Here is a 114,381-nt window from a genome sequence, read left to right as displayed (position 1 = left end):
TCGGACAACGACACCGCCGATATGCCTCATCCACGCCGACCTCGCACTGGCGCGGTGCGTGACCCTTCGCCGTGGCCACCTCGCCGTCCGCGCCCGGGATGTCGAACCGGTAGGCGTCATCGGCACCCTCTACCCCCAGGGAGGGCCCGGCGGGCCTGAGGAGCTTGTGCTGTTCACCGAGACCGACCGGCTTCGGTTCGTCCTGGCCCGGTACCTCGTCCTCGAACTCCGCGGGGCCGTCCCGGACCGAACTCTCCAGCTGGCCTACAAGGCGAGCCTCACTCCGGAACTGGATGGTGCAGCATGAACGGGCATCACTCAGCCTTGACGCCCAGTCAGCGCGGGGAGGGGCAGGCCCTGGCTGCCGTCCAGCTGCATATCGCCACCCATTGCAGGCCCGGTCAGCAGATCGGCGGGCGACACGAAGGCCCCGCTGCATTCGTCCTGGCCTCCTCGCTTCGCCAGCCTGTCTCGTACGTGAGGACAGCTCTCAGAAGGCTCGACACCATGGGCGTCGTGGCGGCGTCGTCATCCATTGTCGTCGTGCTTGCCGGAGATGAGCCGCACCCCCATGACCGGCTGCTTCAACAGGCGGTTCGGGAGCGGATCCTCTCCGGGCGCTACCTGGAAGGGTCCGCGCTGCCGACCGGGCTGCTCGGCGAGGAGGCCGGTCTCAATCCCGCTCAGGTGGCCCGCGCCTGCCGGTACCTGACCCGCGACGGCACCCTGCAGCATGATCCGAGCGGGCCATTCGGAGCCGGCTTCTACGTCAGGGCGAGCGAGGCTGGTGCACCGGTGGGCGCTGGCCGGACGACTGGCGCTAGGTGACCATGCACATGCCGTTGCTGCCCCCGGGGGCTGAAGTTCCCGCCGCTGGACAGCTGGTGCTTGGCGCCTATCTGCGATTTCTGCGCCGAAATGCAGACCGGTCCGTCAAGCAAGCCGCGAAGGCGATCCGGAAGTCCTTCGGAACGGTCTCACGCTACGAGCGCGGAGACACCTTGATCAGCACACAGGATCTCGCCGTGCTGCTCAAGCTCTACGGCAAGACCTCCCCATGGGAGCTGACCGACGCCGTCCACCTCCACCGCCAAGCCGCCTCCCACGAGTTCCACGACGCCAACGGAACCCCCTCCGGCCGTATCGAGGCCGTGGAAGACCTGGCAACACGGATCACAGTCTTCTCCGCCTTTGGTATCCCGCGCGCCCTGTGCGGCAGGGCCTACCGGCAGCACCTGGCAGCGCAGGACCTCAACTTCGTATGGCCCAGGCCACGGCCACACTGCCCCATCATGCTGGTCCTTGACACCCTCGTTCTGACCCGCCCCCTTGGCGGGCCGGCCGTCCTAGCGGATCAGCTGCGCTACTGGGCCACTCTCGCGCGCGCCGGTGAGATCGAAATCCGGATCACGCCCGCCCACTTCACCATGCCAGAGGGTACCGGGCAGGTCAGCGAGATAACCCTGCCCAGAGACCGCCGTATCTGGCTGGATGAAGGGCTCACGCCGGCATTCTTCACCGGTCGCGACGCCCGCGGGCGCGCCGACTTGATTCGACGAGCTCTCGAAACGGCGTGCAGCCCTGCAAAAGGCCTGGCCGCCGTCCTGCACGCCGCTGACGCCATCACCACGATTCCCTCAAGGGAGCACCACCATGATCGACACTGATGTAGAAACAGCCGCAGTGCAGGAGCCGGACGCCGGCAGCCAGCCGATGGGGATCCGCCTCGCCGTGGGCATCTACCTGACCTCCGGAGACCCGATGAGTCCGCTGCTGCTGCGGGACGCCAAACCCACCAGTCCGCAGCACTTGTGGCCGCCGTCGGGCTACATGCGCCCCGGCGACCGGAGCCCCTTCCATGCCGCGGCCCGCATCCTGGAGACCCTGACCGGGCTCACGATTCCCGCACCCGCCCGCCTGCTCAGCATCGACTTCTACCCCCGCCACGACGCCTCCCCCCTCCCCCTCCAGGTAATGATCTTCGACGGCGGCCACATCTCCTCCGACCGCCGCGACGCGATCCGCCTCACCCCGCTTCACAACGGATACATCCTTCCGTCATCCGACCGCCTCACGACGCTCGAAGGCGCGAACCAGGAGCTGAGCGACCTGCTGCGCATCTTGGCGCGCGCCCGGATCACAGGCCGGCCCGCCTACCTCCACCAGGGCAGCCCAGCAGCGTTTGGCGACCACGGCCGGAACGTCAAGAGCTGGGACGCAGACAACGCCCGTACCGACCTCCATGTGACGGAGCACCAGCTATGAACCTGGAGGCTGAACGGACGCGGCGTGCTGATTTCTGGGACCGGCCAGACGGCGACTGGGGCGCGGGAGTACCCGCATGCGAGTCCGCCCTGGAAGCACGTCTCCACGCGAACTCGCTGTACCGACTGGGGTCGCTCGCCTTGGGCCGGGGGGAGTTACGGCCCGCTGAAAACTGGCTGGCCAAAGCCATGGATGCAGACCACCCGGGTGCATGGTTCCGAGCCGCCGCACTCGTCTGCCGTAGTGATGCAGCCCAGGTGTTCGGCGGGGGCGGCTCCGAGGCCTGCCTCCGCTACCTCGTCGTCGGGGCGGCGCGCAGCGGCCATGGCGATGCTCAACACCTGCTGCCGCTGCTCGAAGACCAGACACGAGAGCTAACACCTCTTCGGAGATGGCAGGACCCGGACTACGGGCCGGAGATCCTCTGCACACTCCAGTCCGGCCTCCCGCGGGAGGGCTTGTCTCCTGCTCCCCTGCCGCGTCCAGGCAGCCGAGCGGCTGGCAGCCAACCCGCCCACTGACCCGCAAAGCACTCTCCCACCCTGCCCAGGAGTCCCCTCACACCCTCCAGAGGCCGGCCGTGCAGGAGCCAGCCATACCCCCCCTGCTGCGCCCTTCTCCCACGACGCCGGCCTCGATGACACCGACACCCACGTACGCAGATCAGCGCAGCCCCGAGACGGCCGTGGAAGCCAGCCCGCTCGGCGAACTCGATGACGCGGCCGCAGGATCCAGGCGCTGCCTGGAGCACTTGCCGTCTGCATCACGGCGTCAGAGATGCAGCGATGAGGCTCGGCGCCTCCGCTGCCACGCCCTACTGCCCTCACCCAGGGCTGAACCCCCACCAGACTTCCCGCCCCCGCCGAGGGGTGGGCAGGCGAGCCCGCAGGAGCGAGAGGCCCCGGGCCCGGAGCACCACACGGTGCGGGCAGCCGTCCGGCACCGCCGTAATCCGTAGAGAAGGAGCCATCCCATGGCCCAGTCCAAGTCCACGATCGCCGCCCGCACCGCCCAGCCGTCCCAGGAGACCGACGAGGTCACCGGGCCCGTCGTGGTCGCCGTCGACGTGGAAGACGAGGAGTAGTCCTCGCCCAACCCCGCGCCCTGACCTGGGCGCCTTTCCCCGGGCCCACGGGCCCGGGGAAAGGCGCCTCTCACGCTCCACCTTGGAGGCTGTTAGTGATTCACGTGTTCGTCGGACCGACGCTGAGGTGGTCCGAGCCGCAGCTCGCAGCGCCGGGGGTGCGGGTCAGGCCGCCAGCGCGGCACGGCGACCTGTTCGATACCTCGATCCGCGCCAAGGACACGGTGGTCCTCATCGACGGCGTGTACCACCAGGCGCCGGCGCTGCGGCACAAGGAGATCCTGTCCGCGATGGGCCGGGGGGTGAAGGTGGTCGGGGCAGCGAGTATCGGCGCGCTGCGGGCGGCCGAGCTGGCGCCGTTCGGGATGCTCGGCGTCGGCCACATCTATACCGCCTACGTGCACGGGGACATCGACGGCGACGACGAGGTGGCGGTCGGGCAGGCCCCGGACGGAGAGTTCGGCGCGCTGACCTGGCCCGTGGTCAACCTCCGGCACATGCTGGACCTGGCCCTGTCGGCCAAGGTCCTTGATGCCGGGCGGGCCGCCCATCTGCTAGCGGCGTTGCGCGCGGTCTACTACCCGCACCGGACGTGGGCTGCCGTTCAGGCCGTGTGCCGCCGCCAGGGCGAGACTGAGTTCGCCTGCTGGCTGGCCGGGCAGCGCGAGCGGGACCGACACTTCGGCGACCTCAAACGCGCCGACGCTCTCGCCGCCGTGCGCATCGTGCTGGCTGGTGGCAAAGTGCCCCGGCCCTCCCGGCCGGCGCCCGCGGTGTGGGAGACGGTGTACTTCCGGCGCTGGTCCAACGCCTTCGCCCGCACCTGCGTGGACGGGATGGGGCTGTCCACCGAGGACCGCGTCGTCTATCAGCAGGTGTTCGACCCGGCGTTCCGCACGACGTGGGCCACCTACCTCGAATACCGCTCCCTCTACCCCGCCGACGGAAGTCCCGGAGTGGCTCTGCCGGAGAGGCTGGCCCAGGTCACCGGCGGGGACCTGCCCGCCGACCGTGTGTTCCACCCGGTACTCGACCTTCGCGACGAGCCCACGGTAGCCCTGCTGCTGGCCGGCGAGAGCGCCGACGACCGGCGCGCGGTCGCCCGGTACGCCGACGCTGTCGCGTGGGCCCGCCGCAGTCGCCCCGGGTTCTCAACGGGGTCAGTGCGCGATGACCTCACGCGCCGGCTCCTGCTGCGCGTGTGGCAGTGCCCGGAGCTCGAGTTCGACGCCGAGGCTTCCGCGCGCGGCCTGGGCTGCGGGGCGCGGGCCGTCGAGGCGGTCAAGCGGCTCGTGCCGGGGCTGCTGGAGGAGATAAACCAGGTGACTGAGCGGATGGCGGCGGCCCGTGGCGGGCGTTGAGGAGCTGATGGCGCTGCCGGGCACGGTCCGGTCCCGGCCGCCGGAGGAGACATGGGAGGCGGTGGCCGGGCACCTGCCGGAATTCGGCATCACCCGGGTCGCCGACCTGACTGGCCTGGACGTGATCGGGCTGCCGGTATGGACTGCGATCCGGCCCGCCTCGCAGACCCTGTCGGCGTCGCAGGGCAAAGGCGCTACGCCCCTGCTGGCGAAGCTGTCGGCGGTCATGGAGGCAATCGAGCTGTGGCACGTCGAGCAGCCGCTGCCTGTCGCCGCATGCGGCCCGGCCACCGAGGTTGCCCCAGCCTGCCCAGTGGCCGCGCTGCCGCTGACCATCCCCTGCCCCGAGCGCACCCTGGCCCAGGTGGTGTGGGAGTGGACGCCCGGCACCGGCCTGGTCAGCGGCCGGGAGGTGCTGCTGCCAGTCGACCTGGTGCGCCGCCGGTCACAGAGGCCCGAGTGGAGCCCGGATCTGCTGCGGGCGACCAGCACCGGACTCGCGTGCGGCAACACCCGGGACGAAGCCCTGCTTCACGCATTGTTCGAGGTGGTGGAGCGCGACGTGCTCTACCGGGACGCGCTGGCGGGCGGGCGGCGGCGCACCCTCATCGCGCCCGGCACGGTCGCCGACCCCCACGGCCGGGAAGTCATCGGCCGGCTGGCAGCCGCGGGCATGGCCCTGGAGATCGCGCTCGTGGACGGCCCGTACGGGGTGCCGGTGTGCGTGGCCTACCTGTGGTCGGAGGACTACCCGGTCGTCTTCGCCGGAGGCGGCTGCCACAACAGCCCGGCAATCGCCCTGACCCGGGCACTGACCGAGGCCGCACAGTCCCGGCTGACCGCCATCGCCGGAACCCGCGACGACCTGCCCAGCGACCCCGCCTCCTTCGACACCACAGCCTTCCTCCCAGCCAAGACCACGGGCCTGACCCCGTGGCCGGAGGCAACAGGCCACCTCACCGAGGCCGATGGCGGCTTCGCCGAGCAGACCCAGGCCGTGGCGCGTCAGGTCGCCCATGTCACCGGCCACGAGCCGACGGCCCTGGACCTGTCCGACGAGGCCGGTCCCGTCCACGCCGTGCAGGTCATCTGCCCCGGCACCCGCTCACGGATCAGGAGGTCGATGCCCCGATGAACCCCACAAGCACCATCCCGACCCCAGCACCACCCGCACCCGGGCCAGCGCAAGAGCGCTCGGCCCAGTACGACGCCTTCCACACCGTCCGCGCCCGCACCGATGTGGTCCCCCGCCTGTACGCCGAGGCGATGGGCGAGGACTACCCGGCCGAGGTCGCCGCCTCCAGCTCCTGCGACTGGCCCCTGCTCGGGCTGCTGGTCGGGCGGCTGCGACTGCGGCCCGGCCAGCTGCTCGTGGATGCCGGATGCGGTGCCGGCGGCATCGGCCTGTGGCTGGCCCGCGCCCTCGATGTCCGCCTGACCGGCTTCGACCTGTCCCCGGTCGCCGCCGCTCACGCCACCACCCGCCGCGCCCACTTCCTCGGCCCGGCCGCCGGCCGTGCAGTCTTCCAAGTGGCCGACCTCGAGCGCACCGGCCTGCCGACCGGTCATGCCCACGGCATCGTGTGTGTGGACGCCCTGGGCGGCGCCGACCGCGCGGCGGCACTGCGCGAGCTCGGCCGCATTCTGGCCCCGGGCGGCCGTCTGGTGATGACCCGGGCGCTGCGGCGCGGCGCGGAACCGGCCTGGCACGAGCAAGTCGAAGCCGCCGGACTTGTGCAGGAGCACCTCGACGAGCGGCCCGCCGAGCCCGCGATGTGGGAGCGCCTCTACCGGCTGTGGATCGCCCGCGCCGACGAGCTTCGGCATGCACTGGGTGAGGGCCCCGCCGAGAGCATGCTCCACGAGGCGCACCAGGTGCTTCCCACGCTGCGGGGCCGTCGGGCTGTCCTGCTGACCCTGCGGAGACCTGCGAACGGTCCAGCCGACTGGCCGGGGGCGGCCGATAGGATGTCGGGATCTACCCGCCGCCCGGGCGACGGGCCTGCGTCCATCGGAGGGACCCCCCAGTGACCCAGCACCGTTCCGCCCGTGCGGCGGTGTTCTCGGCCGGTTCCTGGGGCACCGCCGTCGCCAAGATCATGGCCGACGCCGGCACCGGCGTCGTCATGCACGCCCGGCGCAGCGAGATCGCCGACGCGATCAACACCACACACCGCAACCCCGGCTACTTCCCGGACATCGATCTGCCCTTCTCCGTGACGGCCACGACCGACCCGGCCGCTGCGCTGGACGGCGCGGACTTCCTCGTGCTGTCCATCCCCGCGCAGTCCCTGCGTGCAAGCCTCGGCGGCTGGGCCCCTCACATCGGCCCGGACACAGTGATCGTGTCGCTGATGAAGGGCATCGAGGTGGGAAGCGGTCTGCGGGCGAGTCAGGTAATTACCGAGGTGACCGGCGTGAGCGCGGACCGGGTCGCGGTGCTGTCCGGTCCGAACCTGGCAGCGGAGATCATGGCCGGCCAGCCCGCGGCGGCGACCATCGCCTGCCCGGACGAAGACGCAGCCCGCCGTTTCCAGCAGGCGTGTCACACCCTGTACTTCCGGCCCTACACCAGCACCGATGTGATCGGCTGTGAGCTGGGCGGCGCGGTGAAGAATGTCATCGCCCTGGCGGTCGGCATCGCCTCGGGCATGGGCCTGGGCGACAACGCGACGGCGATGCTCATCACCCGCGGTCTGGCGGAGGCCACTCGGCTGGCCGAGGCCATGGGCGCAGACCCGGCCACCCTCGCCGGCCTGTCCGGCGTGGGCGACCTGGTGGCGACCTGCTCCTCCCCTCTGTCGCGCAACCGCACCTTCGGCACCCACCTCGGCCACGGCCTGAGCGTCGAGGCGGCGACGGCCGCCACCCGGCAGACCACCGAAGGCGTCAAGAGCGCGGAGGCGATCCTCGCTCTGGCCCGGGCCCACGGCGTCGAGATGCCGATCACGGACGTGATCTCCGCCCTGCTGCACGAGAAGGTCACCCTCGAAGAGGCCGCGGGCGCGCTGATGCAGCGGCCTGCCAAACCCGAACGCTGACCCCTGCGGGTGCCCCCTTCACGGGGCCCACCGCCGTCACCTTCACCCTCCCGACACGGAGGTCTCACCCATGCACACATCTGTGCTGTCCGCTGTCCAAATCGCGGTGACCCTCGCCTTAGCGGGCTGGATGATCACCGGCTTCACTCCTCTGCCCGGCCGCTGGCTGCGCTGGAAGATGTTCTGCCGGGCCACCTTCACCATCGTCACGCTCACCGGCACCACCAAGGAGGGCCGCACCGAGCCGGTGAATGTCTACGCCTACCTCTCCCCGGGCTCATTCATCCTCGGTCCGCCCCAGCTCCAGACAATCCTCGACCACCTCACCGGCAGCGGCCGTTACGACCGGATCAACGGCCACGGCCGCGTCCTGTCCACCCGCGGCGAGCAGCGCGTGGAAGTGAGGGACAGCCGTGTGGTTCTTTGACGCCCTCGCCTCCGGGTTCCAGCACCCCACCGACCCCGCACGGCTCCAGTGGTTCCGGATCATCTTCGCCACCGTGCTCACCGCTCGGTTCACTCTCGCCTTCGGCCAAGGCGGCTGGGACCGCCTGGTCCCCGGTTCACTCAGCGCCCACGTTGCCGAACAGCGCTTCGGTCCCGCCCGGGCCCGCCTCCTGATCAGCGTCTACCGGCCCTCGCTGGTCATCCGTACCGCAGCCGCCCTCGCCCTGGCATTCGGCATCGCCCCCCACGCCACGCTGGTGGTGGTCCTGGCCGGCGCCGCAATTGAGCTGCTCTACCTCAAGAGCCCCAACGCCGTCCGCTACACCCTGCTGACCGGAACCTGCCTCCTGCTCGCCGGAGACCTCGGCCACGGGTTCCGCGTCGAACACGACGCCAGCACGGCGAACACCTGGGCTCAGTGCCTCCTGGTGCTGATCACCACCGACATCTACTGGAACAGCGCCTGGCAGAAGCTCCGCTCCCCGCAGTTCCGTTCCGGCCTCTACCTGGCCCAGTGGGTTCACACCTACACCCAGGTCAGGGAGCGGCTGCCCTACCGGAGCCAGTACGCCGTCCCCGGCTTCGTCCGCCGCTACGCGGGCAACCTCACCGCCCGGGATGTCCGCCTGTGGCGCGCGGTGGCGGCCACGGCCATCGCGGCAGAGATCGCGCTGCCGCCCGCGCTGCTCATCGAGCAGACCATGCCGTACGCCGTCGTCGCCGGTTTCGGGATGCACGCCGCCTTCACCTGCCTCAAGCCCCGCCAGCTCATCACCTTCTCCGGCCTCACCCTCGGCACCTACCTGGCGTTCACGGCCTGACCTCCCTGCCTCCGGCCCGGCGGCCAGGCCCGACAAGTGACGGGACCAGTTACAACAACGGACAGTGCGGGCAGGTCTCGTAGGTCCAGTTCTGTCCGGCACCGCGGTACTCCTCGACGGAGGCCTGCTGAATCCCCGGCGCCGTGCGGGAGCGGCAAAGCTTCCGTTGCGGGGCGCTGCCGCCTCGGCCGCACAGCAGGCCGACGGCACCGGTGACCCACCGAGTCCCGCCCCCGGTTCCAGCCTCCGATCACGCGAACGGCCCCGGGGCGGGGCCCCGTCGGGCACCACCGGAGAGTCGCCCACCGGCGGCCCGGGCCCGCGCACGGATCTAGATGCGCGAGGTGCGAAGCGACTGCCACACAGAGCGCCGGTCAGCCTGCGTCGCCCGCAGAACCGACAGACCTCGTGCTCGCGGTACAGGACCCCGCACCACCGTGATCGCCGACGGCGGTTACCGGGGCACCGGCTTGATCATCCCGCACCGCCGCGAGCGCGGGCAGAGTGAACTGCCAGCCTGGAAGGAAGATTACAACGCCTCTCACCGCCAGGTCCGCGCCCGTGTCGAGCACGCCTTCGCCCATATGAAGACCTGGAAGATCCTCCGGGACTGCCGCTTGAAGGGCGACGGCGTCCATCATGCGATGAGCGGAATCGCCCACCTGCACAACCTCGCACTCGGCCGATAGGCGAGCCGAGCAGGCAGCAGCCGATCACGGTCCCAATGACTCGAAGATCTTTACTGGACAGCCCTTAGCCAGAGCACGGCCTCGTTCATGGCGCCGGACATGAGGCGAGTCCGCCTGATTCCTGGCATGAACCTGGGCGCCGTGCCCAAGCACCACCGTGCGGCCACCGCGGCCCAGCCTGATGGGCGTGGGTGCTGGACGGCTGTACCCACTGACTGCATGGCGGCCACCTCCCCACCCAAGCGCTCACCGGCCTGCCCGTGAAGATCAACGCGACCCTCGAACACGCCGCCGTCCGGCGGTAGCCGCCGCCCCGCCTGCCGTGCGTCACCCCGCCATGCGGCAGGATGGCAGCCCGTTCCGGATGCGTACACACGCCCGAACGCGGCTTACAGCACGACGAACTGACAGGTGACAAGGTGACAACACACCTCATACGACGGGTGGCGGCGTCCGCCGTCAAACCCCTTGGCCGACGCCGCGCAGCCGAGGGGGTCCGTTGAACCGGGACCTCGTCCTGCACGACTGGCTGGTCGCAGGTATCGCCCTGGCGGCGGGCGCCCTGGCCGGACTGCTGCTGCGCGCCCTCCTACGGTGGCTGGGCCGGCACGCCGAACGGACCCGCTGGCGCGGTGACGACATCATCGTCGACGCGCTGCGCACCATCGCCCCCTTCGCCGCGCTGATCGCGGGCGCCGCGGTGGCGGCCACGACCCTGCCGCTCACCACGCGCGTCTCGGGCTTCGTGAACCAGTCCCTGACCGCGCTGCTGATCCTGGTCGCAACGCTCAGCACGGCGCGGGTCGTCGCGGGCCTCGTCCAGTCCGTGGCGGGCACGCGTACCGGGGTGGCCGCTTCGGCGTCAATCTTCGTCAACATCACGCGCATCGTGGTCCTCGTGATGGGCGTCCTCGTCGCCCTGGAGACCCTCGGCGTGTCCATCGCGCCCCTGGTCACCGCCCTCGGCGTGGGTGGTCTGGCGGTGGCACTGGCACTCCAGGACACCCTCGCCAACCTCTTCGCCGGGGTGCACATCCTCGCCTCGAAGACCGTGCAGCCCGGTGACTACATCCGGCTCACCAGCGGCGAGGAGGGGTACGTCGTCGACATCAACTGGCGCAACACGGTGGTGCGTAACCTGTCGAACAACCTGGTCATCATCCCCAATGGCCGCCTCGCACGGACAAACATGACCAACTACACCCAGCCAGAACAGCAGTTCTCGATCCTGGTCCAGGTGGGAGTGGGCTACGAGAGTGACCTGGAGCACGTCGAGCGAGTGACCCTCGAGGTCGTCGACGGCGTGATGGTGGACATCAACGGTGCGGTCCCCGACCACGAAGGGGCCGTCCGCTTCCACACGTTCGCGGATTCCCGCATCAACTTCACCGTGATTCTGGGCGTCGGAGAGTTCAGCGACCAATACCGGATCAAGCACGAGTTCATCAAGCGCCTGCATCGGCGCTTTCGCTCGGAGGGCATCTCGATCCCGGCCCCGACCCACACGGTCGCCCTCCAACGTGACGACCTTCCGCCACACCTCTCACATGCTCCCGTCCCCCACCAGCGCGGATCGTCACCGTCGACCGTCACGGCACGCACGGACATCCCCTAAAGCGCCCGGCGCCGCCGGCCAGGGAGACAGGCGGCGGCGCCCACGAGGTGCTCGGCCCCTTCGCGCGGTGAGTCATGCGAGGAGCAGCGGCGTCCCCCGTTGCGTCGGCGCGGTGCCGGGTGGCCTCGGTCGCCACCCACGAGCGCGGGGGCGGGCGTCGATCCCGCGGTTCGCCCGGGTCCTCACCGCCGTCGCCGAGGCCACCCCGCACCTCCTCGCCCGGGACTGGCGGGTTTCGGTTGCACGGTGTCGGGCTTGGTTCCGGCCGGCGTCCGCGTGGTGTGAGCACCTTGATCCACTCGATGAGGAGCGCAAGCCCCTGCATTGACCGATCGGGTAACTGCTGTCGCGATCACACCCTCGAATGAACGAATGTTCGCATTGGGTGGATTGATAATCTGACGGGCATATGCCGACTCGGCGCGTGCGTGTGCGCCCTGCTTTCGCTACCGATTTTCTGCAGGCGCGGCCTGAGTACGCGCGCGTGCGCCCGGCGGTGTCGGGGGCGCCATCAGCGCACGTCAACGCTCTAACGGCTTGGTGTCCGATGGCGTTGTCCCTGACCAGGCCGTTGTTTTGTAGCGGAGTTGATGAATGGGAGGTGCCGGATGAGAGCGGTGAAGAGTCCGGAAGCCGGTAGCATCTGGAACGTCTTCTCTTCAAGGCGGCGGTAGCCCGGTCGGCTGTACGGCGGGCCGATCGAATACCCGCCCGGGAGAGGAGGTGCAGTGGAGTGAACGTAGACCCGCCCGGTAAGAGCTGGGTGCTGAAGATCCGTAAGACCGTCAGGACCACCGCCGGCACGGCTGACGCTCCAAGACCCCGTGGCCTTGTTGCGTCGGCCGTACGAAAAGGTTCTGCAGTAATGGTCGCGGGCCCCCTGCGGTAACAGGGGACCCGCCGGAGCGTCAGCTCCACCGCTAGCCCTGCGCCCTCGGTGCCTAGAGACCACGAGGGGGTGCAGGGCACCTTTGCCATTCAGCCGGCGGCCGGCGGCCTGAGCCGCTCTTCGCCGTCTGCTTACCACAAAGGGCTCGGCAGTCACCACGTTCGCGTATTTCAGCCCACGCTGCCAGTGACACGGCCTCTAATTTTACATCGCCGCAGGTGAAAAGGGTTAGACAGCGGATCAGTTCACCCGGCGGAACGCAGGGCGGGGTCACTGAAATGACCCTCGTGTCACGGAGGGGGCGACGAATGGCTCGGGGACTGACCGACTTCGATTCCAGTGCACTCATGCGGCTACGCTGGAGTTTCCCCAGGTCAGACGGCAAACAGGGCCTGACGGCCAGTGAACTCGCCCGCCTGATCGGGGCAACGAAAGCCCAGATCGTGGCCTATGAGAACGGCCGCACCGTCCCGGACCCCAAGCGTGTCGCCGAGCTCGCCGACGCACTGAACGTGCCTCCCTCGCGCCTGATGCGAACCTGGAAAATGGACAAGTGGTCAGTCGCCGACCTTCGCCGTGCAGCTGCCCTGACCGCGGCCGAAGTCACCGAGGCCCTCGGCCTCTCGGTCAAGGCGTACCGCAGGTTCGAGCAGCAGGGCATCATCCCCGTCCAACGCCACACCTTTCTCGACGACCTCGCCGAAGTCCTCGAGGTCCCGCACGCCACCCTCGGCAAGGCCCTGGACAACATTCCGAGCGTCGCGGAACGCAAGGACCATGCTTCCCAGCTCCTGGGCAAGCTCGCCGACGACTACGTCCGGCGTGACGAGCCCTGGCAGGCCCCCGCCTCGCACGAACCGCTCGTAGTGGAACTCGCTGCGCTCTACGGACGTTCCCCAAGACGCCTGCAGCCGATCCTGGCCCACCTCCTGGGCCGCCTGCGCCAGCGGGCCGCCGACATCCAGCGCGAGCAAGCCATCGCCCGCTATGACACCGATCCCACCCGCCAGCAGCGAGCCAAGAGCGCCCTGAACCAGTACAGCAACCGCTACAACAAGGAACGCGCCCAGATCGCCGCCCGCCTCGAGGCCTTCCACCGCGGCGGGCAGCCCTCCGACGTATGGCATGCACTAGTCGACCTCCACGAGCTCGGCGCCGTACCCTCCGGGACATGGGTCCCTCTCGCCCTCCTGGCCAGCCCGGGCACCCGGCAGGTCCTGCCCCGCTCACTCGTCCGCCAGGAACCCTACGGCGACATAGACGCAGGACAGCTCACCTCCAACGGCAGCCACCACATGCGCGCCTTCCGCGACCTCTACACCGCCCTGTACCCAACGGTGCGCCCCCCGCGCGGGCCCGTCGGCAACCGCGGCAGCGGCAAAACCGGAACAGACCACCACTTCGCCCTTCCGGGCCGCCCCGAACGATTTGCGGTACCCGCGCGCGTAATGCACCAACTCCAGGACAGCGCCGACCTCCACGGCCTAGGCGAAATCGCCCTCTCCCCCACAGTCAAACTCGTCCTCGGCCCTGCCTGGAGCAGTACCGCCCCGAGGCCGCGGCCGCGCCCCGCAGAAATCACCATCCCCGAACCGCCGCGCCCCAACTGGTCCGAACTCGTACCCGAGCACCCGCTCACCGGAACCGCCGCCGAACGCGCCGCAGCCCTCGGCCACACGGCTGCCGCACTGGACCAGGCACGCGTCGCGCACACCGTCGTCGAAGCCATCGCGTCTCACCCCCTCGGCACCCAGACCGCGGCAATCGCCCGCGAAAGCGGCATCAACGCCGACCGCCTGGCGCCCGTCCTGGCAATGCTCTGCGAGGAGGAATTCGCCGTCGAGGTGGCAGCGGGCGTCTACGCCCCCGGACCCGCCCTCGACCGTCTCCAAGCCCCGGGCGGCATCGACCTCCAGCTCCAGCACACCCTCGACCTGGCCTGTGGGGTCCTGGGCGCCGCCGTCTACTTCTCCCGCTACGTCGACGGCGAGGTGGAGGTCCTGCAGATGGCCGACGGACCCCTCGCCCCCGCCGTCCATCAGTGGGTCGACTTCAAGGCCGCTGCCCATGCCTCCGCCAACGGCAAGAGCCTCCTCACACAACTCCCCCCGGGCCTGCGGGCCGACCACCTCTCCCGCCACCGCACCGCACGGCTGACCCGCCGCACCATCACCAGCACCCGGCACCTCATCGACACCCTCGACAAAATCACCCCCCACCAGCCCGTCTACGACTGGCGCGAGTACGCCAACCGCGTCGTCTGCGGAGCCGTCGCCGCGAGCACCGGAACAGAGATCGGCAGCCTCGCGATCTCCATGCCCCTGGCGAACGCCCACCGCCTGCAGGCCGCCACAGCCGCACTCGCCCACAAAGCCGTACCCGTCCTCCTCGCCCTCCTCATCTCACAGAACCCCCCAGGCGACGGCCCCGGAACGCCGCCCGGAACCCAGCCCACCAGCAGCACCATCACCCCCGCCGCCCTCCGCCGGCTGCGCGCCGTCTTCCACACCCCCCTCACCAGCACACACGACATCCAGGACACGGCCTTAGACCCAGCTCCTGGACCACATCTGGCCACCGACAGCACCAACGCCAACATCTACGTCTTCGACAGCCCCGCCACCAGCGCCCACGGCACCAGCCTCGCTCTCCCCCACACCTACGCGCCCTCCCCCGGCAGCCTCACCGGCACCGACACCTTCAGACGGCAGGCACCCAAGCGCTGGCACGGCGGCCTGGACCGCCTCCTGGTGTTCCGCGCCGACCCCACCCGCCCACATGCCAGCTGAACAATCACCGTTCACAGCTCTCTCCTGTCCAGCAGGGCAAACTTGAGCCGTCGCCTACCCCAGGCCCCCGCCCATTCGGACACACTGCAGCATGGAACATCACCATCACCCCCCTCAGGGCAACGGCTACACGCAGCGTCCCGCAGATCGAGACCTCCCGTAGCCGAGCCCACCCCTCAAAATCTTCCACCTACAAGTGCCCAGGCAACTCGGGGCGTGATCGTGGGAGGGGCCCGCGATCGACATCAGCGACCGACTCGCAGGGTTGCGGAGGCCTACACTGATACTGACCTCCTCAGAGGAAGCCCACCTTGCGTAGTGCTGTAGGTGACTTCATCCGCATGAGACCTCTTGAAGCAAGTGAATGGAAACTTGCAGGCCCGTCTCTAAACCTGCAGGTCATTTAGTGTCGGCCCCGCACCCGCGGGGGTTCCCCCATGCAGTACTCCTGTGACCCAACCACCCTGTTGTCGGCCCCGCACCCGCGGGGATCTTCCGTGTCCGCGGCCCCCCTTCCGCTCCACAAACCGGTCGGCCCCGCACCAGCAGGGATCTTTCGCTGGCGGACTGGGCGCCGCCTCCACCCATCAGGTCGGCCCCGCACCCGCGGGGATCTTCCCTCGGACCGGTCCCTGCCGGTCAACTTCAAGTGACTCATGCTGCCCCAACGTGACATGCGGCGGGAGGTAGTTACGGGAGTGGGAAGTTGGGGCCGCATCCCGACGGAGCGTGCCGACCGCGCGACCCCCGCAGCCGGAGCCCGGATCCCCTCCCTCGTGCGTGTGGATCCGCAGCCGCTGGCGAACCGTCTCGGTTCCACCGCCGTCGCAGGGCTCATGAAGCCGCTCCTTCCTGTAGCCCCGGCTCGGGGGTTGCGGCTTCACCAACGCGGGCCGCCCTCGCGCAGGCGGCCCGGTGGTTTGCGGGCGCACGTGGTGGTGGACCTGAACCAAATAGCGGTGGCCACCGCCCCCGGGGAGGTGGGGACGGTGGCCGCACCTGTGCTATCGGCGGTCAACCGAGCATGACGTCAGTCGACGTTCACCCAGTACGGGTCCTCTACGGGCCAGGCCAGGATCCGGTCGTCGACATAGAAGTTGCTGAGTTTGGTGCCCGCCGACCGGTTCTCGCCCAGCTCGATGTTGCGTACCGTAAAGTCCCATTCGATCGACGATGCGCCCTCATAGGTGGAGCTGAAGGGGTATTCGTCGCAGTCATCGACCGAGGTGTTGTACGGCGGAAGGCCGGTCGCGGCGTTGTAGTCCGGGCCCCACGGGTTGGACCCGCTCCTCTGCCCGCATGCCGCCTTCTTCACCTCCTCGTTCGCCAGGGCGATCGCGCCGCCCTGCCCGCGGCTCCCCACGCGGTGCAGCGGCGCGCCCCGAGTCCCGGCTGCCGGCGACCACTTGCCGGGAACCTTTTTGGGGTGGTTCTCCTTGGGGTAGGTGACGCCGTCGGTGGCCGGGGCGTTCTGCGCGTCGCGGATGTGCTGGCGAATGTTGGGGTGGTTGCCGTCGTAGGTGAGGAAGGGCGGCGCCCCGGTGTAGATGCAGGCGCGGGGGTAGCGCTTGAGGCCGTGGGTGAAGTAGTCGGCCGAGTCGCAGCGGATACCGATCGGGGGGCCCTCACCGCGCTCGGTGCCCTGCTCGTATCCCGGGCTCGCGCCGTTCATGTAGAGGCGCCACTGGTGGAAGGCGACCTGGTCCTGGCCCTCCCCACCAACGGAGGAGACGTCCCAGTAGACCCAGTCAGGGAAGTTGCTCCACTGGGCCCATTCCATCTTCGCCGGAGACCGCCCGACGCCGCACGTGGCAGTGGTGGGCTGACTGGCGCCCGGCACGCATTCGGGGGTGATTTCCAGCTTCAGGTTCGGGGCGACGGTCCGCTTCTCCAAGGGGCTCCACCCGTCGTAGCTAGCCTGGCCGGTTTTGGCGCGGAGAAAAACGCGAGTGGCGCGGGAGTCGTTGTAGCCGATGGCGGCGGCCTGGAACCTGATTGTGTTGGTGCCCTTCAGGACGGGCTTGCCCTCCACCTTCTTGTAATACCTGTTCTTGAACTCGTATTCCTGGCACCACTTGAACCGGTTGTAGACGCGGCCGTCGGGGTCTTGGGCGTCCGAGGAACCGAGACAGTCGTTCAGCCACTCGGTGCCCGCGGGGTTGTCGGGGGATATCGGCATCTCCGGCGTCCCCTTGCCGTTGCTGCTGCGCAGAGCACCGTCGCCGGGCTTGGCCGTGTACCCGATGCCCGGGGCCGGCGCGGGGGACTTGGGGCCTGCGGCGGCGGCCGGTGAGGCACCCACGGCGCACAGGGCTGCGGTGAGGGCGAGCGAGGCTATCGCCGCCACGCCGCGTCTGATGTGTTTCACAAGGTGGTCCCTTCCGTCGGTGGCCCATTGCGGGCGCGCACCGAAGGCATGGAACCGGTCAACTCCCTTTCATGCCAACCGAGAACGCGACTTCGTGATCGCATTTGGCTAGTTGTGGTACAGACCTGCCGCCCCCAGCGGCGCTAGTTTCACTCAGCACTCATCTCACAGATCACACACAGAGGGAAAGCAATGATGCGCCGCACAAAAACCCGCCTGAGCAAAGGGCTCGGAGCGCTCATAGCCACCGCGACGGCCGTCGCGGGCCTGGCCGCCACCCCGGCCGCCGCCACCCCGGCCGCCGCCACTGCGGCCGCCTCCGGGCAGACGGTCCAGCCCGGCCAGGCCTGTACCGCAGCCGATCTCGGCAAGCGCCACCCGATCATCAAAAGCACGGAGGTCGCCCCGACGATCACCCACTTCAAGGGCTGGTACGTCACCCAGGGCTCGACCGGCTACCAGAACGTCACCACCAGCACCCAGACCACCATCTCGGTCTCCGTCGGCCTCAACGGCGAGATCAAGGGCGATTTCGCCGTCGAGGCCCTTGGCACCGTCGGCGCGATGCTGGGCCTGAACGTACAGGTGAACTACTCCTCCACCAGCAGCGAGTCAACCTCCGTCAGCTGGAACTTCAACGACCCCGGCTACTACGGCGTCTACAAGGGCACCAAGAAGGTCACCGGCACCTACGGAAGCCTCAACTGCAACCGCGCCCAACAGGGCGACGGCAGCTGGGCGCCGAAGTGGATCGAGGGACCAGACAGCGGCAGCTACACCACCTACACCACCCTCGAAGAGGGCGCGGTGCGCTGCGAGGACAAGGTGCCCGCCAACAGCATCATGCGCAAGGCGCAGGGTCTCCTGGACTGCGAGACCCCGCCCCGGGCCGGACACGCACCAGGGCCGGTGGCCTCCGCCAAGGCCACCGCGGCCAGGAACGCGGCAGCGAAGGAAACGGCGAACGGCACAGCGGGCAAGGCGACCACCCCGAGGACCAGTGTGCCCGCCACGCGGGCCGCCCTGAACTGCCAGCCTGACGTCTACAGGATCCACGTCCCCGGCAAGCCCCTGAACTGGAGCGCACCGGTCCTGGCCAACGATGGCATCCGGCTGCGCGAATCCAACTGGACCAGCGCCCACCTGGACAACTGGCGGCTGTGCAACGTGACGGAGCGCAACGGGGTTATCGAGGCGTCCCTGTGGAACTGGGGCAACGGCGGGTGCGCGACCATCCCGGCCAGCATCGCCAACCAGGAACAGGCCTACCTCACAACGGCTCCTTGCGCGGAAGACGACCTCCAGCGGTTCTACATCTATCGCGACGTACCTGGCGGCTCGAAGATCGGCCTGCAGAACAAGTACACCGGCTCGATGCTCGGCCACGACCGGTACGCGGACGGGGAACTGATCCGCCAGTACTCCAGCGGCAGGCAGAACGGTACGGGCACGTACGACCTGGTGAAGGCCTGACCCTCACCCGCCAGACACGGTCCCCTCTAGCCCAGGCGCCCGACTTCCATCCAGCGTGAACCGAGGTCGGGCGACCCGGGCCTACACCACGGACATGCCGTGGACGCCTGAGCGCCTCTGAGTTCCCGGCGGGCGCTGAGTGCACACGCAGCCACCTCTTTCGCTAGAAGCGGGTCTGCAAGTCCGGTCAGGGGCCAGTTCGCGAGACAGAGGACTTGGTGGCGTTCGTCGTGTACTCCACACACGTCGTGCCGGTGGTGACCCTGCTCCGAGTAGAGCCTCGGGTCCGGCTTCCTCGTCCAGGAGACCGCGGAGCAGGACTGGGGCCTCGGGTACCTGTGACCAGTCGACATCGGCGCAGCCCCGCAAAGCGGGGTGGTCGCATGCACCTCGCTCAATCTGCGGGTACTCGCGGAGGAACCGAACGACGGCAGCCTGTTTGGCCAGCGCATCCATCACACACATCTCTCTGCCCTGCTCCCACACCCTCGCCCCGGCCGGCGCGCCCACGGGACGCAACTCTTCCCGGGGCGAGCGCCGGACCCAAGCGCCAAGTCCGATAACACCTCTCACCCTGCGGGTGGGCACCGGGTAAAGGTGTCCCACCCGGCACCAGAGGCACTGTCATCGCCATGCGGCCACCCCCCTTCCCGGTCCGATGCAGCGTTCCCGGACAGGAAGCACACGCTGGGCAGAACCAACCCGTCGAAGGTATACCGCGGCATTCCTGGCCGACCTGGGCCTCGGCCAACGCTTCGCAGTGTCCAGCGAGGAGAAGTTACCGCTCCGCCGGGCCCCCCGCCGACACGAAATGGCCCTGGCATCTCTCCCCCGATATCCTGGTGATCCGACATGGGGGGCTTCCTCTCGTGGAGGGCGGCACGATGAACCGGAAGTTGAACGCGCATCGACTGCTGATAGCCCTCGCAGCACCCCTGCTCGTCTCCTCGGTCGCTCTCGCGCCCGCCTCCGCGGCCCCGGGCAACGCAGCAGGAGCCGCTCCGGCGCGCCCCTCCTGTGAGCTGGTTCCGGCTGGCACCGGCGAGCCGGGCGGCGACCGAAGCTACAACCTCCACCTCAGCGGATTCCCGGCGAACCAGTCGGTGCGGGTGGAAGGGCAGCGGTTTTCCTTCCGAGCCACAGTGGACGACCAAGGCAGCCTCAGCCGGCAGGACGTGAGGCACGGTAACTACAGCGTCAATTACCGGGACGGCGCCGGCAACCAAACCAAGCGCGTCGGATGCGTCACCACCGGGGAGAGGCCGGGCAGCGGCAAGCAGAACGTCAAGGTCACCGCCGTGGCAGTGAAGACCCTCACCAAGCCCGGGACCGTCGTCGACTGCACCAAGACGAACAAGGCGGAATTCGACGGCAGCATCACGGCAACCGGCCAGGGCAAGGTCGACTACTACTGGACGTACGCCTCCAGCGCCGAGCCGCATTCCTCCGGTTCGGTCGACTTCACCCCCGGTACGACGAGCCATGCGTTGCTCAAAGTAGTCGACGTTTCGGGAACGGCGAACGCCTCATCCGTAAGCGTGTTCGTCACCCTCCACGTCCCGGGCCACAACATGAGCGCACGCAGCGAGCAGGTCGTACTGACCTGCGCTAAGCCCTGAGAACGCCGGCCAGCAGAAGCTCCTCCCACCCTGCCGAAACCGACCTCCGCGCAATGGCCCTGGGTGCCAGGCCGTTCGTTCTCGCTGGCTGGTGCCCGTGCCCAGATTGCCACCTCAGGTCACGTTGCCGCCTAGGTTCGGCTCGGACCAGGCAAGAGGCCCGTATACGGCGGCCGCGTGGCACAACTACGCCGCGTCCGCAACGAGCTTGTCACCGACGTTCGCCGCGACGCCCTCCGGTTTCGCATTCGAGCGGCGCATCAGCTTCGACTTCTTGTCCGCGCCGTCATTGCCACGCCTCTCCCGCCCTCCGTGGTCCGCGCGGCCTACCCGCTCGTCAGACCAGGCATACCAAGATCATTCGGTGGGGCGCCCTAACGGTTGGCCTGCCATTTGCCCGCCGCTCAGAGGAGACTCCCACGTGGGATCGTGCCCAGACCTTCTCTCCAGGTGGGCAAGCAGGTGCTCCGCTGTGGTTGAGGCCATGTCCTGCGGCGCGCCGACCGCAGTCAGGGCGGCGGCAAGCCTTGCCGAAGCCACGTCTGGCAGGTCCTGGTCCATAAGGAGGGGAAGGAGCAGCAGCAGGCGGGCGGCTGTGTCCTGGACGCCTTCGCGCGCGGCGGAAGGGTACTCGGCGATGCGGACCAGTTCGTGCCACGTCAGGCCGGTCCCCGAAAATTCTTCTCCCCAGCTGGCGATCTGTCGTGCGTAGCGCGTGTCTGGATGGGTGAGCAGGTAGTCGGTGGCGTAGTCGCCGACCAGGTTGCGGTAGATCACCACAGCTCCGGGACCCCCTTCGGCCGGCACTCGGAACGTTGGCCAGTGTTCGGAATCGAAGAGGAGCTCGGACAGGGCATCGGCATCAGCGCCATCGTCGCCGAACCACTCTGGGACCGCCCGCTCGGCACATGCCCCGTCACTGCATATCGTCAGAAGGTAGTTCGACCAGAAACCCAGGCGGGCCAGCAGTGGCTCGCCTGCCACCAGTGGGCCGTCGTCGTATCCGTTGATCAGCACCCTCCGATCCTGTCACCAGGCACTGACATAGTCCGATCCGGGACGGGGGCGGGCCGCCGCACTGCTTCAGGCTCCTGGTACGCCCCGGCACCAGGCCACACGGGCAGCCCAGGGTTACCACACGCCAGTCGCAGGCCACCTATTCGTCGGCCTGGGGGCCGTACACCTCCATGTCCGAAGCGGTGACCGGCTGCCGTCGCCGAGGGTCAGTGCGTTCGGTGACCCGAAGGGGGTGAGTGCTGCCCGAAGCGACCGGACCTGACAGCCGACTGAGGGCGCGCACGAGTCGAGCCGAGCGACTAGAATCATGACTAACCAGCAGATATTCCCCAGGGGGCTCAGAGCGCGGGACACTGGCATGGGTGAATACAGCGTCGGCCACACCACACGATGCGGGCACTGCGGTGCCCAAGCGCCGAAGTCCGCCGCCTTCTGTCCCGGGTGCGGTACGCCCCTCGACCCGGGCGCTGCCGGAAGCGGCCCGGGACCCTCCAGCTCGCAGTCGGTCCGGGTGGACGGGAGTTGGAACCCGCCGGGCCACCCCCCACACACCCAGCCGCCCGACGCACCGCCCCAGCCACCCCCAGGGAGCGGCAGGACGACGGTGGAAGGGCAGGTACGCGGCCTCCAGGTGCGCACCGATCAACAAGGTGAATCCGACCGGGAGAACGTCTGGACGTTTCGGGTCGAGCGCTACGACGCATCGGGGCGCCGCGTGGCACTGGTTCCGGTCGAGATGCGCGGACGCACATTCGAAGGAGCGATCCACGAGGGCGACTGGGTCCGGGCGCACGGTCGCATGCGCTCCGGTACGTTCCGCGTTACTCGGGTCGAGAACCACACGACCGGCGCGGAGGTCCGTCCCAAGGGGCTTCCCAAGCCGGTAATCATCCTCGTCTGCATCTTCTTCGCCATCGTCGTGGCCTTCATAGCCTGGGTGGCCTACGGCATGTTCACGATGCCCACGGGACCGCCCCCGGGCTGGGACTCCCCTTAGGCCGTGAGGACATCGGCATGAGTATCCAAGAACTGACGGCGGAGGACCTCGATCACCTGCAGCGCGCGGGTTTCGAGCCGCCGCGGCTGGGCTCCGGCGTCGGCCTCACAGCGGCGCCGCCGGCCCTGCGCACCCTGCTCCGGGTCAACGGTGTCGGCCGGCTGCGGAAGGATGGCGCTCCCCCGTGGACCGACAGCCGGGAAGCCGCCGCCCCGGTCACTCGCGACCTACTCGTCAGCCTCTACCAGTGCAGGGTGCCGCTCGCCTTCGAGCTTGGCGGGGACTCCGGGCGGGCCTGCATCCGCCTGGGAACCTGGTTGCCTGACGGGGGTGAACCCGCGGCCGTACGGCGCAACAGCGGGCTGCTGCACACCGCCCTGCGGTCTCTTTACCCAGCGGTGGATACCACCGAGGAGGAGGTCTCGGCCGCGGAACCCTGGCCCCTTGGAGGTCTCGTTCTCGGTATCCCGACGGCCAAGCCGCCCGACGAGACGGACGGCGTGCGACAGGTGGACCGACTGCTCCGGGCCATGGGCCCCACCCGGTGGGCGGCGTTCGTGCTCGCCCAGCCGGTCGGCGAAGGACTGATCCGCTCCCTCAAGCTCCAGGTGATCAACGAGATGCGGGCCGCGCAGACCGCCGCGAAGTTGGGCGGGGTGCCCAGCCCGCTCGCCGAACACTACGTGGAACTGCTGACCGCCCAGTTGAAGAGTCTGGGTGACGCCCAGGGCACCGGCGCCTGGCGTACCGCCGTCTACCTCCTCGGCGACACCGACAGCTACGCCCACGTCGCCAGCATGTGGCGCGGGCTGTACTCCGGCGACCGTTCCGTACCGGAGCCGGTCAGGGTCTGGGACCGCGAGGACGTACCGGGGCTGGCTCGTGCCTGGGCCCTGCCCGACCCTGACGGCCCGTCCTCGGACGCCGGCCGCAAGCACCATCCTTTCCCCCACCAGTCCTTGCTCAGCTCCGTACAACTCGCCGCCTACGTCGACCTACCCGTGGGAGAGACCAACGGCTACGCCGTCACCGCGGTACCCGACTTCGACTCGGTGCCACCGCCGGTCAACGCCGACTCTGTCTTCCTGGGCTCCGTAGTGGAACGCCAGCAGGTCACCCCCGCGCCATACACGGTCCGCGCCCCCCAACTCACCCGTCACGCCCTCGTTACCGGAGTAACCGGCTCCGGCAAGACGAACACCATCTTCCAGCTGCTGCGCCGCACCGCCAGTTCGGGAGTGCCCTTCCTCGTCCTGGAACCGGCCAAGACGGAGTACCGGGTGTTGCTCCGCGACCCCGCGCTGGGCGGCCCTCTCCAGATCTTCACCCTGGGCACCGAAACCGTCGCACCGCTGCGCATGAACCCCTTCGAAGTACCTGAAGGGATTCCCATCGCCACCCACCTGGATCTGCTCCGCTCGGTCTTCAACGTCAGCTTCGGCATGTGGACGCCTCTGCCCCAGGTACTGGAGGCCGGACTGCACGGCATCTACGCCGACCGCGGGTGGGACATCACGACCGGGACGAATCGGCGGCTCGACGACGCGTCCGACCGCTCCCTCGCCTTCCCCACCCTTTCCGACCTCGTGCGGAAGGTCGAGGAACTGGTGCCCCGGCTCGGCTACGACGAGCGCGTCACCAGCGACCTGCGCGCGGCCCTGCGGACCCGCCTGAACAGCCTCCGTACCGGCGGCAAGGGCCGCATGCTCGACGTCGGCCGCTCCCAGCCCATGGGAACACTCCTGGACCGGCCCACCGTGATCGAACTGGAGGGCATGGGCGACGACGACGACAAGTCCTTCATGATGGGACTGCTGCTGATCCGGCTGGCCGAACACCGCCGCATCGAGGGAGACACCGAGGCCCTGCGCCACCTCCTCGTCGTGGAGGAGGCCCACCGGTTGCTGGCCGCCCCGGGAGGCGGGTCCCGGCGCGGCGACGAGACGGAGGCCGACGTCCGCGGAAAGGCCATCGAGACCTTCACCCACATGCTGTCCGAGATCCGCGCCTACGGGCAGGGGGTCGTGGTCGCAGACCAGATCGCGACGAGGCTCGCCCCGGACGTCCTGAAGAACACCAACCTCAAGCTGGTCCACCGCGTCGTGGCGGGCGACGATCGCGAGCTGCTCGCCGCGAGCATGGCGATGACCGAGCGCCAGAGCCTGGCCCTGGCCACCCTGCCGGTCGGCAGGGCGGCTGCCTTCATCGACGGCGAGGACGCGCCTCTCCTCGTCCAGGTGCCCCCGTCGAAGGGTGGATCCGGTACCTGGCCCTTCCATGACGAGGTCCGAGAGCACATGGCTACGCACGGCCCGTACGCGGAGCAGCCGGAGCTGCTGCTCACATCGCCGGCTTGCGACCTCCGCTGCCTGGCTGCCCCTCAGGCCTGCGCGGTGGCCCGCGGCCTCGTCACGGAACCCGCGGTGAAACGGGCATTCGGCCGGGCCGTGCTCTCCGCCGTGCTGAACCCCGGCGGGCTCGGCCGCACGTGGCCGGACGTCGCCGTCACGGTCAAGCCACGGCTCCCCCGCGGCCTGGACCGGGGCGAGCTGCCCGGCCGGCTGGTCCGACACGCGGCCTGGCACCTCGCCGACGTACGAGGTGCGCGGGCGGGATGGACGTACGCGGAGGTGGCCGAGGTGGCGTCGCTGACCGACGCACTGGTCAGCGCCCATGTGGAGGGCCGGGAGACCCGGGAGGAGACGGCCCGGCTCCGCCTGGTGCTCCTGGCCATCCAGGGCGGCGACTGCGGCCCGTACGCGGCGTGCGCCCGTATCTGGGAGGGCCGGCCCACACCCTGCCTGTGCGCCCTGCCGACGGCGGACCTGGTGGCAGAGGGCGGCTTCGCCGAGCTGTGGAGGCAGGCCCGCAGCTCGGACCGGGCTTCCCCGGAAGGTGGCCGAGCAGCGGTGTGGGATGTCTGCCAGGACGCCGCGCACCAGGTGGTGGAACTGCCTGAGGACGGGACTCCGGACAGCCTGGTGGGGCAACTGCGCGGCACGGCCGACCGCACTGCCCTGTGCTTCGCCCAGCAGATGCTGGCCACCGAGACCTGGGCCCACCCGGCGACCGCCCGGCGGGTGCTCGCGGACCTCCTGGCCTTGGCGGGCCTGACCCCGGCGCCGCCCGAGGAATCAAAGGTTCGGTGAAACCTCGTCGAAGGGTTCCGTTGCGATGAAGGACAAGAGCGCGCCGAAGCACGAGTCCAAGGACTCGCCGAAGACCGGTGAACGCGATCGCGGCTGGGGACACATCGAGACCCGCATGGCGACCGACGGCGGCTCCCAGGGGCCGTCGGGATCGGACGCCGGCACACACGGCAGCAGGGAGGGCCAGCACGACAGCAACTCCTCAGGGAGCGGAGACCAGACCACGAAGAGTGAAACCCGCACCCAGGGCGGGGGGACGGACAAGACGACCACGACTGAGAAGCCCGACGGCACAGTGCGCAGTCTCACCGACCACTACGACTCCAAGGGCGAGTTCACCGGGTCGACGGAAGTCACGCAATCATTCGACCTGCCCAACGGGACGATCACCACCGACACGGTGAACAGGGGCGCCGACGGAAAGGTCACCAGCACCCAGCACACCGAGTCCCAGCGGACGAAAGACGGCTGGACTGAGACGACGACCGAGACCAACTACGACAAAGACGGCCGGGTGACCGGCAGCGAGACGACGGAAAAGACCCAGCACAACGACGGCAGGAGCACCGAAAAGACGGTCCGGCGAGACGGCGAGAATCTCGTGAAGGGCAGCGAGGAGAAGACGGTCACGCCGACCAAGGACGGACATACGGTGACGGACGTAAATAGGAACGCCCGCGACGACGTCGTCCGTAGTGGAAGCATGAGAGAGCACTACAAGCCCGACGGTACGGTCATCAGGGACTCGAACCACAATTGGAACCCCGGCCGTGAAACGTGGCACACGCATACCGTAGAGCGCACCGGCAAGGACGGACATCGGCACGTCGATGGCTGGCGGGACTCCACCAGCCACGGCCGGACGACCAGGCAACCGATCCACCAGGTCAAATGAGGCGTACACCGAACCGGGGCTACGGGGGAAGCGTTCACCCTCCTGCATCCCAGCCGGTCGACTTGGTGCGGGCTCTGCCCAACTGACTGCTTAGGCCTTGGCCTGCTCCTGACAGGTGATCGGCGACCCAGCGCGAGCGCCGCTCGGCGGGCTGCTGTAGCGATCGCGGCCCGGACGGGGCTTGCGTCGCGAAATTCACTCCACTGCATAGGGGCGATGCCGAGCATGGCGTGGTGAACGCCGTCGCCTTTGAGGCGGCAGTCGCGGAGGATCTTCCAGGCCTTCATGCGGGCGAAGACGTGCTCGACGCGAGCCCGGACCTGCTTATGTGACCGGTTGTGCTCCTCTGTCCAGTCCGGGAGTTCGCTCTGGCCGCGCTCTCTGCGGTGCGGAATGACGAGTCTGGTGCCGAGGTAGCCGCCGTCGGCGATCGTGAGGGTGTTGCCGACGGCTGTTTTGGCGCCGGACTCCTCCCATGCCTTGCAGTCGTTGCGGTTCCCGGCGAGCGGCCGGCCGATCACGACGACCCGGCGGGTGTCGGCGTCGATGACCACCTGGTGGTTGGTGGAGTACCGTAGTTCTTCGACCGCTCGGCCACAGTGTGGTCGCAGGTGGGGAGCAGGGTGCCGTCCCCGATGAGCACGGTGTCCTTGGCGAACCGTCTGCGTGGCTGGAGCGCGAGCAACGGCCCCAGATGGTCGATGATCCGGTCCGCCGCCGACTTGGAGACCCCGAACACCGGGGCGAGCTGGCGCATGGTCAGGTTCGTGCGCCAGTAGGCCGCGAGCAGCAGGGCCCGGTCCTCCAGCGGAAGGCTCCACGGCCGGCCCCTGCGGACCGCGTCCGCACTCTCGCGCCGCAGCACCGTCACCAGCTTCCCGAACTGCCGCGGGCTCAGCCCGCCGAACGGGGATATCCAGGACGGCTCCGACGCCGTGATCACACCAGCCACAGCCAGATCATCTCAGTGGTGCGCCGGTCAGCCGGGTCCTGCCCACGGTACGGAAATCAGGCGGCCGGGCCTGGCGCATCGTCCAGGATGACCCCATGAGCCATGACCTTGTGACGTTCCTCCACGCACGGTTGGACGAGGAGGCCGACCTGGCCCGACGCTGCGACGGTGGCGGCTGCGGGGAGTGGACCGCTCACGGGCACGCAGTCGACTTCTGTCAAGTAGAACTCTCCGGCTTCCATCCCACGATCGCCCTGCACGTCGCGCTGCACGACCCGGCTCGCGTCCTGCGGGAGGTCGAAGCCAAGCGACGCGTGCTCGCCCGCCATGTACTCAGTCCTGCCACGGGCGACCCCGAACTACCGTGGGACAACCGCGATGACTGCCAGTACGACGGCGAGACCTGGCCATGCGATGACCTGCTCGACCTCGCGTCGCCTTACGGCGATCACCCTGACTACCCCCGACGCCCCTGAGACCGAGATCGTTTACGGGACAGCCCTCAGGTAAGCAGCGTTCGTGGCTGCGGCCCGCGAGCTCGCTTTCGGATCATCTGGCTGACCAGATGAAGAGGGCGGCGAGGTGGAGTCCGGCGAGGTAGATGGTGGCGGCTTTGTCGCTCGTCTTCCTTGGTCTGCCCCCGCTCCCCTCGGGGGCCTGCTCGGGGCCTTCAGGCCGGACCGAGTTCCGGGTCGCGGGTCGCGCGGATCTCCCAGCGGCCGGTCCTGTCGGAGAGGTCCGCCCGGCGCCGCACCAGCACCACGCAGGCGGCCACGGCCACGACCGCAGAGAGTGCGGTCGTCAGCCATGCGGCGAGCCAGGACATCGGCAGCATCAGCACGAGGACGACCAGTGCGTAGGACAACGCCATACCCCCGAGCCAGGGCCAGTGGGCCCCGGGCACCACGGTGGTGGGCCACGGGGAGAGCCGCGTCGAACGCTCCGGGTCGGGCTGTATCGGGGTGGCGGGCTCCATGACCCGCTGGAATTCCTCGCGGTCCATCTTCAGCCACGCCACCTCCCCCTCGTCGGTGACGAAGACGACCGGCTGATGGTCGTTGCGGATCAGACGCCAGTTCCGGGCACCGCACAGCCAGCCCGGCCGTTCTCCCATGCGCGCCGCGAGGAGGGCGAGCCCGGCCGGCTCGACGGTCGGGTTGCCGATCAGCAGCTCGGAACCGTCCTCCAGCGCGAGGCGCAGCTTGTGGTCCGATCGCACCCGCACTGTTCCGTCCACCGTTCCGAACGTGGTGTGTTCGTTCCGCCGGGCCGCGATGATCCGTGCCCGGACGGCGGGCAGCGCCGCCCCGGCCGCCGCGTCCTCACGAAGGGTCCGGAGGGTCGGATCGGCGGGAGGTACCCGGACGAACATCAGCGACCCGAAGAGCGTGATTGCCGCTCCGATGCCGAGGCCGATCCAGGTGGTCAAGGGCGTGAGGGAGAACGCGAGCGGAGAGGCCGCCTCCACGTACCGCTCGATGTGGCCGGGCTCGTCCACGACACCGCCCAGTGCGGGCGCCGTCGGGGCGTGCAGGACCAGTACGGATTCGCCCTCGAAGCCGCCCCTGAATCGGTCCGAGATGTGCCCGCTCACCACCTCGAGCCGCCTGGTGTCTGTACTGCCGCCCCCGGGGCCATGCACGGGCACCTCGACGGTGACGTCGGCGGTGTCCGCGACCTCCTTGTTCTTCCCCGACTTCACCCGGTGGAGCTCGACGATGGTGCCCCGCGTCACTTCGGCGCCGGCCTTCTGTATCGCCGCGATCCGCTTCAGGTCGTCGCCGTCCGGGCGCGTGATCAGCTCGGTGAGCACGGCCAGAGCGGGCAGTACCACCACCACGGCCAGCAGCAGGGGAAGGAAGTCCCGGAACGGCCGTTTCCAGGGCAGCTTCGCGGGCGGCGCCGGCACCGGTTCGACCTGCCTCGGTGGCGTGACCGGGATCGGCCGGGAGGCCGACCACACCCACCCGGCGGCCAGCGCCAGGGACACCGCCCCGAGTACGGCCACGTCCGGCCGATACACCGTCACGCCGACGTGGAACAACAGCGTCCACAGGGCCAGCACCGCGAACAGCAGCGCGCCCCCACCCAGAGACCTGGTCACCCAGGCGATTCTCCCCATGATCCCGAAACTACCAACTCCGTTGCTCTCGAAGACGGCCTGGGGAGGCGGTGGTCACCGCCCGGCTCCGAGCCCGGTCACGAGGGCGCCGCAAACCCGGCCGCCTGCGCCCCACCATCCCAGGTGCCCGCCACTCGCTCTCCCAGCGCCGCCTACCCGGTACCTGCAGCCAGTGATGGTTCGACCAGGACGAGGACCCCCTGGTCGACGTCGACCCCACCCCGCTGAAGCCGAGACGGCCATCCCAGTGTTCAGGCGCCTGTGTGCACCTTCGGGTCACGCGACGAAACGCCAACTTCGGGCGACGGGATTACGGCCGGGCGGCCTGGAACCGGTCGCCGAGGTCGAGACCTGCGGCCCGAAGAACGGCCTGCTGTACGAGATCGCGAAGGTCCGCCCGGTACGGCCGATGACCCTCGCCAAGGAGTTCGCCCTCGACAAGGCGATGGCTGCCAGACAGACCTGTGGCACCTGCCGCCGACGCTCCTTCTTCGTGCTTCCTGCGTCCCTGACGAGCTGCTTGGAGTGCCGCGACGGCACGCCCGGAGACCCCGCCCGCTAGGATCGGTCCACCCAACGTCTTCCCACTGGAAGTGTTCATGCCTCGCCGGTCACCGGGCGAGATCAGGAGACAGCTCCCGCAACGCCGCACGCAACATCGGCGGATACCCGTGATCCGCGGATTGTCCGCCTCGGCTAACAGGCAGATCGCCGACTTCGAACGAGGCCACGCCCTCCCCGCGGGCGAAGTCGCACACTCGTTCCGCCGCTGGAACACGTCTATCCGCCGGTCACGCGGAGACCACGAGCTGTTCTACGAACGCGATGACACAGACCTCCGCAACGGCGAGTATCACGTCCGCACGCTGCTGGAGCTCACCCTCCATGCTCTGAGGTCCAAGGCGCGACGCGAGCTGAGCGCAGTGATCTGTCCCGCAGACGAACGCGTGCTTCACCGCACGCTCAACAACCCCTTCGCGCCCCAAGACCTCCCCTGGTGGATGTGTCGAATAGGTGTCTGAATCTCCAGCCGTTCATAATTCTGGCCGACATCTCCAGGCACCTCAGGTCGGCAGTGTTGCCAGCACTGGCCGACATCCGTTCTTCGTTTTCGGTTCTGGCACAGGTCTTGGGGAGCGATCACGGATTGCGACGATGCAAGAAGTGCCGATGTCAGCGGGCCCACGTAGCTTTCGGTTGACCGCCCGGCCGGGTGGCAAGGAGGGAGTGAGACATGGAGATGGGTCAGCGACGCCCGGCTGGCAGCCGGGCCTGAGGCCACCTGGTACCTGGAGGCGGCTTTGTGACCGGTGCTCACCTTGGGACGGTGTACGACGATCCGATGACGCCGGTAGTCGTGACGGGCATCGAGGAGCCGACGACGATCCGCGTACCGAGCGGCCGGCTTGTCGTCGATGCGCCATGGCACGACGACCAGGTCTGGGAGTACCAGAGGGAGCTGCCGACCAGGCCCCCGCGGGAGCTGGCGGTGCGCGTTCCCCCGGGCGTCTACCGGGTAGAGATCGCGTGGACGGCAGGCCCGTACGAGTTCATGGGCGAGCACGTCGACGGTGTTGAGTGCGCCGCGACGCGCCCGCGCATCAGCGACGACCCTGTCGTCGGATGGGAGAGGGGCCTGAGTCTCGAGGACGACATCGCCCGGCTTCAGCCGGGCGAGGAGCCCCCGTTTCTTCTCCGATGCTAATGTCGGCTGCTTCGCCGATGCAGGCGCGTGGACGACCTTGTCCGCACCGTTTCGCACGTTCATAGACGGGGTCCCTGCCCCGCGCGACTATGAGCAGCTGGCCGACGGGTGCGAACGGGTACGCGATGAGTCGCGGCAAGCCGATTTGGTCACGTTCGGGGCCGAGTCGGGCGGCGTCGTCTGGTTGGGCCGCACGAAGACCGGCGACGTGGCGGCGATCGTCGTCACCAGCGGCATGCCCGATGCCAAAGCATGACATCGCTGCCACTTCTCCCTGTCCTGCAAGTCGCGCAGCCGGACGTGGCTGCCCGCTTTCACTGGGAGGAACAGCCTGAGGAAAGGTATCGGGAGTCGCAGCTCGAATAGCCCCTGCGAGGCGCTGCTGCAGCAGGATCATCTTCCGGAGCAGGTGGAAGCCGGCTCGGCCGTAGAGCTGTCTCTTGATCTTCTTGATGCGGTTCACGGCTCCCTCCACGCTGCCCGAGCTCCAGTCCAGGGTGAGGCCGGCGATCACGGCGTCGAGGTCTCGCCGCAGGTGGAGCGCGAAGCCGGTGAGCCCGGGCAGCCGGCTGGCTTCGACTGCGTCGATCCAGGCAGGGAGCGTGGCGCCGAGGCAGTCGGTTAGCAGCTCGCCGAAGTCACGGACATGTTCGGCAGCCGTGTCCAGTTCCGGACAACGGGCCAAAAGGTCCTTGAGGCCGATGCGGTCCTCCTCACTCAGGGTGGCGGGGCGGCGGGTGAGCCAGCCGGTCACCTGCCGTACGGTCGCTGGCCGTGGCGGTGCGGTGGACGGGTCCCTGCGCAAGGTGGCGATGTGGGCTCGGACCATGGCGTAGGTGACGGGAGCCTGCTCGGCGACCGGTTCGCCGTGGAGTTGGGTGACGCTGGTGCATCCCTCGGTGAATCGTCGTTCGAGGTAGGGCTTGTAGGGATCGAGTCTGCTGGGCGGGGGCCGGTTCTCGCGGATGGTGTCCTGCCAGCGTGAGGCGTTCGCGTACCGGAGGACGGTGTTGAGGCCCCAGCCCAGATGCCGGGCGATCGCCCGCCGCGAGTGCCCCTGGGCGAGCATCTCGTGGACCAGGAACGCCACGAAGTAGGCGGGCCACCGGGCCGCCAGGGCGGGCGCGCCGCGGGCGCGGGCAGCGGCCCGCCGCTCAGCGCCGGGGGGGACGGCCGGGAGTCTCTCCCCAATGTGGCCTGCGTGTGGTCAACTTGATGGTCGGCCGTGCCATGAGGGGGATGCTGCGCATGTCGGAAGTCCCGTTGACCACATCTGTTTCCACTGAGAGCAGGGGCAGTCAGCGGCGCCGCTGGCCCGTGTGGGCGGTTCCCGTTGTCGCCGTCCTCCTCGCGGGTACGGTCTCGTGCGGCGGGGACGATGGGGGCGGGCAGGCGCCGGCTGACAAGGGAGGGCCGACGGCATCCGGTCAGGCCCCGCCGGCGAAGACGGAGCAGAAGAGCCTGGAGATGAAGGGCCTGGTCGCGCTGGTGTCCGGCAACCTCACCGAGCTCGTGGTCTTTGACGAGACGACCGGCAGGACCAAGGCTGGAGCCTTCCTGCCCCAATACGCCGTACCGAGCGTGTGGAGGAGGCAGGCCTTCTCGCCGGACTGGCACTCCGTCGTGTGGACGACGAAGGCCGGCGACCTGTTCTTCGGGGAGTACACGAGCGGCGCGGGCTCGAACGGGAACTACGGGGACACGCCGGTGAGTATCGGCGGCAAGCCGACGTACTCGGGCGGCAAGCTCGGCTACACGCAACCCCGCTTCGGCCCGGATGGGAAGCAGGTGTACTTCCTGGCCAGCAATGAAAAGGTGTACTCCGCTGACCCGAAGAGCCCGGATGACCTGAAGGAAGAGGCCACCCTTGAGGCAGGCACGTTCTCCCAGGACAACGGGTTGGCCTGGGACATCGCCGCGTCCGGCCAGGTCGAGAAGCGACAGGCCGCATCCCCCGGGCGCCAGAGCGAGGCGACCGACCCGGACGGCAAGAGGACCCTCATCAAGAACGGGTCAGGCTGGTTCCTCAAGGAAGCGGGCAGCACCGCCGAGCCGAAGTTCCTCTTCAAACACCTACTCGACCACGATGAGAAGCCGTTGGCGGACAAGGGCATGACCGTTGACGTTCTGGGATGGTACTGACATCCCGGCGCCCCCATGGGTACCGGCCGCAACGCACGCGGGAGGACCATCGCTTGCCAGGCGCACTCCGACAGGACACCCGCCTTGCGGGCGACACCAGTCCGGTGGCGCCTAGGCTACGACCGCGCTCTAGGTGACAATAAGCTCGCGTAACTGGTGACGGATAGCGCTGAGAGACCAGTGCGAAACTCCAGGTCGGCTGCCATCGGCAGTGACATTCATCGCTGCGAGACACACCTTCCGGGCCGACGCCTCTCCACTCCACGAAGTCGGGGTCGGTGACGTCTACGTCGTCGGCGCTCTCCAGCCCGACGGCCGCGAGAAAGCCCCGGATGCCGGGAGGATCAGCTTCGCGGAGATGCGCCCAGCCTGTTCCCGTCGCCCCCCCACTGGCACCTGGCCGCACGCGCACGGGTGAGGCAGCAGAGCACGGCCGCCAGCGAAAAGCCACGCCGGTGACTCGGCCCCTGAGTACGTTTGGACGTACGGGGTGCGGCCCTGGCCACCAGGGCCGCGGCGGGAGCCGCACCCCGACAGAGCTTGCCAACCGTGCGACGCCCGCGACTTGAGCCAGCCCCTCCTGCGGGTGGACCCGGGGCCGGCGGCGAACCGGCCCGGTTCCAGCACCATCGCAGGGCTCATGAAGCCGATCGACGAGCAGCACATCGCCGAGCCCGGCCTGGTGGTCCTGGACATCACCGGCGGGGACGAGAACACCTTCCGGGCCGTCATGGCCGCGCTGGAAGAGCGCTGGGCCACATCAGGCGTCGGCCCGGTGCGCAGGGATCCCGGCGAGCCCGGCGTCCGGGCCCGGATCTACGCCGACGTCCTGCGCCCGGGGCGGGACGGCCCGTGAGAGGACCCTGGGCAAGCCCTTGGTGAAGGGCTTGCCCAGGGTCGCCTAAGGCTTGCCCAGGCTCTCCGGCTCTTCGGCCTCCACCTCCCACAGGGGATACGCCCGCCCGGTGCCGTAGCAGTGGCGGCACAGTCCATCGCTGGAAGTGGCGTGGGCGTCGATGGTGTCGACGGCATGGCGCAGGAGCTGGGGGAGGCCGAGGACGTGGCCGCTGTGGAGGGCGAGCTGGTGGCGCTTGCCGACCATGATCTCCAACGCGGTTCCGGGCGGCGCGGCGGCCCCCAGCTCGTAGATGGAGCTTATGCCGCGGGTGAGGGCAGTGATCAGTTTGTGGAGGTGGCCCATCGTCTCCCCTCCGGAGAGTTCCACTCGCGCGGTGAAGGCGATGTCGCCGGCGTCGGGACGGTCGCAAGGGGCGGGGCTGTGCGCTTTCAGGCCGCCGTACTGGGGTGTGCCTCGGCGGCATGCCGGTATGCGGCGTTGATGCGCTGTGCTTCCTCCAGTTGCTCTTCGAGGATGATGATGCGGCAGGCGGCTTCGACGGGGGTGCCCTGGTCGACGAGTTGGCGGGCGCGGGCGGCGATGCGCAGCTGGTAGCGGGAGTAGCGGCGGTGTCCGCCGGCGGAGCGGAGCGGGGTGATGAGGCGGGCGTCTCCGATGGCGCGGAGGAAGCCCTGGGTGGTGCCGAGCATTTCGGCGGCCCTGCCCATGGTGTAGGCGGGGAAGTCTTCGTCGTCCAGGTGGCCGCCGAGGGGGCCGGCCGGGGTTTCTGCTGTCATGAGACCTCTCTGGCGGGAACGCGTGGAGGGGCCCTGGCGCCTATCGCGCCAGGGCCCCGAAGGAACTGCTACACCATCTGCCGGCCCTGAGACTGCGCCGGCCTCTTGTATCCGCTGACCCGTCCGAACGGGGACGGGAGGTGCGGGGATCGCGGTTGCTTGACCGGAGACCACCTCACTATCGATGTCCTGCGGTACCCGGGCCCAAAACCTCCGCCCGGGCGATCCTGATGGCGCCCAATCCCTCCGTTCATCCCTCGGATGATCAACTGCTTTCCAAGCGGGGAACTACGGGTACTGCTCCACTCGGTCCTGCTGGTACTGCGTACTTCTTTCTGCTCGTGGCCTGACCAAGCGCCACGCTCCGGCAGCCAGCCCCGTCGCCCATCCTGCATCTGCTCTGGCTTGGAACCCCACTGCCGAACCTCCCGGTGCGCGCGCCCGCAGCCGACGCCTTCACCGAGGTACCACTCACTCACTTCACTGCTGGGTACTGCCAACTTCACCACTGCGTTAACTGCGGTACTGCTGATGGCAGCCCCTGAACCTGCGGGCCACCCGGTCCGACCGTCAGTCCCGTCGCCGTCCTTCGACAACCCTGGCTCCGGAACTCCACCGCCGCACCGCACTGCTGAACTGCAACTACCTGTACTGCTGCCCGGCAGTTCGTCTCTGCCGGGCCCTGCTTGATCTCGGCTACGTGAGAAACCATAACCACACCACAAGCAAATGTCTACCCCGGCCGGGATAGATTTCTGTTCCTGCGCCAGAGAGGTAATCGATCCCTGTCAGGTACGCAGCCGCACACCTGCAGCGGCATCCGCAGGCCCGCCTGCGGGCCGGGACCAGTCAGGCGGCCGCAGGCAGGTGCTGGGGCTCGCCGAGCTGGGCCTGGCCGAAGAGGAGCGCGTAGCCGCCGGGGAGCTGCTGGAGGATGCGAGCGAGACCGCGGGCCTGAGGGGGCGGGGGTGGCATAGCTGCTGGAGCTGGCGGTAAGGATGCGAGACTGGCGCGATGGATATCCGCCGCAGGAACAATGTCACCGTCACCGGCCGCAGGGGTGGGCCGGTGCTTCTGCTGGCGCACGGTTTCGGCTGCGACCAGAACATGTGGCGCCTGGTCGTTCCCGCGCTGGCGGAGCGCTTCCGCGTGGTGCTCTTCGACTATGTGGGATCGGGGCGATCCGCCCCCGAGGCGTGGAGTGAGCAGCGTTACAGCTCGCTGGAGGGCTACGCGGCGGATGTGCTGGAGGTCTGCGAGGCGTTGGACCTGCGGGACGTCACCTTCGTGGGGCATTCGGTCAGTGCGATGGTCGGGGTGCTGGCGGCCGCGAAGGCTCCGCAGCGGTTCTCCCGTCTGGTGATGGTCGCTCCTTCGCCGCGCTACATCGATGAGGACGGGTACCGGGGCGGGTTCAGCGCGCAGGACATCGATGAACTGTTGGAGTCGCTGGAGGCGAACTACCTGGGCTGGTCGGCTGCGATGGCACCGGTGATCATGGGCAATGATGACCGGCCCGAACTCGGCCTGGAGCTGACGCACTCGTTCTGCGCGACCGATCCGGAGATGGCGCGGGTCTTCGCCCGCACTACGTTCCTGTCGGACAGCCGCGCGGACCTGAAGACGGTGACGGTGGCGACGCTGGTCCTGGAGTGCAGGCAGGATGTGATCGCTCCCCCTGAGGTCGGGGCCTTCGTCCACGCGGCGATCCCGGGCAGCCGCCTGGTCACCTTGGAGACCACGGGGCACTGCCCGCAGCTGAGCGCACCCGAAGCCACCGCCGGGGCCATCATCGAGTTCGCCGGGGTATCACGTTGATGTGCCGCGTCGGGGAGGAGCATGAGCCGGGCAGGGAGCCGGCCGCGGACAATACGGATGCGGTGTTCACTTCCCTGCTGGAGGACAGTGCGGAGGAGTTGTACGAGCAGGCGCCGTGCGGCTACTTGTCGACCATGCTGGACGGCACCATCGCGAAGATCAACGCCACGCTGCTGGAGTGGCTGGGACTGGAGCGCAATGCGGTGGTGGGGCGGATGCGGTTCACCGACCTGCTGACCGTGGGCGGCAAGCTCTACCACGAGACGCACTTCGCCCCGATGCTCCAGATGAAGGGCGAAATCAGCGGGATCGCCCTGGAGATCAAGACCGCCGGCAGACAGCGGATGCCAGTGCTGGTCACCTCGAAGGTGAAGGCCGGCGACGAGGGCGAACCTCTGCTGATCCGCACCACCGTCTTCGACGCGCGCGACCGCCGCGCCTACGAGACCGAGCTGCTACGCGGCCGCCAAGCAGCCGAGGAGGCCCGTCGTCAGGCGGAGGAGGCGCGCCGTCAGGCGGAGTCCGACCGTGAACGGCTCCAGGAAGCCCTCGCCGTGCTGCAGCAGAACCTGCTGCCCGCCGAGCTGCCCGCCATCCCGGGGCTGGAAGCCGGCTCGTACTACCATACGGCCTCCCCCGACCTCCTCGGCGGAGACTTCTACGACCTGTTCCCCCTCGACGCCGACCGGTGGGCGTTCTTCCTCGGCGACGTGTGCGGCAAGGGTCCGAAAGCCGCCGCGGTCACCTCGCTCACCCGCTACACCCTGCGGGCCGCAGCCCTGCACGACTCCGACCCGGTCACCGTGCTGACCACCTTGAACACCGTGCTCCACGAGCGGTACACCAGCGGAGATCCCCGCTACTGCACCGCCATATTCGGTGTTCTTGAGCCTGAGAGTGATCGTGTCTGCGTGCACCTGGCCTCCGGCGGGCACCCCTCCGCGCTGATCCAGCGCGCGGACGGCGTGCCCGACTACCTGTCGACCCCCGGCGGCATGCTCATCGGCATCCTGCCCGAGGCCCAGTTCACGGCGGCGCGCACCGAATTGCTGCCCGGTGACACCCTGCTCCTGTACACCGACGGCCTCACCGAAGCCCGCGTCGGGCCCGACCGCGCCCTGTACGGCGAAGACGCCCTGCACGCCTTCACCGCCGAACAGCCGCCCGCTGGACCGCAGGCCCTGATCCGCGCCCTGACCGGGCTCCTCGCCGACTTCGGCGACGGACTCGACGACGACACCGCGCTTCTCGCCCTCGGCATCCCCGTGCCCGCCACCCTCCCCGTCCCCGCGAGTGAAGACCTGACATGAGTACCCTGACGATCACCGCCCGAGACGCCGCCACCGGTCCCGTCCTGGAGATCACCGGCGACCTTGACTACGCCACAGCGCCTCAACTCCGCAGAACCCTCGAAGAGCTGACACTTGCCACAGGGCAACTGTTGGTCCTCGACATGGCCGGTCTGGAATTCTGCGACTCCAGCGGCATCACCACCATGCTGGCCGCCCGCAACCTGGCCACCGAACAAGGCGCCCGGATCGCCCTGGCCGCGGTTCCCGCCAACACCCTGCGCGTCCTGCGCATCGTCGGCCTGGACCGCGTCTTCACCATTCACCCCGACACCTCCACGGCCGCCGACAGCCGGGCCTGCTGACCGGTTCCCAAGCCCACGCCGGGCTCATCAGCTCGGCCACGACCCGACGGCCAGACGCCGGCTCCACAGCCCAACCACCGGGCCGCCGCTTGCCCGGCCTCCCCCCCCAGCGGGGAATGCACCCTCCCCGTCGCTCTGATGGTGGGCCGCAGGGCAAGCAGGGGGTGATCATTCGCCGACCGGGGGTAGGTTGCCTCCCGACATGTCCCACGGCAGACGAGAGGCAGCGCATGACGGCACGGCGTAGTAGTGGGGCCGGAGACTTGCCGTCGGCGGTGGTGGACTGCGCGCTGTACGAGGACGGCAAGCGGATTCCCGGGCAGGTGAACCTGGGCCGGATCATGGAGCGGATAGAGCCCCAGGCCGGGAGGTTCGCATGGATCGGTCTGTACGAGCCGACCGAGGAGCAACTGCAGGAGGTTGCCCAGGCGTTCGGTCTGCACCCGTTGGCGGTCGAGGACGCGGTTCATGCGCATCAGCGGCCGAAGTTGGAACGCTACGGCGACATGTTGTTTCTGGTGCTGAAGACGATCGTCTACATCGAGCACGAGCAGATCACCGCGAGCAGTGAGATCGTCGACACCGGGGAGATCATGGTGTTCGCCGGACCGGGGTACGCGATCACCGTCCGCCATGGCAGCGCTCCTTCACTGGACGGCGTGCGCGAGGAGTTGCAGAACGACCCGCGACAGCTGGGCTGCGGTCCGGCAGCGGTTCTGCACGCGGTCTCGGACATGGTCGTCGACCGCTATATCGAGGTCGCGGATGCCTTCGCGGGTGACGTCGACACCCTGGAGGCTGAGGTGTTCTCCCCGGACCGGCCGGTCGACGCGGGGCGGATCTACCAGCTCAAGCGCGAACTTCTGGAGTTCAAGCGGGCCGTGATGCCGTTGGCGTCGGCCCTCCAGCGCCTGAGCGAAGGCGGTATGCCGCAGGTCCCCAAGGAGGTGGCCACCTATTTCCGTGACGTCGCCGACCATCACCAGCGGGTTCGTGAGCAGATCCTGGCCTTCGACGAGCTGGTCACCGGGATGCTTGCTGCCAGCGTCGCCCAGCTCGGCGTCCAGCAGAACGCCGACATGCGCCGTATCAGTGCCTGGGCCGCACTCATCGCCGTCCCCACCATGATCGTCGGCGTGTACGGCATGAACTTCGACCATATGCCCGAGCTGCGGTCGCCTTATGGCTATCCGGCGGTCTGGGTCGTCATCATCTCCGCGTGCACGATCGTCTACCGAGCCCTGCGCCGCAACAAGTGGCTCTAGCGACTCGGCTCCCCCACCACGCTCGCACCAGGGCACGCCGGGGCACAGGTGATCGCCACGGCCAGTCCTCGGAGCGCCGAGGCGGTCGCTTAGCCCGCTGGACGCCGTAGCTCTGGCAGCCCCGCGGGGCCAGGGAGCGCAGGACGTCGAATTCGTTGCCCTCGGGGTCGGCCGTGACCACCCAGCTCCGGCCCGGTCCCTTGCGTCCATCATCGGCGTAGCCGCCTCACCCCGCTCCGCGTCGCCGAGTAGCCGGTCGATCGGGCGCATCGGCGCTCGCGGCCCCTTGCGTCCTGTAGGAGGTCAGGTCGGTCCCGGGAGCAGGGCGGCGACGGCTCGGTCCGCGGTGGCTTGGAGGGCCGCGCGGAGTGCGGTGTCCCGGGCTCGGTCGGTACGTACCTCGATCAGGCGCAGGCCTTTGCCGCAGAGCGCGTCGGTGAGTTGGTGCGGGTGGGTGAGGAGGGTGTGCGGTGTTCCGGTTGCCGCCGCGAGGGCGGCGAGGTCCGTGCCGTGCGGTGTGCCGAAGACCCGCTCGAAGGGTTCCTTGTGTTCGGCTTGTTCGAGCAGTGAGAAGATGCCGCCTCCGTCGTTGTTGACCACGAGGATGGCCAGGTCGGGGACGGGTTCCGCGGGGCCGAGCAACAGCCCGTTGTGGTCGTGGAGGAGGGTGAGGTCGCCCATCAGCGCGCAGCTGGGTCCGTTGTGGGCGAGAGCTGCGCCGATCGCGCTGGACACGACACCGTCGATGCCGCTCGCTCCCCGGTTGGCGAGGACCGTGTGGGTTCGGGTTTCGGAGGTGGCGTGCAGATGCTGGTCGAGATCTCGGATGCAGAGACTGGGGCCTGTGAAGAGGAGGCTGTCAGGGGGCAGGCGGCGGGCCAGCGCGCGGACGAGGCCGGGTGCGGTGAGGGCCGGGGTGTCGTCGAGGAGGGCGTCCAGTGCCTCGCGGACGGCCCGGTCTGCCTGGAGCCATGAGGCGAGCCACGGGGAGGTCGGCGGTGCGGCGCTCCCGCTGTCGGCCTGTGCGACGGGCGGGTGGGTATGGGCTCGCGCTGTTCTGGCCGGGTCCGCGGGGTGCAGCCCGGGTACGAGGAGGTGGGTTCGGGCCGCTTCGAGCAGGGCGGTCTGCTGCCGGGTCAGTCCGGGTCGTCCCGCGCTCACGACCAGATCGGGTCGGTGTGTCTCCAGGAATCCGGGTGCGCGGAGCAGGTGCGGGTGGGCGGTGAGCGCGTTCGGCCCGTAGCGGCCTCCGGAGGTGGGCTCGGCGAGTACGGGCCAGCTGGCCCGCTGCGCGTGGGCGATCAACGGGGCCGGGTCCGCGCAGCCGTCGCCGAGCAGCAGGACTCCTCGCTCGGTGTCGGGCAGCGGGTCGCCCTGCACGCTCCGGGGCGGTGTCGGGCGGCACCAGGGTTCCGCCCCGGGTCGTCCCGCGAGGGGCTCCGGCCAGGGGTCGGGCTTGTCGTCCTGGGTGGGTACGAGGGGGGCGCGGAAGGCGATGTTGAGGTGGACGGGGCCGGGGGGACCGTGGTGCGAGCCGGAGGCGTGACCGTACGCGCGGGCGGCCAGTGAGCGCCAGTACGCGACCGCGCCCGTTCGGCGTTCGGGTACACCGGTCTCGCAGAACCATCGTACGGCGCCGCCGTACAGGCGGATCTGGTCGATCGTCTGGGGTGCGCCGGTGTCGCGGAGTTCGGGCGGCCGGTCGGCGGTCAGGACGAGCAGGGGGACGCACGACAGGTCCGCCTCGACGACGGCGGGGTGGAAGTTCGCGGCGGCGGTACCGGAGGTGCACAGCACCGGCACCGGACGCCGGGAGGCTTTGGCGAGACCGAGTGCCAGGAACGCGGCGGAGCGTTCATCGATCCGTACGTGCAGCCTGAGTCTGCCGGTGCGGTCGGCTTCGTGGAGGGCGAGGGCGAGGGGTGCCGAGCGTGAGCCCGGTGACAGTACGGCTTCGGTGACGCCGTTTCTGATCAGCTCGTCGGTGAGGACGTCGGCCATCGCCGTCGCGGCGTGGACGGCGGGGCCGGTCATGCGTACTCCAGTTGCGCGTGTGCCAGGGCGGCGCGCTCTGCCCAGGGTGCGAGCGGAGCGGCGTGTGAGGCCAGTCGGGTCGGGGAGACGGATGGGGTGCGTACCTCGATCCAGCCGTCGCGGGGAGAGAGCGGGGCGTCGCTCAGGTCGGCGTCCAGGAGGCCGATGGTGCCCAGGCCGCAGGCGTACGGGAGTTCCGGCAGCGCTGCGGCCAGGGCGATGCCGGCAGCCAGGCCCACCGAGGTCTCGATCGCGCTGGAGACCACGACGGGCAGCCCGCAGGCCTCTGCCACGGACAGTGCCGCCCGTACTCCGCCGAGCGGTTGCACCTTGAGGACCACCAGGTCGGCTGCCCCTGCGACGCGCAACCGTACGGGGTCTTCGGCGCGGCGGATCGATTCGTCCGCCGCGAGCGGCACGTTCACCCGGCGCCGGAGCCGGGCCAGGTCGTCCAGCGTGGCGCACGGCTGCTCCGCGTACTCCAGGTCGTAGCGGTCGAGGGCGCGCAGTATGCGCACGGCGTGGTCGACGTCCCAGGCGCCGTTGGCGTCGATCCGGACGCGTCCCGTGGCGCCGAGCGCGTCGCGTACCGCCTCCACCCTGGCGATGTCGCAGGCATCGCTCTGGCCCGGCTCGGCGACCTTCACCTTGGCCGTGGTGCAGCCTGAGGCCGCCACCAGTGCGTGCGCGGTCTCGGGAGTGACCGCCGGCACCGAAGCGTTGACCGGGATCCGGGTCCGCAGCGGGGCCGGCCAGCCCGTGTACGCGGCTTCCCGGGCGCAGGCCAGCCAGCGGGCGGACTCGCGCGGCCCGTATTCGGCGAAGGGGGAGAACTCGCCCCACCCGGCGGGGCCTTGGAGCAGGCAGCCCTCGCGCCGGGACAGGCCGCGGAAGCGGACCCGCATGGGGATGGAGAATGCGTGCAGGGGGTTGGAGTCCTCCGGCGGGTTCAGTACTGCCATGCGAAGTCCGTCCAGTCGGCGGGACGCTTTTCCAGGAAGGAGTCGCGGCCTTCCTCGGCCTCCCGTGTGCCGTAGGCGAGCCGGGTTGCCTCGCCTGCGAACACCTGCTGGCCGACGAGCCCGTCGTCGATCAGGTTGAAGGCGAATTTGAGCATGCGCTGCGCGGTGGGGCTCTTTCCGTTGATCTTCCGGCCCCAGTCGAGGGCGGCGGATTCCAGATCCTGGTGGGCGACCACGGCGTTGACCATGCCCATCCGGTGGGCGGCCTCGGCGTCGTAGGTGTCGCCGAGCAGGAAGATCTCCCGGGCGAACTTCTGGCCCACCTGGCGGGCCAGGTAGGCGGACCCGAATCCGCCGTCGAAGCTGGCGACATCCGCGTCGGTCTGCTTGAAGCGGGCGTGCTCACGGCTGGCGAGGGTCAGGTCGGACACCACGTGCAGGCTGTGGCCGCCGCCGGCGGCCCAGCCCGGCACGACGCAGATCACGATCTTCGGCATGAAGCGGATCAGCCGCTGCACCTCCAGGATGTGCAGCCGGCCGGCTCGCGCCGGGTCCCAGCTCTCCGAGGTCTCCCCGGCCGCGTAGCGGTAGCCGTCGCGCCCCCTGATCCGCTGGTCGCCGCCGGAGCAGAACGCCCAGCCGCCGTCCCGCGGGGAGGGGCCGTTGCCGGTGAGCAGCACGCAGCCCACGTCGCTCGTGCATCGTGCGTGGTCCAGGGCCTGGTGCAGTTCGTCCACCGTGTGCGGGCGGAAGGCGTTGCGTACCTCGGGCCTGTCGAAGGCGATGCGTACCGTGCCCTGGTCCACCGCGCGGTGGTAGGTGATGTCGGTGAAGTCGAATCCGTCGACGGTCTTCCAGCGGGAAGGGTCGAATAGGGCTGAGACCACGTAACTGTCCCTTTCTCTCTTCGAATCGGTCACGTGTGCCGGTCAAGGTGATCGGTGATGGTTGCGGGAGGTGCTTGTGCGGCAAGTAGGGTCCCCGCATGGAAGATCACAGCGTATCCACTCGGTCACTGTGTGCAGTCGTCGGTCTCTCTGGTGAAACGTTCCTGAACGCGCTGCGCGCGGCCCTGTCGGGCAGTGGTCCCGCGCTCCTGCCCATCAGCGATCAACTGCCGGCCCCCGCGCGCGAAGCCCTTCTGGAGGCGCTCCGCCCCACGAGCATCCGGACGTCCGACGGCGAACAGCTCTGCCCGGGAGGTCTGCCGGTGAAGGCCGGGACGGCCCTGGTCATTCCGACGTCCGGGTCAACCGGATCACCCAAAGGAGTGGAGCTCACCGCACGGAGCCTGACCACTTCCGCCCGTCTGTCCCTGGCCCGGATCGACTCCGGAGACCGCGGGGCGCGCGGCGACCGCCGCGACCTCGGGACCCGCCGGGCCCCCTGGTTGTGCGCGCTGCCGGTCGACCACGTCTCCGGGATCCAGGTCCTGGTCCGCTGTCTGGTCAGCGAGACCCGGCCCGTCTTCCTCGACCGGTTCTCACCGGAAGCGGCCTTGGCCGAGGCCGAGGCCGGGTGCGCGCGGACCTCACTCGTGCCCACCCAGCTGCGCCGCCTGACCGCGCTGGGACGGGATCTTTCGGCGTTCCGGACGATCCTGCTCGGCGGGTCACGTGCGCCGGCCGGGCTGGTCGAGGAGGCGCGGCGCCTCGGCGCCCGCGTCATCTGCACCTACGGCATGACCGAAACCGCCGGCGGCTGCGTCTACGACGGTCTCCCCCTCGACGGCGTGCGGGTGACGACCGAGGCGGACTCCGGGCGGATCGTCCTGGCCGGGCCGACCCTGTTCTCCGGCTACCGCCTCGACCCGGGACGGACCCGCGAGGTGCTGGGCCCGGACGGATACCGCACGAGCGACACCGGACTCGTGGGACCGGACGGGCGGCTAACCGTCCACGGACGGCTGGACGACATCGTCATCAGCGGCGGCAAGAACATCTCCCCGGAGCCCGTCGCCGCGCTCCTGGAGGCCCACCCCGCGGTACGCGAGGCGGCGGTGACGGGGCGGCCCGACCCGGACTGGGGGCAGTGCCTGGTCGCCGCCGTCGTTCCCGCCGACCCCGCCAGGCCGCCGTCCGAGGACGAGCTGAGGACCTGGGTCCGCGAACGGCTCGCTCCCTGGGCAGCCCCGCGCCGCATCACGCTCCTGCCCGGCCTTCCCCGGCTCCACGGCGGGAAGACCGACATGCCCGCACTCACCGCCTTGCTCGACCGCGACCGCGCCCGCGCCCGCGCCCCCGACCTCAACCTCGACCTCGACCTCGACCTCGACATCCTCGAAAGGACATCATGAGCACGAAGAGCCATGTCCCCGGCCCCGCCTACGCCTTCGACAACTCCAACGAGCACGCCGCAGGCCAGCACGACAGTCTGGCCCGGCTCCTGGACCCCCTGACCTGCCGGCGGCTGGCCGCCACCGGCATCCGATCGGGCTGGCGCTGCCTGGAGGTCGGCGCCGGCGGCGGCAGCGTCGCCCTGTGGCTCGCCGCCCACGTCGCGCCGGGCGGAAGCGTCCTGGCCACGGACATCGCACCGCACCACATCCCCGATACGCCCGGACTGACCGTCCAGACCCACGACATCACCACAGACCCGCTTCCCGAGAGCACCCACGACCTCGTCCACGCCCGGTTCGTACTGAGCCACCTTCCCGACCGCCGGGCAGTCCTCGGCAGGCTCCTGCGCACGCTCAAGCCGGGCGGAGTCCTGCAGATCGACGAACTCGACACCACGCACTGGCCGGTCGTCACCGCGTACGACGAGCCGCACGCCCAGGCCTACACCGCTTACCGGGACACCCTCGTAGCCGTGCTCCGGCAGGCCGGCGCGGACCCCACCTGGGGTCCCGGCGTGGCTCCGGCTCTGGTCGACGCCGGCTTCACCGGGATCGATGCGCACTGCCACACCGAGGTCTGGGACCGGACCTCGCCGGGGGCCGCCCTGATGCTCAGCAACAGCCACCACCTCGAACCGGCGCTGCTGGGCGCCGGCCTGGACCGGGACACCCTGCACACCGCCCGCGCGGCCATGCGACACGACGCGTTCCGCGCGGTGTCCTTCACGGTGCACACCGTGCAGGCCCGCCGCCCGTGAATCCCCCGCCTGTCCCGCCCGTCCCGCAGCCCCTCCCCAGAAAGCGAGCGACCACCACTTGAGCAGCAGCACTCCGCTCGAGGTCACCACCGTCCGCATCCCCGACCCCGGCCCCCTCGCCGCCCTGGCCCCCGGACCGTCCAGCACCCTGTGGCTGCACCGCGGGGACGGGTTGGTGGCATGGGGGGAAGCCGCCCGTCTGGAGACGACCGGCCCCGACCGCTTCGACGAGGCGGACCGCCGGTGGCGGGAATGGGCAGCGGCGGCCGTGATCCACGACGAGGTCCGCCGACCCGGCAGCGGCCCCGTCGCCTTCGGCAGCTTCACCTTCGCAGCGGCGGGAACATCGGCGCTGGTGGTGCCCCGCGTACTGGTCGGCCGCCGCGACGGCGTCTCCTGGATGACCACGGTCGGGACACCCCCCGGCCCCGTCCCGAGGCAGCAACCCGCTCCGATGCCCCGGGCTACCTGGCCGCACGATCCGACAGCCAGAGCCCACTGGCAGCACGCCGTCGGCGAAGCCGTCCGGCGCATCCGCGACGGCGAGGCCCGCAAGATCGTCCTCGCCCGCCAAACCATCGCCGAACTCAGCCACGCCGCCGACCCGCGCACCCTTGCGTCCACCCTGTCCGACCGCTACCCGGACTGCTTCACCTTCGCCGTCGACGGCCTCACCGGTGCCACCCCCGAACTCCTCGTCCGCCGCACAGGACGGCACATCACCTCCCTCGTCCTGGCAGGCACGTCCTGGCCGGGCGGCGCCACCCCGATCGGCGCCGCGAAGAACGCCGAGGAACACGGCTACGCGGCAGCCTCCGCCACGGACGCGCTGCGGCCCTTCTGCGCCGAACTGCACCCCTGCGACCAGCCGGAACACCTCTACCTGCCGCACCTCACGCACCTGGCCACCCGCATCACCGGCACCCTGAACGAGAACGTGTCCTCACTCGCCCTCGCAGGGGCGCTCCACCCCACCGCGGCCGTGGGAGGCACACCCACCGCCCGCGCGCTCGACCTGATCCAAGCCCTGGAGAACTCCGACCGCGGCAGGTACGCGGCCCCGGTGGGCTGGCAGGACGCCCGGGGGGACGGCGAATGGTGCATCGCCCTGAGGTGCGCGGCCATCGAAGGCAACCGCTTACGGCTGTACGCGGGCTGCGGAATCGTGGCCGACTCCGATCCCGAAGCCGAGTGGCAGGAGACCGAGGTGAAACTGACCGCGATGCGCACCCTCTTCGAGGAACTCCTGCCCGCTCTCGGTTGAGGGCTCGCAGGGAATCGAGGTGTTGCTTCCCATGGGGGGCTCGTTGGCGCGCGGTATGCGCACGCAAAGGGACCCGGGCGGGCCTCGGCGGCCGCTTCCCGGTCGCTGAAGGCGATGGCGGCCGTGCCGCGCAGGGCGGCCAGGATGGAGTAGGCGAAGTCGCGCAGGAGCGGCACACGTCGGCCGAACACCTCGCGGGCCCGTTCACGGCGGCCCGCGGCCAGCAGGGCGAGTGCGGCGAGGGCTTCGTCGTGCGGCTGGTACCGCTCCCACACCGCGAGCAGCATGGGCAGGACCTCGGCGAGCCGGCCCTGCTGCAACCGGATACATCCGACGGCGAGGCCGGCCAGCCCGCTGACATCTACTCACGGCCGGTCAGCGAGGAGACTCCCCGCAGTTCGATCCTGTCCTGGAAGCGATCGGAGTGCCGAGGCTGGGCCTGGGGCGGCCGCGCGAGCGACCGGACCAGGTACGGGCCGACGAGGCATACGACTCCCCCGCAAGAACCGCGCCTACCTGCGTAGACGCGGTATCAAGGCGACGATCCGAGTCCCTGCTGACCGCGTCCGCAACCGGCGGAACCGGGGCTCGCGAGGCGGTCGGCCGCCGAAGTTCGACACGGCCGACCACAAGCAGCGGCACGCAGTCGAGTGCGGCATCAACCGGCTCAAGCGCCACCGCGCTGTCGCCACCAGGTACGACAGGCTCGCTGTCACGCTACGAAACGACCGTGCTGGTCGCAGTCCTTAACGAGTGGCTGCGACAGGCCTCCTGTTGAGACCATGCGCCGGTGAACTCAGGACTCCCCGCCGGATGGACGATCGAACGTGTCCGCGATCTTTCCGGAGACCCGAGCGCCGCCCCGCTCTCCTTCGATCGGCTCGTAGTCGTCGAGGCAGCCGGTCAGGGCGACTACGAGCCGCTCCGGCCCGATGTGATTCTCGCGTTCCACGATTTGTGCCTCGTGAGGGATGACGGTGAGTGGTTCATGGGGCAGCTCGACGATGACGGCTCGGTGATCTGCTGGGCCTCCTACGGATCCGACCTTGCCGAGGCCATCCGCAGTCTCTGAACGACGCCCCGCACCTTCAGCCACTTTCGCACCAGACCCTATGCCGTTTCGTTTGGAACTAGGCTTTGCAGCTCGCCGCCATGACCGGCTGACGGCGGTCGGCGGCCTGGATCACTGGAGGGAGGGTGACGGTGCACACCGTGCCGTGGTTGCACATAATTGAGAAGCAAGGCTCTCTGCCGGTCGATCTCCTTCTTCCCATGACCGGCAGGACGTACGTAGCGCGTCTCGACGGTCGGGAGATGCGTGACACGGACGCCGTGTTCCAGCAGTTCTACGACGGACTGAAGTTGTCTGATTACTTCGGGTGGAACTGGAATGCTCTGTCCGACTGTCTGCGTGATCTGACGTGGCTGTCTGCGGACCACTACGTATTGATCGTCGAGGCCACGGATGAGGCCCTGCCGGGCGATCCTTCCGAACAGCGGCTGCTCTTCAACACCCTGCTTCGGGCGGGACAGCGCTGGTCCTACACGCAGCGCCCCGAGGGCATCGAACTCGGCAGGCTCGTGATTGTCATGTCTTGTGACGCCTCGTCCGTCCCGTCCCTGAAGGGACGGCTGCAATCATGCTTGGAAGAGACGGCATCGTCATAGGGGCTCATCTCGCGGCCAGAGAAAGACGCCCGTGGCATGGAGCCCGACCAGGCAGGACATCGCGGTCTTCTCATAATGGGTTGCGATGCCGCGCCACTACTTCAGACGGTGATACACCGCTCAACTGTGTTGCGCTGCTTCCATGCCTCGCGGTCGAAGGCGGGCGGCCGACCGCCGCGGCTGCCTCGACGCAGCCGGTAGCCCCGCTGGTCCGAAGGGACGGGAATCACGGCCCGGGTCCCGCGCTTGCTCAGGTGGTCGCGAATGGCGCGTGCGGAGTACGCGCGTCCGCGGAGCACACCTGCCATCGGGCCGCGACGAGGCGCGGGGCAGCGGCCTACCGCGGGCCGGGCTCGCGGCGGCGCAGTTCGGCGGCGGCCGCCACGAGCTCGGCCAGGCGGGGGTCCTCGGCGCCGGCCGGAGTGCGCAGCTTGATGTGGCGGGCCAGCTTGCCCGTCCCCTCCAACAAGCCGCCTGCGTCGAGCCCGGCCAGGGCGACGCCGTCGCTGAACATCAGATTCACATGCGTGGCGTGCAGGACCAGCCCCGCGAACAAGCCCTTGTAGGTGCCGGGCGCGAACGTGAACCCGAGCATCCGCGCCGACACATCGACCTCCTCCAACGCGTCCGGCACCGCCCCGCGCACCACCTCCCGCGCCCGCCTGGCGATCACCGCCACCTCGGGAGACGCCGCGCCAAGCAGTTCCTGCCATGGGGACGGTCCGGAAACTTCTGAGATCATGACCGGACTTTAGTAGGGCCGGGGACTGCCGCGGCGGCTGACGCTCCGTCTCCAGCAGCCGCCGCCTCGAACCGATGGTTCGCCGGGGGCCCTGGCACAACTTCTGTGGTGACGGCCCGACGGCCGACGCTCCGTGCCACCGAACTCGGGGAACTGGCAGGTCCACAGGTTGGCCTGACGCCGACACCAGCACGTAACGGCCCGGCCGGCCGGCGCTCAGTGACGGTAGGCGGCTGCCGCAATCTCGATGAAGGATCGGATCAACGGGTTGGTGTCACCTTCGTTCCACACCGCCACCACTCGGCTCGGCGCCATGTCGGTCAGCGGCACCACGGCCAACTCCGCGGGCAGGTCGTGTCCGAGCGGGGCCAGGCCGACCGTGCCGTTCCACAGCACGGCCTGCAGGCATTCCTGAACGGCGCGCACCACCGGGCCCTCGCGCGGCCTGCCACCGTTCCAGTACGACTGCCAGATGGGGTCGGCGCCCTGCGGGAACTGAAACCAGCGGCGGTCGCTCAGGTCGGCCAGCCGCAGCCGGTCGCAGCGGGCCAGCGGATCGTCGGCGCGCAGGACTGCACCGACCGGATCGGTCCGCAGGACACGCACCGTCAGGCCGGTCTCGTTGAAGGGCGCCCGGGTCAGCGCGACGTCGACCAGTCCGGTGCGCAGCCCGCAGGTCGGGTCGGTCAGATCGGTGTCGCGGATGCGGATGTCGATGCCGGGGTGGGTTCGGCGGTAGGCGGCGGCCAGCCTGGACACTCCCGGGTCGGTGCCGTCACCCAGGATGCCGACGGTGATGATCGCGGCGCCGGCTGCCGCGCTCACGCGTACGCGCAGGCGGTCGGCATGGTCGAGCAGGGCCCGCGCCTCGTCGAGCAGCACCGCGCCCACCGGAGTGAGCGTGACGCCGGTCGGTGAGCGGGTGAACAGCAGGGCCCCGGCATCGGCCTCCAACCGCTTGATCGCACGGCTCAGCGGCGGCTGGCTCATGTGCAGTCGGGTGGCCGCCCGGCCGAAGTGGAGTTCCTCGGCGACGGCCACGAAATAGCGCAAGGTCCGTAGCTCCACGCTGCAACGATACCCGCAGGGTATCGGCGCTGCGGGGCGGGTCTTGGACACGGGCCTGCCCCCGGCGGTGCACTGCTTGGCATGACCGAAGAAGCAGAGGCCAACGTGCCGCAAGCCGTCCCCGTCGTGTCGGTAGTGGGTCCCGGCGATGGCGAGACGATCGTTCTGGGCACCACGCGCATGCGCGTTCTGGAGGACGGCAGCCACACCGGGCACCGCCTCGCGATCGCCGAGTCCGTCCTCGCCCCGCACACCCAAGGACCGCCGCAGCACCGCCACGCCCGGCACGACGAGGGCTTCTACATCCTCTCCGGAACCGTGCGGTTCACCGTCGGGGACGAGGACCGCGACGCCACCACGGGCACGCTCGTGATGGTTCCGCCCGGTACCCCGCACACCTTCGCCAACCCGACCGACCAACCCGCCGTCATGCTGAGCACCTTCACCCCTGACCTGTACGTGCAGTACTTCCGGGACCTCGGTGAGGAGCTCGCCGGCGGCCGGCCGTTGTCGCCCGAGGCCCATACCGACGCGATGAGCCGCTACGCGACCGAGCCGGCCACCGGCCTCGACTGAAGCAGTCCACGGGTCTGCGTGACCCGATCACCCATCACCCATCACCCCATGAACGGGAACCATGAACGTCGCCTACTGGATCGTCGCGGGACCGCTCTGCCTGTTCTACCTCTACGCGGGCACGCTGAAGGTAATCCGCAGCCCTGATCAGCTCAGGCCGATGATGTCCTGGGTCGACCGCATGCCCTTGCCCGCCCTGAGGGCGCTGGGGACGGTCGAAATACTCGGCGCGGCCGGCCTGGTCCTCCCACCGCTGACGGGCATCGCACTCCCACTGGCGCAGGTCGCGGCCGGCGGCTTCGTACTGCTCCAGGCAGGGGCGATCGCCGTCCACCTGACCGGCGAAGACCGCCGGATCGCACTCAACGTCGGGCTCACCATCACTGCGGGTGTGACCATCTGGCTGGCCACCGGGCTGTGACGGAGCACCGCCCGCGACGGGGGTGGCAGGGATCCGAACGATGGGCTCTGGCCACGTCACAGGCCGAAGGCGCCGCCCTCGATGAGGATGAGGAGGCCGATGGCGATCAGGACCAGGGGCAGGAGGATGTGGCCCCAGCGGGCGAGGGCCTTTGCGATGACCGGGCGGGTGGCGAAGTACCGGCCCGCGAAGCACCACACGGCCACCAGGGCGAGGAACACCACGGCGTACACGGTCATCCCGCCGATGCCGGCGGTGGCGAAGACGGGGACGTAGACGCCGATGTTGTCGCCGCCGTTGGCGAAGGTGACCGCGGCGACTTCCAGGGGGCTCGGCCCGCCCTCCTTGTCCTGCGCTTCCTCCTCGTCCGCTCCGCCTTCACGGTGGTCTTTCCATGCCTGCCAGGCGGCCTTGAGGCCCAGCGCCAGGGGGAGCAGGCCGAGGTAAGGGATGGCGGACTCGGGCAGGAAGGTGGCGCCGAATGCGGCGGCCACCGCCACGGCGAGGATCGCGGCGAAACCCAGGTACTGGCCCAGCACGATCCGGCGGGTGGAGCCACGGTGCCCGGCTCCCTGGGCGAAGAACAGCGACAGGATCAGGATGTCGTCGATGTTGGTCACGGCGAACAGCCCGGCCGCCTGCCCGATGATGCCCAGGTTCACGAGTTGATGCTCTCCTCCGTGGGGGGTGTTCCGCCGACGCTACCGGCACCTCGTAATGAGCCCTGGACGGGGCCGAGGAGCAGTGCCGTTCCTTCTCGTGCACATCGAACATGACGCGGTCGCGGCGCCTCCCGAAGCGCTGGACAATTGCCGTCGGAAACTCGTGAACATGCCAGGCGTACCGTGAAAGTGCGGGCGGCACGACCCCCGCCGCCGCTCCCGAAGGGCCCGGTGGGTGCCGGACGGGGGGCGAGCCGCACACGGGCGGGTCGGTGAGACGGGGTGCGGGGCGCTTGGCCGGCCCCGTATCGGCGCAAGGGAAATGGGCGGGGCCGGCGCACAGGGGCGGGGCGCCGACCCCAGGAGAGGCCGGCGGGTCGGGGGGGCTCTGGCGGCTGCGGTGTCGGGTGTTCGCGGCCAGCCGGACCTCAAAGGGACGGAGCCGACTCGACGCTGGTGACGCCGACACCACGTGCACCGCCGGACCGCGGCGCTCAGGTGCCCGGTAGCGTGCGCCGAGGCCGCTGGGTTCAAGGACAGGGAGGGACCAATGAGCGGGTTCACGGCGTGGCTCTTGCAGTACGTGCCGGATCAGGAGGCCGTCGGTGCACTGGCCAGGAAGGCCGCCGACCCTGACTGGCCCGAGGGCCCGGACCGGTTGCAGACCTTCACCGCGCACCTGGAGCGCAGCGGTGTCACCCGAACAACAATGCAGGACCTCACGGACGCCCGGGTCCACCACGCCTCCCGCTGACTGCCTGCGACCTCGCCCTGCCGCGCCCGCCTGGTCTCGGCTCTGGCGCCCGCGCCGGACCGTCGCACCGTCGCATCGTCCGGATGCAGCCCGGCCGACGTCGCCGGGGTGTGTTCCGCCCGTCAGGCGTCGAAGCGGTGGCGGGAAGCCTCGATGTGGCCGACATATTCCGTGGGTCCAGTCACAGAGTCCGTCGATCGTCACGCGTAGCGCCTGGCCCGGCTCGGTGACGGTGTACTCGACGCGCGGCGGTACAACGGGGTACACCGTCCGTTCGATCAGAACGTTGCGCTCGAACGACTGTTCCCAATCGCATGGAGATCATTCCCCGACTGCGCGCATAGCGCAATCATGCAGGCCTCCGGCCCTCCGAAGCAGTGCCGCTCCGCCGACCTGATCGGCTGCAGCGTCATGGGTTCTCGTTTCTCCACAGCGCGTCCGATGAGTTTGTGGCTCCCGGCCGGTCCAAGCTCGTGACACCCCAGGAAAGGACACCGCCATGTCGGAGCTTCTCATCGACTTCATCACCTCCCTCGACGGCCACGCTTCGGGAGAGGGATGGCCCGGGTTCTGGGGCCTCGAGGGCCCGGAGTACCTCGCATGGCTCGGCGAGCAGCCCGAGGCCACCTACCTGATGGGAGCGAACACCTACCGCCTGATGTCGGGCTTCGCCGCTGGCGAGGTCCCCAATGGCCAGGACGAGTTCAGGCCTGAAGAAGAGGCGTCCGTCGACGAGCTCACGCAAGCGTCCAAGGTGGTGTTCTCCTCCTCACTCGAGGAGCCACTGACGTGGGCCAACTCCACGCTCGTCCGCGACGACGCCGTAGAGACGGTCCGCGCCATGAAGTCGAGCGGCTCGGGGCTCCTCAGCACGATCGGCAGCCTCAGCCTGTGCCGGTCCCTGCTACGAGCTGGACTCGTCGACCGCTTCCGGGTCGTGATGTTCCCGGTGATCACCGGGGCCACGGGCGAAGAACGCATCTACGACGGCTATCCGGACGTTGCCCTCGAGATGATCGAGCACCGCACCTTTGACGGCAGCATCCAGCTGGTCGAGTACAAGCCCCGCGTGCTCGAGCACCCGCCGCTCGGCGTACCTGCGTGACGTCGCCCCGTCGGCGCCGGTCTGGACGACCGCCAGGCTGGCGCCGGCGGGCGCGGAGCAAGACCTGCGGCTGAGTGAGCTGGCTGCCTCGAACGCTGATGTCAGAGGCCTGCTGGACAATCCGTTCCGTGAGCCCGCACCGCAGTTGGGAAGACCCGGAGCGGGCTCGGCGCAGGCTGAAGCATTCTGAGGGGGACGGTTTGGAAGACCAACGGGCAGCGGATGATCTCACCTTGCGCCTTGATGAGCTGGCGGCCGGACTCACGGATCCGGACTGCGACCTCGACGACCTTGCAGAAATCGAAGTGGAGCTCGTAGTTGCCCGGCGGCGGGAGTTGATTCCGCACCTGGAACGGCATCTCGCGGCAGCCGTGGAAGCGGGCAACTGGTACGCCCGTCATGTGCTCGCCCGGATTCTGGCCGAGACCGCCGGCAACACGTCCCTTGCCGCCCTGTTGCGGGCCTACTCCCGCAGTCTGGGTGACGACCAGGACTCCCTCTCGACGAGGCTCCATGTACTCGCGCAGGAGGACCCCGCCGCCGCGCGCGAAATCCTCCTGCCGTGCGCCGTTGGCAACGATGCGGACCTTCGCAGGGCGGCAATCTGGCTGCTCGGCTTCGTCCCCGAACCAGCCGATCTCAACCTGCTGGCCCAAGCTGCGCAGGACTCGGACGAAGGAGTCCGCAGCGCGGTCGCGGGCACGCTCGGCAGCCACGGGACAGGGCCGGCGGCCATCGACCTGCTGTTGAACCTGCTGGACGCCCCCTCCCCGCAGGTGCGCATCTCCGCCCTCAGCTCCCTCGGGTTCCTTCAGCAACCCAGAGCCCTGCCGAAGATCCGTTTGCTCGCGAACGACGACAACCCCCGTGTTCGAGCCTGGGTCGCGATCGCCTTGGGCCGCTTTCCCTCCCTAGAGCCCGCAGACCCCGCCACATCGGCCGTGCTCGATTATCTGGCAGCAGACGCTAACCCGTACGTTCGTGACCAGGCAACCGAGGCACGTCAGCGGAAGCCGCTTCGCGGCTGACGAGGCGTGCGCTCTATGCGGCGCCGGCCAGGTCCGGTCGCCGGGGCTGGGCTGTACATTGCGTTGGCCGCGGATGAGGGCCCCCACAACGTCGAGGCGACCGTGGGCGAGCGCGAGAATCGCTTGGCCCGGGTGAGGGTTCTGAGCGCGGCCTCGCATGGGTGAGCCGGACCATGGAACGGAGCACGCCGCGAGGGCGCCGGTCCAATGAGCGCCGCCCCAGCCCTGGAGCCCTGGCGTACTCAGCGCCAGGGCCCCTTCCCCTCTCGTTCTCTCCGTGACGGCCGGGCGCAGGACAGGTCGATCTCGCTTGCGACGGAGCACGATCCCAGCCGCGCCACCGACACCGGCTACGAGCAGTGAACGGTCTCCGCGCGTGCGACCGGATACGCGGCACCGGAACATGCGGGCCTGCCAGTCGCGAGGGCCCGCTCGCACCGTGGTGGTCTGTGGCCCCGTCAGTACGTGGGGCAGAGGTTGGTCTGCACGGCGGCGAGGATGAAGGCGGCCTTGGTGGGGCCGAAGCCGTCCGGGTGGTTGGGGCTGATGAAGCGCCGGTTCGTGGACTCGACACGCTTGGTCGGGTCCTTCTCGTCCTTCATCGACTGGCACTGGTTCAGCCCGCGGCTGATGGCTTTGTCGTCCTTGCCGTTGACGATCTCGGGGTCGATCTTGTTGAGCGCGGCGAGGTAGATGGCGCGCTGTTCAGGGGCGGGGCTGGGCGGGATGCCGGCGGCTGCGGCTGCGGAGCTGAGCGCCTCTGGGGCGGTGCTCGACTGCGATGCGGACGGCGGGGCGGCGACCTTGTCGTCGGGCTTGGGCTCGCTGGTGACGGCCTCGGAGCAGCCGGTGAGGGCGAGGAGGCCGGCGGCGGCGAGGAGGGTGATGGCGTGGTGTGTGCGCATCGCATCATGGTGTCGGCGCCAGGACCCGTATGGGTGGGATGTGACTGATCCGTGACGCACGCGCAGGGCCTGACGAGCCGTCCGAGGAGGGCGGCTGCATCGGGCGCGGTCAGGCGCGGAGTGCGGCAGGAGTGGGAGCCGGAGGACTTGATCGAGGTCTGGACGCTGTCTGGAGGAGGACCGGGAGCGGCTTCGGAGCGAGTTGGGGGCGGCGAACCGGCTGGGTTTCGCGCTGTTGCTGAAGTCCTTCGGCTTCCGAAGAACTGGCGAGGAACACGGAACGGACCGGGGCGCCCCATACGTTGAGCAGGGCGGGGCCACGCCGTGCGCACCCGACGAGCACCGAAGGGATGGGGGGACGCGTGCCGCAACAGAGCCGCTCCGCGCGCCTGGCCGCGTCCGCGCTGACCCTCGTCGTCACCGTCCTCGCGCTGTTCGTCCCGGCGGCCGGGGCGCAGGGCATGCCCGTGCCCGCCGACAGGCCGCTCGCCCACCACACGGTGGCGGGGCACGTCGGACCAGGGGCAGCACCGGACGACGTCCCGGCGCGGCAAGTCGCGGTCACGCCCCGACCGGACGCCCACATCCCGGGCCCGCAACCTGCGGGCCCCGCGCGTACGGCCGTCGACACGGCCCCGCGCCGCGCCCTGGGCGGGCCCGACGCGGGGCCCGCCACCGTACTCGCGCCGCCGCGCAGGCCGTTCGAGTCCGCCGCCCCGCGCGGCCCGCCCCACCGATGAGCACGCAGACCGTCATCGACGCCTGACCCTTCTGACCCTGCGCACACCGCGCGGGGCAGGTCACGCGTCCCTCCGTCCTGCCCTCATCGTGGAGTACGCATGTCTCGGACACCCTTGTCCCGCCCACCCTTGTGGAGGGCGATCGTCGCGCTGGCAGCCGTCGCGCTGTCCCTCTACATCGCCCTCACCCAATCCGCCCGCCTCGGCCTCGATCTGCGCGGCGGCACCCAGATCGTCCTGGAGACCCGGGACTCACCCACCGTCAAGGCCGACGCCGCGTCCACCGACCGCGCTCTGGAGGTCCTGCGGCAGCGCGTCGACGCCCTCGGCGTCTCCGAACCCGGCATCGCCCGCTCCGGCGAGAAGCGGATCATCGTCGAACTGCCCGGAGTGCAGGACCCGCGCAAGGCCGCCGAGGTCATCGGCCGCACCGCACAGCTCACGGTCCACCCCGTGACGGGGGCGACGGCCGACCAGGGCTCCGCGATGCCCGAGGCCGACGGATCACGCACCCTGCCCGACCCGGACCGGCCGGGCAACCACCTGAAGCTGGGCCCCACCGCCCTCACCGGCGAGGGGGTCGAGGACGCCGAGGCGATCCTGGACCAGCAGTCGCTCGGCGGCTGGATGGTCGCCCTTGACTTCCGCAAGGGCGCGGGCGACACCTGGGCGAAGATCACTTCGGACGCGGCCTGCGCGCCTCAGGGCGCTCCGGAACGCCGCGTCGTCATCACCCTCGACAACAAGATCATCTCAGCACCCGGCGTCACCGCGGACGTGGCGTGCGGGACCGGTATCGCCGGCGGCTCCACGCAGATCAGCGGCGGCTTCAGCCGGGCCGAGGCACGCGAGCTGGCGGCGCTCGTGAAGGGCGGCGCGCTGCCGGTGCCCCTCGACGTCGTGGAGCAGCGCACGGTCGGCCCGACGCTCGGCGCCGACGCCATCGAGGCGAGCACCAAGGCCGCCCTCATCGGCATCGCCCTGACCGCACTGTTCATCACCGTCGTCTACCGCCTCCTTGGCGCGCTCGCCGCCGTGGCCCTCGGGCTGTACGGCCTCATCTCGTACGCCGCTCTGGTGGCTCTCGGCGCGACGCTCACGCTGCCGGGGCTCGCCGGGTTCGTGCTGGCGGTCGGCATGGCGGTGGACGCGAACGTCCTGGTCTTCGAACGGGCCAGGGAGGAATACCTGGGCGTGCGTTCCAAGGACCTGGCGAAGCCGGTGAAGACCGGCTTCGCCAAGGCGTGGAGCGCGGTGATCGACTCGAACGTGACGACTCTGCTCGCCGCGGGCTTGCTGTTCTTCTTCGCCACGGGCCCGGTCAAGGGCTTCGGGGTCACCCTGTGCATCGGCGTCCTGGCATCGATGCTCACGGCGCTCGTGATCACCCGCGCGCTCGCGGACTTCGCCGTCGCCCGCAGCTTCGTACGCAAGCGCCCCGGTCTGACGGGCATCGCCTCGACGGGACGGGTCCGCACATGGCTGTCCCGCCGCAACCCGGACCTGGTCCGCCACCGTCGCCGCTGGCTCGGCGCGAGCGCACTCCTGGTGGCGGTGGCCGTCGCAGGAATCCTCATCCGCGGCCTGGACTTCGGCGTGGAGTTCACCGGCGGCCGCCTCGTCGAGTACAGCACCAGCAGGTCCGTCGACGCGGACACGGCCCGGAACGCCGTGTCCGACGCGGGGTTCCCACGCGCGGTGGTGCAGGAGTCCGGCGACGGCGACATCACCGTACGCACGGAGAAGCTCACCGACGACGAACAGCAGCGCGTCAAGGCGGCCTTGGAGGGGCCCGGCGGAACCGTCACAGTGGAGCGTGACGAACAGATCGGCCCGAGCCTCGGCAGCGAACTGCGCCACAAGGCGCTCCTGGCCCTGGGCATCGCGGTGGCCGCCCAGCTGATCTACCTCAGCGTGCGGTTCCGCTGGACCCTGGCGGCAGCGGCAGTCTCTGCGATGGTCCACGACGTCCTCCTCGTGGTGGGCCTGTTCGCCTGGCTGGGCAGGCCGGTGGACAGCGTCTTCCTGGCGGCGCTGCTCACAGTGATCGGCTACTCCGTGAACGACACGGTGGTCGTCTTCGACCGCGTCCGCGAAGCGCGCCGCCGAGACCCCCGAGGCGACCTGGAGAAAACGGCCAACCACGCGGTGGTCCAGACACTCCCGCGCACGGTGAACACGGGTATGGGAGCCCTGTTCATCCTGACCGCACTGGCGGTACTGGGCGGCGACTCGCTGGCGGACTTCTCCGTGGCGCTGATCGCGGGCGTCCTGGTCGGCATCGCCTCGACCATCTTCACCGCGGTCCCGATCGCGATCGCCCTGGAACACCGCAACCCGACACCCCCACCGGCACGGGACCGTCGCGCCGCGAAGGAAGTCCCTGACGAGTACGTCCCGTTGGAGGCGCGGAGGAAGAAGGAGAGGGGGACGGGGGCGGTCGTCTGAGCCCGCGAGGACGGTCCTGATATCCGCCTTCGGACCGGCTCGGGAGCCCAGCTCGGACGGGGGTTCGGCGCACCCGTGCACATGGGGTCCTGGCAGGTCAGCGGACAGCCACCGGGATCGCGGGAGAGTCCACCCACACCGTGGTGGCGAGCTCTGCGCTGCTCAGGCCGTACAGGTCGATGCCCGGCCGCCCGCGGTGATCGTCCCATAGGCGTCGGGGCCCGTCCGGGCAACGGTGAAGGTCTCGCCTGGTACAGCGAGGCCGATGTGGAAGTCGGCGTCGAGGTCACCGCCCGCGACCGCCCACGGCGACACCGTTGTGCGCGAGTGCTCCAGTGTGCCTTTCCCGCCCGCAGGCGGGGAAGGCACGGGCGCCGGGCGCGCTCAGCCGAAGCGGTTGATCTTGGGGAACTTCGCGGTGGTGTCGACGTAGTACTTGCTGGCCAGCGAGCCGGAGCCGCCTTCCTCGTCGCCGAGGATCATCGACTTGACGACCCTCAGGCTCTTCGGCGCGGTGAACTGCTCCCGCTCCCCCGACCAGCGCCTTCCGCGCCGCCCGGGACTCCGCCGTGGCGCTGACGTCCGGGTCGAGGCCCAGATAGTAGACCCGGTCGTCGGCGTCCTTCCCGACAGCCAGGAAGACGATCACGTGGAATCCGCTGGTGAACTTGCTCTTGGCCCCGCCCACGTGCTCGGCCGGACCGTTGACGTACACGGCGCGCTCCGACTTGAGGCCGTGTCGATGCCGGCCCACGCCGCCGAGACACGGATCACCGACCCGAGGTGGCCGGGCGTGAAGAGCCCGTCCTTCCCGGGGCTCAGCAGAGCGCCGGGGCAGGTGGCATTGCTCGATGCGGAAGGTGGATCACCTCCGCCGGACCCCGGAGTGCAGCCAGAACGGGATCCCTGCATGACGGTGTGGTCGGCGAAGCCAGTAGGTGGGACACCCATGTTCGAGGCCGTCGTCCGTCCAGCTCTTGCACGCGGCGAGCCACAGGCGGCCGAACCCACAAGGCGTGGTACATGCATCCGAAGAACACCTCAAGGCAAGTACAAAGCCCGTTGCAAGACCCGTGGCTCCGCATAGGTTACATCCGGCAACAGCACTGGTCCCCAGATCTGGTCCGCAACCTGGCGTCGCCAGACATCGCCATGGATCCACCCCGCGCACAGACGCCGCAGCCAAGCCCTCGGGGGAAGAGACCGCAGTTCCGTTCTATCGTCATGGACCGGGATCATGCTCGGCGGCGCGCTGCCAGGCGTGGTAGCCGGCGATGGCCGTCGGTAGGGTCGGGTACACGTGGTTCGCCCCAACTGCTGCCGTGAGGCCGTAGGCGTCGAGGAGTTCGCGAAGCTCCTGCTTGACACGGGCGAATGCGAACACGATGTCCCGATCGACGAGTTCGGCACGCAGGGCCTCGACTGCGTCAAGGGCGGTGATGTCGACCTCGACGTTGGCCTCGGTGTTCAGGACGAACCAGTGGACCGGTCCCTCCTGCACAGCGACGGCCGCCAGTGCACGGCGGCGGAAGTCTTCGGCGTTCGCGAAGAACAGCGGAGAGTCGTAGCGATAGATGAGCAGGCCGGGGACGGTGCGGGCGGTCGGGTAGTCGTCGACGTCGTGCATGCCTGCCAGGCCCGGCACGAACCCCAGGATGGCATCGTGCGGACGAGCAACCCTTGCGAGCAGATCGATGACGGAGAAGGCCACCGCGACCAGGACCCCGTACAGGATGCCCAGGGCAAGGACGCCGAAGGTGCAGCCGATGGCCAGGAGTAGTTCGCGCCGGCGGAAGGATGCCAGCCTGCGGAACTCGCCCACCTCGATCAGGCGTACGGCGGCGTAGACGACGATCGCGCCGAGGGCGGCGGAGGGCGTGTGGGCGAGCAGTGGGCCGAGGAAGAGCAGCACAGCGGACACGCAGGCGGCGCCGACCAGCGAGTACGCCTGGGTATGGGCTTCCGAGGAATCCGCGAGGGCGGTTCGGCTGGCACTGCTGCTGACCGGAAAGCCGTGTAGGACTCCGGCGCCGATGTTCGCCGCGCCGAGGGCGAGCAGCTCGCGGTTGGGGTCCAGGGGGTGCGGGTCGTCGTGCCGTGCGAAGGCGCGTGCGGTCAGGACGACATCGGTGTAGCCGACCAGCAGAACGCCGAGAGCTGGCAGGACCAGGTCGGCGAGGTCAGTCAGCTGGGGCAGGGCGAAACCCGGCAAGCCGGTCGGGACCGCGCCGATGATGTCGATTCCCTGGACTTCGTCCAGTGCGAAGACCGCCACCACCGCTGTTGCGAGAACGAGGGCAACGAGTGGTCCGGGCAGAGCACGCCACCGCAGAGGCAGGGTGAACAGCAGGAGCAGGCAGCCCGCGGCCATTACGGTCGTGGGCCAGTGCAGGTCGCCGATGTGGCGGAGGAACGAGAAGAGCTGGGGGAAGAACCCCGATCCGCTGCCGATGGTCCCGGTGAGGCGGGGCAGCTGATCCACGATCATGATGAAGGCAACTCCGGCCAGGTATCCGACGAGCACGGGCCTGGAGAGAAGGTCGGCCAGGAAGCCGAGCCGGACGGCCCACGCGACCAAACAGAGCAGGCCGACGACGAGGGCCAGAGCTGCCGCGAGCCCCGCGTAACGCGCGGGGTCGCCGGCAGCGAGCGGCCCGACGGCCACGGCGGTCATGAGGGCGGTGGTCGACTCCGGCCCGACGGACAGGAGGCGCGAGGTGCCGCTCAGGGCGTAGAGGACCATGGCCGGCAGGACGGCCCACAAGCCGACGACCGGGGGAAGACCGGCCACGCCCGCATAGGCCATGACCTGGGGGACCAGGTAGGCGGCGACGGTGATCCCGGCCAGGGCGTCGCCCCGTAGCCAGCTCGTCCGGTAGCCGCGGAAGGCGGGCGGGATCGCAGTGCGCCGTCCGTGCTGCGGCATGGCACCTCCGGAACTCCACGCGGGCTGTGGTCACATCGTGCCCGGCGGAGGGCTGCAAGGAGGTGAAGCGCGCGCGTGAGCCGACCGCTACGTTCTGCTCTTTCGCAGACGGAAGCCGGTGACGATGTCGGGCCTGATGCGGATCGCGCCCGACGCAGTGCCCTCGACCCAAGGCCGGAGGTGATGCGCGTAGCGTTCGATCTCGCCGGGGGCGGTGACGACGGTGGCGTAGCCGGTGGCGACCACGCTCCACCCCACGCGTTCGCCTTGATCGATGACGTCGGCTTCGTACGCGACGACCACCCCCGCATCGCTCTGGGCTGCGAGCACGGCTGCCAACGTCGAGCCGTCCTGTACCTGGACAATGATGTCGCCGGCGTCGAGAAGGTGGTTGACCGGACGCACGGCGGGCAGCGCGTGACGGGTGAACACGATCCGGCCCAGTTCGACGGTGCCCAGCAACTGCAGCGCCTCGTCCGCGCTGAGCTCTTCCATCTGTCGTCCGGGCATGCTGACGGCAGGCGAGCTGGGGGTCGTAACGGGCGGGTCGCTCTTCATCGTGTGCATCCTTGGTCAAGCGGGCGGGGCACTGGCGCCCTTGACCTCTGTCGGCTTCTCAAAAGGGCATGGGCCCAGGGGCATGGCCTCGCAGCACCGCGAGCCGCCGGCTGTGTTCCTCGTCGTCGATCTCGCCTCTGGCGAATCGTTCCACGAGAAGCCTCACGGCCCCCTTGTCGGAGGCCGGGTTCGGCGCGGGTGCTGTGCGCCCGTCCGCTCCGTCCCGCCTGAGGGCGCGGACCACGGGAGCGGGTGAGGGACACGGCGAACCATCCCCAGGCCCGCGTGCCATGGCCATTCCAGTACATCGCGCACCTACCGGGTTGACGGGGTCGACGGCCGCGTGCCGGCCATCTGCTGCCAGGATCTCCGGCTGCACCAACCCCGGGCATGGGCCGGTCGGCCCACAGTCGGGGCCACAGGGCCCATGCCCGGGACCGGCGGGAACGTCAAGACTGAAGACGGACTCGATAAGGAGGCCGTCCATGAGTACCCATTCACCCACGCGTGTCTCCGAGGCGCTCCCCGCCGACTGCCGTTCCCGTCTGATGGAGCTGGCCCAAGAGGTCAACTTCGACGAAGGGACGCATCTCTTCCGCGAAGGTGGCCACGCCGACCGGTTCTGGATCGTCCGGTCCGGCACCGTGACCTTGGACGTCCATGTGCCCGGGCGGCGCGCCGCCGTCATCGAGAGCATCGGCGCCGGCCAGCTGGTCGGCTGCTCGTGGCTCTTCAAGCCGTACTCCTGGCGTCTGGGCGCCGAAGCGATGACGCCCGTCCGCGCGTACGAGTTCGACGCGGAGCGGGTCCGGGCGCTGATGGACGCCGACGCCGCCTTCGGCTCTGCCCTGGGCCGCTGGGTCGGGCAGGTCCTCGCCAACCGGCTACAGGCCGCGCGCGTGCGCCTTCTCGATCTGTACGCGCCCTACGGCAGCGGCAGCTTCCTCTGATCGTCCGCACGGCGAAGGAGCCGGTCATGCCCGCATCCCACTACACCGTCAGTGACGTCATGACGCACACCGCCATCGCCATCGGCCGCGAGGCGTCCTACAAGGAGATCGTCGAGCTGATGCACCAGTGGAAGGTCAGCGCGGTCCCCGTCCTGGAAGGCGAAGGTCGGGTCGTCGGCGTGGTCTCCGAGGCGGACCTGCTACCGAAAGAGGAGTTCCGGCGGACGGATCCCTCTCTGCCCAATCAGCTGGAGGAGGCGTCGAAGGCCGCCGGTGTGCTGGCCGAGGAACTCATGTCGAGCCCGGCGATCACCGTTCACCCTGACGCGCCCGTAGCCGAAGCCGCCCGGATCATGGCGCGCAAGCACGTCAAGCGCCTGCCCGTGGTGGACGCGCTCGGCATGCTGGAGGGTGTGGTCAGCCGCAGCGACCTCCTGAAGGTGTTCCTGCGGCCCGACGAGGAGCTCGAGGAGGAGATCCGCCAGAGCGTGCTCACCGAGCTGACACCCGGCGTGAACGTGGATTTCGCCGTACGAGACGGCGTCGTCACTCTGCGCGGCCCACTGCGGGACCGGGCCCTGGTCCCCCTGCTCGCGCGGGCGATCCGGGCGGTCGAGGGTGTCGTGGACGTCCGGATGGAGCTGAACGGCGCCGTCGCTGCCTAGCGCATTCGCACGGCCACGGGGTGCGTCGCACGCCTTCCTGAGACAATGCGGACGGGAAGCGTCATGGGGACCAAACCAGGGGCGATCATGTCCGATGATCCGAAGGCATCCGCTGAGGCGCCGATCAAGGTGTTCCTCTTGGACGACCACGAAGTGGTCCGTCGCGGGCTGCGAGACCTGCTGGATGCCGAACCGGACATCAGCGTCGTGGGTGAGGCCGGCACGGCCGAGCAGGCGCTGGCCCGCGGACCGGCCCTGCGCCCGGACGTGGCCGTGCTCGACGTACGGCTTCCCGACAGCGACGGCATCACCGTCTGCCGCGAGCTGCGCTCTCGCATGCCCGGTCTGGCCTGTCTGATGCTGACGTCGTTCGATGACGAGGACGCGCTGCTGGACGCGATCATGGCGGGCGCCGCCGGGTACGTGCTGAAGCAGATCAAAGGTTCCGACCTGGTCTCCGCCGTACGGACGGTGGCCACCGGGCAGTCCATGCTGGATCCGGCCACCACCGCCCGTCTGATGCGCTCCCTGCGGGACCCTGAGAGCGCCAAGGAACCGGAAGATGCCCGCCTGGCGGCTCTGTCAGAACGCGAGCGGGCAGTGCTGGAGCTCATCGGTGAGGGTCTCACCAACCGGCAGATCGCGAAGCAGCTCTACCTGTCCGAAAAGACGGTCAAGAACCACATCTCACGGCTGCTGGGAAAGCTCGGCGTGGAGCGGCGGGTCCAGGCTGCCGTCATCGCCGCCCAGGTGCACGAGCACGACGCCGGGCCGGCGAAGCACTGAAACGACGGCGACGGTCACCGCGAGGGCGGGACCAGGGATACCTGCCACTCCAGGCGAGTGCCGGGCTCACCGTCGCCCCGCGCTGCGACGTCCATCCGGCCGCGGAGCCTTTCGGCACGCTCCGCCAGGTTCCGCAGTCCGCTGCGCCGACCGCCCGCGGGCAGGCCGACACCGTTGTCCGTCACGGTGAGGGTCAGGTTCCCGTCGGCCGCAACGATCGAGACCTCGACGCGCGTGGCCTCGGCATGGCGGGCGACGTTGGCGAGAGCCTCCCCCACCACGGCGATGACCTCGTCGGCGACGGCCGACGGTACGTCGGTGTCGATCAGACCCTCCATTCTCAGGGCCGGCGCGAAGCCGAGGGCGGCAGCGGCCTCGTCCAGGGCCTGGACAGCGCGGGAGCGCAGCTTGGACGCCTCCCCGGGGGCGTCGTGCTCACGGAGCCCGAAGATGGTCGATCGGATGATCTTGATGGTGGCATCGAGGTCGTCCACGGCACGGGCGAGGCGTTCGGACGCCTGGGGATGGTCGACGAAGCGCTGGGCGCTCTGGAGGGTCATGCCGGTGGCGAAGAGGCGTTGGATGGCTAGGTCGTGCAGGTCACGGGCGATGCGGTCGTGGTCCTCCAGCAGGCTCATCTGCTCGGTGTCGCGGCGCCGGTCGGCGAGCTCCAACGCGAGGGCGGCCTGACTTGCGAACCCCGGAAGCGCGGCTACCTCCGTGGTGGCGAAGACCGGGCGACCGTGCCGCCGGGCGAGCATCAGGACGCCGCTGAGCTTTTCCTTGGTGCCCACTGTGACGGCCACGGCCGGGCCGAAGCCCGTCCACCGCTCAGGTTGCACAGTGACGCGCTCGTCGGTCGCCACGTCGGGAACCGTAATGAGGCCGTTGCGGGCCAGTGCGGCCTCGGCGAGAGTGCCTTGGGTGCTGGGCAGGACGATCCCGCGGTGTGCCTCGGCTCCCTCCCCGAGTGCGAGGGAGCCTCGCAGTTCACCGGCGGAGCCGAGCAGGTAGAAGACGCCCATGTCGGCGATTGTGATGTCCTTGGCCCGTTCCAGCATGCCCTCGAGGACCTCCTCCTCGGGCGCGCCGGAGAGCAGGGCGCTGGTGATGTCGGAGCTGGCCTCCAGCCAGCGCTCACGCAGTCGGACCTCCTCGAAGAGCCGGGCGTTCTCGATGGCGATGCCGGCCGCGACGGCGAGGGTGGACAGGACCGCCTCGTCCTCGGCGTCGAATTCGGCTCCGCCGCGTTTCTCGGTCAGGTAGAGGTTGCCGAAGACGTCCTCGCGGACCCGGATCGGGACACCGAGGAAGGAGTGCATTGGGGGGTGGTGGTCCGGGAATCCGTAGGAGGCAGGGTGCTCGGACAGCTCCGACAGTCGGAGGGGTTCGGGATGGCGGATCAGCTCGCCGAGGATGCCGTGGCCGGAGGGCAGGTCTCCGATCTGTGCGCGGAGGCTGTCGCTGATGCCGACGGGCAGGAACTCGGCCAGCTTCTTGTCGTTCCCGATGACTCCGAGGGCCCCGTACTCGGCATCCACGAGCACCACGGCGGCCTCGACGATGCCTTGCAGGACCTGAGGCAAGTCCAGCTCCCGGCCCACGGACATGACGGCCTCGAGCAAACCGTTCAGCCGGTCCCGCGTGCCTCTGACCTCGTCGATCCGTACCTGCAGCTCGTCCAGCAGCTCGTCGAGCCGTAGTCGAGGAACACCGCTGCCGGTGGGCTGTTCCCCTGTGCTCATGCCCACCTCCGGACGGAAGCGATGGCGAGAAGGCCACCACTTCCACGGTATCCCCGGCCTGAGGGCCCGGCGTTCCCAGTCAGTGGGAGGCCATTGCGCCGTTCGGCCTACGCTCGTGCCGCGGCGTGCCGTCGTCGTGCAGGTGCCGGACGTGGGCGTCCGGACCGGGGAAGAACACGCTGGTACGACCGGTGTCGGACCAGCGCACGTCGTACGGCGGGGTTCCGTCGTCATGGTGCAGGGCGATGACTTCGCCGTCACGGCCGGGCTTTCCGATGGTGGGGCCACCGACGACGATCTGGTCGCCCACCTTGGCGTGGATCCCATGGCCGTCGGCAGGTGAAGAGGCGTTCATGGTCATGCCTTTCTGTGGAATGCGCTGCGGAGGAGCCGGGCAGTGACGAATGCTGCGAGGGCTGCCGCGGTGGCGAGCCCCGTGCCGGCCCAGCCGACCGGCTGGGTGTCCAGCAGCGACTGCAGAGCGGGAACGTGCAGGGCAGCCATCGCCAGGAGGGCGGAAACCGCCACGGAGGCGGGGAGGAAGAGGTTCTGGGTGGTGAGCAGCCGGCCCCTCAGCCCCAGGGCCACGCCCAGCTGGGCACCGAGCAGAGACAGGAAGAGCACGCTCTGCCAGGGCAGGTCCATGGCTCGCGCGCCCATGCCGGCGATCAGGCTCAACGCCGTCACGGCCGCGGCGAGGACGAGCAGGCGCTGCCACACTCCTGCGGCCAGGATGTGCTGCCCGGGCGGCCGGGGCGGGCGCCGCATGGCTTCCGGTGCGGCGGGTTCCGCGCCCATGGCCACGCCGGTCAGGCCGTGGGTGAGGAGGTTGATCCACAGGATCTGCCCCGCCCGCAGCGGCAGGGCCAGGCCGAGCAGGGGGCCTGCCAGCATCACGAGGATCTCGGCGGCTCCACCGGCCATGGCGTAGACGAGGAAGCGCCGGATGTTGTCGTAGACGCGGCGGCCTTCCTCGACGGCCGTGACCACGGTGGAGAGCTCGTCGTCCGTGAGGACGAGGTCGGCGGCCTGGCGGGCCACCTCGGTACCGCGCGCGCCCATGGCGACGCCGATGTCGGCCTGGCGGAGGGCGGGGCCGTCGTTGACGCCGTCCCCGGTCATGGCGGTCACTGCGCCGCGGGCGCGCCAGGCGTGGACGATGTCCAGCTTCTGCTGGGGATCGGTCCGGGCGAAGACGCGGACCGCGGTCAGGTCGGTATCCGGTGCCGCGGCCAGCTCGGGTCCGGTGACGACCGCATCGGATGGCCCGTCCTCTACGAGGCCGATGCGTACGGCGATGGCGTGGGCCGTCGCGGGGTGGTCGCCGGTGATCATGACCGGGGTGATGCCGGCGGCGCGGCAGGCTGCCACGGTGGCCGCGGCCGCCGCTTTCGGCGGATCGCTGATGGCTATCAGGCCGAGAAGGCCCAGTCCGCGTTCCGCCTCGGTGGCGGGCGGATTCCACTGGAGCCGTTCGGTGCCTGCCACCGCCAGGACCCTGAATCCGTGCGCGGCAAGCTCTGCTGCCCGTCGGCGGGCCTGGTCCAGGACCTCGGGCGGCTCGGCGAGCACCCTAGGAGCCAGGACGGCCTCGGGCGCCCCTTTGAGGCAGACCAGAACGTTGCCGTCCGGCAGGTGGTGGAGGGTGGTCATCCGTTTGCGCAGGCTGTCAAAGGGGGCTTCTCCGATCCGGGGGCAGTCCCGGTGCAGCTCGGCAGGGTCGGGGCAGCCGGCCTTGGCAGCGGCTGCCAGCAGTGCGGCCTCCATGGGATCGCCCACGGCCGTCCACATGTCGGATCCGCTCTGGGGCGGTTTCAGGCTTGCGTCGTTGCACAGTGCCGCCGTGGTGAGGAGCTCCTGTAGTGGGCGGAGCTGCTCGGGTGTCAGGGAGCGTCCGGAACGGGTCAGGGCTCCGTGGGGTTCGTATCCGCTGCCGGACACGTCGGCGGCTCCGGACGGCGTCCACACGTGCTGGACGACCATGCGGCCCTCGGTGAGAGTGCCGGTCTTGTCCGTGGCCAGCACGCTCACCGAGCCGAGTGTCTCGACCGCCGGCAGGCGTCGGACCAGGGCTCCCCGGGCCGCCATCCGGCGGGCCCCGAGGGCGAGGGCCAGGGTGACCACGGCGGGCAGGGACTCGGGTACCGCGGCGACGGCCAGGCTGATGGCGGTGACCGCCATCGTGCTCGCGCCGAGGCCGCGGACGAGGCCCAGGGCGAAGAACAGCACGCACAGGGCGAGAGTGACGGCGGCCAGAACGCGGCCGAGGGAGGCGAGGCGGCGCTGGAGCGGGGTCGGCTCGTGTTCCCCGCCGAGGAGCGCCGCGATCCGGCCGAGGGCACTGGAAGATCCGGTGGCCGTGGCGGTCGCGGTACCCCGACCGCGCACCACGACGGTGCCGGCGCCGACCGTGTCACCGGCAGTTTTGGCGACGGGTTCCGATTCGCCGGTGAGCATGGACTCGTCCAGCAGGAGGGCCGACGCCTCGGTGAGATCGGCATCCGCGGCGACGATGTCCCCCTCGCCCAGCAGCAGGCTGTCACCCGGCACCACCAACGCCGCCGGCACCTCGTGGGCGGCGCTGTCACGCCGTACCCGTGCGTGCGGGGCCGAGAGAGCGGAGAGAGCAGCGACTGCATGGTCCGCCCGGACCTCCTGGGTGACTCCCACGGTCGTGTTGAAGACGACCACCAGCCCGATGACGAGGGCGTCCGGGTGGTCGCCGATCGCGATGGTGAGGAACGCGGCACCGAGCAGCACCATGATCAGTGGATCACGCAGCTGTGCCAGCACCCGGCGGTGGAGGGGGGTGGGCGGCGGAGGTTCCACCTCGTTGCGGCCGTACCGGGCCAGTCGGCGTTCGGCCTCGGCCTGTGTCAGCCCCGCCGGGGCTGAGGAGCCGGCGGACGGCATTTCAATCGTGCGGCTGGTCATGGCCGGTTCATCCGGTGGAGACGGTGATCACCGGGCAGTGCGCGCGGTGCAGGAGGCCGTGGACGACGGATCCGATCCGCATGCCGGTGTAGCCGCCGCGGCCGCGGCGGCCCACTACGACGGCCAGGGCGTGCTCGGCGGCCCGGGCCAGTTCCTCGACGGGGTGGCCGGTGAGGACCTCGTGTGTCACGTGCACGTCCGGGTACTTCTCTGACAGGCCGGCGGTGGCCTCCGAGAGCAGGGTGCGCTGGGCGTGCAGCGCCACCTCCTCGCTGTCCAGCATGATGAGCGGCGGCTCCCACACGCAGACGACCCGCAGCGCCGCCCCTCGAAGGTCGGCCTCGTCGAAGGCGAAGGTCAGCGCGGCCGTGGCGGACGCGCTGCCGTCGATCCCGGCGATGACATAGGGCGGCTGCTGGCTGATGTGCTCGGCGTCGCCCACGACGACGACCGGGCAACGGGCCTGGGCGGTGACGGGGACCACGAGCGAGCCAGCGCTGAAGAACTCGGCGGTTCGGCTCAGGTGCCGGGACCCGAGGACGATCATGCGGGCTTCTCGCGCCGCGCCGCCCAGCACGGGAGCGGGGAAGCCGCTCAGCAGGTCACCGGTGACAGCCACCTCGGGGTGGCGGTCACGTACCCAGTTGCGCGCTTGTTCGAGCCGGTCGGATCCAGCCTGCCTCAGGGCCGTCTGCCGGAGGGTGTCGTCGACATGCTGGGTGTCGTGCTGGGGCGGTACGGCGAGCACCAGGCGCAGCGGGAGCCGTCGTCGTTGTGCCTCGTCGGCGGCCCAGGCCAGGGCAAGGTGCCAGTCCCTGGCCGGGTCGATGCCCACGACGATGTCACGGCTTCCTGCGGGGTGGATGGTCATGACTGGCTCCCGAAGTCGCTGCCGGTCCGGGGAATGAGGAGGACGGGGCAGTGGGCGTGGTGCAGCAGGCTGTGCGTGGCCTTGCCCAGGTTGGGGGCGAGTCCGAGGGACCCTGGGACCCGGCGCCCGCCCATGACGAGCAGGTCGGCGTGCCGGGACGCCTCGACCAGGACACCGGCCACGGAGATGCTCTTCTCCGCATCGGCCTGAACCTCCAGGTCCGGAGACTCGCCGCGGACCACGTCCGCGACGGCCCGCAGGGTCTCTGCGTGCCCGCCTGCGATCTCGTCCACGCCGTCGAGCATGCTGACCACCTCCCCGACGGACTGGAGCACGTTCCACACGTGCAGCAGCCGCAAGGAGGCCTTGTGCAGCTCGGCTTCCTTGGCGGCGTACCGGGCGATCAGGAGGTCGTGCTCATCGCGGATCGCCGCGAGGACCGTGCCGCTCTCCTCGGCCCCGTCGATGCCTCGGACGACGATGACGGGCGTCATGGCGATGGCCGCGGTCCCCAGCCCGACCGAGCCGAGCATGAGGGAGTTGAACCCGCCCAGGCCGCGGTTGCCCACCACGACCGTGCCGTGGAGCCCGCCGGCCCGGTGCAGGGTGTCTACGGCGCCAGCGCGGCTGAATTCGGTGGTCACGGTCAGCCCGGGGTACTCGGCCGACACAGCCTTCGCCGTATCGTCCAGGAGTGCCCGTCCGTTGACGCGGACCCGTTCGATGGTCTCCGCCGACAGGTACAAGGCCCTGCCGTCGGTGTCGGCGCCGTAGACGATGTGCAGAGGACGGTCACGGCGGACGGCTTCCTTGGCCGCCCACAGGGCGGCGACGCGCGCCGATTCCGAGCCGTCCACGCCGACCGTGACCGAGCTGGTGTCCGGGGTGCGGAACATAGTTTCCACGATTCCTCCCAACCGAGAAGCCTGTGAGGGACACCCCTCACGCTGGCAGCGTCGACGCTCTGGGAAGAGGGCCGCCCGGGGCCGCAGATGGGACCAAAGGTCCCCAACGTCGCGACCCGCCACCCCGGACCCCTACGGGCCCCTGAACGGGGCCGTTCGGCCCTCGCTCACCAGCGGTCACCGGTGGATGGTGGGGGCACACCCCACACCGGACATCAGCCTCGCGTGACACGGCGGAGCAGGAGGGCCTCATGAAGCATCTCAAGGTGGCGGACCTGATGACCGACGAGGTCGTCTCCGTGGCCCCGGGTACCGCCTTCAAGGACGTCGCGAAGCTCCTCGCCCAGTACGACGTCTCCGGAGTTCCTGTCCTGGACGACGAGGATCGTGTGGTGGGCGTCGTCTCGCAGACCGACCTACTCGCCCACACGATGTCGGGCTCCCATTCCGCCGGGCAGAGCAGCACGGCAGCTGGGCCGCCGTGCGCGGGCGGGGTCATGTCCGCGCCCGCGGTCACCGTCCATGCCGAAGAGACAGCGGCTGACGCCGCGCGGCTGATGACCCGCCGGAGCATCGAACGCCTCCCCGTCGTGGACGTGGAGGACCGGCTCGTCGGCATCGTCACCCGCCGGGACCTGCTACGCGTGTTCCTGCGCCCGGACTCCGAGATACGCCGGCGTGTCACCGACGACGTCCTCACGGACGTGCTCGGTGTGCCGGCCGGTGACGTCGACGTTCACGTGGTGGACGGCATCGTCACCCTGGACGGCCAGGTCGAGCGCCGGAGTCAGCTCCCCGCACTTCTCAGCCTCGTCGAACGGCTCGACGGGGTCGTCGCGGTGGCATCCCGTGTCACCGCCCGCACCGACGACACGGCAACCCACGCGGACCATGCCCGGCACGCAATGCCGTGGTGATGAGCGCCGGACCGCACGAAGGGAGTCAGAGCCATGAAGAACCACGTGACCGTCGGAGTCGACGGCTCCGAGGAGAGCCGGGCAGCAGCACGCTGGGCCGCGCGGGAAGCCGTCCTGAGGCAGGTGCCCCTGCGTCTCGTGCACGCCGTCGACTGGCCCCTGGACCCGGTGTTCCCCGGTGTGGGCCGCCAGGACGTAGATCGCTGGGCGGATCAGGCCCTGGCCGAAGCGGCTCAGGAGCTGCACGGGCGCCACCCGCTGCTGGAGATCACGACACGCTGCCTGACAGCACGGCCGGCCGCCGCCCTCGCGGCCGAGGCAGCCGACGCCGGGCTGCTGGTTCTGGGATCGCGCGGGCTGGGCGGCCTGGTCGGATTCATCGTCGGCTCGGTGGCGATGTCCACAGTGGTCGGGACCGACACGCCGGTCGTGCTCGTTCGCGTCGCCGACGACCCGGACGGCCCGGGCACCGGATTCGCAGCCGAGGTCGTCGTGGGGGTCGACATTCACGAGGCCTGCGACCGGGTACTCGCCTTCGCCTTCGAAGAGGCGGCCCGGCGCAACTGCCCGCTGCGGGCTGTCCACGGCTGGAAGATGCCGGCCGCCTACAGCTACGTCCCCTTCTTCGACCCGGACAACGAACGGGACATCGGCAGGAGCGTCACACACATGACGGACGACATGCTGCTGCCCTGGCAGCACAAGTTCCCCGACGTGAACGTCAGCCAGAACGTCTTCATGGGATCGGCGGGCGGACATCTCGTCCGTGCCTCGCAGGGTGCGGGACTCGTCGTCGTGGGACGCCATGCGCGCCGCTCTCCCCTCGGCGCGCACCTCGGCTCGGTCGCCCACGCGGTCCTGCACCACGCAGCAGCCCCCGTGGCCGTCATCGCCCACGACTGAAGGAGCGGTAGGCGGAACACGCCCCGAACCCTCCGCACGGCACTACCTACGGACGGGTCAGACCATTTCGAGTTCCGGCCGTTTCATCGAGGAGGAAGGCCATGAGGCACCTGCGCAGCGTCGAGGACGTCATGACACACGCCGTGATCTCCGTCGACCAAGGAACCGCGTTCAAGGACATCGTGGAAGCGCTGCGGATGTGGAACGTCAGCGCGCTCCCCGTCCTGGCACAGGACGGACAGGTGGTCGGCGTCGTCTCCGAAGCCGACCTGCTGCTCGAGCCCCAAGGAACCGACACGGCCCACGACACCACCGCCGAGCAGCTGATGACGCGCCCGGCAGTGACCGTCACGAAGGACGCCACCATCCCCGCCGCGGCGCGTCTGATGGCCCGCGGGCACCTCAAGCGCCTTCCCGTGGTCGACGGCGACGGCCGCCTCGTCGGCGTCGTCAGCCGCGGCGACCTGCTCAAGGTCTTCCTGCGGCCGGACGACGACATCGGTGCCGAGATCCGCGAATTGATCATGTACCAGCTGATCCCCCACGGTTCCGCCGAAGTACACGTCCACGTCGCCAACGGCATCGTCTGCCTCAACGGATCGCTGCCGGACTCCGCGATGGAAGACGTCGTCGTTCGCGCCGCCGGCACCGTACCGGGCGTCGTCGACGTCAAGACGGATTTCACCGTCCCCGTCTCCGCATGAGGGCATCACCTCTATGAGGCACCGTAGCGTCGCGGACCTGGTGACGCCCACCGCCCTCACCGTCCGGCGCACGACCGCATTCAAGGAGATCGCCAGGCTCCTGAAGGAGTTCGATATCACCGTCATGCCCGTGATCGACGAAACCGGGCACCCGGTGGGCGTCGTCTCCGAAGCCGGCCTTCTCCGCCGGCGGCCCGCCGGTGGTGCGGCGACGGCCGAGGAGCTGATGACGAGCCCGGCTCTCACAGCTCGCCGGAGTGGAGTGTGGTCCGCGCGGCCCGGGTCATGCAGCGCCACCGGGTCAAGCGGCTTCCGGTCGTCGATGAGGAAGGCCGCGTGGTCGGCGTCCTCAGTCGTAGCGATCTGGTCCAGCTCTTCCTCCGCCGCGACCACGCGATACAGGAAGAGATCCTCGAGGACGTCCTCACCCGGACTCTCCACCTGGCTCCTTCGGCCATCAACGTCGAAGTCGACGACGGCCTGGTGACGCTCAGCGGCACCAGGCAGCAGCCCGGGCTGCTGCCCGTGGTGGTGCGTCTTTGCCAGAGCGTCGACGGGGTCGTCGACGTCGACAACAGACCGACCTGTGCCGAGGCCGAGCCGAGCTGAGTGGGCAAGCAGGGGCCGGTCGGTCCCCGGATGGGCCGCTCGGTCCTTCCCAGGGCAGGACGAGCGGACGAGGCTGAGAGAAGCCGACCATACGCCCCGGGAGGAACACCATGTCGAACCGGATCACGGTAGGTCTGGACGGAGCGGGCGCCGACACCGCCGCTGCCGACTGGGCCGCCCACGAGGCCGAACTGCGTGGCGCGGCGCTGGAACTCGTCCACGCGGAAGACTGGGCGCAGTACGGTCCTTTCGCCGTGCCGCTCCCTGAACCGCGTGATCAGTGGGCGGAGGAGCTCCTTTCGCGCACACGGGACCGGCTGCTGCGCGAATACGGCACGCTCGACATCAGCACCCACGGCACGAAAGGACTCACGGCCTCCAAGGTCCTCGCCGCCTCCGCAGCCGATGCGGACCTGCTCGTGCTCGGCTCACGCGGTCTCGGCGCCATTGCCGGGTTCATCGTGGGCGCGACCGGTTCGGCGACCATCCCCGAGACCGACACGCCCGTCGTCCTCGTGCGCTCCGTCGACGGCCAAGACCGTCCGCCCATGCACGCGGGTGGTGCCGGACCGGTGGTGCTCGGAGTGGACCTGCGCAGCAACTGCGACCGGCTCCTCGCTTTCGCCTGCGAGGAAGCGGACCGGCGGGCCTGCCCGCTCGTCGTCGTACACGGCTGGTCGCTCCCGCCGGTCTTCTCCTACGCTCCCGTCCTCGACCCCGGCGTCGAGAGGGAGATGGCCGACGGACTAAAGACCACGCTCAGCGAGCTGCTGCGCCCCTGGGAGAGGAAGTACCCGCGGCTCACCCTCGATGCCCGCATCGTCATCGGCCAGCCCGCCATCCAGATCCTGGACGCCGCGTCCGGCGCGGCACTCGTCGTGGTCGGCCGGCGTATCCGCCGTCCGGCACTCGGCGCCCGCATCGGCCCCATCACCCACGCGGTGATGCACCACGCCACCTCACCGGTCGCCGTCGTGGCACACGACTGAGGCCGCACAGACAGGACCAGTCCCGTGACCGCAACACACCTCGACCCCGACACCGTCATCCAGCTCGTCGGCGACGCCGTCACCGCCCCGTCCATGCACAACGCCCAACCATGGAAGTTTGTGTTCCATTCCGGCAGCGGCGCTCTCGCCCTGTACGGCGACCCGGAACGCGCGATGACGCGGACCGACCCGAACCACCGCAGCCTCCACCTCGGTTGCGCCGCGGCGCTGTTCAACCTGCGCGTGTCCGCGGCCTGGATCGGTCTCCCGGTCCGCATCCAGCTCTTGTCCGACCACGACGAACCATGGCTGCTCGCCACCGTGACCATCGACGAAACTGCGGGCGCGGACCGCGAGCTCGCCTCCCTGCACGACGCCGTCCGGCGTCGGCACACCAGCCGGTACCCCTTCAGCGAGGAGCCGGTGCCGACCGCACTGCTCGACGGTCTGCGGGCCGCCGCCCACTTGGAAGGCTGCCGCCTCACCGTACCGGACACCTGGCACATCGACACCGTGCTCGGGTTGGTGCGGGACGCAGAACACCGCGAGGAGATCGATCCGCTCGCCCGGGCGGAAACCGCGGCCTGGGCCTCCCCGACGCAGGACGCTCCGGGCGCGCGCAGTGACGGCATTCCCGCCGCCGCGTTCGGACCGAAGGCTTCTGGCGGCCGCACGCCCGTACGTGACTTCGGCTGGGCCAACCCGATACCGGATCGCGGCTGGGCCGTGTTCGAGCAGCGGCCGCAACTGGCTCTGCTGAGCACCCCGGGGGACACGAGGGCCGACTGGCTGCATGCAGGCCAGGCAATGGAGCGGGTCCTTCTGCAGGCCACTGCCGACGGCCTCGCCACGTCGATGACGTCACATCCCCTGGAATGGCCGGAGTTGCGCTGGACGGTTCGCGACCCGGTCGCGGCCATGGGACACGTGCAAATGGTCTTCCGCCTCGGCTACGGCCCCGCAGGCCCCGACACGCCCCGCCGCCCGTTGACCGAGGTCCTGGAAATCCGGGTGTAAACACCACCGGCGCGCATCGCCAGTCCGGCGGGCAGCAGGGTGAGCATGCTGTCGGCTACTGGGCCAGGACGGGCGGTGGTGCCCTCGGCAGCCGTGTCGTGCTGGTAGACATCGGGGATGCCGTCGTTGTCGGCGTCAGCGTTCTCGGCCTCGTACAGCCGCCGGTAGACGGTGTTGCGCCGACGCAGCAGGACGGCTGCGAGGACCGCGGCGATCAGCGAGGCGACGAGCACGGCGGCCTTGACGTGCTCGCCGGTCTGGCTGCCGGGGAAGGCGAGTTCTGCGATGAGGAGGGCGACGGTGAAGCCGATTCCGGCCAGTACGGACAGGCCCAGGACATCGGCCCAGGCGAGGTCGGGGTTGAGCTGGGCACGGGTGAAGCGGGCGGCCAGGTAGGTTCCGGCGAAGATGCCCGCCGTCTTGCCGACGACCAGGCCGATCACCACAGCGAGGGGCTCGTGGCTGGTGAACACCGCGCCCAGGGCGGGGCCGGAGATGCTCACCCCGGCAGCGAACAGCGCGAACAGCGGCACCGCGATACCGGCGGAGAGCGGGTGGGCCAGGTGCGAGACCCGCGAAGCGGGCGAGACGTCCTCGCCTACGTCACGGGTGGTGCGCAGGATCAGGCCCATGGCGACGCCGGCGACGGTGGCGTGGACGCCGCCGTTGTACATCAGTGCCCAGGTCACTACCCCGAGGGGCACGTACCACCACCAGCCGCGCACCCGCAGCCGCTGCAGCAGGTAGAAGAGCACCAGGCCCCCGGCGGCTCCGGCGAGCGCCCACATGTTCAGGTCGGAGGTGAAGAACACCGCGATGATCAGGATCGCGCCCAGGTCGTCGACGACGGCGAGGGTGAGGAGGAAGGCGCGCAGGGCGGCCGGCAGGTGGGTGGAGAGCACCGCGAGGACGGCGAGGGCGAAGGCGATGTCCGTGGCCATCGGGACCGCCCAGCCCGCACTGCTGCCGCCGCCCGCCGTGGTGGTGGCCAGGTAGAGGGCGGCGGGTACGGCCATCCCGCACAACGCGGCGATGACCGGCAGCGCGGCTGTGGCCGGGGTACGCAGCTCACCGACGACCAGCTCGCGCTTCAGCTCGATCCCGGCCACGAGGAAGAACACGGCCAGCAGCCCGTCCGCCGTCCAGTGCCCCACCGACAGGTCCAGGCCGAGCGCCGGTATCCCGAAGTGGAAGTCGCGCACGGACGCGTATGGCGCGCTCCACGGGCTGTTGGCCCAGATCAGCGCGAGGACGGCCGCACCGAGGAGGACCAGGCCGCCGACGGTCTCGGTGCGCAGGGCGCGGGTGATCGCCTGCCGTTCCGGCAAGGGCAGCAGTCCGAGGAAAGGGGAGCGGGTGCCGGCCATGGCAGTGGCCTCCGGTACGTCGACGACGAGAGGGCACACTGCCCCCAGGACGCCGACCAGACTTCCCGGCACACCGCGCGCCAGCTCTTGACGCGTTCTCTACACCGTATCCACCGGAGGGCGGGCTGTCTGCCCCGGAGCCTCCGCAAGATCACAACGGTGTCAGGCTGTTGTCAGTTTTGGAGTAAGGCGCAACACCATCCAGCGATGGCGGCGAGCACGAGTGCGGCGGCCGCGTAGGGCTCGGGCCGCTCGGCGGGCATCGTGTAGAAGGCAGCGCCAGCGATCGCGCGGATCGCGCCCCTCTCCAGCAGGGGCGAGGCCAGACAGCGAGCGGGGTGGCGGGTCATCGCGGTTCAGGGCCCGGCAGGCGAGGCGTGATGCAGGCGCGTGCGGAGCGTTTCGGCGTGTGGCCGGCTGAGCCCGGAGTTCGTCGGCCTGTTCGGTGGCGGCCTGCTCGTACTCGCGCACGCTCCGCAGCAGGCCTCGCGCTCGCCGTGTCGAGGCCGGGCAGGGCTGAACTGCTCTGCACCGAGCAGCCCGGCGGAGCACGGAGTCATGTGGGCAGGCCGGGCGGGCGGGTTCCGAGGCTGGTGACGGCAGCCACGGCGGAGAGAGCGGCGAGGAGTACGAACAGGGCGGGGTAGCCGCCGAGCGGTGCGGCGAGGGCGGCGCCGACGAAGGGGGCGAGGGCGGCCGCGGTGTGGGCCGGTGCGGCAAGGAGCCCGGAGAGACGGCCGTAGTGGGTGGTGCCCCAGCGGTCGGTGACGGCAGTGGCCTGGAGGAGGGTGAGGTTGCCGCGGACTGTTCCCGCGACCACGGCGAGTGCGACCAAGAGTGCGTAGGGCCCGGCGATGACCGCGAGAGCGGCGGTGGTGAGGCCGCCGAGTCCGACCAGTGCGGTGGTTCGGGCGGTCACGCCGGTGCGGCGGGCCAGGGCGGCGTAGAGGGTGCGGCCGAGAGTCTGTCCGGCGCCGCCGAGTCCGAGGGCCCAGGCGGCTTGGGAGGTGGTGTATCCGCGTTCGAGCAGGAGGGGAACGAGCCCCATCACGACGGCGTACATCGCGAACCCGGAGAGGGCGAAGGCGGCGGCCAGCATCCCGAAAGCCCTGCTGCGCACCACACGACCTCTGCCCTCGGCGGCATGGGCGGGGCCTTTGGCGGCGGGCGGCCAGGGGGCTTTGAGTGCGAGGGCGTGGGCGGGGATCGTGACGAGGGCGAGGATCGCGGCGAGCGCGGTGTAAGTGGCGCGCCAGGACATGTGGTCGGCGAGGACGGCGGTCAGGGGTGCGTAGAGCGTGGAGGCCAGGCCGCCAGCGAGGGTGACGATGGTCAGGGCGTGGATGTGGTTGGGGGCCCACCAGCGGGTGAGGGCGGCGAAGGCGGGCTGGTAGAAGGTGGCGGCCATCGCCGCTCCGGCCAGCAGCCACCCTGCGGAGAAGACGGCGAGGTTGGGGGCGGCGGCCACGGTGAGCAGGCTGAGCACGCCGACGACGGAGCCGGCGGTCATGACGAGGCGGGGGCCGCGGTGGTCCAGGACGCGGCCGACGTAGATACCGGTGAGGGCGGAGACGAGGAGGGCGGCGGAGAACGCGGCGGCGGTGGCGCCCGCGCTCCAGCCGGTGTCGGCGGTGATGGCGGGGTTCAGGACGGGGAAGGCGTAGTAGAGGATGCCCCAGCTGGTGATCTGGGTGACGCACAGGGCGGGCAGTGCGGCGCGTGGCCGCGACCGGACCCCCGTCCCGGTCGCGGCCACACCGGCCTCGGTGTGCGGCATGTTGTTCAGCAGCCGCCGGAAGAGGGGGCGGGGGGGCCGACGGTGAGGGTCGCGGGCGCCGCGCAGCAGCCGCCGCTGGTCTCTTCGGCGGCCGCGGGCTGGTCGAAGAGGCCGGCGCCGCCGCAGACTCCGGTCTCGGGGAGGGTGAGTTCCACGCGTTCGGCGGCTTCCTGGTCGCCTGCGAGGTGGGCGGCGATGGAGCGGACCTGCTCGTAGCCGGTCATGGCGAGGAAGGTCGGCGCGCGGCCGTAGGACTTCATGCCGACGAGGTAGACGCCCTGTTCGGGGTGCGACAGTTCGTTCACGCCGTGCGGGTAGACGGTGCCGCACGAGTGCTGGTTCGGATCGATCAGCGGCGCGAGCTCGACCGGTGCCTGGAGGCGCTCGTCCAGGCCCAGGCGCAGCTCGGAGACGAAGGACAGGTCGGGGCGCAGGCCGGTCAGGACGATGACCTCGTCGACCGCGTCGAGGCGGCGGCCGTCCTCGGCGACCAGGATCAGGCGGCCGTCGCTGTCGTGCTGGATGGCGTCGGTGCGGAAGCCGGTGACGGCGTCGGCGTAGCCGTTGTCGACGGCAGCCTTGGCGGCCAGGCCGAGGGCTCCGCGGGCGGGGAGCTGGTCGGCGCTGCCGCCGCCGAAGGTGGAGCCGGAGATACCGCGGCGCAGGATCCATGTGGCATGTGTGCCGGTGGCGTCCTCGGCCTTGGCGAGGTCGGCGAGGTAGGCCAGCGCGGTGAAGGCGGAGGCGCCCGAGCCGATGACGGCGGTGCGCTTGCCCGCGTACCGGGCCCGGGTGGCCGGGTTCTTGATGTCGGGGATGCGGTAGGAGATCCGGTCGCCGGCAGCCTTCTCGCCGAGGGCGGGCAGGCCGTCGCCGCCGATGGGGCTCGGGGTGGACCAGGTGCCGGAGGCGTCGATGACGGCGGAGGCCAGGATGCGTTCCTCGGTGCCGTCCGCGTTCGCGATGCGCACGGTGAAGGGCTGCTGCTCGCGGTCGGCGTCCACGATCCGGTCGCGGCCGAGGCGGGAGACGCCGGTGACGGTGGCGCCGTAGCGGACCCTTTTCCCGAGGACGTCGGCGAGGGGCTGGAGGTAGAGAGCGGCCCAGTCGGCGCCGGAGGGGTACGTCGCGCCGTCGGGTGCCGTCCAGCCGGTAGGAGCCAGAAGCTTCTCGGCGGCCGGGTCCACGAGCTCAGACCAGGTGGAGAACAGCCGAACGTGACCCCATTCGCGTACCGCGGTGGCGGCGGCCGCTCCGGCTTCCAGGACCAGGGGCTCGATGCCGCGCCCGGTGAGGTGGGCTGCGGCCGCCAGGCCGGCGGGGCCCGCTCCGATCACGGCGACGGGCAGGGCTTCGGTAGATGCGTTCACGACGGGCTCCCCAATTGATTCGACGTCTGTCGATGTCCTGACGCCTCAAGAATGCACCCGGCATCGACGTTGGTCAACATAGACATCTGTCGAAATTCGAAGGATGATGAGGGCATGTCCCCTGTGAAGGTGTTGCCGCTGCTGGAGCCGGAGGCCGTGGCCCCGTGCTGCCCACCCCTGACCGAGCGCCCGCTGACGGCCGAGGAGGCCGAACGGACCGCCCTGATGTTCAAGGCCCTCGGCGACCCGGTACGCCTGCGCCTGTTCTCCGCCGTCGCCTCCCACGAGGGCGGTGAGGCGTGCGTGTGCGACATCTCCGACGTCGGTGTCTCCCAGCCCACCGTCTCCCACCACCTGAAGAAGCTTCGCGAGGCGGGCCTGCTCTCCTCCGAACGGCGCGGGACCTGGGTGTACTACCGGGTCGAACCGACCGTCCTCGCGGCCATGGGTCAGCTCCTTACCCGCGCGGCCACCGCGTGAGCATCACCATCACGTCACCGGGCAGCTCCTGGCGGCGCTGGTGGAGTCGACCGAAGCCGCGGGGATCCGGACGATCCAGTCCGGGATCTTCCCCGAGAACGCCGCCAGCCTCGCCGTCCACGCGCGGGCCGGATTCCGGGTCATCGGCACCCGCGAGCCCATCGGCCGCCATCACGGCGCCTGGCGGGACGTGGTCCTGCTGGAGCGCCGCAGCCCAGGGGTCGGCCGACCACGTACCGAGCGTTCGCGCCCCGGGTGTCGGCGGCGGGGGCGATCATGCGTGGATGGCTGTCGACGTCGCGTGGGCGCGCACCGTACTCGCCGAGTTCCTCCGTCTGCCGAAAACCTATGTTCCGGCCAATGAGCCCGGGGCGATGGTCTCCAGCCGCTTGAGGAACCGGGGCACACAGCAGGAAATCATCGCGAGTGCCCAGATCGTGAAGCAGAAACTCGACCGGGATCTGCCGGCATGGCGCTCCAACCTGTCCTGCACACGAGCAAACCGATGGCTGCAACCTCGTGAGGCGGGCCCAGCGAGCCGACGTCGCGCTCGTGCGTGAAGCAGAGGTTGGCGAGCGCCCAAGTGACAACGCGCCCCAGATCAGAGCCTCAGCGATGCACTCGTGGGTCTGGGCGCAACGGCCTCCGCCGAGGGCTGCCACCCAGGCATTCGCAATCCCAACAGTCATGAGGACGGCCTCCCGGAATTGCCGGAGCACGAAGCTCTCGACAGCTCGCCGCCTTCAGCGTCCCGGCACGTTGGGAGGATGGCGCGCCACGGTTTCCGCGTAGTGGGGAAGCAGTCAGCGCAGCAGCGCAGCGATGTCGTGAGCGGCGTCGCGTCCGTGCCGGCCCACGCCGATGAGGGTGGCGGAGGCGGGGCCGGCCCAGTCGCCGTATCCGAGCAGATGCAGGCGAGGCTCGTCCACGGCGCGGGTGCCATCGGTGGCGATGCGGCCGCGGGTGCCTCGCGGGCGCAGGGCGGTGCAGGGGGCCAGCGCCGGCGGAAGCCGGTGCACCAGATGACGGCGTCCGCCTCGACCCTGGTGCCATCAGCCCATTCGACGCCGACGGCGGTGAGGCGGGCGAACATCGGCTTCGCCCGAAGCAGTCCGGCGGCGTGGGCGGCGCGGACCAAGGGTACGGCGACGATGTCGCCGAGGGAGGCGACGCCGCCGTGTCGCCGCGGCCTTCGTCGAGGGCCGGCGGCGGGCGGTGGCCGCGTCGAACAGGGCCCGGCCGTCGATGTCGTCGGCGAGGTAGCGGGGCGGCCGCTGGGTGACCCACGTCAGCTGGGCCGTGCCGGCGAGGTCGGCGGCGATCTGGGCGCCAGAGTTGCTGCCACCGACCACGACCGCGCGCCGACCGGCGAACTCGGCCGGGCTGCGGTACTGCACGGTGTGAGCTGACGGCCGGTGAACTCCCGGAGGCCGGACTCGGCGGGCATGGAGGGCCGGGTCCAGGTGTCGATCGCGCTGATGACCACGCAGGCCTGCCGGTCGCCACAGTCCGTCTCGACATGCAGGAAGGCGCCGTCGCGGTGGACAGCCCGAGACCCACACGCCGTGCCGGACGGGTGGTTCGTAGCGCTTCTCGCAGTCGGCGAGGCAGGAAACACGTGTCAGGCGTCCGGGTAGAGCTCGCCGGGCTGGGCCGGTATGAGCCGGCCGGGCAGCGAGGAGTACCGGCCCGGGGAGAACAGTTGGAGGGACTCCCAGGTGCGCTGCCAGGCTCAGCCCGCGCCTGTCTGCGCGTCCAGGATGAGGTGCTCGACGCCCAGGCGGCGCCAGTGGTAGCCGGCGGCGAGCCCGGACCGGCCGCCGCCGATCACCACCACGCCGGTGCGATGCGTCATGGGGTGAGGCGCTGCTCCGTGAATCTCCTGCGCCAAGCCAGCGACACGTACACCAGCGCGACCAGGACGGGGACTTCGATGAGGGGGCCGACGACTCCCGACAGGGCCTGCCCGCTGGTGACCCCGAAGGTGGCGATGGCAACCGCGATGGCCAGCTCGAAGTTGTTGCCCGCCGCGGTGAACGCGAGCGTCGCGGTGCGGTCGTAGTTGAGACCGATGGCCTTGCCGAGGGCGAAGGTGCCGAACCACATCACCGCGAAGTAGACGAGTAGCGGGAGCGCGATCCGGGCGACGTCGAGCGGCTGGGAGGTGATGGTCGCGCCCTGGAGGGCGAAGAGGATGACGATCGTGAAGAGCAGCCCGTAGAGGGCGAAGGGGCCGATCTGCGGCAGGAACTTCGCCTCGTAGGTCTCGCGGCCCAGCTTCTTCTCGCCCATGCGTCGGGTCAGGAACCCGGCCAGCAGCGGGACGCCGAGGAAGATGACCACGTTGAGGGCGATCTTCCACATGGAGATGTCGAGGTGCTCGCCGTCGCCGAGACCGAGCCAACCGGGCAGCAGGTCGAGGTAGAACCAGGCCAGGATGCCGAAGGCCAGGACCTGGAAGACCGAGTTCAGGGCGACCAGGACGGCGGCGGCCTCTCGGTCGCCGCAAGCGAGGTCGTTCCAGATGATGACCATGGCGATGCAGCGGGCGAGGCCGACGATGATCAGACCGGTCCGGTACTCGGGCAGGTCCGCGAGGAAGATCCAGGCCAGGACGAACATGAGGGCGGGGCCGAGAATCCAGTTGATGACCAGTGAGGAGATCATCAGCCTGCGGTCGCCGGTGACTGCGTCGAGCTTGTCGTAGCGGACCTTCGCCAGCACCGGGTACATCATGACGAGCAGGCCGACGGCGATCGGCAGGGAGATCCCGCCGATCTCCACCTTGACGAGCGCGTCGTTCAGGCCGGGGATCAGCCGCCCGAGCCCGAGCCCGAGGCCCATGGCGATCAGGATCCAGACCGCGAGGAAGCGGTCCAGGGTCGAGAGCTTCCGGACGACCGAGGCGCCTTCGGTAGCCGCGGGAGCCAGGGTGGGGGTCACGGACAGGCCCTCTTGTTCTCGGCAGCGGTGCGGGCGGAGGCGGCCAGGTCGGCGAACTGGCCGGCGAGCTGGGCGATGACGTCCGGGCGCAGCTTGTAGTAGACGTAGCGGCCGCACGGCTCGGTGTCCACGAGCCCGGCTTCCCTGAGCACCTTCAGATGGTTGGAGAGGTTGGTCTGCTTGGCACCGGTCTCCTCCACTAGGTGCGTGGTGCACAGCGTCTCGCGGGCGAGCAGGGTCACGATCTGGAGCCTGAGGGGGTCTGCGAGGACCCGGATCAGGTCAGTGTCGACTGACGTCATCATGGACTGATATTTTCACATCAGTGGTGACTGACACCACCGGGTCCTGATGTCATTGTCGGCTGATGCCCGCCTGCTTGCCTGGAGAAGAGACCCGTGTCCGAGAAGCCCTCCGTTCTGTTCGTCTGCGTCCACAACGCCGGCCGCTCGCAGATGGCCGCCGCCTGGCTGACCCACCTCGCCGGGGACCGTGTTGAGGTCCGCTCCGCCGGTTCCGCCCCCGCCGGGTCGGTCAACCCGGCTGCGGTCGAGGCGATGCGCGAGGTCGGCATCGACATGTCCGCCCAAACGCCGAAGATCCTCACGATCGACGCTGTCAGGGCCTCGGACGTGTGCATCACCATGGGCTGCGGCGACACCTGCCCCGTCTTCCCGGGCAAGCGCTACCTCGACTGGAAGCTCGAAGACCCTGCGGGCCAGGGCGTGGAAGCCGTCCGCCCGATCCGCGACGAGATCAAGAGGCTCGTCGAGGACCTGATCGCTGAGATCACCCCGAAGCCCACAGCCTGAGCGAAGTGCGCACGCTCGGGGAGGCCGCGAGCATTCCCGGCCTCCCCGAGCGGCCACCGACGCCGCCCTCTCCCCGTTCTCACGAATGTTCAACCGTGAAAGTTCTGCGAGAGCCAGCGGAGTGATCACGCTTCCGCAGGTCGCCGTTCGCAAGAGCCCTCTTGAAACCCGCACGTTGCGAGGCGCTGCGAAAGCAGGGACCCGCACTCGCGATCGTGCCCGCTCCCCGCCCCGCAAGGCCGGCTGTCGATACGCTGGCTCCGGACGGGGCGGGCAGCGAAGGGGAATCACGTGGGTGTGGGGAATCCGTTGACGCAAGTGCCTCGGCTGCGGCTGGACGAGCTCCTCGACGAGCTCCAAGTACGCATCGACGCCGTACGTGGCACCCGCGATCGGGTGCACAGTCTGCTGGAGGCCGTCGTCTCGGTGGGCCGGGAGCTGGATCTGGCCCAGGTCCTGCGGCGGATCGTGGAGGCCGCGGCCCTGCTCGTCGACGCCGAGTACGGGGCGTTGGGGGTCATCGGCCCTGACGGCCGCACGTTGTCGCAGTTCCTGACCGTGGGGCTCGACGAGGGGGCCATCGCCGAAATCGGTCCCCTGCCGGCCGGTCACGGTCTGCTCGGGGAGGTCATCCATCACCCGGAGCCTTTGCGCCTCACCGATCTCGGCGCTCACTCCTCGTCGTACGGGTTTCCGCCGCACCACCCGCCCATGCGCACGTTCCTCGGTGTGCCGATCCGGGTGCGGGACGAGGTGTTCGGGAACCTCTATCTGACCGACAAGCGGGGCGGGTTCGATTTCGACACCGAGGACGAGACGGTGATCTCCACCCTCTCGGTGGCGGCGGGCGTGGCAATCGACAACGCCCGGCTCTACGAGGGGTCCCAGCGCCAGCAACGGTGGCTGAAGGCCAACGCGGAAATCACTGAAAGCCTGCTGTCGGGCAGTTCCCGTCCGGCGGTGCTGGAGCTCATCGCTCTGCGGGCCCAGGAGATCACGGGGGCCCGGATCGCGGACATCTGCGTGCCGGTTCCCGGCACCGAGGAATTGTTCGTGGAGTTCGCGACGGGTGCGGACGGCAAGGCCAGGCGGGGATTTGTCGTCCCCATCGCGGGAACTCTCTCCGGGACAGCCCACCGGACCGGGCAACCCGTCACGGTCGTGCACGCCTCGGACGACGACCGCTACCCGGACGATGCCCAGACTGAGGGCGGGCTGGGCCCCGCCGTCGCGGTCCCGCTGGGCACCGCCGGCGGAGAGAGCAGGGGCGTACTCCTGCTCGTGCGCGCAGCCGGCGAGCCCGTCTTCGGCGAGAACGAGTTGGAGCCACTCGTCGCCTTCGCGGGTCAGGCGGCCATCGCCCTGGAACTGGCGGAGCGGCGACGTGACGCCGAGCAGATAGCGCTGCTGGAGGAGCGGGACCGGATCGCGCGGGACTTGCACGACTTGGCCATCCAGCGACTCTTCGCCACGGGCATGACCCTTCAGAGCGCCGCACGGCTCGTCGAGCACGAAGGGGCCGCCGAGCGCGTCAGCCGTGCGGTCGACGACCTGGACGAAACCATCAAGATCATCCGATCGACGATCTTCGGTCTGCGCGCCAAGGACCGTGAGAGCGGGCAGGGTCTGCGGGCTCGCGCTGCCCGGGCGGTCGGCGACGCGGCCGCCACCCTCGGCCATCCGCCGCGCCTGAACATGGAGGGCCTGCTCGACACGGACGTCCCGTCCGAGGTGGCCGACCACGTCATGGCGGTGCTGGGCGAGCTCCTGAGCAACGCCGCACGCCACGCGGGAGCGACCAGGGTCGCCGTGGCCCTCAAGGCCGAACCGGGCGAGGTCGTCCTGACGGTCTCCGACAACGGCAGGGGCATCCCGCCCCAGGGCCGTAGGAGCGGCCTGCTCAACCTCGACGACCGGGCGCGGAGCCTGGGCGGGTCCTTCACCGTGGACACCCCCGACGAGGGTGGCAGTCGGCTCGTCTGGCGGGCGCCGCTCCCCACCGGGAGCTGACGGCCCCGACGCGATCATCCCCGGGCAGTCGGCTCCGGCGGCGTCCGCTCCGCCTCCAGCCGGAATCCGGCGACGAGGTCGGAACGGATCCGCAGGGCTCGGGTCATGGGGCGTCCCACCCAGGGACGCAGCAGGGAAGCGAACCGGGCCGCCTCATCGGCGTCGGTCACCGGGCACGCGTAGCCGGTGACGACGACGCTCCAGCCGAGGTGCGTGACGGAATCGATGGCGTCCGCTTCATAGGCGACGACCACACCGGGGACATCGGCCGGGGCCGAGAGGGAGGCGAGTGCCCCGCCATCGTGGATCCGCACAATGATGTCCCCGCCCTCAACGAGATGGCTGACCGGGCGCACGGCGGGCAGCGCCTGGTGCGTGAAGACGATGCGCCCCAGGGACACCGTCGCCAAGAGCCTGAGCGCCTCGGCCCTGCCGAGCTGGCGCATGCGCCGGGTGGCCGTCACGTCGTCGGCCTGACCGTCGGTGCGCCGTATGCCGCCGGCCTGGTCCATGCTGCGCACCTTCATCCGGTATCGGTCGAACCTTGGGGCTTGCGATTCACCAGCCTCTCTCTCGATCACCACGAGAACCAGGGCCCAACGGTCCCGAACCAGGCACCGGTTTCGGACACCGCCCCGGTCAAGCCATCACGAGCCGCAGCTCGCGGTCGGCGCCGAGCACCCGCATCGACTTGGCCACCAGCGGCGGCACGCCGCACAGCCGGAGCCGGGTTCCTGCCGAGTAGCAGCGGTGGTGCACGCGCAGGAAGAGGCCGATGCCCGCGCTGTCGCAGAAGGAGATCCCGGACAGGTCGAGAACGAGGCTGCGCTGACCGTATGCGGCGAGGGCGGTGAGTCGGGGTTCCACCTGCCGCGCCGTGTGGAAGTCGAGTTCTCCGGCCAAGGTGACGCACACGTCGCCGTCGCTCCTCACCGCGGTCTTCAGATCGATCAAGGTAGTCGTCATGGAACCTCCACGCTGCGTGCGGCTCTGCGGTCGAGCCGCGCCTCTTCCCGTGCGGTACCAGCTCATCGCACGCGGTCCGGCCCCGGGAAGGTCCACATGCCCCGCGCGCAGGGCCGAAGGTCCCTGCTCCCGGGTGCCCCATCGCGCGGGAAAGGTCGGATGAGGGCCGATCGGCCCTGTCCGGTCGGCCCCTTCGGCAGGCAGGATGCGGGAGTTCGTCCTCCCGGGACGAGCCCAGGCGAAGGAGTTGCGTCATGACCGACAGCGGTGCCCCCTCCCCCACCAGGACGCCGATCACGGTCTTCCTCCTCGACGACCACGAAGTCGTACGCCGCGGGGTCCACGACCTGCTGGACGCGGAGCCCGACCTGAACGTCATCGGCGAGGCGGGAACGGCGGAACAGGCCCTGATCCGCATCCCCGCGCTGCGTCCTCAAGTGGCGGTCCTCGACGTACGGCTCCAGGACGGCGACGGCGTGAGCGTGTGCCGCGAGCTGCGCTCGCGGATGCCCGAGCTGGCCTGCCTGATGCTCACCTCGTTCGACGACGAGGAGGCCCTGCTGGACGCCGTGATGGCGGGCGCCTCCGGCTACGTGCTGAAGCAGATCACCGGAACCGACCTGGTCACCGCCGTCCGTACGGTCGCGGCCGGCCAGTCCATGCTCGATCCGGGAGCCACGACCCGGCTGATGGCCCGCATGCGCGGCGACGTGCCCAAGGAGGACCAGGTCCCGGGCCTGCCCGGCTTCACCGACCGGGAGAAGGAGATCCTCGTCATGGTCAGCGAGGGGCTCACCAACCGCGAAATCGGCAAACGGATGTACCTCGCCGAGAAGACCGTCAAGAACATCATCTCGCGCCTGTTCACCAAGTTGGGTGTGGAGCGCCGCGTCCAAGCCGCCGTGATCGCCAGCCACACGCTGATCCCGCCGAGCCAGCACCCCGTCCCGACCACGGAATAGCCGGCGGCGCCGGGCACGCCGTACCTCCGCGTGCCCGACCCTCCCGCCTGACCCGGGGCGGATCAGGCGTGCGGGACCACCGCGACAGGACAGACCGCGTGGTGCAGGACCGCGTGGGCCACCGACCCGATGTGCGCGCCCACCGCCGACTCGCGGACCCGGCGGCCCACGACGAGCAGCTGCGCGTCCGACGCGGCGCTGAGCAGCACCTGGCCACCGCTGCCCTGCTCCACGTGCGCGATGACTTCGACCTCCGGGTACTTCACCCGCCACGGCACCAGCGCCTGCTCCAGCGCGGCCTTCTCGTACGGTTCCAGGCCACCGAACTGGTCGGCGATCCACATCGACCCGGGGCTGTAGCCGTAGACCGGGGGCAGGCTCCAGGCGCGGACCGCACGGAGCGGTACCTTCCGTGCCGCGGCCGCCTCGAAGGCGATGCGCAGTACTTCGGCGGACTCCTCCACGCCGCCCTGCTGTCCGACGACGATCTCCCCCTCCTCCGCCACGGCCACCGGCCTGCCGTGCGCGGAGCGGACGGAGACGACGGGGCACTCGGCGGCGGCGATCACCTGCCGGCCGTAGGAGCCCAGCAGGAACCCGACCAGGACTCCGTGTCCGCGCGTGCCGATGACCAGCAGCTCCGCGTCCTTGGCCGCGTGCAGCAGGGCCGGAACCGGCGCCTCAGCGAGCACTTCCGTGGTGAGATCCAGCCCCGGGTACCGGTGGGTGAGCTCGTCCTCGACCTCCTTCAGGACGTCGTCGGCCCGCCTGGCTTCGGTGTCGCCGTCATGGACGATCGGGCCGGCGAGCGGCGCCCAGAACCAGGCGTGGACCACGTGCAGGGGCAGGCCACGCCGTACGGCTTCCCGTGCGGCCCAGTCCGCCGCAGCCCGGCTCTGAGGAGATCCGTCCACTCCGACAACCAGGGTGCGCTTCACGAGTCTGTCCTCCGTACCGATGCCAGGGCATCGAGGTCGGTCATCAGGGGAGCGGCGCCGGCCGGGGGACCGGCACCGCTGCCCTCACCCTCCCGGCTGGACGCCGTGGCACACAGGGGCCAACAGTCCCTCCCCCAGGGCCGGTCCTCCCCTCGCGGCGCCGACTCGCGGAGGGCAGTGTGGAGGCATCGGCTCAGTCGACGAACATTCCGGACCGTCGCACTCAGGAGCGGGCATGGCCTCTTACCCCATCTCGGAACTCGACGCGCACTGGCGCGCCGCCAACTACCTGGCAGTCGGCCAGATCTACCTCATGGACAACCCCCTGCTGACGGAGCCGCTACGGCCTGATCACATCAAGCCGCGGCTGCTCGGCCACTGGGGCACCTCCCCCGGCCTGAACCTCGTCCACACCCACCTGGGCCGCGTGATCAAGGACCGGTCACTGGAGGCCCTGTGCATCTGGGGGCCGGGCCACGGCGGCCCCGCCGTCCTCGCCAACTCCTGGCTGGAAGGCACGTACACCAAAACCTACCCGGACGTCACCCGGGACGCGGCCGGCATGGGCGCGCTGTTCCGGCAGTTCTCCTTCCCCGGCGGAGTGCCCAGCCACGTCGCCCCCGAGACGCCCGGCTCCATCCACGAAGGCGGCGAGCTCGGCTACGCCCTGGCCCACGCCTACGGAGCCGCCTTCGACCACCCCGGCCTGCTGGTCGCCTGCGTCATCGGCGACGGCGAGGCGGAGACGGGGCCGCTGGCCGCTTCCTGGCACTCCAACAAGTTCCTGGACCCGGTCCACGACGGCGCTGTCCTGCCGATCCTGCACCTCAACGGCTACAAGATCGCCAATCCGACGGTACTGTCCCGGATCCCTGAGGACGAGCTCGATGCGCTGCTGCGCGGATACGGGCACGATCCGCTGTACGTGACCGGCAGCGACCCCGCCCAGGTCCATCACGCCATGGCCCGCGCCGTGGACCACGCCGTGGACCGCATCGCGCTCATCCAGCAGAAAGCCCGGACAGCGGGTACCGGTACGCAGCGCGAGCGCGCACGCTGGCCGATGATCGTGCTGCGCACCCCCAAGGGCTGGACCGGCCCCGTGACCGTCGACGGCGACCCGGTCGAGGGCACGTGGCGGGCTCACCAGGTCCCACTTGCCGGGGTACGCGAGAACCCGGCGCACCTAAAACAGTTGGAGGACTGGCTGCGCTCGTACCGGCCGCAGGAACTCTTCGACGCCGACGGGCGGCCCTCCGAGCAGGTTCTCGCCTGTCTCCCGCAGGGCGAACGCCGCCTGGGCGCCAGCCCGTACGCGAACGGCGGCCGGCTGCTGCGCCCCCTCCCGCTCCCCGCCCTCGACACCTACGCCGTCCCCGTCGACAAGCGAGGCAGCAGTCTCCACGAACCGACCCGCGTCCTCGGGCGCTTCCTCACCCGGATCATGCGCGACACCGCCGGACGCCGGGACTTCAGGGTCGTCGGCCCGGACGAGACCGCCTCCAACCGGCTGGACGACCTGTACGACGCCACCGGCAAAGCCTGGCAAGGCCTCACGCAGACCACGGACCGGAACCTCTCCCGGGACGGCCGCGTCATGGAGATCCTGTCCGAACACGTCTGCCAGGGCTGGTTGGAGGGCTACCTCCTCACCGGCCGCCACGGACTCTTCTCCACCTACGAGGCCTTCGCCCACATCGTCGACTCCATGGTCGGGCAGCACATCAAATGGCTGAAGACCTCGCGCGACCTCCCCTGGCGCGCCCCCATCGCCTCCCTCAACTACCTGCTCACCTCGCACGTCTGGCGCCAGGACAACAACGGCTTCTCCCACCAGGACCCCGGCTTCGTCGACCACGTCCTCAACAAGAGCCCCGAGGTCGTACGCGCCTACTTCCCACCGGACGCCAACACCCTCCTCGCCGTGGCCGACCACGCCCTGCGCAGCCGCGACCAGGTCAACGTGATCGTCGCCGGGAAGCAGCCTTCCTTCGACTGGCTGTCCATCGACGAGGCCCGTGTCCACGTCACGCGGGGCGTCGGCAGCTGGGAATGGGCCGGTACGGATGGCAGCTCCCGCGAGCCGGACGTCGTACTCGCCTGCGCCGGCGACGTGCCCACCATGGAGGTCCTGGCCGCTGCGGCCCTGCTCCGCGAACACCTTCCGTGGCTGACCGTTCGCGTCGTCAACGTCGTCGACATCGCCCGCCTGATGCCCCACGAGGAACACCCGCACGGCATGACCGACACCGAGTACGACGCCCTCTTCACCACCGACAAGCCGGTGGTCTTCGCTTACCACGGCTACCCGTGGCTGATCCACCGCCTCGCCTACCGCCGCACCGGCCATGCCCACCTTCACGTCCGCGGCTACAAGGAGTCCGGCACGACGACCACCCCCTTCGACATGGTCGTACGCAACGACCTCGACCGGTACCGGCTCGTCATGGACGTCATTGACCGCGTCCCCGGCCTCGCCGCCCGCGCCGAAGCCCTGCGTCAGGCCATGACCGACCAGCGCATCCGACACCACAGCTGGATCCGCGCGCACGGAACCGACCTGCCGGAAGTCGAGGGCTGGTCCTGGCCGTACTGAGCACACCGCGGCTCCCTGGCCGGGGCGCAGGCGGCCGGACCAGAGAGGCTCGATGTCGGCCCACTCGTCTTCCCAGGCCCGTGCGCTGCGTGCGTTCACGAGGCGGAGGCGCAGGGTAACGAGGGCGCAGCCGACGAGCAGGATCCCGGCCAGCGTTCCGGTGCCGATCCCGACCGCGTTCAGAGTGATCTCGGCTTGGCCGGGTGGCGCGGCGACCGCATTGCCGTTTCCGTCGACCCACACGCGGACCGTGTCACCGTCGCGGGTGCTTGCCGGAACAGGGATGGTCTCCGTGTGCGGGCGGCGGGACGGGTACTGCCAGGTGGCGGTTGCCACCGTGACGGGCGCACTGCTCGGCCGGACTCCGGCCCGGTATCTGGTCTCGCCGACCATGGTGGCCGTCACCGAGTGTCCAAGGCGCGCGATGTTCTCGGCACTGCGGTGGCCTTCCGTCCATGCGGCCCGCCCGAGGGCGAAGCCGACGATCACTGCCAGCAGGCAGGTCAGCGCGAAGACGGCATGCATACGGGTTCGGGTTCGGTCGGCACCACGCCTGAGCGGGTTGCCCCGAGTACCTTTCGTCCGGTGGTGCATGGCACGCCTCCGTGCTGGTCCATGGCGGACCGGGCCGTCCCTTCAGGCGGCGACGAGCTCGGCGCTGATGTGGTGGGCCCACTTCTGGATACGCTCGGGGTTGCGGAAGTCTCCCCCCTTGCCCTGGCGGTTCAATGCCTTGGCGAGAAACCCCGGGGTGTGGGCCGTGATGCTGCCGCCGAAGGTCATGTGCTCGCGCGCCCCGATCAGCTGCATCTCCCGGGCGACGACGGCGACCGGCGGGATGTCGTGTTCCTCCGCGGAGCGGTCGAGCGGGCCGCTGCTGAACATCCACACCGGGCGGTGCCGCAGGGAGTCGGCGTTGCGTTCGGCGCAGTGCTTGGCCTTGCTGCTCCAGTGGCCGGCGTAGAGGGAGCCGCCGAGGACGACGGCGTCGTAGGCGCGGACGTCGTGGACATCGTCGGCGGGCAGTACGACGGCGTCGAGACCGTCCTCGCGGAGAGTCTTGCCGATCTGTTCGGCGATGCCTGCGGTGGCTCCGTGCTTGGTCCCGTAGGCGACCAGGACTCGCTTGGTGCTCATGGCGGGTGCTCCTCGATTTCGTGGTGCGGGGCTGATGCCACTGTCACGCGGCCGACGGCTGCTCCGCTTGGGCCGGACGGATCCCTACAGGAGCCATTCGGCCCTCCCCGTAGCGCTCGTCCTCGGCAGCGGCTACGTGCTGCTTGACGGCCGCGAAGCTGTCGGGGGCAACGGAGATCGAGTCGATTCCGACGCGGACGAGGAATGCGGCGTACGCCGGGTCGTCGCTGGGCCGCTGTCCGCACAGGCACACCGGACGTCCGAGGGCCTGGACCCGTGGGAGCAGGATCCGGATCAGATCGGTGACGGCCGGGTCGTTCTCGTCGAAGACGTGGGCGAGGGCTTCGGAGTCGCGGTCGACTCCGAGGGTGAGCTGGGTGAGGTCGTTGCTGCCGATGGAGAACCCGTCGAAACGCTCGGCGAAGTCCTGGGCAAGGAGGATGTTGGCGGGGATCTCGGCCATCACGTAGACCCTGAGACCGTTTTCGCCGCGGCGGAGTCCTTCAGCGGCCATCACTTGGAGCACCTTGTCGGCCTCTTCCAGGGTGCGGCAGAACGGGATCATGACGATGACGTTGGTCAGGCCCATCTCCTCGCGGACCCGGCGAAGGGCCTGGCATTCGAGGGCGAAGCCCTCCCGGTAGCCGTCGCTGTAATAGCGGCTGGCGCCGCGCCATCCGATCATCGGGTTGGCCTCCACCGGTTCGAAGGGGCGGCCGCCGAGGAGCTTGGCGTACTCGTTGGTCTTGAAGTCGCTGGTGCGGACGATGACGGGGTCGGGCCAGCGGGAGGCGGCGATCCGGGCGATGCCGTACGCGAGGCGGTCGGTGAAGTACCGGCCGCGGTCGAGGTAGCCCTCGGTGAGCTGGTCGATGGCGCAGCGGTCGGCGGGATCCAGGCGTTCCGGGTACAGGAGGGCCATGGGGTGGACCTTGACCTGGTGCGCGACGATGAACTCCAGACGGGCCAGGCCCACCCCATCGGCGGGCAGCCGCCACCAGCGGAAGGCAGCGGAAGGGTCGGCGAGGTTGAGCATCACCCGCGTGCGGGTGGCGGGCAGGGCGGACAGGTCCGTCTCGGTCTCCTCGTACGGGAGGCGGCCCTCGTAGACCTTGCCCCGGCTGCCCTCGGTGCACGCGACGGTGACGTCGGCGCCGTTGCGCAGCACCTCGGTGGCGTTCCCGGTGCCGACGACCGCCGGGACGCCGAGTTCCCGGCTCACGATCGCGGCGTGTGAGGTGCGGCCGCCGCGCTCGGTGACGATGGCGGCGGCACGCTTCATGACCGGTTCCCAGTCCGGGTCGGTGATCGAGGTGACGAGCACGGCTCCGGCCGGGAAGCGTTCCAGGTCCACCGGCGTGTCCATGCGACAGACGGCACCCGATCCGATGGCTTCGCCCACCGCGATGCCTTCGACCAGGGCATCGCCCGGGGCGGCGGTCAGACGGCAGCGGCGCAGGGTCGCGGGGCGGCGGCGGGACTGCACGGTCTCGGGCCGCGCCTGCACGATCGCCAGGTCGCCGGTGATGCCGTCCTTCGCCCACTCCAGGTCCATCGGGCAGCCGTAGTGGTCCTCGACGGCGACGGCCCATTCGGCAAGCTGCCGCACCTCGGCGTCGGTCAGGACCCGCCGGGCCTGTTCCTCGGGGGTGGTGTCGACTGTGTCGGTCAGCCCGCGCTCCGCGTAGACGGCCTTACGACGCTTGGCGCCGATCCGCACGTCGATGACGGGGTTCAGGGCCGGGTCCTTCAGGCCGGGCTTGAAGACGGTGTACTCGTCTGGATCGGTCTGCCCGCTGACCACGGTCTCGCCCAGCCCCCAGGCCGCGCTCACCACGACGACGTTCGGGAAGCCGCTCTCAGGGTCGAGGGTGAAGATCACCCCTGCCCCGGCGAGGTCGGAGCGCACCATCACCTGGACGCCGACGGACAGGGCGACCTGGAGATGGTCGAAGCCCATCCGGTCCCGGTAGTCGATCGCGCGGTCGGTGTAGAGAGAGGCGAAGCAGCGGTGCACAGCGTCCAGAAGCTGCACGGCGCCACTCACGTTCAGATAGGTCTCCTGCTGGCCGGCGAAACTGGCCTCCGGCAGGTCCTCGGCGGTGGCGCTGCTGCGTACGGCGACCTCCGGGTCGGAGCGGCCCAGCTCCCGGCCGAGCTCCTCGTACGCCGTGATGATCTCGGTCGTCAGGGCCTCGGGCAGGGCCTCGCCCATGATCATTGAGCGGATGCCCGCTCCGACGTCTTCGAGCGCGACACCGTCGTGGAGCCGGTCGAGCTGCACCTGGATGCGGGTACGCAGGCCGTGGCCGTCGAGCAGTTCCTCGTAGGCGTCGGCGGTCGTGGCGAAGCCGGGCGGCACACGCAGGCCGGCATCGGTCAGCCGTCTGGTCAGCTCTCCGAGGGAGGCGTTCTAGCCGCCGACCCTGCCGATGTCGCCTCGGCTGAGCTCGGTGAACGGTACGACGCGTCGCGTGTGTCCCATGACGTCCTCCGGGGCTGCGTATCAGCAGGGATCAGTACGGCAGGGGGCGGCCGGACGGCGTGCGCAGATCCAGCGGCGCGGGCCTGTGGGGCTGCTTGGGCCGGGTCTGGATCCGAATGCGCTGCATCGTGGTCACCCTCTTCGGAAGGCGGCGCCGGATTGGCGTCTGGGTTCCACGATCACGCAGGAGGCCAGGACGACCGCAGTGCCGAGGGGGCCATTCACGCGGGGCCGATCGGCCCAGGTCCCGGTACTGAGTGGCTGCCTGGCCTGCGGCAGGACTGAGTCGGTCCTGCTCAGGACCATGCCGGAAACACCGTTCATCACGCGCCGGGCCGCCGATGACCACGGCGAGGAGAGACGGAAACGTCAGCAGACCTTCCCGGGTCGGACAGCCGTTGCTTTGAGGAGGTCCCGCAGCAGGTCGAAGTCGATGTTCGCCGGCCTGCGGAACCGCAGGCACCCCTTGCCCATGTCCTGCTCGGCCAGCCGTTCCTCGAACGCTTCGCGAACGTCACTGCGCATGAGATAGAAGGAGATGTACTGCTTCTGGCTGGCAAACGCGATCTCGCAGGCGCCGTCGCGCTCGTAGGCAGGCATCCCGTAAGCCATGACTTCGTCGAAGCCGACCAGCTCTTGACGGCACAGCTGCCGCACCTTGGCCAATGCGCCCCTGCGCTCCTCGGGAACCTCGGTCAGGTAGCCCTCGACGTCGCCTGCCTTGCTCTGCACCATTCCGTGAGGTTATGCGCCGGCCCGCGGTGGAGCTATTCGACGGGGATGTCCGCCCGGACGATGGTGATCGGGCACGGTGCGTGGAGCGCCGTCTGATGGCTCACCGAGCCGAGCAGAGCTCGGCTGAAGCCGCCGCGACCACGGCTGCCCACGACCAGCATGGCCGCGCCGTCTGCCGCATCCACCAGGACGTCTACCGGATTGCCTCGTACCAGGCGCTGGTGCACCGAGGAGGCGCCGTCCTCACCGAGGACCGAGCGGACCTCCTCGACCAGACGTCGCTCGGCCTCCTCCTCGTCGAACGTGGTGTCCACCGCTGGAGCCGACCATGATGCGGCACCGGGCAGGTCCCATGCCGCGACCGCCTCCACTCGCCCGCTCACCAGCCCTGCGTACCGGACCGCCCAGCGCAGCGCGGCCTGGGACGAGGGCGATCCGTCGACGCCCACCACGATCCGCGGAGCCTCTTGCTGCCTGTCCATTCCGCTCATCCTTCCGACGGCTGATACATCCACAGTGTGCGCATTACGAACACAGCGCCACGCGAGCATGCGGCGACTGCCGGTCAGCCCTTGGGCAGCCGGAACCATCGCTCCTGGCCTGGGGAAATGCGTTCGTGCCGGTCTCCGGGCAGGACCAGGGGCACCGGGCCCAGAAGTGACGAAGGGACGCTGATGCCGAGCCGGCCGGGCCGGAACCGGATACGGATGTCCCGGTGCCCCAGGTAGGAGATCGAGAACGAGGAACCGGGCACTTCGGAGAGGGACACCGGGTCGATGTGCAGGCCGTCGTCGTGGGGCTCGAGTCCGACGATGCCGCGCTCGACGAGGTCCAGGGTGCCGCCCATGGCGCCGAGGTGGATCCCCTCGCCCGTGGTGCCGCCCTGGACGTCCGTGATGTCACCGAGCAGGGCTTCCTGGCAGTAGCGCCAGGCCTCCGGGCCCTGCTCCCGGGCCAGGACCCAGCCGTGGACGAGGCTGCTCAGCGTGGAACCGTGGCAGGTGCGCCGCAGGTAGTGGTCCACCGTCCTGCGCCAGAGGTCGTCGTCGAGGCGGTGGCCGAGCCGAAGGAAGAGTTGCTCGAGCTCTGCCGGGCGGAAGAGGTACCCGAGCATGAGGGTGTCGGCCTGCTTGGACGCCTGGTAGCGGTTGGGCGTGTCGCCTTCGGCTTCCAGGATGCGGTCCAGGCGGCGGATGTCGTGGTAGCGGGCGCGGTAGCCGTCCCAGTCGAGCTCGGCGAGGTCCCCGTAGCCGTGGAACTGGCTGATCACGTCGTGGTGGAACGGCACGTACAGACGGTGGGAGACGTCCTCCCAGACGGTGAGGTCGTCGGGGCCGATGCCCAGTTGCGTGAGGAGCTCGGCGCGCCGGGCTGCCGGAAGTTCCCCGTACAGGTCGAGGGCGCGGGCCAGCACCCAGGCGGCGGTGACGTTGGTGTAGGCGTTGTCGTCGATGCCGGGATCGGCGGCGTCCGGGTAGGCGTCGTGGTACTCGTCCGGGCCGACGACGCCGCGGATCCGGTAGCGGCCGAGGTTGGTGTCCCACGTCGCCGTGTACGCCCAGAAGCAGGCGGTTTGCAGCAGGAGTTCGGCGCCCGGGCCGTGCATGAATCCGGCGTCGCCGGTGGCCTGCCCGTACCGCCACACGTTCCAGGCGATGGCCGACCCCACGTGGTGCTGGAGGTGGGAGTGGTCCGGCAGCCAGCGGCCGGAGCGCGGATTGAGGTGCAGTCTCTGCGTCTCCTCGGTGCCGCAACTTCCGCTCTGCCAGGGGAACATGGCTCCCTCCACCCCGGCCCGGCGAGCAGCCTCCCGCGCCGCGGGGAGCCGTCGGTGCCGGTACATCAGCAGGGCGCGAGCGGTCTCGGGGAGGTGGAGGGCCAGGTAGGGCAGGACGAACAGCTCGTCCCAGAAGACGTGTCCCCGGTACGCCTCTCCGTGCAGGCCGCGGGCGGGGACGCCGGCATCGAGCTCGGCGGTGTGCGGCGAGAGGGTCTGCAGGACGTGGAAGGCGTGCAGCCGCAGGACCTTGCCCGTCTCTCCCGGTACTTTCAGCTCTCCTTCGCTCCAGAGACGCTGCCAGGACGCCCGGTGGGAGGCCAGCAAGGAAGGGAAGTCCGGGGCGTGTGTGGCGCAGTCGATGCTCCGCCGCAGGGGGTCGCCCGGGGGACGGTCGAGCGAGGTACACAGGGCGGCCGTCTTCACCACGACGGCCGGGGCCGTCCGCTTGATCGGCAGGACGAACGTCTGCGTGGCGGTGGTGGCTGTGCACGCCCGGCCCACCGGTGCCAGAGGACGTGCCGATGTCCGGACCGCGAGCCCCATCCGTATCCGCGAGGTGGCCGTGGTGCAGGCGATCCAGGCGGTGCCCTCCGCCTCCACCCCGGCCCGGTGCTCGACGAGGTGCCGCCCGGCCAGGGCGCGGTAGCGGTCGACTCCCGCGTTGGTGACGTCGCCGTCGAGTACGGACTCGATCTCGATCCGGCCGCTCCAGCCGTGCGCTCTGAACACAGTGTTCTGCGCGGCCAGGTTCGGAACTCCCATGTGGACGAGGCGGGTGTGGGTGACGCTCAGGCGGCGGCCATCGGCGTCGTGGAAGAGCATGCGGCGGGTGAGCGTTCCGGCCCGCAGGTCCAGCGACACGTGGCTGTGGCGCAGGGTCGGGTGGTCGAGTGTGAGCCAGTCGCCGGGTGGTGCGCCCTCGGGCAGGCAGCGGTACCGCAGGGCGGTCCAGTCCGGCAGCCGGACCATGTCCTCGTTGGGGACCGTGCGTCCGCCGACTGCGGAGTCGAGCCGGTCGTAGCATCCGGCGAGGTAGGTGCCCGGGTAGTGGATGTCGTCGGCGACGCTTTCGGGGGCCGAACCGCGCGTGGCGAAGCGGCCGTTGCCCAGGGTGCACAGGGACTCGACCAGCCGCTCGGCCTTGGGGTCGTAGTGGGGGTACTCCCAGCACCAGGCCGCGGTCACGGGCGGTCGCCTTCGAGTGCGGCGGGCAGCCCGGCGAGGTCGGGTAGGACGAGCTGGGCGCCGTGCGCGCGCAGGGCGTCCCTCATGTGCGGGTCGTCCTCGCGGTCGAGTCCCACCACCAGGCGGAAACGGCCTCGGTGTCCTGCTTCGACGCCGGCGAGTGCGTCCTCCACCACGGTGGTGTGCGCGGGGGTCGCGCCGAGACGGTCGGCAGCTTCGAGGAAGAGGGCAGGGTCGGGCTTGCCCGGAAGGGCGAGTGCGGTCGCGTCCTGGCCGTCCACCAGGGCGTCGAAGTAGCCGATGAGCTCTGCGGACTCCAGGAGGGAACGGGCGTGCCGCGAAGCCGAGACGGCTGCGCATCGCACCTCCATCTCCCGTAGTCGCTGGAGCGCGGGCCGTACGTCGTCGAAGGTGCGGACGCCTTCGGTCCGCAGCATCGCGGAGAAGACCGCCTCCTTGCGGGCGGCGACCGCGTGGACGGTGGCGCACCCGGGCGGATCCTCGGGCGTTCCGGGCAGGAGGTCGATGTGACGGGCGCCGAGGAAGGCGCGGACGCCGTCGAGGCGGGACCTGCCGTCGACCAGGTCCCGGTACTCGCGGACGGCGTCGAACGGGCATGGTCGTGCGCCCGGGGGCGACGGCTGCCATTCGGTCAGGCAGCCGTCGAAGGTCTCCTTCCAGGCGGCCGCGTGGCGGTCCGCCGTGGCGAGAAGCACTCCGTCGGTGTCAAAGACGACCGCGTGCAGGTCGCTCATGAGTCGTGCACCACGCGGCGGCCGGTGATTCGAGCGGGGGCGACCTTCATCCATTGGCTGCGCGGACCACCGGCCCAAGGTTGTGAGCGAGCCGTGGTGTTGAGGTGGTGGACCTCGTCCGGGTCGGTGACGGCTTCCAGTTCACCCACGGCCAGCACGCTCCAACCAGTGGCTGTCACGTCGTCGATGTTGTCGATCTCGAAGGCGACCTCGGTTCCGGCGGCTCTAACTGTGACGGCTTCCGCAGAGGTGCGGAAGGCGATGTCGGGTCCTGCGATCAGGTAGTTGACGGGGAGGACGGCCGGGCCTTCGGGGGTGAAGACGGCGATGCGGCCGACGCCGTGCGTGTTCAGCAGCCGCCGGCATTCGGTCTCGTCCAGCGGAACGAGCGTACTGTCGCGCCGGGCGGTTGCTCGGCCCGCGACGCGATGGGCGCTGGCACCGGTCAGGTCGTCGACGGTGAGGCCGAGGGCGTCTGCCACCCGGACGAGGGTACCGATGGCCGGACTGGCGGCGTGCTCCTCGAGGTAGGCGATGTACGTGCCGTCGGCGCCGCACCGCCGGCCCAGTTCGTCGCGGCTCAGACCGAGGGCTTCGCGGCGGGCCGCCAGTCGGTGGCCCAGGTCGGTGCGCCCGGCCATCTCGCCGGACTGCTGCGGGTGGGTGCTCGGTGTGCTCTTCACGGCACTCACTGCTCCTGGGGCGGTACGGCGACCGTGTCGTGCTGCGGTCCGCCGAGCACGACCTTGAGGGCGCCGGTTTCGCCGGCGCGCGAGAAGACGTCGTACGCCTCTTCCATCTGGTCCAGCTCGAAACGGTGGGTGACCATCGCGGCGCCGGGGAGGCGGCCGGCGGCCATCATGCGCAGCAGCATGGGGGTGGAGTGGGTGTCGACGAGGCCGGTGGTGATGGTGACGTCCTTGATCCACAGGTCTTCGAGGTGAAGGACGGCGGGCTTGCCGTGGACGCCGATGTTGGCGACCCGTCCGCCGGGGCGGACCATGCGGGTGCACATCTCGAACGCCTCGGGCACGCCGACGGCCTCGATGACCACGTCCGCCCCGAGCCCGTCCGTGAGGTCCTCCACCAAGCGCTCGGGCTCTTCGTCCGCGCTCGCGGTGGCATCGGCGCCGAGGTCGCGTGCGGCAGCGAGCCGGGACGCGGCGAGGTCGACGGCGATGATGCGCCCGGGGCTGTAGAGCTGGGCGGTGGCGATGGCGGCCAGGCCGATGGGGCCGGCTCCGACCACGACGACCGTGTCGCCCGGGCGCACGTTGCCGTTGAGCACGCCGACCTCGTAGGAGGTCGGGAAGATGTCGGCGAGCAGGACCGCGTCGTGGCTGGCCAGGGCGCTGGGCAGCGGGTGGACGGAGAGGTCGGCGAAGGGGACGCGTACGTACTCGGCCTGGGTGCCGTCGATGGTGTGGCCCAGGACCCAGCCGCCGCCTCCGCGGCACTGTCCGTAGTGCCCTTCACGGCAGAAGCGGCAGCGGCCGCAGGCGGAGATGCAGGAGATCAGGACGCGGTCGCCGGGGCGGACGCTACGGACGTCGCCGCCGGTCTCGACGACGGTTCCGACGGCCTCGTGGCCCAGGATCCGGCCGGGGGTCACTTCGGGCACGTCGCCCTTGATGATGTGCAGGTCGGTGCCGCAGATGGTGACGGCGTCGACCCTGATGATCGCGTCGGCGGCGTCCTTGATGGAGGGGTCCGGGACGTCCTGCCAGGAGGTCTGCGCGGGACCGTGGAAGACGAGTGCCTTCATGGCGCGGCCTTCTCTCTGTGTGCTGTGCGGAAGGGTTCACCGTCAGGCTGTGCCTGTGTCCCTCCGTCGCGCTTGGGCCGGTCGGCCCCTACCAGGGGCCGGAAGGTCCCCAGCGGGCAGCACGTTCCGGTGCGACGGTGGAGACCGGTATCCGTTCCGAAAGGAGGGCTGCTGCCATGTCCCAGTCAGCCCCGTCCCTTGCTTCCGCCCGCCCGGCCCTGCTGAGGTTCCTCGGCGGAGTGCGGACGGTCACCGGCAGCAAGTTCCTGGTCGAGAGCGACCACGCCCGGATCCTCGTCGACTGCGGACTCTTCCAGGGTGTCGCGGACCTGCGCCGCCGCAACTGGGACAAGCTGCCCTGCGATGCCTCCGACATCCACGCCGTCGTCGTGACCCACGCCCACCTGGACCACTGCGGCTACCTGCCTCGGCTGGTCCGGCACGGCTTCCGCGGCCCGATCCTGACCAGCGCCCACACCGCCCGGCTCGCCGAGATCGTGCTCCGCGACAGCGCCCGCCTCCAAATGGAAGCCGCCGAGCACGCCAACCAGCACGGCTGGTCCAAGCACCGCCCCGCCAAGCCGCTCTACGACGATGACGACGTCGAGCACACGATCAAGTACTTCGACCCGGTACCGGTGGGCAGCGAGACCGAGATCATGGCGGGCACGAAGCTGATGTTGCACCACGGCGGTCACATCCTCGGCTCCGCCTGGGCACACCTGACCCTGGAAGACGGACACACCCTCGCCATCAGCGGTGACCTCGGCCGCCCCGGCCACCCGCTCCTCCTGCCGCCCGAGCCTTTCTCCGGCGCCGACGTCCTCCTGATGGAGTCGACCTACGGCAACCGCCACCACAACCAGGAGAGCGCCCGCCGGGAATTCGCCTCGGTGATCACACGGACGCTGTCCCGCAGCGGGACCGTCGTCATCCCGGCCTTCGCGATCGACCGCACCGAGGTCGTCCTGCACGAGCTGGCCACCCTGCGCAGCGACGGCACCCTGCCCCGCCACGTACCCGTCTACGTCGACAGCCCCATGGCCCTGGCCGCCCTCGACGTCTACCGCGACGCCGTCCGGGCCCACTCCCCCGAGCTGCGCCCCGAGATCCTCGCCCAGGGCGAGGCGGCGATCAGCCCGGAGCCCTTCGTGGCCGCCCGGACCGTCCAGGAGTCGATCGACATCAACAACGCCACCGGCCCGGCGGTCATCGTCTCCTCCGCCGGCATGGCCACCGGCGGCCGCGTCCTGCACCACCTCCACCGGATCCTGCCCGACCCCCGTAACGCCGTGGTCATCGTCGGCTTCGCCGCCGCCGGCACCCGGGCTCGCGACCTCGTGGACGGCGCCCGCACGCTCAAGATGTTCGGCGAGTACGTCCCCGTACGCGCCGAGGTCGCCGACGTACCGCACTTCTCCGCACACGCCGACGCCGACCAGATCATCGACTGGCTGCGCAACGCCCCGGCCCCCCACACCACCTACCTGGTCCACGGCGAGGAAACCGCCGCCGAAACCCTGCGGGACCGCATCGACCACGAGCTGAAATGGACGACCGTCGTACCCAAGTCCGGGGAGGCCGTCTTGGTCCGCTGACGGGGCCGGACGGTCCCCGCGGTGTGCACCGCGCGGCCCTCCCCGACACGGTGGCCACCGAGCAGGGTGAATGCGAAGGGTTGGAGGCACCCCATGAGCACCATGCACACCATCCTCGAAGCGATGGCACCGGAAGCCCGCGAAGCCCTGCTCGCCCACTCCCACCAGGTGACCTTCCCGGCCGGCACCCGCATCTTCAACGAACGCCGGCGGGCCGAGAAGTTCTGGATCATCGAGTGCGGCACCGTGGACCTCGACACCCACGTCCCCGGCCACAAGAACGCGGTCGTCGACACCCTCGGCTACGGCGAGCTCCTCGGCTGGTCCTGGATGTTCCCTCCCTACAGCTGGCACCTCGGCGCCACCGCCTCCCGCGAAGTGCGCGCCCTGGAGTTCGACGCAGCGGCCGTACGGGCGCTGTGCAACGAGGACTCGGCCGTCGGCCGGTCCGTCTCCATTGCCGTGGGCGCGGTCATCGCCGACCGGCTCGACTCCGCCCGTACCCGGCTCCTTGACCTGTTCGCCCCTCACGGCAGCGGCACCCCGCTCGCCCACGCACGCTGAGGACCCCGCCATGACCTCCACCCCGTACACCGTCGCCGACGTCATGACCACCAAGGTCATCGCCATCACCCCATCGACCGGCTTCAAAGACATCGCCACCGCGATGGAACGGTGGAAGGTCACCGCCCTACCCGTCATCGAGGGCGAGGGCCACGTCGTCGGCGTGGTCTCCGAGGCCGATCTCCTCCCCAAGGAGGAGTTCCACGAGCACCGCCCCGGCTTGATCGAGCAGATGCGCCGCCTGGGCGACACCGCCAAGGCGGGCTCCACCCGCGCCGAGAACATGATGACCACCCCGGCCGTCACGATCCGCCCCGACGCCACGCTTCCGCAGGCCGCCCACCTCATGGCCGACCGCCACATCAAGCGCCTCCCGGTCGTCGACGCCGACGGTGCCCTCAAGGGCATCGTCAGCCGCGCCGACCTCCTCAAGGTCTTCCTCCGCACCGATGAAGACCTCGCCACCGAGATCCGCCGAACGGTCGTCGACCGCCTCTTCCCCCTCTCCCACAAGACCGTCAAGGTCACCGTCACGGAAGGCATCGCCACTCTGACCGGCCAGGTCAGAGACAGCCACCTGATAGGGATGGCCGAACGCCTCACCCACTCCGTGGAAGGCGTCGTACAGGTCCACTGCCAGTTGGAGGCGCCCACCTCGCCATGAGCTTGGCCTCGCCGGGTTCGAGTGGACCCACAACGTCTCGTTGTTGGCACGGCCGATGGGCCCGGTACGAAGTCGGACGTGGAGATCCCGGTGAGGTCAAGCTGGGCCGGCGCCCGTGCTCCCCGGCACCGCACAGACCATCCCCGGCGCCACCACGCTGGTCCTCCTCGATGCCGAGCCTCACGGACGACCGCCTCCAGACGGGCGGGCCGAGCGGCTGCGCCGTACCTGCAAGTACCCCTCCCCGCCTCCACGGGTTCCCTGGATCACAAGCCACATCTTGCCGCGGCCCGACGACTCCAGCCGGTATTGACTATGTCTGTTCCTAGGGGTCGTACCCGGCCAACGAGGAACCCCGCATCCGGCTGCGCCGGTCCGCCGCCCGCCGCAGCCGGACCCTGCCCGGACCGGGGCACGTCCTCCGGCGTGACGTCCAGGTGCGCGTCAGCTGGCCCGAAGGCCGACAGCCAGTGTCAGTTCGAGGACCCGCTGTGGCGATGCGAGATCCGGAAACAGCTCCCGCAGCTGCGCCATCCGGTACCGGACCGTCTGGGGATGGACGAACAACGCCGCCGCCGCCTCGTCCCGCCTGCCCTGGTACAGCAGCCACGCCCGCAACGTCTCCTCCAGCCGCCGTGCCGTCGCGGCAGGCAAGGTCCGCAACGGTGCGAGGGCTCGGGCACGCAGGTCTGCGAACGCGTCCGCGTCGGCGCTCAGCACCAGCTCGGGCAGGTGGTCCTCGGTGTCGCGAATGTCGGAGGAGAGGGAGCGCGCGCGGACGGCTCGTGCGTACGAGGCGGACGCACGAGTCCACGGCCGGGCCGGGCCGACCACGGCGGTGCGGTCGGTCAGCTGCCGCAGGAGGTGTGATCGGTCGGCATCGGGGACGAGCAGCACACCGGTGGCGTCCGGCAGATCGTCGAGGACGAGGGTGCTCGGGTCGAGCGCGCGGTAGGCAGGCCGGGCCTGGGCGGCGGGTAGCAAGACCGCGGTCAGTGAAACCGGAGGCTGCCACCCGGCCCGTTGGACAGAAGCCAGGAGTACGTCCGGGCTCGCGCCGGCGAGGAGGTCGCGGGCCAGGTGTTCCAGCTGGCGCTCGTGGGCCCTGCCCCGGGCCGCCAGTTCGTCGGCGTGGCCCGCGGCGCTCGCGGCAGAGAGCTCGTCGATGTAGGCGAAGGTCAGCTCGGCGAATTTGGCGACCTCGGCGGCGGGCAGACCTACGGGCACGGCGCCCGCCGCCAGGCATCGCCAGGCCACGCGGGCGCCGACGCGGTAGGCGCTGAGCAGGGCGTCCATCGAACGGCCGTCGCGCACCTCGCCGCGGCCCAGCTCGTAGGCGGCGTCACCGGCGTCGCCGCCCGTGGCGTTCCCGCTCGCGAGGTCCAGGTAGTGCCCCAGGGCGGTACGGACGGCCCGGCGGATGGTGGCGCCCATGCGGCCCGAGAGGGCGTTGGCGTAGGGCGGGACCTCGTCCATGATCGCCTGGACGACCTCGTCGGCGGTGGTCTTCAGCTCGGCCCGAAGTGCTGTGACCGTCGTCTCATCCAGGGCCAGTTCACTGGCCCTCCGGATTGCATGGCTCACGGTTTCATTCCCTGCGAACAATTCGGCTGATCAAATTTACGTCCTACGGTCAGGACTTTACGCCTTGAGGCGCAGCAAGCTGGAGTCATGACGAGTGCAGCCCTCCGCAGCAGGGCGTGGAAACTGCTGGAGATGGTCACGACGCCGCTGCTGCCGTCGGACTACCTCGACCTGGTCAGCCCGCTGCGTGCGGGCGCTGACCTGCGCGGGCGCATCGAGGCCGTGCACCCTGAGACGGATGACGCCGCGACTGTCGTGATCAGGCCGGGACGGGGCTGGCGCGGCCACACAGCCGGTCAGTACGTGCGGATCGGGGTCGATGTCGACGGGGTGCGCCTGTGGCGTGCCTACTCCATCACCTCGCCGACGAACCGCGAGGACGGCCGCGTCACGATCACCGTGAAGGCGATCCCGGACGGCAAGGTCAGCAACCACCTGGTCCGCAGGGCGAAGCCGGGCACGCTGGTCCAGCTCGACCAGCCGACCGGTGACTTCGTGCTGCCGCAGGCCAAGCCCGCCAAGGTGCTCTACCTGACGGCCGGCAGCGGCATCACGCCCGTGATGGGCATGCTGCGCGACATCGAGTTCGACGACGTCGTCATGGTCCACTGCGCGCCACGGCCACAAGACGTGATCTTCCGCAGCGAACTGCACGACCTGGTCGCGGACGAGAAGCTGCGGCTCACCGAGGTGCACACCGACACGGACGGCATGCTCGACGTCTCCCGTCTCGACGCACTCGTGCCCGACTGGGCCGAGCGCGAGACCTGGGCTTGCGGACCCGCGGGCCTGCTGGACGCCGCCGAAGAGCACTGGACCGGGCACGGCGTGCAAGAGCGCCTGCACACCGAACGCTTCCGCCCCGGCATCGTCGTCACCGGCGACGGCGGCGAGGTCACGTTCAGCGCCACCGGCAAGACCGTCGACGCGGACGGCGCCACGCCGTTGCTCGACATCGGCGAGGAGGCCGGCGTGCTCATGCCCTCCGGCTGCCGCATGGGCATCTGCTTCGGCTGCGTCAGCCCGCTCAAGGCGGGCGCCGTCCGCGACCTGCGCACCGGCGAGATCACCGAGGCCGAACCGGGCGTCCTCATCCAGACCTGCGTGTCCGCCGCGGCGGGCCCCTGCGACATCGAACGGTAGGAGCACTTTGACCGCCATCGACCCCACCGCCCACCTGACCGCGGAGCAGATCGAGGAGCTCGGCCGCGAGCTGGACGCCATCCGCGACGAGGTGATCGCCAGCCGCGGGGAGAAGGACGCCGCCTACATCCGCAAGGTCATCTCGGCGCAGCGCAAGCTCGAGCTGGTCAGCAGGGGCGTGCTGCTGTTCTCGATCTTCCCGCCCGCGTGGGTGCTCGGCACCGCGGGCCTGTCCGTGGCGAAGATCATGGACAACATGGAGATCGGCCACAACATCCTGCACGGTCAGTGGGACTGGATGCGAGACCCCAAGATCCACTCCACCACCTGGGAGTGGGACCACGTCTCACCGTCCGATCAGTGGAAGCACTCGCACAACGAGCTGCACCACACGTACACCAACGTGATCGGCAAGGACAACGACCTCGGCTACGGCATCATGCGCGTCGACGAGGACCAGAGGTGGCACCCGTTCCACCTCGGCCAGCCGCTGTGGAACTTCCTCAACGCCTGCTTCTTCGAGTACGGCATCGCGGCGTACGACCTGGAGCTCGGCAAGAACCTGCACAAGCGCCGCCGCAAGAACCCGGAGTTCCGCGCGCGGGCCAAGGCAGTGGGCCGCAAGATCCGCAAGCAGGTGCTCAAGGACTACGTGATCCACCCGCTGCTGTCGGGCCCGTCGTTCCTCCCGACGCTCGCCGCCACGTTCACCGCGAACCTGGTCCGCAACATCTGGACCCACTCGGTGATCATGTGCGGGCACTTCCCCGAGGGTGTGCAGGTCTTCGAGCGCCGGTCGATCAAGGGCGAGACGCGCGGCCAGTGGTACCTGCGCCAGATGATGGGCTCGGCGAACATCAGCGGCAGCAGGGCCATGCACTTCATGACCGGCAACCTGTCGCACCAGATCGAGCACCACCTGTTCCCGGACCTGCCGAGCAACCGGTACGCCGAGGTCGCGGTCAAGGTGCGCGCGCTGTTCGAGAAGTACGAGCTGGAGTACGTCACCGGGCCGCTGCCCAAGCAGGTGTTCTCCGCGTGGCACAAGGTCTTCCGGCTCTCACTGCCGAACAAGAAGCCCAAGGTCAAGACGCCGGACCGCGAGCAGGAGCTCGTCGCGGCCTGATTCTCGGAATCGGCCGGACCGGCGGCACCGCCGGTCCGGTCAGCCGCGGTGGAACAGGTCGGCGCCTGCCGACCGGTGCCGTCCTTTTGGCGCGGGTCCTTCGCCGCCGGGAACCTCCCGGCCTTCCTGACGCCACTGCCGCGCGAGGGCGTCGTAGATCGGAGAATCCGACTCCCACCCGCTGCCCGCCCGCACGTCGGCGGAACTTCTCTGTGCTGGAACGTTCCTGTGGTCCATGAGCAGCCCAACGACCCCGCGCCGGACATCGTGACGGTCCGTATCCCGAACGTCACCAGGAGACCCGCCACGGGGTGACGGGTACGCCTGCCTCAACACGGCTCAGAGCGCGAGTTCGGAAAGGCCTCAAGGCGTGCAGCGGGCGAGGGTCGGTCCGGTCATGTCCCCAGAGCGCTCCGGGTTCCGGCCCTGACCCGCGCACCCGTGCCGGCGCGGACCGGGCATGACCCCAACGGTCACCAGGCCGGCTCCGCAGGGCTCCCGGGAGACCGGTCCTCGTACCGCCACTTCCGAACCACTCACGTCATTCCGGTCACGCCCCGGCGGACGGGGCGGGCGGCTTGGCGAGTTCGCCCAGGACGCGGGCGGCCGGTGCGGGGTCGGCCAGCCACTTCAGGTGGCTGCCCTCCAGGGTGTGGACGTCGTACGGGTTGTCAGGTGTCAGCTCGTTGCCCTCGCGGATCAGCCGGTCCTGTAGGGCGGTGGGCAAGCTCGTGTCGTCGGCCAGGCGGATGTAGGTCTTGGGGATGCGGCCCCAGGTCGCGGCCTGTGCCCGGTCGGCGGGGCCACCGACGTCCAGGTTCTCGTCGGGCTGGAAGGTGTTCAGGAAGGTGAGGAACTCCTCGTCCGTGCCGTCGGCGAAGAACGCCGCCTTGAACGCCGCGAGTGAGTCCGGGTCCGCGGTGCGGAAATTGACGCGGAGCAGGCCGAGTTCGGCGGGGTTCCCCGTCAGCGCCGAGGCGAAGGCGGCCGGGTCGACCGTGGCCATCTCCGGTTCGGCGTAGTAGTCACCGACGTCGAGACGGACCGGGCACCACGCCGAGACATAAACGAGGCGGTCGATCAGGTCTGGGCGCGCGTTGGCCGCAGCGGTGACCGTGATACCGCCACGGCTGTGTGCGACGAGTATCACGTCCGTTCCCCTTGGCCCGTTCGAGGATCCCGACCAGGTGGGCGACGTTGTCGGCGAGTGTGACGCCCTTGATCGAGCCGGGGGCGGCGGCGAGCCCCTCTGCGTCCTGCGGTGCCTGATAGGCGTGGGTATAGGTCGCCTGGAACCCGTGGCCGGGCAGGTCGACGGCGACCGAACGGTGCCCGAGGAGGCCGAGTTCCGCCTGTAGGGGCGCGAAGGAGAAGGAGTTCGCGAAGGCTCCGTGGACAAGTACGAATGTCGGTTGCATCTGTGTACTCACTTTCCGGCCGACGCGGTCCGGCGTCGGCCATGGCGGGCCCCGGCACGGCGAGCCGGCCCAGGGCTGAGGAGTGGGGCTGAGGAATGGGGCAGTTTCCGGCGCGGGGCGTCATGCATCGCGTCCATCACGGTCAGGTCGACGGCGTCGCTCACGGGCCGTTCGAGGTTCCGGTGTCATCACCGACCCACGTCATTGGCGTGGCTGACGCGCGACGTGCGTGGGCGTGCGCGTGGGCAGGTAGCCGAAGCTGTCGGCGGTGTCGGTCAGGACACCGCCGAGGTCCGGGTAGTGCCCGTGGGCTTTGTCGGATCGACTCGGCCTTCATCCAGCGGCCGAGGCCGTGTCCGCGGGGCCCTGGAAGCACGCCGGTGCCGTAGTGCTGGGCGTCACCTGTGCCGCCGCCGGGCACGACGAGTTCGGTGAACCCGGCGATCGAGCCGTTGGAGGTGTCGGGGGGCGACGACGGTGTGCAGGTGGTCGCTGCGCTGTTCGACGGCCTTCGCCGCAGCCCGGACCCGGTCCACGTCCCAGGTCGTGGTGCCCCGTGATCGGTGCGTCGGCCGTGCGCCCCCGTGAGCGGGTCGGTCAGTGGGGTGATGCGGAGCGACAAGGTGTCTCCGTCGTGAGGAGGTCGCAGAGGTCAGTACGCGGGCTCAACTGCTGGGCACTCCTGCGCATGTGCTCCACACCTCCTCGTCGACAGCGCCGGTCCGGATCAACATGAACGGCTGGGAGAACTTAGCTGGTCCATCGGCTCCTCGGCACAGGATTACTGACCTTGTGCTCGTGGTGTCCCCGGTGTTGGTCCTACGACCGCTTCCATCCGGACCCGCTCGCGGAAGGCTTGCCTCTCCGCGGTCAGACCACCGCCCTGCGGATACCTCATACACCCGGCACACCGCGACGATCACTGATCGTCAGCCCCTACGACAAGGCGACTTCAAGGTCAGTGACGACGTAGTGCGCGATGGCTGCTGTTGCCTGCCCAGCCGGTAGACGGGCTTGCCGTGTGCGTGGTCGCAGCGGGCCATTGAGATACTTCGGCCGGTGGACACGAGTACGAGGACAGACGGGATACGGCCAGGCCGTCCCGTGGAATGGGCGCTGCGTTCCGCAGAGCCGGCGGATGTCGAGGCGATCGCAGAGCTGCGGGCAACGGTGATGCGCCCGGACCTGGAGCGGCTGGGACGGTTCGACGAGCATCAAGTCCGGCAGCGGCTGCGGAACTCCTTCTCCCCGCAGCACACGTCGGTCATCGTGGCCGATGACACCTTCGCGGGATGCGTAACTGTGCGGCCGGCCGAGGACGGGCGGTGGCTGGAGCATTTTTATCTCACTCCGGCCTTCCAGGGCCGGGGGCTCGGATCGGCTGTGCTGCGCACACTGCTGGAGAGGGTCGATGCCAGCGGCATGCCCGTTCGCCTCAATGTCCTGCAGGGCAGCGCCGCCCGGCGGCTGTACGAGCGCCACGGGTTCACCGTGGAGGTTCAGGACCCCATCGACGTCTACATGGTGCGCCAGCCAGCGCACTTCCAAGCATCCGCTTAGCCGGGCAGTCGACCGCGAGGCGGAGACCCGCTGACAGCGCGCTGCCCTGCTGACGGCTCCGTCGCCGATACCAATGGGCCGGCCCGGCGCTACTGCCCCCAACAGGTGGGTACCGGACCTGACCCGCGCCCGCGCCCGCGTCCGAACGCCGGGACCACCCCGCCGCTCTCCCGGCGTCCGCAGACGCAGGCTTCAGCTGGGGCCGTGTACGCCAGCCCGTGTCCCGCGAAGCCATCCGCTTCCAGCCCAAGCCGCTTCTCGCTCGGGCCCGTCCGCGCGCCACGCGTCAGGCGGCGGCCTCACCGGTGGCGAGGTGGCCGCCTACGTCAAGGTGTTGGGCCGAATGCTGGACCCCTTCGACGACGTCGATGTCACGGGGACACCACCGCGTTGGAGCGGCAGCCCAGGCCCGGTGCGCGGGTCAGTTCACCCGGAACGGTGAACAGCATCCCCTCCACGCCAGCGACAGGCCCGCACACCCCCAACCCGCCAGCCGCGCAAACCCCGCAGAACCACGCCGCCGACGAGACGTTCTTGGTCGCCGGGAGCGTTTCGTCTTCGCCCACCCGGACATACGGTGCCTCCAGCCGGGGCCGGCCTCGGCGCCTGCGGGCCCCCGGCTGCCCGGTGAGCGGCTCGACGGTGGCGGCGCCGGGCAGTGTCGCCAGGGCCCACCACGGCCGACAGGTGGCAGCTGTGATAGAGGCCATCATCGCCACAGAGCGCACAACCCTCTGGCTTCGTTCACGAGAACGGGGTTCTGGCACACGTTCCGTAAGCGCGATGGACGAGTCTCTGCGGATCGCTCCAGGGTCAACCGCACTGTTAGCGTTGGGTCTTGATCAAAACGGAGGCAGCATGACATCGACCGTATTTCGCATCGGTGGGGATCTCGGGGTACGGCGGCTCGGGTTCGGAGCCATGCGGCTGCCGAGTGAGCCGGGTCCCGCCCGCGAGGTCTCTCTCGCGGTCGCCCGGCGGGCCGTCGAGTTGGGCGTCACGCTGATCGATACCGCCCACATGTACGGCTGGGGAGCCAACGAGGAGCTGCTCGCCGAGGCCTTGTACCCCTACGTGGACGGCCTGGTCATCACCACCAAGGTCGGTATCGCACGATCGGCCACCGCAGCCGGGTGGAAGAACGACGCCCGGCCTGACGTCCTGCGCGGTCAGGTCGAACACGCCCTCCGGCGGCTGCGCGTCGAACGAATCGAGCTGCTCCAGCTGCACCGCATAGATCCGAAAGTCCCCTTGGCGGAACAGCTCGGCGCGCTGCGGGAACTCCAGACCGAGGGCAAGGTCGGACGGATCGGACTGTCCGAGGTCACCGTCACGGAATTGGACCAGGCGCGGAAGATCGTCGACGTCGCAAGCGTGCAGAACCGGTACAGCTTGCTCGACCGCGAGCACGAGCCGGTGCTGGCCACGTGCGAAGCGGAGGGGATCGCGTTTCTGCCGTGGCGGCCGGTCGCCTCAGCGACGTCGGCCGAGATCGCCACCGTGGCAGCCGAACTCGAGGCCACCCCGGCACAGGTCTCGCTCGCCTGGCTCCTTCACCACTCTCCGGTCATTCTCCCGATTCCGGGCACCGGTCGAATCGACCACCTGGAGGAGAATCTCGCTGCGGCGCATCTCCACCTGGACCCGGCCCACCTTGACCGCCTCGACCGGTTGGCCGAGTAGGAAGCCAGCTGACCGCTCTCACCGAACGGAAACTGAGCCAGAACCCCATCTCGTGGATCAAGCCGAGCCCCCGTACGCCGTGCCGTACACGAGCTCGGGGCGACACTTCGGCCTTCTGAGGCTAGGGCCTGTCGTCAAAGTGATCTTGCGTTGTGGATCATGGTTGGGTGATACGTCGCCATGAACTGTCGGACGCTGAGTGGGAACTCGTGCA

General features: G+C 69.9%; 95 protein-coding genes and 16 pseudogenes (1 of these 111 only partly in view). 65 read left to right on the top strand and 46 right to left on the bottom strand.

Features of this window, described 5'->3' with window-relative positions; all coding sequences use genetic code 11:
* The 13 genes and pseudogenes from AC07B0_RS35350 to AC07B0_RS35290 all read left to right on the top strand — a co-directional run.
* Positions 1-307: the final stretch of a hypothetical protein gene (locus AC07B0_RS35350; RefSeq protein WP_469384821.1), read on the top strand. It extends 335 nt beyond the left edge of the window; the window shows 307 of its 642 coding nt (coding positions 336-642); the start codon falls outside the window, past its left edge; its stop codon occupies positions 305-307.
* A complete protein-coding gene (locus AC07B0_RS35345) occupies positions 304-828 on the top strand; it encodes a hypothetical protein (protein WP_469384819.1) in 525 nt (174 codons plus the stop codon). Before AC07B0_RS35350 ends, AC07B0_RS35345 begins: the two co-directional genes overlap by 4 nt.
* 8 nt (positions 829-836) lie before the next feature.
* Positions 837-1,667, top strand: coding sequence for a Scr1 family TA system antitoxin-like transcriptional regulator (locus tag AC07B0_RS35340; protein WP_469384817.1), 831 nt, complete (start codon positions 837-839; stop codon positions 1,665-1,667).
* On the top strand, positions 1,654-2,265 hold the full coding sequence (locus AC07B0_RS35335) for an NUDIX hydrolase (protein ID WP_469384815.1): 612 nt from the start codon (positions 1,654-1,656) through the stop codon (positions 2,263-2,265). The genes AC07B0_RS35340 and AC07B0_RS35335 overlap by 14 nt, the downstream gene beginning before the upstream one ends.
* A gap of 1,179 nt (positions 2,266-3,444) precedes the next feature.
* Positions 3,445-4,710 carry a TfuA-like protein gene (locus AC07B0_RS35330; RefSeq protein WP_469384813.1) on the top strand — a complete coding sequence of 422 codons (1,266 nt, stop codon included), beginning with the start codon at positions 3,445-3,447 and terminating at the stop codon, positions 4,708-4,710.
* Complete coding sequence (locus tag AC07B0_RS35325; RefSeq protein WP_469384811.1) at positions 4,697-5,845, top strand: YcaO-like family protein; 1,149 nt, start codon at positions 4,697-4,699, stop codon at positions 5,843-5,845. The genes AC07B0_RS35330 and AC07B0_RS35325 overlap by 14 nt, the downstream gene beginning before the upstream one ends.
* Positions 5,842-6,741, top strand: a complete 900-nt coding sequence (locus AC07B0_RS35320; RefSeq protein WP_469384810.1) for a class I SAM-dependent methyltransferase — start codon at positions 5,842-5,844, stop codon at positions 6,739-6,741. Before AC07B0_RS35325 ends, AC07B0_RS35320 begins: the two co-directional genes overlap by 4 nt.
* Positions 6,738-7,751, top strand: coding sequence for an NAD(P)H-dependent glycerol-3-phosphate dehydrogenase (locus AC07B0_RS35315; protein ID WP_469384808.1), 1,014 nt, complete (start codon positions 6,738-6,740; stop codon positions 7,749-7,751). Before AC07B0_RS35320 ends, AC07B0_RS35315 begins: the two co-directional genes overlap by 4 nt.
* 70 nt (positions 7,752-7,821) lie before the next feature.
* On the top strand, positions 7,822-8,178 hold the full coding sequence (locus AC07B0_RS35310) for a hypothetical protein (RefSeq protein WP_469384806.1): 357 nt from the start codon (positions 7,822-7,824) through the stop codon (positions 8,176-8,178).
* Entirely contained in the window at positions 8,165-9,019 is an 855-nt protein-coding gene (locus tag AC07B0_RS35305) for a hypothetical protein (RefSeq protein WP_469384804.1), read from the top strand. The genes AC07B0_RS35310 and AC07B0_RS35305 overlap by 14 nt, the downstream gene beginning before the upstream one ends.
* 431 nt (positions 9,020-9,450) lie before the next feature.
* Positions 9,451-9,708 (top strand): annotated as a pseudogene (locus AC07B0_RS35300) (transposase); the annotation flags it as partial.
* A gap of 499 nt (positions 9,709-10,207) precedes the next feature.
* Positions 10,208-11,323, top strand: coding sequence for a mechanosensitive ion channel family protein (locus tag AC07B0_RS35295; protein WP_469384802.1), 1,116 nt, complete (start codon positions 10,208-10,210; stop codon positions 11,321-11,323).
* A gap of 1,167 nt (positions 11,324-12,490) precedes the next feature.
* Positions 12,491-15,001: a helix-turn-helix domain-containing protein gene (locus AC07B0_RS35290; protein WP_469384801.1), complete on the top strand. Its 2,511-nt coding sequence runs from the start codon at positions 12,491-12,493 to the stop codon at positions 14,999-15,001.
* Between the two features lie 1,030 nt (positions 15,002-16,031).
* Here the strand turns inward: AC07B0_RS35290 and AC07B0_RS35285 are convergent.
* Positions 16,032-17,369, bottom strand: coding sequence for a NucA/NucB deoxyribonuclease domain-containing protein (locus AC07B0_RS35285; protein WP_478899999.1), 1,338 nt, complete (start codon positions 17,367-17,369; stop codon positions 16,032-16,034).
* A gap of 195 nt (positions 17,370-17,564) precedes the next feature.
* Here AC07B0_RS35285 and AC07B0_RS35280 point away from each other — a divergent pair, with 195 nt between their 5' ends.
* Both AC07B0_RS35280 and AC07B0_RS35275 read left to right on the top strand, forming a co-directional pair.
* Positions 17,565-18,842 (top strand): hypothetical protein, encoded by a 1,278-nt coding sequence (locus AC07B0_RS35280; RefSeq protein WP_478899997.1) that lies wholly within the window; start codon positions 17,565-17,567, stop codon positions 18,840-18,842.
* 884 nt (positions 18,843-19,726) lie between these two features.
* A complete protein-coding gene (locus AC07B0_RS35275) occupies positions 19,727-20,461 on the top strand; it encodes a hypothetical protein (RefSeq protein WP_478899995.1) in 735 nt (244 codons plus the stop codon).
* Between the two features lie 357 nt (positions 20,462-20,818).
* Here the strand turns inward: AC07B0_RS35275 and AC07B0_RS35270 are convergent, their stop codons facing one another.
* Positions 20,819-21,478, bottom strand: a complete 660-nt coding sequence (locus AC07B0_RS35270) for a hypothetical protein (protein WP_469378636.1) — start codon at positions 21,476-21,478, stop codon at positions 20,819-20,821.
* 307 nt (positions 21,479-21,785) lie between these two features.
* On the opposite strand from AC07B0_RS35270, the pseudogene AC07B0_RS35265 reads away from it, so the two are divergent.
* The 4 genes and pseudogenes from AC07B0_RS35265 to AC07B0_RS35250 form a co-directional block, all read left to right on the top strand.
* A pseudogene (locus AC07B0_RS35265) lies at positions 21,786-21,929 on the top strand (zinc-ribbon domain-containing protein); the annotation flags it as partial.
* Between the two features lie 153 nt (positions 21,930-22,082).
* Complete coding sequence (locus AC07B0_RS35260; protein WP_478900010.1) at positions 22,083-22,475, top strand: hypothetical protein; 393 nt, start codon at positions 22,083-22,085, stop codon at positions 22,473-22,475.
* Between the two features lie 17 nt (positions 22,476-22,492).
* A complete protein-coding gene (locus tag AC07B0_RS35255) occupies positions 22,493-25,624 on the top strand; it encodes an ATP-binding protein (RefSeq protein ID WP_478899994.1) in 3,132 nt (1,043 codons plus the stop codon).
* Between the two features lie 25 nt (positions 25,625-25,649).
* Complete coding sequence (locus AC07B0_RS35250) at positions 25,650-26,519, top strand: hypothetical protein (RefSeq protein ID WP_478899992.1); 870 nt, start codon at positions 25,650-25,652, stop codon at positions 26,517-26,519.
* 206 nt (positions 26,520-26,725) lie between these two features.
* Here the strand turns inward: AC07B0_RS35250 and AC07B0_RS35245 are convergent.
* Positions 26,726-27,471 (bottom strand): annotated as a pseudogene (locus tag AC07B0_RS35245) (transposase); the annotation flags it as partial.
* A gap of 95 nt (positions 27,472-27,566) precedes the next feature.
* On the opposite strand from AC07B0_RS35245, the gene AC07B0_RS35240 reads away from it, so the two are divergent.
* Positions 27,567-27,947, top strand: a complete 381-nt coding sequence (locus AC07B0_RS35240; protein ID WP_469378632.1) for a DUF6221 family protein — start codon at positions 27,567-27,569, stop codon at positions 27,945-27,947.
* A gap of 194 nt (positions 27,948-28,141) precedes the next feature.
* On the opposite strand, the gene AC07B0_RS35235 is transcribed toward AC07B0_RS35240, so the two are convergent.
* Positions 28,142-29,575 carry a hypothetical protein gene (locus AC07B0_RS35235; protein WP_478899991.1) on the bottom strand — a complete coding sequence of 478 codons (1,434 nt, stop codon included), beginning with the start codon at positions 29,573-29,575 and terminating at the stop codon, positions 28,142-28,144.
* A gap of 265 nt (positions 29,576-29,840) precedes the next feature.
* Here AC07B0_RS35235 and AC07B0_RS35230 point away from each other — a divergent pair, with 265 nt between their 5' ends.
* The 3 genes from AC07B0_RS35230 to AC07B0_RS35220 all read left to right on the top strand — a co-directional run bounded on the left by AC07B0_RS35230 (position 29,841) and on the right by AC07B0_RS35220 (position 31,554).
* A complete protein-coding gene (locus AC07B0_RS35230; protein ID WP_478899990.1) occupies positions 29,841-30,155 on the top strand; it encodes an RRQRL motif-containing zinc-binding protein in 315 nt (104 codons plus the stop codon).
* A 765-nt stretch (positions 30,156-30,920) separates the two neighbouring features.
* Positions 30,921-31,298: a hypothetical protein gene (locus AC07B0_RS35225; RefSeq protein ID WP_469378666.1), complete on the top strand. Its 378-nt coding sequence runs from the start codon at positions 30,921-30,923 to the stop codon at positions 31,296-31,298.
* 37 nt (positions 31,299-31,335) lie between these two features.
* Positions 31,336-31,554, top strand: a complete 219-nt coding sequence (locus AC07B0_RS35220; RefSeq protein ID WP_469378665.1) for a hypothetical protein — start codon at positions 31,336-31,338, stop codon at positions 31,552-31,554.
* 150 nt (positions 31,555-31,704) lie between these two features.
* Here AC07B0_RS35220 and AC07B0_RS35215 read toward each other — a convergent pair.
* Positions 31,705-32,127: pseudogene (locus tag AC07B0_RS35215) on the bottom strand (transposase); the annotation flags it as partial.
* Between the two features lie 419 nt (positions 32,128-32,546).
* Here AC07B0_RS35215 and AC07B0_RS35210 point away from each other — a divergent pair.
* Both AC07B0_RS35210 and AC07B0_RS35205 read left to right on the top strand, forming a co-directional pair.
* Positions 32,547-33,440 carry a hypothetical protein gene (locus AC07B0_RS35210; RefSeq protein ID WP_469378628.1) on the top strand — a complete coding sequence of 298 codons (894 nt, stop codon included), beginning with the start codon at positions 32,547-32,549 and terminating at the stop codon, positions 33,438-33,440.
* A gap of 565 nt (positions 33,441-34,005) precedes the next feature.
* On the top strand, positions 34,006-34,296 hold the full coding sequence (locus AC07B0_RS35205; protein ID WP_469378626.1) for a DUF6207 family protein: 291 nt from the start codon (positions 34,006-34,008) through the stop codon (positions 34,294-34,296).
* Between the two features lie 45 nt (positions 34,297-34,341).
* On the opposite strand, the gene AC07B0_RS35200 is transcribed toward AC07B0_RS35205, so the two are convergent.
* The 3 genes from AC07B0_RS35200 to AC07B0_RS35190 all read right to left on the bottom strand — a co-directional run bounded on the left by AC07B0_RS35200 (position 34,342) and on the right by AC07B0_RS35190 (position 36,050).
* Positions 34,342-34,641: a hypothetical protein gene (locus tag AC07B0_RS35200; protein WP_469378624.1), complete on the bottom strand. Its 300-nt coding sequence runs from the start codon at positions 34,639-34,641 to the stop codon at positions 34,342-34,344.
* A gap of 86 nt (positions 34,642-34,727) precedes the next feature.
* Positions 34,728-35,075 (bottom strand): MerR family transcriptional regulator, encoded by a 348-nt coding sequence (locus AC07B0_RS35195; protein ID WP_469378622.1) that lies wholly within the window; start codon positions 35,073-35,075, stop codon positions 34,728-34,730.
* 849 nt (positions 35,076-35,924) lie between these two features.
* Positions 35,925-36,050 (bottom strand): hypothetical protein, encoded by a 126-nt coding sequence (locus tag AC07B0_RS35190; protein WP_478899987.1) that lies wholly within the window; start codon positions 36,048-36,050, stop codon positions 35,925-35,927.
* A 39-nt stretch (positions 36,051-36,089) separates the two neighbouring features.
* On the opposite strand from AC07B0_RS35190, the gene AC07B0_RS35185 reads away from it, so the two are divergent.
* The 4 genes from AC07B0_RS35185 to AC07B0_RS35170 all read left to right on the top strand — a co-directional run bounded on the left by AC07B0_RS35185 (position 36,090) and on the right by AC07B0_RS35170 (position 39,812).
* Positions 36,090-36,893, top strand: coding sequence for an alpha/beta fold hydrolase (locus AC07B0_RS35185; RefSeq protein WP_356878594.1), 804 nt, complete (start codon positions 36,090-36,092; stop codon positions 36,891-36,893).
* Positions 36,893-38,203: a PP2C family protein-serine/threonine phosphatase gene (locus tag AC07B0_RS35180; protein WP_356878596.1), complete on the top strand. Its 1,311-nt coding sequence runs from the start codon at positions 36,893-36,895 to the stop codon at positions 38,201-38,203. Before AC07B0_RS35185 ends, AC07B0_RS35180 begins: the two co-directional genes overlap by 1 nt.
* Complete coding sequence (locus AC07B0_RS35175; protein WP_356878598.1) at positions 38,200-38,547, top strand: STAS domain-containing protein; 348 nt, start codon at positions 38,200-38,202, stop codon at positions 38,545-38,547. The genes AC07B0_RS35180 and AC07B0_RS35175 overlap by 4 nt, the downstream gene beginning before the upstream one ends.
* 230 nt (positions 38,548-38,777) lie before the next feature.
* Entirely contained in the window at positions 38,778-39,812 is a 1,035-nt protein-coding gene (locus AC07B0_RS35170; protein ID WP_356878600.1) for a magnesium and cobalt transport protein CorA, read from the top strand.
* Positions 39,813-39,936: 124 nt separating this feature from the next.
* Here the strand turns inward: AC07B0_RS35170 and AC07B0_RS35165 are convergent.
* From AC07B0_RS35165 to AC07B0_RS35150, 4 genes and pseudogenes are all read right to left on the bottom strand, one after another.
* Positions 39,937-40,017: pseudogene (locus AC07B0_RS35165) on the bottom strand (VOC family protein); the annotation flags it as partial.
* 98 nt (positions 40,018-40,115) lie between these two features.
* Positions 40,116-41,846: a 2-succinyl-5-enolpyruvyl-6-hydroxy-3-cyclohexene-1-carboxylic-acid synthase gene (menD, locus tag AC07B0_RS35160; protein WP_478899985.1), complete on the bottom strand. Its 1,731-nt coding sequence runs from the start codon at positions 41,844-41,846 to the stop codon at positions 40,116-40,118.
* On the bottom strand, positions 41,843-42,808 hold the full coding sequence (locus tag AC07B0_RS35155) for an o-succinylbenzoate synthase (protein ID WP_478865022.1): 966 nt from the start codon (positions 42,806-42,808) through the stop codon (positions 41,843-41,845). The genes menD and AC07B0_RS35155 overlap by 4 nt, the downstream gene beginning before the upstream one ends.
* Positions 42,796-43,695, bottom strand: coding sequence for a 1,4-dihydroxy-2-naphthoyl-CoA synthase (locus AC07B0_RS35150; protein WP_356878606.1), 900 nt, complete (start codon positions 43,693-43,695; stop codon positions 42,796-42,798). The genes AC07B0_RS35155 and AC07B0_RS35150 overlap by 13 nt, the downstream gene beginning before the upstream one ends.
* A gap of 98 nt (positions 43,696-43,793) precedes the next feature.
* Between AC07B0_RS35150 and AC07B0_RS35145 the strand changes: the two genes are divergently transcribed.
* The 6 genes and pseudogenes from AC07B0_RS35145 to AC07B0_RS35120 all read left to right on the top strand — a co-directional run bounded on the left by AC07B0_RS35145 (position 43,794) and on the right by AC07B0_RS35120 (position 48,836).
* A complete protein-coding gene (locus AC07B0_RS35145) occupies positions 43,794-45,104 on the top strand; it encodes an AMP-binding protein (protein ID WP_478899982.1) in 1,311 nt (436 codons plus the stop codon).
* Complete coding sequence (locus tag AC07B0_RS35140) at positions 45,101-45,904, top strand: class I SAM-dependent methyltransferase (RefSeq protein WP_356878610.1); 804 nt, start codon at positions 45,101-45,103, stop codon at positions 45,902-45,904. The genes AC07B0_RS35145 and AC07B0_RS35140 overlap by 4 nt, the downstream gene beginning before the upstream one ends.
* A 58-nt stretch (positions 45,905-45,962) precedes the next feature.
* Entirely contained in the window at positions 45,963-47,168 is a 1,206-nt protein-coding gene (locus AC07B0_RS35135) for an isochorismate synthase (protein WP_356878612.1), read from the top strand.
* A 361-nt stretch (positions 47,169-47,529) separates the two neighbouring features.
* Positions 47,530-47,946 (top strand): annotated as a pseudogene (locus AC07B0_RS35130) (transposase); the annotation flags it as partial.
* 12 nt (positions 47,947-47,958) lie between these two features.
* Entirely contained in the window at positions 47,959-48,240 is a 282-nt protein-coding gene (locus AC07B0_RS35125; RefSeq protein ID WP_469378604.1) for a hypothetical protein, read from the top strand.
* A gap of 125 nt (positions 48,241-48,365) precedes the next feature.
* Entirely contained in the window at positions 48,366-48,836 is a 471-nt protein-coding gene (locus AC07B0_RS35120) for a barstar family protein (RefSeq protein WP_478899980.1), read from the top strand.
* A 337-nt stretch (positions 48,837-49,173) separates the two neighbouring features.
* Here the strand turns inward: AC07B0_RS35120 and AC07B0_RS35115 are convergent, their stop codons facing one another.
* Together AC07B0_RS35115 and AC07B0_RS35110 are read right to left on the bottom strand one after the other, a co-directional pair.
* The gene (locus tag AC07B0_RS35115) at positions 49,174-49,578 is read right to left on the bottom strand and encodes a hypothetical protein (RefSeq protein ID WP_469378602.1); all 405 of its coding nucleotides are present in this window, start codon (positions 49,576-49,578) and stop codon (positions 49,174-49,176) included.
* 216 nt (positions 49,579-49,794) lie between these two features.
* Complete coding sequence (locus AC07B0_RS35110; protein WP_469378658.1) at positions 49,795-50,631, bottom strand: LysR family transcriptional regulator; 837 nt, start codon at positions 50,629-50,631, stop codon at positions 49,795-49,797.
* Between the two features lie 96 nt (positions 50,632-50,727).
* Between AC07B0_RS35110 and AC07B0_RS35105 the strand changes: the two genes are divergently transcribed.
* Entirely contained in the window at positions 50,728-51,222 is a 495-nt protein-coding gene (locus AC07B0_RS35105) for a cupin domain-containing protein (RefSeq protein WP_469378601.1), read from the top strand.
* A 61-nt stretch (positions 51,223-51,283) separates the two neighbouring features.
* On the top strand, positions 51,284-51,643 hold the full coding sequence (locus tag AC07B0_RS35100; RefSeq protein ID WP_469378599.1) for a DoxX family protein: 360 nt from the start codon (positions 51,284-51,286) through the stop codon (positions 51,641-51,643).
* Between the two features lie 56 nt (positions 51,644-51,699).
* Here the strand turns inward: AC07B0_RS35100 and AC07B0_RS35095 are convergent, their stop codons facing one another.
* Positions 51,700-52,305 carry a cadmium resistance transporter gene (locus AC07B0_RS35095; RefSeq protein WP_356878622.1) on the bottom strand — a complete coding sequence of 202 codons (606 nt, stop codon included), beginning with the start codon at positions 52,303-52,305 and terminating at the stop codon, positions 51,700-51,702.
* Between the two features lie 550 nt (positions 52,306-52,855).
* Between AC07B0_RS35095 and AC07B0_RS35090 the strand changes: the two genes are divergently transcribed.
* Positions 52,856-53,059: a hypothetical protein gene (locus AC07B0_RS35090; RefSeq protein ID WP_469378597.1), complete on the top strand. Its 204-nt coding sequence runs from the start codon at positions 52,856-52,858 to the stop codon at positions 53,057-53,059.
* Positions 53,060-53,181: 122 nt separating this feature from the next.
* Here the strand turns inward: AC07B0_RS35090 and AC07B0_RS35085 are convergent.
* A pseudogene (locus tag AC07B0_RS35085) lies at positions 53,182-53,353 on the bottom strand (winged helix-turn-helix transcriptional regulator); the annotation flags it as partial.
* A gap of 205 nt (positions 53,354-53,558) precedes the next feature.
* Between AC07B0_RS35085 and AC07B0_RS35080 the strand changes: the two are divergent.
* Both AC07B0_RS35080 and AC07B0_RS35075 read left to right on the top strand, forming a co-directional pair.
* Entirely contained in the window at positions 53,559-54,164 is a 606-nt protein-coding gene (locus tag AC07B0_RS35080; protein WP_469378595.1) for a dihydrofolate reductase family protein, read from the top strand.
* Positions 54,165-54,292: 128 nt separating this feature from the next.
* Positions 54,293-55,192 carry a HEAT repeat domain-containing protein gene (locus tag AC07B0_RS35075; protein WP_478899977.1) on the top strand — a complete coding sequence of 300 codons (900 nt, stop codon included), beginning with the start codon at positions 54,293-54,295 and terminating at the stop codon, positions 55,190-55,192.
* Positions 55,193-55,650: 458 nt separating this feature from the next.
* Here AC07B0_RS35075 and AC07B0_RS35070 read toward each other — a convergent pair whose 3' ends face one another.
* Complete coding sequence (locus AC07B0_RS35070; RefSeq protein ID WP_469378591.1) at positions 55,651-56,097, bottom strand: DUF732 domain-containing protein; 447 nt, start codon at positions 56,095-56,097, stop codon at positions 55,651-55,653.
* A 362-nt stretch (positions 56,098-56,459) separates the two neighbouring features.
* On the opposite strand from AC07B0_RS35070, the gene AC07B0_RS35065 reads away from it, so the two are divergent.
* Together AC07B0_RS35065 and secD are read left to right on the top strand one after the other, a co-directional pair.
* A complete protein-coding gene (locus AC07B0_RS35065; protein WP_469378589.1) occupies positions 56,460-56,837 on the top strand; it encodes a hypothetical protein in 378 nt (125 codons plus the stop codon).
* 99 nt (positions 56,838-56,936) lie between these two features.
* A complete protein-coding gene (gene secD, locus AC07B0_RS35060) occupies positions 56,937-59,285 on the top strand; it encodes a protein translocase subunit SecD (protein ID WP_469378587.1) in 2,349 nt (782 codons plus the stop codon).
* Positions 59,286-60,507: 1,222 nt separating this feature from the next.
* Here the strand turns inward: secD and AC07B0_RS35055 are convergent.
* A complete protein-coding gene (locus AC07B0_RS35055; protein WP_478899974.1) occupies positions 60,508-62,211 on the bottom strand; it encodes a SulP family inorganic anion transporter in 1,704 nt (567 codons plus the stop codon).
* A gap of 87 nt (positions 62,212-62,298) precedes the next feature.
* A complete protein-coding gene (locus AC07B0_RS35050) occupies positions 62,299-62,769 on the bottom strand; it encodes a pyridoxamine 5'-phosphate oxidase family protein (RefSeq protein ID WP_469378583.1) in 471 nt (156 codons plus the stop codon).
* Positions 62,770-63,254: 485 nt separating this feature from the next.
* Here AC07B0_RS35050 and AC07B0_RS35045 point away from each other — a divergent pair, with 485 nt between their 5' ends.
* From AC07B0_RS35045 to AC07B0_RS35035, 3 genes are all read left to right on the top strand, one after another.
* Entirely contained in the window at positions 63,255-63,719 is a 465-nt protein-coding gene (locus AC07B0_RS35045; protein ID WP_469378581.1) for a Crp/Fnr family transcriptional regulator, read from the top strand.
* A gap of 26 nt (positions 63,720-63,745) precedes the next feature.
* Entirely contained in the window at positions 63,746-64,384 is a 639-nt protein-coding gene (locus tag AC07B0_RS35040; RefSeq protein WP_478899972.1) for a CBS domain-containing protein, read from the top strand.
* 87 nt (positions 64,385-64,471) lie between these two features.
* Positions 64,472-65,170: a response regulator gene (locus tag AC07B0_RS35035; RefSeq protein WP_469378577.1), complete on the top strand. Its 699-nt coding sequence runs from the start codon at positions 64,472-64,474 to the stop codon at positions 65,168-65,170.
* 14 nt (positions 65,171-65,184) lie between these two features.
* On the opposite strand, the gene AC07B0_RS35030 is transcribed toward AC07B0_RS35035, so the two are convergent.
* From AC07B0_RS35030 to AC07B0_RS35010, 5 genes and pseudogenes are all read right to left on the bottom strand, one after another.
* A complete protein-coding gene (locus AC07B0_RS35030) occupies positions 65,185-66,915 on the bottom strand; it encodes a sensor histidine kinase (protein WP_478899970.1) in 1,731 nt (576 codons plus the stop codon).
* Positions 66,916-67,054: 139 nt separating this feature from the next.
* Positions 67,055-67,237: pseudogene (locus AC07B0_RS35025) on the bottom strand (DUF1918 domain-containing protein); the annotation flags it as partial.
* A 35-nt stretch (positions 67,238-67,272) separates the two neighbouring features.
* A complete protein-coding gene (locus AC07B0_RS35020) occupies positions 67,273-69,849 on the bottom strand; it encodes a cation-translocating P-type ATPase (protein WP_478899969.1) in 2,577 nt (858 codons plus the stop codon).
* 7 nt (positions 69,850-69,856) lie between these two features.
* Positions 69,857-70,720, bottom strand: a complete 864-nt coding sequence (locus AC07B0_RS35015; RefSeq protein WP_469378571.1) for a universal stress protein — start codon at positions 70,718-70,720, stop codon at positions 69,857-69,859.
* Positions 70,717-71,616: a universal stress protein gene (locus tag AC07B0_RS35010; protein ID WP_478899967.1), complete on the bottom strand. Its 900-nt coding sequence runs from the start codon at positions 71,614-71,616 to the stop codon at positions 70,717-70,719. Before AC07B0_RS35010 ends, AC07B0_RS35015 begins: the two co-directional genes overlap by 4 nt.
* 260 nt (positions 71,617-71,876) lie before the next feature.
* On the opposite strand from AC07B0_RS35010, the gene AC07B0_RS35005 reads away from it, so the two are divergent.
* From AC07B0_RS35005 to AC07B0_RS34980, 6 genes and pseudogenes are all read left to right on the top strand, one after another.
* Positions 71,877-72,542 carry a CBS domain-containing protein gene (locus tag AC07B0_RS35005; RefSeq protein ID WP_469378567.1) on the top strand — a complete coding sequence of 222 codons (666 nt, stop codon included), beginning with the start codon at positions 71,877-71,879 and terminating at the stop codon, positions 72,540-72,542.
* A 33-nt stretch (positions 72,543-72,575) separates the two neighbouring features.
* Positions 72,576-73,445: a universal stress protein gene (locus AC07B0_RS35000; RefSeq protein WP_478899965.1), complete on the top strand. Its 870-nt coding sequence runs from the start codon at positions 72,576-72,578 to the stop codon at positions 73,443-73,445.
* Between the two features lie 101 nt (positions 73,446-73,546).
* Positions 73,547-74,149 (top strand): CBS domain-containing protein, encoded by a 603-nt coding sequence (locus AC07B0_RS34995; protein WP_478899963.1) that lies wholly within the window; start codon positions 73,547-73,549, stop codon positions 74,147-74,149.
* 13 nt (positions 74,150-74,162) lie between these two features.
* A pseudogene (locus AC07B0_RS34990) lies at positions 74,163-74,758 on the top strand (CBS domain-containing protein).
* A 110-nt stretch (positions 74,759-74,868) separates the two neighbouring features.
* Positions 74,869-75,747: a universal stress protein gene (locus tag AC07B0_RS34985; protein ID WP_469378561.1), complete on the top strand. Its 879-nt coding sequence runs from the start codon at positions 74,869-74,871 to the stop codon at positions 75,745-75,747.
* Between the two features lie 24 nt (positions 75,748-75,771).
* Positions 75,772-76,764 (top strand): Acg family FMN-binding oxidoreductase, encoded by a 993-nt coding sequence (locus AC07B0_RS34980; RefSeq protein WP_469378559.1) that lies wholly within the window; start codon positions 75,772-75,774, stop codon positions 76,762-76,764.
* Here AC07B0_RS34980 and nhaA read toward each other — a convergent pair.
* The 3 genes from nhaA to AC07B0_RS34965 form a co-directional block, all read right to left on the bottom strand.
* Complete coding sequence (nhaA, locus tag AC07B0_RS34975) at positions 76,698-78,131, bottom strand: Na+/H+ antiporter NhaA (protein WP_478899961.1); 1,434 nt, start codon at positions 78,129-78,131, stop codon at positions 76,698-76,700. The genes AC07B0_RS34980 and nhaA overlap by 67 nt on opposite strands.
* A 556-nt stretch (positions 78,132-78,687) precedes the next feature.
* Positions 78,688-79,908 (bottom strand): MFS transporter, encoded by a 1,221-nt coding sequence (locus AC07B0_RS34970; RefSeq protein ID WP_469378552.1) that lies wholly within the window; start codon positions 79,906-79,908, stop codon positions 78,688-78,690.
* A 5-nt stretch (positions 79,909-79,913) separates the two neighbouring features.
* The gene (locus AC07B0_RS34965; RefSeq protein WP_469378550.1) at positions 79,914-81,278 is read right to left on the bottom strand and encodes an NAD(P)-binding domain-containing protein; all 1,365 of its coding nucleotides are present in this window, start codon (positions 81,276-81,278) and stop codon (positions 79,914-79,916) included.
* Between the two features lie 114 nt (positions 81,279-81,392).
* Between AC07B0_RS34965 and AC07B0_RS34960 the strand changes: the two genes are divergently transcribed.
* The 3 genes and pseudogenes from AC07B0_RS34960 to AC07B0_RS34950 all read left to right on the top strand — a co-directional run bounded on the left by AC07B0_RS34960 (position 81,393) and on the right by AC07B0_RS34950 (position 82,318).
* Entirely contained in the window at positions 81,393-81,758 is a 366-nt protein-coding gene (locus AC07B0_RS34960; protein WP_469378548.1) for an ArsR/SmtB family transcription factor, read from the top strand.
* A gap of 13 nt (positions 81,759-81,771) precedes the next feature.
* Positions 81,772-81,981: pseudogene (locus tag AC07B0_RS34955) on the top strand (N-acetyltransferase family protein); the annotation flags it as partial.
* Between the two features lie 61 nt (positions 81,982-82,042).
* On the top strand, positions 82,043-82,318 hold the full coding sequence (locus AC07B0_RS34950) for a hypothetical protein (protein ID WP_469378546.1): 276 nt from the start codon (positions 82,043-82,045) through the stop codon (positions 82,316-82,318).
* Positions 82,319-82,561: 243 nt separating this feature from the next.
* On the opposite strand, the pseudogene AC07B0_RS34945 reads toward AC07B0_RS34950, so the two are convergent.
* The 3 genes and pseudogenes from AC07B0_RS34945 to AC07B0_RS34935 all read right to left on the bottom strand — a co-directional run bounded on the left by AC07B0_RS34945 (position 82,562) and on the right by AC07B0_RS34935 (position 85,006).
* Positions 82,562-83,613, bottom strand: a pseudogene (locus tag AC07B0_RS34945) (ArsO family NAD(P)H-dependent flavin-containing monooxygenase).
* Positions 83,610-84,701, bottom strand: a complete 1,092-nt coding sequence (arsB, locus tag AC07B0_RS34940; RefSeq protein ID WP_478899958.1) for an ACR3 family arsenite efflux transporter — start codon at positions 84,699-84,701, stop codon at positions 83,610-83,612. The pseudogene AC07B0_RS34945 and the gene arsB overlap by 4 nt, the downstream one beginning before the upstream one ends.
* Complete coding sequence (locus tag AC07B0_RS34935) at positions 84,698-85,006, bottom strand: ArsR/SmtB family transcription factor (protein WP_469378542.1); 309 nt, start codon at positions 85,004-85,006, stop codon at positions 84,698-84,700. The genes arsB and AC07B0_RS34935 overlap by 4 nt, the downstream gene beginning before the upstream one ends.
* Before the next feature lie 93 nt (positions 85,007-85,099).
* Here AC07B0_RS34935 and AC07B0_RS34930 point away from each other — a divergent pair, with 93 nt between their 5' ends.
* Complete coding sequence (locus AC07B0_RS34930; RefSeq protein WP_478899955.1) at positions 85,100-85,513, top strand: arsenate reductase ArsC; 414 nt, start codon at positions 85,100-85,102, stop codon at positions 85,511-85,513.
* Positions 85,514-85,804: 291 nt separating this feature from the next.
* Positions 85,805-87,523 (top strand): sensor histidine kinase, encoded by a 1,719-nt coding sequence (locus AC07B0_RS34925; RefSeq protein ID WP_478899953.1) that lies wholly within the window; start codon positions 85,805-85,807, stop codon positions 87,521-87,523.
* A 14-nt stretch (positions 87,524-87,537) separates the two neighbouring features.
* Here the strand turns inward: AC07B0_RS34925 and AC07B0_RS34920 are convergent, their stop codons facing one another.
* A complete protein-coding gene (locus AC07B0_RS34920; protein ID WP_478899951.1) occupies positions 87,538-88,035 on the bottom strand; it encodes a pyridoxamine 5'-phosphate oxidase family protein in 498 nt (165 codons plus the stop codon).
* 127 nt (positions 88,036-88,162) lie between these two features.
* Complete coding sequence (locus AC07B0_RS34915; RefSeq protein WP_478899949.1) at positions 88,163-88,489, bottom strand: STAS domain-containing protein; 327 nt, start codon at positions 88,487-88,489, stop codon at positions 88,163-88,165.
* Positions 88,490-88,743: 254 nt separating this feature from the next.
* On the opposite strand from AC07B0_RS34915, the gene AC07B0_RS34910 reads away from it, so the two are divergent.
* Positions 88,744-89,451 carry a response regulator gene (locus AC07B0_RS34910; RefSeq protein WP_469378532.1) on the top strand — a complete coding sequence of 236 codons (708 nt, stop codon included), beginning with the start codon at positions 88,744-88,746 and terminating at the stop codon, positions 89,449-89,451.
* 62 nt (positions 89,452-89,513) lie between these two features.
* Here AC07B0_RS34910 and AC07B0_RS34905 read toward each other — a convergent pair whose 3' ends face one another.
* On the bottom strand, positions 89,514-90,389 hold the full coding sequence (locus AC07B0_RS34905) for a universal stress protein (RefSeq protein WP_478899948.1): 876 nt from the start codon (positions 90,387-90,389) through the stop codon (positions 89,514-89,516).
* A gap of 235 nt (positions 90,390-90,624) precedes the next feature.
* On the opposite strand from AC07B0_RS34905, the gene AC07B0_RS34900 reads away from it, so the two are divergent.
* Positions 90,625-92,985: a phosphoketolase family protein gene (locus AC07B0_RS34900; RefSeq protein WP_469378528.1), complete on the top strand. Its 2,361-nt coding sequence runs from the start codon at positions 90,625-90,627 to the stop codon at positions 92,983-92,985.
* Between the two features lie 57 nt (positions 92,986-93,042).
* Here the strand turns inward: AC07B0_RS34900 and AC07B0_RS34895 are convergent.
* From AC07B0_RS34895 to AC07B0_RS34855, 9 genes and pseudogenes are all read right to left on the bottom strand, one after another.
* A pseudogene (locus AC07B0_RS34895) lies at positions 93,043-93,579 on the bottom strand (Rv1733c family protein); the annotation flags it as partial.
* A 42-nt stretch (positions 93,580-93,621) separates the two neighbouring features.
* Positions 93,622-94,122 carry a flavodoxin domain-containing protein gene (locus AC07B0_RS34890; protein WP_469378526.1) on the bottom strand — a complete coding sequence of 167 codons (501 nt, stop codon included), beginning with the start codon at positions 94,120-94,122 and terminating at the stop codon, positions 93,622-93,624.
* 43 nt (positions 94,123-94,165) lie between these two features.
* A pseudogene (gene ppsA, locus AC07B0_RS34885) lies at positions 94,166-96,523 on the bottom strand (phosphoenolpyruvate synthase); the annotation flags it as partial.
* Positions 96,524-96,976: 453 nt separating this feature from the next.
* Positions 96,977-97,342, bottom strand: a complete 366-nt coding sequence (locus AC07B0_RS34880; RefSeq protein WP_469378522.1) for an iron chaperone — start codon at positions 97,340-97,342, stop codon at positions 96,977-96,979.
* 32 nt (positions 97,343-97,374) lie between these two features.
* Positions 97,375-97,824, bottom strand: coding sequence for a universal stress protein (locus tag AC07B0_RS34875; protein WP_469378520.1), 450 nt, complete (start codon positions 97,822-97,824; stop codon positions 97,375-97,377).
* 83 nt (positions 97,825-97,907) lie between these two features.
* Entirely contained in the window at positions 97,908-100,307 is a 2,400-nt protein-coding gene (locus AC07B0_RS34870; protein WP_478899945.1) for a glycoside hydrolase family 65 protein, read from the bottom strand.
* Positions 100,304-101,062: an HAD family hydrolase gene (locus tag AC07B0_RS34865; RefSeq protein ID WP_469378516.1), complete on the bottom strand. Its 759-nt coding sequence runs from the start codon at positions 101,060-101,062 to the stop codon at positions 100,304-100,306. The genes AC07B0_RS34870 and AC07B0_RS34865 overlap by 4 nt, the downstream gene beginning before the upstream one ends.
* On the bottom strand, positions 101,059-101,745 hold the full coding sequence (locus AC07B0_RS34860; RefSeq protein ID WP_469378514.1) for a helix-turn-helix domain-containing protein: 687 nt from the start codon (positions 101,743-101,745) through the stop codon (positions 101,059-101,061). Before AC07B0_RS34860 ends, AC07B0_RS34865 begins: the two co-directional genes overlap by 4 nt.
* Positions 101,746-101,750: 5 nt before the next feature.
* Entirely contained in the window at positions 101,751-102,827 is a 1,077-nt protein-coding gene (locus tag AC07B0_RS34855; protein WP_478899942.1) for a zinc-dependent alcohol dehydrogenase family protein, read from the bottom strand.
* Positions 102,828-103,003: 176 nt separating this feature from the next.
* On the opposite strand from AC07B0_RS34855, the gene AC07B0_RS34850 reads away from it, so the two are divergent.
* The 3 genes from AC07B0_RS34850 (at position 103,004) to AC07B0_RS34840 (ending at position 105,653) form a co-directional block, all read left to right on the top strand.
* Positions 103,004-104,425: an MBL fold metallo-hydrolase RNA specificity domain-containing protein gene (locus tag AC07B0_RS34850; protein ID WP_469378510.1), complete on the top strand. Its 1,422-nt coding sequence runs from the start codon at positions 103,004-103,006 to the stop codon at positions 104,423-104,425.
* Between the two features lie 93 nt (positions 104,426-104,518).
* Positions 104,519-104,989 (top strand): cyclic nucleotide-binding domain-containing protein, encoded by a 471-nt coding sequence (locus tag AC07B0_RS34845; protein WP_478899940.1) that lies wholly within the window; start codon positions 104,519-104,521, stop codon positions 104,987-104,989.
* Positions 104,990-104,999: 10 nt separating this feature from the next.
* On the top strand, positions 105,000-105,653 hold the full coding sequence (locus tag AC07B0_RS34840; protein ID WP_478899938.1) for a CBS domain-containing protein: 654 nt from the start codon (positions 105,000-105,002) through the stop codon (positions 105,651-105,653).
* A gap of 444 nt (positions 105,654-106,097) precedes the next feature.
* On the opposite strand, the gene AC07B0_RS34835 is transcribed toward AC07B0_RS34840, so the two are convergent.
* Complete coding sequence (locus AC07B0_RS34835) at positions 106,098-107,237, bottom strand: PucR family transcriptional regulator (protein ID WP_478899936.1); 1,140 nt, start codon at positions 107,235-107,237, stop codon at positions 106,098-106,100.
* An 87-nt stretch (positions 107,238-107,324) separates the two neighbouring features.
* Here AC07B0_RS34835 and AC07B0_RS34830 point away from each other — a divergent pair, with 87 nt between their 5' ends.
* Both AC07B0_RS34830 and AC07B0_RS34825 read left to right on the top strand, forming a co-directional pair.
* On the top strand, positions 107,325-108,380 hold the full coding sequence (locus AC07B0_RS34830) for a ferredoxin reductase (RefSeq protein ID WP_478899934.1): 1,056 nt from the start codon (positions 107,325-107,327) through the stop codon (positions 108,378-108,380).
* Positions 108,381-108,387: 7 nt separating this feature from the next.
* Entirely contained in the window at positions 108,388-109,506 is a 1,119-nt protein-coding gene (locus tag AC07B0_RS34825; protein ID WP_356878644.1) for a fatty acid desaturase family protein, read from the top strand.
* 550 nt (positions 109,507-110,056) lie between these two features.
* On the opposite strand, the pseudogene AC07B0_RS34820 reads toward AC07B0_RS34825, so the two are convergent.
* The 3 pseudogenes from AC07B0_RS34820 to AC07B0_RS34810 all read right to left on the bottom strand — a co-directional run.
* Positions 110,057-110,924: pseudogene (locus tag AC07B0_RS34820) on the bottom strand (alpha/beta fold hydrolase).
* Positions 110,925-111,125: 201 nt separating this feature from the next.
* Positions 111,126-111,478 (bottom strand): annotated as a pseudogene (locus tag AC07B0_RS34815) (GNAT family N-acetyltransferase); the annotation flags it as partial.
* 272 nt (positions 111,479-111,750) lie between these two features.
* Positions 111,751-111,822: pseudogene (locus tag AC07B0_RS34810) on the bottom strand (helix-turn-helix domain-containing protein); the annotation flags it as partial.
* Between the two features lie 206 nt (positions 111,823-112,028).
* Here AC07B0_RS34810 and AC07B0_RS34805 point away from each other — a divergent pair.
* Both AC07B0_RS34805 and AC07B0_RS34800 read left to right on the top strand, forming a co-directional pair.
* On the top strand, positions 112,029-112,484 hold the full coding sequence (locus AC07B0_RS34805; protein ID WP_478899932.1) for an N-acetyltransferase family protein: 456 nt from the start codon (positions 112,029-112,031) through the stop codon (positions 112,482-112,484).
* 858 nt (positions 112,485-113,342) lie between these two features.
* A complete protein-coding gene (locus AC07B0_RS34800; protein ID WP_478899930.1) occupies positions 113,343-114,167 on the top strand; it encodes an aldo/keto reductase in 825 nt (274 codons plus the stop codon).
* Positions 114,168-114,381 lie beyond the last annotated feature (214 nt).

Source organism: Streptomyces sp. NPDC044704 (assembly GCF_056433525.1).
This window is presented reverse-complemented; position numbering and strand designations above follow the sequence as displayed.

What these genes read in the sequence shown, in the direction of transcription:
- AC07B0_RS35035 (WP_469378577.1), top strand. Translation starts at nt 64,472, where the DNA reads ATGTCCGATGATCCGAAGGCATCCGCTGAGGCGCCGATCAAGGTGTTC.
- AC07B0_RS35070 (WP_469378591.1), bottom strand. Translation starts at nt 56,097, where the DNA reads ATGCGCACACACCACGCCATCACCCTCCTCGCCGCCGCCGGCCTCCTC.
- AC07B0_RS34920 (WP_478899951.1), bottom strand. Translation starts at nt 88,035, where the DNA reads ATGGACCAGGCCGGCGGCATACGGCGCACCGACGGTCAGGCCGACGAC.
- AC07B0_RS35200 (WP_469378624.1), bottom strand. Translation starts at nt 34,641, where the DNA reads ATGGGCCACCTCCACAAACTGATCACTGCCCTCACCCGCGGCATAAGC.
- AC07B0_RS35105 (WP_469378601.1), top strand. Translation starts at nt 50,728, where the DNA reads ATGACCGAAGAAGCAGAGGCCAACGTGCCGCAAGCCGTCCCCGTCGTG.
- AC07B0_RS35000 (WP_478899965.1), top strand. Translation starts at nt 72,576, where the DNA reads ATGAAGAACCACGTGACCGTCGGAGTCGACGGCTCCGAGGAGAGCCGG.
- AC07B0_RS34840 (WP_478899938.1), top strand. Translation starts at nt 105,000, where the DNA reads ATGACCTCCACCCCGTACACCGTCGCCGACGTCATGACCACCAAGGTC.
- AC07B0_RS34890 (WP_469378526.1), bottom strand. Translation starts at nt 94,122, where the DNA reads ATGAGCACCAAGCGAGTCCTGGTCGCCTACGGGACCAAGCACGGAGCC.
- AC07B0_RS35335 (WP_469384815.1), top strand. Translation starts at nt 1,654, where the DNA reads ATGATCGACACTGATGTAGAAACAGCCGCAGTGCAGGAGCCGGACGCC.
- AC07B0_RS34875 (WP_469378520.1), bottom strand. Translation starts at nt 97,824, where the DNA reads ATGGACAGGCAGCAAGAGGCTCCGCGGATCGTGGTGGGCGTCGACGGA.
- AC07B0_RS35015 (WP_469378571.1), bottom strand. Translation starts at nt 70,720, where the DNA reads ATGACCATCCACCCCGCAGGAAGCCGTGACATCGTCGTGGGCATCGAC.
- AC07B0_RS35190 (WP_478899987.1), bottom strand. Translation starts at nt 36,050, where the DNA reads ATGCCACCCCCGCCCCCTCAGGCCCGCGGTCTCGCTCGCATCCTCCAG.
- AC07B0_RS34865 (WP_469378516.1), bottom strand. Translation starts at nt 101,062, where the DNA reads ATGAGCGACCTGCACGCGGTCGTCTTTGACACCGACGGAGTGCTTCTC.
- AC07B0_RS34855 (WP_478899942.1), bottom strand. Translation starts at nt 102,827, where the DNA reads ATGAAGGCACTCGTCTTCCACGGTCCCGCGCAGACCTCCTGGCAGGAC.
- AC07B0_RS34910 (WP_469378532.1), top strand. Translation starts at nt 88,744, where the DNA reads ATGACCGACAGCGGTGCCCCCTCCCCCACCAGGACGCCGATCACGGTC.
- AC07B0_RS35275 (WP_478899995.1), top strand. Translation starts at nt 19,727, where the DNA reads ATGAACCGGAAGTTGAACGCGCATCGACTGCTGATAGCCCTCGCAGCA.
- AC07B0_RS35030 (WP_478899970.1), bottom strand. Translation starts at nt 66,915, where the DNA reads ATGAGCACAGGGGAACAGCCCACCGGCAGCGGTGTTCCTCGACTACGG.
- AC07B0_RS34970 (WP_469378552.1), bottom strand. Translation starts at nt 79,908, where the DNA reads ATGCCGCACACCGAGGCCGGTGTGGCCGCGACCGGGACGGGGGTCCGG.
- AC07B0_RS35090 (WP_469378597.1), top strand. Translation starts at nt 52,856, where the DNA reads ATGAGCGGGTTCACGGCGTGGCTCTTGCAGTACGTGCCGGATCAGGAG.
- AC07B0_RS34880 (WP_469378522.1), bottom strand. Translation starts at nt 97,342, where the DNA reads ATGGTGCAGAGCAAGGCAGGCGACGTCGAGGGCTACCTGACCGAGGTT.
- AC07B0_RS35040 (WP_478899972.1), top strand. Translation starts at nt 63,746, where the DNA reads ATGCCCGCATCCCACTACACCGTCAGTGACGTCATGACGCACACCGCC.
- AC07B0_RS35055 (WP_478899974.1), bottom strand. Translation starts at nt 62,211, where the DNA reads ATGCCGCAGCACGGACGGCGCACTGCGATCCCGCCCGCCTTCCGCGGC.
- AC07B0_RS35310 (WP_469384806.1), top strand. Translation starts at nt 7,822, where the DNA reads ATGCACACATCTGTGCTGTCCGCTGTCCAAATCGCGGTGACCCTCGCC.
- AC07B0_RS34915 (WP_478899949.1), bottom strand. Translation starts at nt 88,489, where the DNA reads ATGACGACTACCTTGATCGATCTGAAGACCGCGGTGAGGAGCGACGGC.
- AC07B0_RS35185 (WP_356878594.1), top strand. Translation starts at nt 36,090, where the DNA reads ATGGATATCCGCCGCAGGAACAATGTCACCGTCACCGGCCGCAGGGGT.
- AC07B0_RS35010 (WP_478899967.1), bottom strand. Translation starts at nt 71,616, where the DNA reads ATGTTCCGCACCCCGGACACCAGCTCGGTCACGGTCGGCGTGGACGGC.
- AC07B0_RS35175 (WP_356878598.1), top strand. Translation starts at nt 38,200, where the DNA reads ATGAGTACCCTGACGATCACCGCCCGAGACGCCGCCACCGGTCCCGTC.
- AC07B0_RS35195 (WP_469378622.1), bottom strand. Translation starts at nt 35,075, where the DNA reads ATGACAGCAGAAACCCCGGCCGGCCCCCTCGGCGGCCACCTGGACGAC.
- AC07B0_RS34935 (WP_469378542.1), bottom strand. Translation starts at nt 85,006, where the DNA reads ATGATGACGTCAGTCGACACTGACCTGATCCGGGTCCTCGCAGACCCC.
- AC07B0_RS34900 (WP_469378528.1), top strand. Translation starts at nt 90,625, where the DNA reads ATGGCCTCTTACCCCATCTCGGAACTCGACGCGCACTGGCGCGCCGCC.
- menD (WP_478899985.1), bottom strand. Translation starts at nt 41,846, where the DNA reads ATGACCGGCCCCGCCGTCCACGCCGCGACGGCGATGGCCGACGTCCTC.
- AC07B0_RS35050 (WP_469378583.1), bottom strand. Translation starts at nt 62,769, where the DNA reads ATGAAGAGCGACCCGCCCGTTACGACCCCCAGCTCGCCTGCCGTCAGC.
- AC07B0_RS35005 (WP_469378567.1), top strand. Translation starts at nt 71,877, where the DNA reads ATGAAGCATCTCAAGGTGGCGGACCTGATGACCGACGAGGTCGTCTCC.
- AC07B0_RS35080 (WP_469378595.1), top strand. Translation starts at nt 53,559, where the DNA reads ATGTCGGAGCTTCTCATCGACTTCATCACCTCCCTCGACGGCCACGCT.
- AC07B0_RS35155 (WP_478865022.1), bottom strand. Translation starts at nt 42,808, where the DNA reads ATGGCAGTACTGAACCCGCCGGAGGACTCCAACCCCCTGCACGCATTC.
- secD (WP_469378587.1), top strand. Translation starts at nt 56,937, where the DNA reads ATGTCTCGGACACCCTTGTCCCGCCCACCCTTGTGGAGGGCGATCGTC.
- AC07B0_RS35100 (WP_469378599.1), top strand. Translation starts at nt 51,284, where the DNA reads ATGAACGTCGCCTACTGGATCGTCGCGGGACCGCTCTGCCTGTTCTAC.
- AC07B0_RS34985 (WP_469378561.1), top strand. Translation starts at nt 74,869, where the DNA reads ATGTCGAACCGGATCACGGTAGGTCTGGACGGAGCGGGCGCCGACACC.
- AC07B0_RS34830 (WP_478899934.1), top strand. Translation starts at nt 107,325, where the DNA reads ATGACGAGTGCAGCCCTCCGCAGCAGGGCGTGGAAACTGCTGGAGATG.
- AC07B0_RS35240 (WP_469378632.1), top strand. Translation starts at nt 27,567, where the DNA reads ATGAGCCATGACCTTGTGACGTTCCTCCACGCACGGTTGGACGAGGAG.
- AC07B0_RS35140 (WP_356878610.1), top strand. Translation starts at nt 45,101, where the DNA reads ATGAGCACGAAGAGCCATGTCCCCGGCCCCGCCTACGCCTTCGACAAC.
- AC07B0_RS34995 (WP_478899963.1), top strand. Translation starts at nt 73,547, where the DNA reads ATGAGGCACCTGCGCAGCGTCGAGGACGTCATGACACACGCCGTGATC.
- AC07B0_RS35345 (WP_469384819.1), top strand. Translation starts at nt 304, where the DNA reads ATGAACGGGCATCACTCAGCCTTGACGCCCAGTCAGCGCGGGGAGGGG.
- AC07B0_RS35250 (WP_478899992.1), top strand. Translation starts at nt 25,650, where the DNA reads ATGAAGGACAAGAGCGCGCCGAAGCACGAGTCCAAGGACTCGCCGAAG.
- AC07B0_RS35255 (WP_478899994.1), top strand. Translation starts at nt 22,493, where the DNA reads ATGAGTATCCAAGAACTGACGGCGGAGGACCTCGATCACCTGCAGCGC.
- AC07B0_RS35290 (WP_469384801.1), top strand. Translation starts at nt 12,491, where the DNA reads ATGACCCTCGTGTCACGGAGGGGGCGACGAATGGCTCGGGGACTGACC.
- AC07B0_RS35210 (WP_469378628.1), top strand. Translation starts at nt 32,547, where the DNA reads ATGTCGGAAGTCCCGTTGACCACATCTGTTTCCACTGAGAGCAGGGGC.
- AC07B0_RS35020 (WP_478899969.1), bottom strand. Translation starts at nt 69,849, where the DNA reads ATGACCAGCCGCACGATTGAAATGCCGTCCGCCGGCTCCTCAGCCCCG.
- AC07B0_RS34850 (WP_469378510.1), top strand. Translation starts at nt 103,004, where the DNA reads ATGTCCCAGTCAGCCCCGTCCCTTGCTTCCGCCCGCCCGGCCCTGCTG.
- AC07B0_RS35280 (WP_478899997.1), top strand. Translation starts at nt 17,565, where the DNA reads ATGCGCCGCACAAAAACCCGCCTGAGCAAAGGGCTCGGAGCGCTCATA.
- AC07B0_RS34960 (WP_469378548.1), top strand. Translation starts at nt 81,393, where the DNA reads ATGTCCCCTGTGAAGGTGTTGCCGCTGCTGGAGCCGGAGGCCGTGGCC.
- nhaA (WP_478899961.1), bottom strand. Translation starts at nt 78,131, where the DNA reads ATGGCCGGCACCCGCTCCCCTTTCCTCGGACTGCTGCCCTTGCCGGAA.
- AC07B0_RS34800 (WP_478899930.1), top strand. Translation starts at nt 113,343, where the DNA reads ATGACATCGACCGTATTTCGCATCGGTGGGGATCTCGGGGTACGGCGG.
- AC07B0_RS35340 (WP_469384817.1), top strand. Translation starts at nt 837, where the DNA reads ATGCCGTTGCTGCCCCCGGGGGCTGAAGTTCCCGCCGCTGGACAGCTG.
- AC07B0_RS35180 (WP_356878596.1), top strand. Translation starts at nt 36,893, where the DNA reads ATGTGCCGCGTCGGGGAGGAGCATGAGCCGGGCAGGGAGCCGGCCGCG.
- AC07B0_RS35145 (WP_478899982.1), top strand. Translation starts at nt 43,794, where the DNA reads ATGGAAGATCACAGCGTATCCACTCGGTCACTGTGTGCAGTCGTCGGT.
- AC07B0_RS34845 (WP_478899940.1), top strand. Translation starts at nt 104,519, where the DNA reads ATGAGCACCATGCACACCATCCTCGAAGCGATGGCACCGGAAGCCCGC.
- AC07B0_RS34950 (WP_469378546.1), top strand. Translation starts at nt 82,043, where the DNA reads ATGGCTGTCGACGTCGCGTGGGCGCGCACCGTACTCGCCGAGTTCCTC.
- AC07B0_RS35170 (WP_356878600.1), top strand. Translation starts at nt 38,778, where the DNA reads ATGACGGCACGGCGTAGTAGTGGGGCCGGAGACTTGCCGTCGGCGGTG.
- AC07B0_RS35115 (WP_469378602.1), bottom strand. Translation starts at nt 49,578, where the DNA reads ATGATCTCAGAAGTTTCCGGACCGTCCCCATGGCAGGAACTGCTTGGC.
- AC07B0_RS35045 (WP_469378581.1), top strand. Translation starts at nt 63,255, where the DNA reads ATGAGTACCCATTCACCCACGCGTGTCTCCGAGGCGCTCCCCGCCGAC.
- AC07B0_RS35320 (WP_469384810.1), top strand. Translation starts at nt 5,842, where the DNA reads ATGAACCCCACAAGCACCATCCCGACCCCAGCACCACCCGCACCCGGG.